At 72.0% G+C, this 113115-nt stretch carries 104 protein-coding genes (2 of these 104 only partly in view); 53 read left to right on the top strand and 51 right to left on the bottom strand.

Annotated elements, in window-relative coordinates:
- Positions 1-11 carry the 3' end of an RNA methyltransferase gene (locus tag LOC65_RS10485; RefSeq protein ID WP_230247453.1) on the top strand. Its footprint begins 1045 nt before the window's first position, so only the last 11 of its 1056 coding nucleotides appear in the window; its start codon lies beyond the left edge, outside the window; the stop codon is at positions 9-11.
- Here the strand turns inward: LOC65_RS10485 and LOC65_RS10480 are convergent.
- Genes LOC65_RS10480 through LOC65_RS10470 form a run of 3 tightly spaced genes read right to left on the bottom strand, consistent with a single transcriptional unit; the run spans position 8 to position 2136 of the window.
- Entirely contained in the window at positions 8-436 is a 429-nt protein-coding gene (locus LOC65_RS10480) for a PaaI family thioesterase (RefSeq protein WP_230247452.1), read from the bottom strand. The genes LOC65_RS10485 and LOC65_RS10480 overlap by 4 nt on opposite strands.
- A gap of 48 nt (positions 437-484) precedes the next feature.
- Complete coding sequence (locus LOC65_RS10475) at positions 485-1672, bottom strand: NnrS family protein (protein ID WP_230247451.1); 1188 nt, start codon at positions 1670-1672, stop codon at positions 485-487.
- Positions 1669-2136, bottom strand: a complete 468-nt coding sequence (locus tag LOC65_RS10470) for an Rrf2 family transcriptional regulator (protein WP_164963756.1) — start codon at positions 2134-2136, stop codon at positions 1669-1671. Before LOC65_RS10470 ends, LOC65_RS10475 begins: the two co-directional genes overlap by 4 nt.
- Before the next feature lie 194 nt (positions 2137-2330).
- Here LOC65_RS10470 and LOC65_RS10465 point away from each other — a divergent pair, with 194 nt between their 5' ends.
- Genes LOC65_RS10465 through LOC65_RS10445 form a run of 5 tightly spaced genes read left to right on the top strand, consistent with a single transcriptional unit; the run spans position 2331 to position 5405 of the window.
- A complete protein-coding gene (locus LOC65_RS10465; RefSeq protein WP_009858609.1) occupies positions 2331-2765 on the top strand; it encodes a Fur family transcriptional regulator in 435 nt (144 codons plus the stop codon).
- 51 nt (positions 2766-2816) lie between these two features.
- Positions 2817-3332, top strand: coding sequence for a GFA family protein (locus LOC65_RS10460; RefSeq protein ID WP_230247450.1), 516 nt, complete (start codon positions 2817-2819; stop codon positions 3330-3332).
- Positions 3332-4258 carry an alpha/beta hydrolase gene (locus tag LOC65_RS10455; RefSeq protein ID WP_230247449.1) on the top strand — a complete coding sequence of 309 codons (927 nt, stop codon included), beginning with the start codon at positions 3332-3334 and terminating at the stop codon, positions 4256-4258. Before LOC65_RS10460 ends, LOC65_RS10455 begins: the two co-directional genes overlap by 1 nt.
- Complete coding sequence (locus LOC65_RS10450; RefSeq protein WP_230247448.1) at positions 4255-4956, top strand: class I SAM-dependent methyltransferase; 702 nt, start codon at positions 4255-4257, stop codon at positions 4954-4956. Before LOC65_RS10455 ends, LOC65_RS10450 begins: the two co-directional genes overlap by 4 nt.
- Positions 4953-5405 carry an isoprenylcysteine carboxylmethyltransferase family protein gene (locus LOC65_RS10445; protein ID WP_009858613.1) on the top strand — a complete coding sequence of 151 codons (453 nt, stop codon included), beginning with the start codon at positions 4953-4955 and terminating at the stop codon, positions 5403-5405. The genes LOC65_RS10450 and LOC65_RS10445 overlap by 4 nt, the downstream gene beginning before the upstream one ends.
- Positions 5406-5445: 40 nt before the next feature.
- Here LOC65_RS10445 and LOC65_RS10440 read toward each other — a convergent pair whose 3' ends face one another.
- The gene (locus tag LOC65_RS10440) at positions 5446-5880 is read right to left on the bottom strand and encodes a response regulator (protein WP_051141728.1); all 435 of its coding nucleotides are present in this window, start codon (positions 5878-5880) and stop codon (positions 5446-5448) included.
- 208 nt (positions 5881-6088) lie between these two features.
- Between LOC65_RS10440 and frdA the strand changes: the two genes are divergently transcribed.
- The 15 genes from frdA (at position 6089) to ccoG (ending at position 28401) form a co-directional block, all read left to right on the top strand.
- Positions 6089-7858 carry a fumarate reductase (quinol) flavoprotein subunit gene (gene frdA / locus LOC65_RS10435; protein ID WP_230247447.1) on the top strand — a complete coding sequence of 590 codons (1770 nt, stop codon included), beginning with the start codon at positions 6089-6091 and terminating at the stop codon, positions 7856-7858.
- Between the two features lie 5 nt (positions 7859-7863).
- On the top strand, positions 7864-8643 hold the full coding sequence (locus LOC65_RS10430; RefSeq protein WP_009858616.1) for a succinate dehydrogenase/fumarate reductase iron-sulfur subunit: 780 nt from the start codon (positions 7864-7866) through the stop codon (positions 8641-8643).
- Complete coding sequence (locus tag LOC65_RS10425) at positions 8640-9035, top strand: hypothetical protein (RefSeq protein ID WP_009858617.1); 396 nt, start codon at positions 8640-8642, stop codon at positions 9033-9035. The genes LOC65_RS10430 and LOC65_RS10425 overlap by 4 nt, the downstream gene beginning before the upstream one ends.
- Entirely contained in the window at positions 9032-9388 is a 357-nt protein-coding gene (gene frdD, locus LOC65_RS10420; protein WP_009858618.1) for a fumarate reductase subunit FrdD, read from the top strand. The genes LOC65_RS10425 and frdD overlap by 4 nt, the downstream gene beginning before the upstream one ends.
- A 73-nt stretch (positions 9389-9461) precedes the next feature.
- Positions 9462-12950, top strand: coding sequence for a pyruvate carboxylase (locus tag LOC65_RS10415; protein ID WP_230247446.1), 3489 nt, complete (start codon positions 9462-9464; stop codon positions 12948-12950).
- Between the two features lie 117 nt (positions 12951-13067).
- Positions 13068-13958, top strand: a complete 891-nt coding sequence (locus LOC65_RS19460; protein WP_310736921.1) for a helix-turn-helix domain-containing protein — start codon at positions 13068-13070, stop codon at positions 13956-13958.
- 428 nt (positions 13959-14386) lie between these two features.
- Positions 14387-15355: a DmsE family decaheme c-type cytochrome gene (locus LOC65_RS10400; RefSeq protein WP_230247445.1), complete on the top strand. Its 969-nt coding sequence runs from the start codon at positions 14387-14389 to the stop codon at positions 15353-15355.
- A 26-nt stretch (positions 15356-15381) separates the two neighbouring features.
- Complete coding sequence (locus LOC65_RS10395; protein WP_230247444.1) at positions 15382-18171, top strand: MtrB/PioB family outer membrane beta-barrel protein; 2790 nt, start codon at positions 15382-15384, stop codon at positions 18169-18171.
- Positions 18171-18779 carry a c-type cytochrome gene (locus LOC65_RS10390; RefSeq protein ID WP_009856704.1) on the top strand — a complete coding sequence of 203 codons (609 nt, stop codon included), beginning with the start codon at positions 18171-18173 and terminating at the stop codon, positions 18777-18779. The genes LOC65_RS10395 and LOC65_RS10390 overlap by 1 nt, the downstream gene beginning before the upstream one ends.
- A gap of 26 nt (positions 18780-18805) precedes the next feature.
- Positions 18806-19519, top strand: coding sequence for a c-type cytochrome (locus LOC65_RS10385; RefSeq protein WP_009856703.1), 714 nt, complete (start codon positions 18806-18808; stop codon positions 19517-19519).
- A gap of 109 nt (positions 19520-19628) precedes the next feature.
- Complete coding sequence (gene ppdK / locus LOC65_RS10380; RefSeq protein WP_230247443.1) at positions 19629-22352, top strand: pyruvate, phosphate dikinase; 2724 nt, start codon at positions 19629-19631, stop codon at positions 22350-22352.
- A gap of 93 nt (positions 22353-22445) precedes the next feature.
- Complete coding sequence (locus LOC65_RS10375; RefSeq protein ID WP_230247442.1) at positions 22446-24068, top strand: FecR domain-containing protein; 1623 nt, start codon at positions 22446-22448, stop codon at positions 24066-24068.
- Positions 24056-26470 carry a CHASE2 domain-containing protein gene (locus LOC65_RS10370; RefSeq protein ID WP_230247441.1) on the top strand — a complete coding sequence of 805 codons (2415 nt, stop codon included), beginning with the start codon at positions 24056-24058 and terminating at the stop codon, positions 26468-26470. The genes LOC65_RS10375 and LOC65_RS10370 overlap by 13 nt, the downstream gene beginning before the upstream one ends.
- A 101-nt stretch (positions 26471-26571) precedes the next feature.
- Positions 26572-26859 carry a DUF2249 domain-containing protein gene (locus tag LOC65_RS10365; RefSeq protein ID WP_230247440.1) on the top strand — a complete coding sequence of 96 codons (288 nt, stop codon included), beginning with the start codon at positions 26572-26574 and terminating at the stop codon, positions 26857-26859.
- Positions 26860-26946: 87 nt separating this feature from the next.
- Positions 26947-28401: a cytochrome c oxidase accessory protein CcoG gene (gene ccoG / locus LOC65_RS10360; protein WP_405048245.1), complete on the top strand. Its 1455-nt coding sequence runs from the start codon at positions 26947-26949 to the stop codon at positions 28399-28401.
- Between the two features lie 5 nt (positions 28402-28406).
- Here the strand turns inward: ccoG and LOC65_RS10355 are convergent, their stop codons facing one another.
- From LOC65_RS10355 to LOC65_RS10335, 5 genes are all read right to left on the bottom strand, one after another.
- Positions 28407-29537, bottom strand: coding sequence for an acyl-CoA dehydrogenase family protein (locus LOC65_RS10355; protein WP_230247439.1), 1131 nt, complete (start codon positions 29535-29537; stop codon positions 28407-28409).
- Between the two features lie 64 nt (positions 29538-29601).
- Complete coding sequence (yjjJ, locus tag LOC65_RS10350) at positions 29602-30978, bottom strand: type II toxin-antitoxin system HipA family toxin YjjJ (RefSeq protein ID WP_230247438.1); 1377 nt, start codon at positions 30976-30978, stop codon at positions 29602-29604.
- Between the two features lie 89 nt (positions 30979-31067).
- Positions 31068-32315, bottom strand: a complete 1248-nt coding sequence (locus LOC65_RS10345) for an acyl-CoA dehydrogenase family protein (protein ID WP_230247437.1) — start codon at positions 32313-32315, stop codon at positions 31068-31070.
- A 19-nt stretch (positions 32316-32334) separates the two neighbouring features.
- Complete coding sequence (locus LOC65_RS10340; protein WP_230247436.1) at positions 32335-33414, bottom strand: CaiB/BaiF CoA-transferase family protein; 1080 nt, start codon at positions 33412-33414, stop codon at positions 32335-32337.
- Positions 33411-34592, bottom strand: a complete 1182-nt coding sequence (locus tag LOC65_RS10335; protein ID WP_230247435.1) for an acetyl-CoA C-acetyltransferase — start codon at positions 34590-34592, stop codon at positions 33411-33413. Before LOC65_RS10335 ends, LOC65_RS10340 begins: the two co-directional genes overlap by 4 nt.
- A gap of 107 nt (positions 34593-34699) precedes the next feature.
- Here LOC65_RS10335 and LOC65_RS10330 point away from each other — a divergent pair, with 107 nt between their 5' ends.
- Positions 34700-36250, top strand: coding sequence for a murein L,D-transpeptidase (locus LOC65_RS10330; protein ID WP_230247434.1), 1551 nt, complete (start codon positions 34700-34702; stop codon positions 36248-36250).
- 11 nt (positions 36251-36261) lie between these two features.
- Positions 36262-36819: a DUF882 domain-containing protein gene (locus LOC65_RS10325; protein ID WP_230247433.1), complete on the top strand. Its 558-nt coding sequence runs from the start codon at positions 36262-36264 to the stop codon at positions 36817-36819.
- A 51-nt stretch (positions 36820-36870) separates the two neighbouring features.
- Here the strand turns inward: LOC65_RS10325 and LOC65_RS10320 are convergent, their stop codons facing one another.
- The 17 genes from LOC65_RS10320 to LOC65_RS10240 all read right to left on the bottom strand — a co-directional run bounded on the left by LOC65_RS10320 (position 36871) and on the right by LOC65_RS10240 (position 58085).
- Positions 36871-37881, bottom strand: a complete 1011-nt coding sequence (locus LOC65_RS10320) for an FAD:protein FMN transferase (RefSeq protein ID WP_230247432.1) — start codon at positions 37879-37881, stop codon at positions 36871-36873.
- 23 nt (positions 37882-37904) lie between these two features.
- Entirely contained in the window at positions 37905-38762 is an 858-nt protein-coding gene (locus LOC65_RS10315; RefSeq protein WP_230247431.1) for an FAD-binding oxidoreductase, read from the bottom strand.
- A gap of 11 nt (positions 38763-38773) precedes the next feature.
- Positions 38774-38980, bottom strand: coding sequence for a hypothetical protein (locus LOC65_RS10310; RefSeq protein ID WP_230247430.1), 207 nt, complete (start codon positions 38978-38980; stop codon positions 38774-38776).
- A 2-nt stretch (positions 38981-38982) separates the two neighbouring features.
- Complete coding sequence (locus LOC65_RS10305) at positions 38983-39564, bottom strand: electron transport complex protein RnfA (RefSeq protein ID WP_009856223.1); 582 nt, start codon at positions 39562-39564, stop codon at positions 38983-38985.
- Position 39565: 1 nt separating this feature from the next.
- Positions 39566-40252 carry an electron transport complex subunit RsxE gene (gene rsxE / locus LOC65_RS10300; RefSeq protein WP_009856222.1) on the bottom strand — a complete coding sequence of 229 codons (687 nt, stop codon included), beginning with the start codon at positions 40250-40252 and terminating at the stop codon, positions 39566-39568.
- On the bottom strand, positions 40249-40950 hold the full coding sequence (locus tag LOC65_RS10295) for an FMN-binding protein (protein WP_009856221.1): 702 nt from the start codon (positions 40948-40950) through the stop codon (positions 40249-40251). Before LOC65_RS10295 ends, rsxE begins: the two co-directional genes overlap by 4 nt.
- Positions 40947-42092: an RnfABCDGE type electron transport complex subunit D gene (locus tag LOC65_RS10290; RefSeq protein WP_230247429.1), complete on the bottom strand. Its 1146-nt coding sequence runs from the start codon at positions 42090-42092 to the stop codon at positions 40947-40949. Before LOC65_RS10290 ends, LOC65_RS10295 begins: the two co-directional genes overlap by 4 nt.
- A 13-nt stretch (positions 42093-42105) precedes the next feature.
- Positions 42106-43494: an electron transport complex subunit RsxC gene (gene rsxC, locus LOC65_RS10285; RefSeq protein WP_164963725.1), complete on the bottom strand. Its 1389-nt coding sequence runs from the start codon at positions 43492-43494 to the stop codon at positions 42106-42108.
- A 16-nt stretch (positions 43495-43510) separates the two neighbouring features.
- Complete coding sequence (locus LOC65_RS10280) at positions 43511-48529, bottom strand: 2-oxoacid:acceptor oxidoreductase family protein (protein ID WP_230247428.1); 5019 nt, start codon at positions 48527-48529, stop codon at positions 43511-43513.
- Between the two features lie 49 nt (positions 48530-48578).
- Positions 48579-49457: a (Fe-S)-binding protein gene (locus tag LOC65_RS10275; protein WP_164963724.1), complete on the bottom strand. Its 879-nt coding sequence runs from the start codon at positions 49455-49457 to the stop codon at positions 48579-48581.
- 443 nt (positions 49458-49900) lie between these two features.
- On the bottom strand, positions 49901-51184 hold the full coding sequence (gene nhaD, locus LOC65_RS10270; protein ID WP_405048244.1) for a sodium:proton antiporter NhaD: 1284 nt from the start codon (positions 51182-51184) through the stop codon (positions 49901-49903).
- Positions 51185-51432: 248 nt separating this feature from the next.
- Positions 51433-53691 carry a helicase-related protein gene (locus tag LOC65_RS10265; RefSeq protein WP_230247427.1) on the bottom strand — a complete coding sequence of 753 codons (2259 nt, stop codon included), beginning with the start codon at positions 53689-53691 and terminating at the stop codon, positions 51433-51435.
- Between the two features lie 56 nt (positions 53692-53747).
- On the bottom strand, positions 53748-55094 hold the full coding sequence (locus tag LOC65_RS10260) for a phenylacetate--CoA ligase family protein (RefSeq protein ID WP_230247426.1): 1347 nt from the start codon (positions 55092-55094) through the stop codon (positions 53748-53750).
- Between the two features lie 67 nt (positions 55095-55161).
- Positions 55162-55716, bottom strand: coding sequence for a hypothetical protein (locus tag LOC65_RS10255; protein ID WP_230247425.1), 555 nt, complete (start codon positions 55714-55716; stop codon positions 55162-55164).
- Between the two features lie 10 nt (positions 55717-55726).
- The gene (locus LOC65_RS10250) at positions 55727-56551 is read right to left on the bottom strand and encodes a MetQ/NlpA family ABC transporter substrate-binding protein (protein ID WP_230247424.1); all 825 of its coding nucleotides are present in this window, start codon (positions 56549-56551) and stop codon (positions 55727-55729) included.
- Between the two features lie 36 nt (positions 56552-56587).
- Positions 56588-57250, bottom strand: a complete 663-nt coding sequence (locus LOC65_RS10245) for a methionine ABC transporter permease (RefSeq protein ID WP_009856211.1) — start codon at positions 57248-57250, stop codon at positions 56588-56590.
- A complete protein-coding gene (locus LOC65_RS10240) occupies positions 57243-58085 on the bottom strand; it encodes a methionine ABC transporter ATP-binding protein (protein ID WP_230247423.1) in 843 nt (280 codons plus the stop codon). The genes LOC65_RS10245 and LOC65_RS10240 overlap by 8 nt, the downstream gene beginning before the upstream one ends.
- A gap of 188 nt (positions 58086-58273) precedes the next feature.
- Between LOC65_RS10240 and LOC65_RS10235 the strand changes: the two genes are divergently transcribed.
- Genes LOC65_RS10235 through LOC65_RS10225 form a run of 3 tightly spaced genes read left to right on the top strand, consistent with a single transcriptional unit; the run spans position 58274 to position 59929 of the window.
- Positions 58274-58849 carry a DJ-1/PfpI family protein gene (locus tag LOC65_RS10235; RefSeq protein ID WP_230247422.1) on the top strand — a complete coding sequence of 192 codons (576 nt, stop codon included), beginning with the start codon at positions 58274-58276 and terminating at the stop codon, positions 58847-58849.
- A gap of 30 nt (positions 58850-58879) precedes the next feature.
- Entirely contained in the window at positions 58880-59257 is a 378-nt protein-coding gene (locus LOC65_RS10230; protein ID WP_230247421.1) for a ribbon-helix-helix domain-containing protein, read from the top strand.
- 45 nt (positions 59258-59302) lie between these two features.
- On the top strand, positions 59303-59929 hold the full coding sequence (locus tag LOC65_RS10225; protein WP_230247420.1) for a LysE family translocator: 627 nt from the start codon (positions 59303-59305) through the stop codon (positions 59927-59929).
- Between the two features lie 76 nt (positions 59930-60005).
- On the opposite strand, the gene LOC65_RS10220 is transcribed toward LOC65_RS10225, so the two are convergent.
- The 4 genes from LOC65_RS10220 to LOC65_RS10205 form a co-directional block, all read right to left on the bottom strand.
- On the bottom strand, positions 60006-60239 hold the full coding sequence (locus LOC65_RS10220; RefSeq protein ID WP_230247419.1) for a thioredoxin family protein: 234 nt from the start codon (positions 60237-60239) through the stop codon (positions 60006-60008).
- 51 nt (positions 60240-60290) lie between these two features.
- Positions 60291-61343, bottom strand: a complete 1053-nt coding sequence (locus tag LOC65_RS10215) for a permease (protein ID WP_230247418.1) — start codon at positions 61341-61343, stop codon at positions 60291-60293.
- Positions 61344-61418: 75 nt separating this feature from the next.
- Positions 61419-62009: a sigma-70 family RNA polymerase sigma factor gene (locus LOC65_RS10210; protein ID WP_230247417.1), complete on the bottom strand. Its 591-nt coding sequence runs from the start codon at positions 62007-62009 to the stop codon at positions 61419-61421.
- A 48-nt stretch (positions 62010-62057) separates the two neighbouring features.
- On the bottom strand, positions 62058-62936 hold the full coding sequence (locus tag LOC65_RS10205; RefSeq protein ID WP_230247416.1) for an arsenite methyltransferase: 879 nt from the start codon (positions 62934-62936) through the stop codon (positions 62058-62060).
- 162 nt (positions 62937-63098) lie between these two features.
- Between LOC65_RS10205 and arsD the strand changes: the two genes are divergently transcribed.
- The 6 genes from arsD to arsB are packed head-to-tail and all read left to right on the top strand — an operon-like array spanning position 63099 to position 67681.
- Positions 63099-63458, top strand: coding sequence for an arsenite efflux transporter metallochaperone ArsD (arsD, locus tag LOC65_RS10200; RefSeq protein ID WP_230247415.1), 360 nt, complete (start codon positions 63099-63101; stop codon positions 63456-63458).
- 17 nt (positions 63459-63475) lie between these two features.
- Positions 63476-65245, top strand: a complete 1770-nt coding sequence (arsA, locus tag LOC65_RS10195; RefSeq protein ID WP_230247414.1) for an arsenical pump-driving ATPase — start codon at positions 63476-63478, stop codon at positions 65243-65245.
- A 2-nt stretch (positions 65246-65247) separates the two neighbouring features.
- Positions 65248-65571, top strand: a complete 324-nt coding sequence (locus LOC65_RS10190; RefSeq protein WP_230247413.1) for a helix-turn-helix transcriptional regulator — start codon at positions 65248-65250, stop codon at positions 65569-65571.
- A 47-nt stretch (positions 65572-65618) separates the two neighbouring features.
- Positions 65619-66107: an arsenate reductase ArsC gene (locus LOC65_RS10185; protein ID WP_230247412.1), complete on the top strand. Its 489-nt coding sequence runs from the start codon at positions 65619-65621 to the stop codon at positions 66105-66107.
- Position 66108: 1 nt separating this feature from the next.
- Entirely contained in the window at positions 66109-66612 is a 504-nt protein-coding gene (locus LOC65_RS10180) for an arsenate reductase ArsC (RefSeq protein WP_230247411.1), read from the top strand.
- Positions 66613-66616: 4 nt separating this feature from the next.
- Complete coding sequence (arsB, locus tag LOC65_RS10175) at positions 66617-67681, top strand: ACR3 family arsenite efflux transporter (RefSeq protein ID WP_230247410.1); 1065 nt, start codon at positions 66617-66619, stop codon at positions 67679-67681.
- Position 67682: 1 nt separating this feature from the next.
- On the opposite strand, the gene LOC65_RS10170 is transcribed toward arsB, so the two are convergent.
- Entirely contained in the window at positions 67683-68069 is a 387-nt protein-coding gene (locus LOC65_RS10170) for a helix-turn-helix domain-containing protein (RefSeq protein ID WP_230247409.1), read from the bottom strand.
- Positions 68070-68247: 178 nt separating this feature from the next.
- On the opposite strand from LOC65_RS10170, the gene LOC65_RS10165 reads away from it, so the two are divergent.
- The 11 genes from LOC65_RS10165 to LOC65_RS10115 all read left to right on the top strand — a co-directional run bounded on the left by LOC65_RS10165 (position 68248) and on the right by LOC65_RS10115 (position 81223).
- Positions 68248-69138, top strand: coding sequence for an SDR family oxidoreductase (locus tag LOC65_RS10165; RefSeq protein WP_230247408.1), 891 nt, complete (start codon positions 68248-68250; stop codon positions 69136-69138).
- A 53-nt stretch (positions 69139-69191) separates the two neighbouring features.
- Positions 69192-70112: a ketopantoate reductase family protein gene (locus tag LOC65_RS10160; protein ID WP_230247407.1), complete on the top strand. Its 921-nt coding sequence runs from the start codon at positions 69192-69194 to the stop codon at positions 70110-70112.
- Positions 70113-70297: 185 nt separating this feature from the next.
- The gene (gene kdpF / locus LOC65_RS10155) at positions 70298-70390 is read left to right on the top strand and encodes a K(+)-transporting ATPase subunit F (protein WP_009856198.1); all 93 of its coding nucleotides are present in this window, start codon (positions 70298-70300) and stop codon (positions 70388-70390) included.
- A complete protein-coding gene (gene kdpA / locus LOC65_RS10150) occupies positions 70387-72090 on the top strand; it encodes a potassium-transporting ATPase subunit KdpA (protein WP_230247406.1) in 1704 nt (567 codons plus the stop codon). The genes kdpF and kdpA overlap by 4 nt, the downstream gene beginning before the upstream one ends.
- A gap of 8 nt (positions 72091-72098) precedes the next feature.
- Entirely contained in the window at positions 72099-74159 is a 2061-nt protein-coding gene (gene kdpB, locus LOC65_RS10145) for a potassium-transporting ATPase subunit KdpB (RefSeq protein ID WP_230247405.1), read from the top strand.
- Between the two features lie 10 nt (positions 74160-74169).
- Positions 74170-74748: a potassium-transporting ATPase subunit KdpC gene (kdpC, locus tag LOC65_RS10140; RefSeq protein ID WP_230247404.1), complete on the top strand. Its 579-nt coding sequence runs from the start codon at positions 74170-74172 to the stop codon at positions 74746-74748.
- A 24-nt stretch (positions 74749-74772) separates the two neighbouring features.
- A complete protein-coding gene (locus LOC65_RS10135; RefSeq protein WP_230247403.1) occupies positions 74773-77478 on the top strand; it encodes a DUF4118 domain-containing protein in 2706 nt (901 codons plus the stop codon).
- A complete protein-coding gene (gene kdpE / locus LOC65_RS10130) occupies positions 77475-78173 on the top strand; it encodes a two-component system response regulator KdpE (protein WP_230247402.1) in 699 nt (232 codons plus the stop codon). The genes LOC65_RS10135 and kdpE overlap by 4 nt, the downstream gene beginning before the upstream one ends.
- 135 nt (positions 78174-78308) lie before the next feature.
- Entirely contained in the window at positions 78309-78929 is a 621-nt protein-coding gene (locus LOC65_RS10125) for a phosphohydrolase (RefSeq protein WP_230247401.1), read from the top strand.
- Positions 78930-79088: 159 nt separating this feature from the next.
- The gene (locus tag LOC65_RS10120; RefSeq protein ID WP_009858201.1) at positions 79089-79601 is read left to right on the top strand and encodes a lipocalin-like domain-containing protein; all 513 of its coding nucleotides are present in this window, start codon (positions 79089-79091) and stop codon (positions 79599-79601) included.
- 50 nt (positions 79602-79651) lie between these two features.
- Positions 79652-81223, top strand: coding sequence for a methyl-accepting chemotaxis protein (locus tag LOC65_RS10115; RefSeq protein WP_230247400.1), 1572 nt, complete (start codon positions 79652-79654; stop codon positions 81221-81223).
- Here the strand turns inward: LOC65_RS10115 and LOC65_RS10110 are convergent.
- The 7 genes from LOC65_RS10110 to LOC65_RS10080 all read right to left on the bottom strand — a co-directional run bounded on the left by LOC65_RS10110 (position 81211) and on the right by LOC65_RS10080 (position 89907).
- Positions 81211-81825, bottom strand: a complete 615-nt coding sequence (locus tag LOC65_RS10110; protein WP_009858203.1) for a tRNA-uridine aminocarboxypropyltransferase — start codon at positions 81823-81825, stop codon at positions 81211-81213. The genes LOC65_RS10115 and LOC65_RS10110 overlap by 13 nt on opposite strands.
- Positions 81826-81864: 39 nt before the next feature.
- On the bottom strand, positions 81865-84168 hold the full coding sequence (locus LOC65_RS10105) for a PAS domain-containing hybrid sensor histidine kinase/response regulator (RefSeq protein ID WP_230247399.1): 2304 nt from the start codon (positions 84166-84168) through the stop codon (positions 81865-81867).
- A gap of 103 nt (positions 84169-84271) precedes the next feature.
- Positions 84272-86974, bottom strand: a complete 2703-nt coding sequence (locus tag LOC65_RS10100; protein ID WP_230247398.1) for a transporter substrate-binding domain-containing protein — start codon at positions 86972-86974, stop codon at positions 84272-84274.
- Between the two features lie 154 nt (positions 86975-87128).
- Positions 87129-87401: a helix-turn-helix domain-containing protein gene (locus LOC65_RS10095; RefSeq protein WP_029718893.1), complete on the bottom strand. Its 273-nt coding sequence runs from the start codon at positions 87399-87401 to the stop codon at positions 87129-87131.
- Positions 87373-88386: a serine O-acetyltransferase EpsC gene (gene epsC, locus LOC65_RS10090; protein WP_230247397.1), complete on the bottom strand. Its 1014-nt coding sequence runs from the start codon at positions 88384-88386 to the stop codon at positions 87373-87375. The genes LOC65_RS10095 and epsC overlap by 29 nt, the downstream gene beginning before the upstream one ends.
- 2 nt (positions 88387-88388) lie before the next feature.
- The gene (gene cysK, locus LOC65_RS10085; protein WP_230247396.1) at positions 88389-89381 is read right to left on the bottom strand and encodes a cysteine synthase A; all 993 of its coding nucleotides are present in this window, start codon (positions 89379-89381) and stop codon (positions 88389-88391) included.
- A 46-nt stretch (positions 89382-89427) separates the two neighbouring features.
- Entirely contained in the window at positions 89428-89907 is a 480-nt protein-coding gene (locus LOC65_RS10080; protein ID WP_230247395.1) for a rhodanese-like domain-containing protein, read from the bottom strand.
- Positions 89908-90147: 240 nt separating this feature from the next.
- Between LOC65_RS10080 and LOC65_RS10075 the strand changes: the two genes are divergently transcribed.
- The 3 genes from LOC65_RS10075 to LOC65_RS10065 all read left to right on the top strand — a co-directional run bounded on the left by LOC65_RS10075 (position 90148) and on the right by LOC65_RS10065 (position 93490).
- On the top strand, positions 90148-91572 hold the full coding sequence (locus LOC65_RS10075) for a cystathionine beta-synthase (protein ID WP_230247394.1): 1425 nt from the start codon (positions 90148-90150) through the stop codon (positions 91570-91572).
- Positions 91569-92762 (top strand): PLP-dependent aspartate aminotransferase family protein, encoded by a 1194-nt coding sequence (locus tag LOC65_RS10070; protein ID WP_230247393.1) that lies wholly within the window; start codon positions 91569-91571, stop codon positions 92760-92762. The genes LOC65_RS10075 and LOC65_RS10070 overlap by 4 nt, the downstream gene beginning before the upstream one ends.
- A 287-nt stretch (positions 92763-93049) precedes the next feature.
- On the top strand, positions 93050-93490 hold the full coding sequence (locus LOC65_RS10065; RefSeq protein ID WP_009858212.1) for a hypothetical protein: 441 nt from the start codon (positions 93050-93052) through the stop codon (positions 93488-93490).
- Positions 93491-93544: 54 nt separating this feature from the next.
- On the opposite strand, the gene LOC65_RS10060 is transcribed toward LOC65_RS10065, so the two are convergent.
- The 4 genes from LOC65_RS10060 to LOC65_RS10045 form a co-directional block, all read right to left on the bottom strand.
- A complete protein-coding gene (locus LOC65_RS10060) occupies positions 93545-93979 on the bottom strand; it encodes a hypothetical protein (RefSeq protein ID WP_009858213.1) in 435 nt (144 codons plus the stop codon).
- Positions 93980-94067: 88 nt separating this feature from the next.
- A complete protein-coding gene (locus tag LOC65_RS10055) occupies positions 94068-94211 on the bottom strand; it encodes a DUF2474 family protein (RefSeq protein ID WP_009858214.1) in 144 nt (47 codons plus the stop codon).
- Positions 94211-95218, bottom strand: coding sequence for a cytochrome d ubiquinol oxidase subunit II (gene cydB, locus LOC65_RS10050; RefSeq protein ID WP_009858215.1), 1008 nt, complete (start codon positions 95216-95218; stop codon positions 94211-94213). Before cydB ends, LOC65_RS10055 begins: the two co-directional genes overlap by 1 nt.
- A gap of 10 nt (positions 95219-95228) precedes the next feature.
- Entirely contained in the window at positions 95229-96641 is a 1413-nt protein-coding gene (locus tag LOC65_RS10045; protein ID WP_230247392.1) for a cytochrome ubiquinol oxidase subunit I, read from the bottom strand.
- 146 nt (positions 96642-96787) lie between these two features.
- On the opposite strand from LOC65_RS10045, the gene LOC65_RS10040 reads away from it, so the two are divergent.
- Together LOC65_RS10040 and LOC65_RS10035 are read left to right on the top strand one after the other, a co-directional pair.
- Positions 96788-97252 carry a hypothetical protein gene (locus LOC65_RS10040; RefSeq protein ID WP_009858217.1) on the top strand — a complete coding sequence of 155 codons (465 nt, stop codon included), beginning with the start codon at positions 96788-96790 and terminating at the stop codon, positions 97250-97252.
- Entirely contained in the window at positions 97249-98211 is a 963-nt protein-coding gene (locus tag LOC65_RS10035) for a CapA family protein (protein ID WP_230247391.1), read from the top strand. The genes LOC65_RS10040 and LOC65_RS10035 overlap by 4 nt, the downstream gene beginning before the upstream one ends.
- An 87-nt stretch (positions 98212-98298) precedes the next feature.
- On the opposite strand, the gene LOC65_RS10030 is transcribed toward LOC65_RS10035, so the two are convergent.
- From LOC65_RS10030 to LOC65_RS10015, 4 genes are all read right to left on the bottom strand, one after another.
- Entirely contained in the window at positions 98299-99507 is a 1209-nt protein-coding gene (locus LOC65_RS10030) for a sulfotransferase family 2 domain-containing protein (protein WP_230247390.1), read from the bottom strand.
- A gap of 147 nt (positions 99508-99654) precedes the next feature.
- Positions 99655-100308 carry an acetyltransferase gene (locus tag LOC65_RS10025; RefSeq protein WP_230247389.1) on the bottom strand — a complete coding sequence of 218 codons (654 nt, stop codon included), beginning with the start codon at positions 100306-100308 and terminating at the stop codon, positions 99655-99657.
- Between the two features lie 88 nt (positions 100309-100396).
- On the bottom strand, positions 100397-102625 hold the full coding sequence (locus tag LOC65_RS10020) for a glycosyltransferase (RefSeq protein ID WP_230247388.1): 2229 nt from the start codon (positions 102623-102625) through the stop codon (positions 100397-100399).
- A gap of 115 nt (positions 102626-102740) precedes the next feature.
- Entirely contained in the window at positions 102741-103694 is a 954-nt protein-coding gene (locus LOC65_RS10015) for a UDP-glucuronic acid decarboxylase family protein (protein ID WP_405048251.1), read from the bottom strand.
- Positions 103695-104060: 366 nt separating this feature from the next.
- Between LOC65_RS10015 and LOC65_RS10010 the strand changes: the two genes are divergently transcribed.
- From LOC65_RS10010 to LOC65_RS10000, 3 genes are all read left to right on the top strand, one after another.
- Complete coding sequence (locus LOC65_RS10010) at positions 104061-104990, top strand: family 2A encapsulin nanocompartment shell protein (RefSeq protein WP_009858222.1); 930 nt, start codon at positions 104061-104063, stop codon at positions 104988-104990.
- 10 nt (positions 104991-105000) lie between these two features.
- Positions 105001-106884 (top strand): family 2A encapsulin nanocompartment cargo protein cysteine desulfurase, encoded by a 1884-nt coding sequence (locus tag LOC65_RS10005; protein WP_230247387.1) that lies wholly within the window; start codon positions 105001-105003, stop codon positions 106882-106884.
- Positions 106885-107001: 117 nt separating this feature from the next.
- On the top strand, positions 107002-107205 hold the full coding sequence (locus LOC65_RS10000; RefSeq protein ID WP_230247386.1) for a hypothetical protein: 204 nt from the start codon (positions 107002-107004) through the stop codon (positions 107203-107205).
- Here the strand turns inward: LOC65_RS10000 and LOC65_RS09995 are convergent.
- Both LOC65_RS09995 and LOC65_RS09990 read right to left on the bottom strand, forming a co-directional pair.
- Positions 107163-108149 carry a tripartite tricarboxylate transporter substrate binding protein gene (locus LOC65_RS09995; protein WP_230247385.1) on the bottom strand — a complete coding sequence of 329 codons (987 nt, stop codon included), beginning with the start codon at positions 108147-108149 and terminating at the stop codon, positions 107163-107165. The two genes, LOC65_RS10000 and LOC65_RS09995, sit on opposite strands and share 43 nt — an antisense overlap.
- Positions 108150-108295: 146 nt before the next feature.
- Positions 108296-109606, bottom strand: a complete 1311-nt coding sequence (locus LOC65_RS09990; RefSeq protein ID WP_009858226.1) for an O-acetylhomoserine aminocarboxypropyltransferase/cysteine synthase family protein — start codon at positions 109604-109606, stop codon at positions 108296-108298.
- A gap of 205 nt (positions 109607-109811) precedes the next feature.
- On the opposite strand from LOC65_RS09990, the gene LOC65_RS09985 reads away from it, so the two are divergent.
- On the top strand, positions 109812-110831 hold the full coding sequence (locus tag LOC65_RS09985) for a CysB family HTH-type transcriptional regulator (protein WP_164963643.1): 1020 nt from the start codon (positions 109812-109814) through the stop codon (positions 110829-110831).
- 24 nt (positions 110832-110855) lie between these two features.
- Here the strand turns inward: LOC65_RS09985 and LOC65_RS09980 are convergent, their stop codons facing one another.
- Together LOC65_RS09980 and LOC65_RS09975 are read right to left on the bottom strand one after the other, a co-directional pair.
- Positions 110856-111350 (bottom strand): acyl-CoA thioesterase, encoded by a 495-nt coding sequence (locus tag LOC65_RS09980; protein WP_029718892.1) that lies wholly within the window; start codon positions 111348-111350, stop codon positions 110856-110858.
- Positions 111351-111402: 52 nt separating this feature from the next.
- Entirely contained in the window at positions 111403-112002 is a 600-nt protein-coding gene (locus LOC65_RS09975; RefSeq protein ID WP_230247384.1) for an FMN-dependent NADH-azoreductase, read from the bottom strand.
- Positions 112003-112324: 322 nt separating this feature from the next.
- Between LOC65_RS09975 and LOC65_RS09970 the strand changes: the two genes are divergently transcribed.
- Positions 112325-112891 (top strand): acetate uptake transporter, encoded by a 567-nt coding sequence (locus LOC65_RS09970; protein ID WP_230247383.1) that lies wholly within the window; start codon positions 112325-112327, stop codon positions 112889-112891.
- A 145-nt stretch (positions 112892-113036) separates the two neighbouring features.
- Here the strand turns inward: LOC65_RS09970 and panC are convergent, their stop codons facing one another.
- Positions 113037-113115: the end of a pantoate--beta-alanine ligase gene (gene panC / locus LOC65_RS09965; RefSeq protein WP_230247382.1), read on the bottom strand. It continues 767 nt past the right edge of the window; only the last 79 of its 846 coding nucleotides appear in the window; the start codon falls outside the window, past its right edge; it ends in the stop codon at positions 113037-113039.

The raw sequence follows: 113115 nt of genomic DNA, 5'->3' as shown, positions 1-113115 counted from the left end.
AGCGTCCCTAGCGCGGATACAGCAGCATCTGCGTGCAGCGGAACAGCGCCAGCGTGCGGCCGCTGTCGCGGTGCGTGACGACGGCGTCCCAGACCTGCGTCGTGCGGCCACCGTGGACCAGCGTCGCGACGACGTCGAGCACGCCGTCGCGTGCGGTGCCGAGGTAGTTGGACTTCAGCTCGACGGTCGTGAAGCCGTTCGCGCCCTCGGGCAGGTGGGCGACGCAGCCGTAGCCGCAGGCGGTGTCGGCCAGCGTGACGACACTGCCGGCGTGCAGGTAGCCGTTGGGCGCCATCAGCCAGGGCTGCACCACGAGTTCGGCGCGCAGCTCGCGCGGCGCGACGGCGGTGACGACGATGCCCAGATGGCCCGGCAGATGGCCGGCGCCGCGGGCGTTGAAGGCGTCGACCGACGCCGAAGGATGCAGAGCGCTCATGCGGCCGATCTTGCCCGCCGACGGCCGGCCCCGGCCGTCACGCGGGTGTCAGCCGGGCTGGCCGTCGGCGCGCACGCGCCACAGCGAAGGCGCGTAACGCCAGGCGAAGATCGCAAACGCCACGGCCCAGCAGGCACCGGAGACGACGATCTCGGCCTGCATCAAGGCCGGCAGCAGCAGCGGCCCCAGCACGCGCACCAGTCCGCCGGCCAGCACCAGGCCGTAGGCGGCGATGTCCCAGCGGTCGGCGCGCAGCGGCCGGCCGGTGTGGCCGCGTGCGGTGCGCGTCATCATGCCCAGCGTCAGCGCGCCGATCGCGCCGGCGGTCAGCGCGTGCGTCGCCAGCGAGGGCTGGGCCCAGCCGAGTTCGGACGCGGCGCGCAGCAGCAGGTGCAGCGGGATCCAGGCGTAGGCAGCGTGCAGGATCCAGACCAGCGGATTGGGCCGCGTGCGCTGCGGCCGCCACAGCGCCAGCCGCAGCGTGTGGGCCACGGCCGCGACGCCCGCAACAGCGGCGACGGCCACGCCCGGCAGCCCCAGCACGTCGGCGGCCAGCAGCGCCAGCACGCTGCCCAGCGCCACATGCTCGACACGCGGGCGGCGTTCGGCGCCGGTGCCCGGCACGCCGTTGTTGGTGAACATCGGCACCACGCGGCCGGCGACGACGGCCATCACGAAGAGCACGACGTCCAGCCCGATCTGGATGCCGGCACGCAGCGGCAGGTCCAGCACACCGAGCAGCGTCAGGTGGAACAGCGCCTGCGCACCGGCCATCGCACACAGCAGCGCGACGAAGAAGTAGTTGCGCTGGTTGCGTCCGGCGTAGAGCGCACGCCCCAGGCCGACGGCGGCCAGCAGCGGGAACGCGACGTTGACGACCGCGGCGGCCAGCCCCCAGGGCGTCAGCACCAGCAGCCGGCCGGCGAGCCAGAGCGCGGCCAGCGCCGCCAGCGCGCCGCCGGTCGGCGTCGGCTGGCCCGACCAGTTGCGCCCGGCGGTGAACAGGAAACCGACGACCACCGCCAGCGTGAAGCCGAACAGCATCTCGTGCGCATGCCACAGCGGCCCGGCCAGATAGGCCGTGCCGAGCAGGCCGGCGTACTGCAGCGCCCAGGCGGCGATCGACAGCGCGGAGAACCCGGCGGCCAGCAGGTAGAACGGGCGGAAACCCAGGCGCCAGAGGCCGAAGCCGCGCACCGGCTCGCGCGGCGTGAAATGCAGCGGGATCGTCGTCATGCACGCAGCTCCGTCGTCGCGGGCACCGGCATCTCGCCGATGCGCAGGATGGCGTCGAGCTGGTCGCGGTTGGCGACCAGGTCTTCCAGCGTGTAGCGGTCGAGCACCGCGTAGAAGGCGTCGACCGCCTCGCCGAGCACGCCGCGCAGCCGGCAGCACGGCGCGATCGCGCAGCCGCCGCCGCTGCCGAAACACTCGGCCGGCATCGCCTCGCCCTCGGTGCGGCGCACGATGTCGCCGACGACGATGTCCTGCGGCGGGCGTGCCAGCCCCAGGCCTCCGCCCTTGCCGCGCACTGTCGCCAGCACGCCTTCGGTGCCGAGGAAGTGCACGACCTTGGTCAGGTGGTTCTCGGAGGCCGAGAACTTGGCCGCGATCTCGCCGATCGTCGCGCGCCGGCCCGGGCGCGTCGCCAGGTAGATCAGCACGCGCAGGCTGTAGTCGGTGAAGCTGGTCAGTTTCATTGCCGGCTTAAAGCTGCATTTAGAATGCAGCAATCATAGTCGCCGCCGGCACGTGGAACAAGCGGCGTGGCGTGACGGCTTCCCGCAGGCCGCTTGACCCAGCGCAGGCCGAGCAGCGGCGAACGGGCATGAAATGGCTCCGATGCCTGGAATGCGTCCAGCTCTCGGACGCAACCACCCGAAGAAAGCACACGATGGACCTGACCCGTACCACCTCGATCCAGCAGAAGCTGCGCGACGCCGACATCCTGCCGACGCTGCAGCGTGTGGCCGTCGGCACGGTGCTGTTCTCGGCGCCGGTGCACATGACGGCCGAGCAGGTGCTGCGTGCCGCGCGCGAGCACCTGCCGGGGCTGTCGCGCGCGACGGTCTACGCGGTGCTGCAGCTGTTCGTGCGCCAGCGCCTGCTGAAGGCGCTGCCGATCGAAGGCTCGGCCACGGTCTACGACTCGACCGTCACGCCGCACCACCACGTCTACAACGTCGACACCGGCGAGGTCGCCGATCTCACCGGCCCGGCGATCCAGGTGCTGGGCCTGCCGGAGCTCGGCGACGGCCTGGAACTGAGCGAGGTCGACGTCATCGTGCGCGTGCGCACGCGCCGCCCGGCGCCGGCGCTCAACGCCTGAACGGCTAGCATCGGCCCGCCGGGCATCCACCTGCGGGACGCCGGCGCGCCGATGACCGACCCGACGATGCTCGAAGGCGGCTGCGACTGCGGCCGCGTGCGTTACCGCCTGCACGGCGCGCCGCTCGTCGTGCACGCCTGCCACTGCCGCTGGTGCCAGCGCGAGACCGGCACGGCCTTCGCGTTGAACGCGATGATCGAACGCGACCGGCTGGAGGCCACCGCGGAGGCGCCGGAGATCGTGCTCACGCCCTCGGCCAGCGGCCAGGGCCAGCGCATCGCACGCTGCCCGCACTGCCGCATCGCCGTCTGGAGCCACTATGCCGGCAGCGGGCCGCTGGTGGCCTTCGTGCGTGTCGGCACGCTCGACGACCCTGACCGCCTGCCGCCGGACATTCACATCTTCACGTCGACGAAACAGCCCTGGCTGGCGCTGCCCGACGGCACGCGCGCCGTGGCCGAGTACTACGACGCCGCCGAGGTCTGGCGCCCGGAGAGCCTGGAGCGCCGCCGCGCCTTGAAGCCGCGCATCGACGCCTGGCGCGCCGCCGGCCGGCCCTGGGACTGATGCTGGCCACCACGGCAGGCGTCGCCGCCGGCGCCGTGGCGCTGCGCACGCTGGCGCACCAGGCCATCCTGCGCGGGCTGCGTGCGCCGCGCATGGCGCACGACGGCACGCACACGCGCCTCGCGATGGACGCCTCGCGTGTGCACGAGGTGCGCATCCCCGGCCCGCGCGGGCGAAAGCTCTTCGGCTGGCTGGTGCTGCCCGCAAGCAGCGAGCACACACCGGCGCCCGCGGTGCTGGCGATGCACGGCTGGGGCGCCAACGCGACGACGATGTGGCCGGTGGCGCCGCCGCTGGTGGCCGCCGGCTTCGCCGTGCTGTTGCTGGACGCACGCTGCCATGGCGACAGCGACGACGAGGCTTTCACGTCGATGCCGCGTTTTGCCGAGGACATCGCCGCCGGCCTGGCCTGGCTGGGAACGCGGCCCGAGGTGCAGGCCGACCGGCTGGCGCTGGTCGGCCACTCGGTCGGCGCCGCGGCCTCGCTGCTGCACGCGGCGCGGGCGGGTGGCGTGCGTGGTGTCGTCAGCCTGTCGGCCTTCGCCCACCCGGACGAGGTGATGCGGCGTTTCCTGGCCGAAAAACGCGTGCCCTACCGGCCGCTGGGCTGGTACGTGATCCGCCACGTGCAGCGCGTGATCGGCGCACGTTTCGACGACATCGCGCCGCTGGCCACCGTGCGCCGCGCCCGCTGCCCGGTGCTGCTGGTGCACGGCCGCCACGACACGACCGCGCCGTTCGACGACGCGCTGCGCCTGCAGGCCGCCGCGGCTCCCGGCACCGGGCTGCTGGCGGTCGACGGCGACCACGACCTGCGCGAGGCGCTGGCGCCGCATGTCGCCGACATCGTCGACTTCCTGCGCCAGGCCTGCGCGGCCGCGCCGGATACCATTGCCGGTATCGAAACCACCCCCGACAGCCGATGAACGCGCCCACGCTCTGCCAGGACGAATACGAGGTGCTGTCGGCGCTGGTGCCGCTGGCCGGGCGGCGCATCGTCGAGCTCGGCTGCGGCGACGCACGCCTGGTGCGCGGCGTGCTGCAGCGCCATCCGGACTGCCGCGTCACCGCGCTCGAGGTCGACGCGGTGCAGCACGCCAGGAACCTGGCCGCGCCGCCGACGCCCGGGCTGAGCTTCGTCGCAGGCGGCGCCGAGGCCGTGCCCACGCCGGACGCCAGCTTCGACCTGGCGCTGATGCTGAAGTCGCTGCACCACGTGCCGATCCCGGCGATGGGCCGGGCGCTGGCCGAAGCCGCACGGGTGCTGGTGCCGGGCGGCCTGCTCTACGTGTCCGAGCCGGTCTACGACGGCGGCCTGAACGACATCGTGCGCCTGTACAACGACGAAGGCACGGTGCGCGCCGCCGCGCAGGCGGCGCTGGACGAGGCGCTGGCGCACGGCCCCTGGACCGAGATCGTGCAGCACCGCTTTGCCCAGCCGGTGCGTTACGCCGACTTCGCCGAGTTCGAGCGTCGCATGCTGCGGCCGAGCTTCGCCACCTACACGCTGGACGACGCGACCGTCGAGCGCGTGCGCGCCGCCTTCATGCCGCACTGCGGCCCCGACGGCGCGGCCTTCGAGCGGCCGCTGCGGGTGCGGCTGCTGCGCCGCGAGGCAACATGAGCGACCGGCGCGCCGGTGCCGTGCTGGTGCTGCTGCAGTTCGTGCTGCTGACGGCGCTGGCCTGCGGTGCGGCACCGGCCTGGGCCGACCCGGCGGCGCCCTGGCTGGCGCTGGTGCTGGCCGCGGCATCGCTGGCCGTCGGGCTCGCGGCGGTGACGGCCAACCGCCCCGGCAACTTCAACGTGCACCCCGAACCGCGCGCCGGCGGCCGGCTCGTCGAGCACGGCATCTACGCCTGGATCCGGCACCCGATGTACGCCGCGCTGCTGCTGCTCGCGCTGGCGGCAGTCGCCGTGGCGCCGGGCGCGACGACCGTCGCGGCCGCTGTCGCGCTGGCCGTGGTGCTGTGGATCAAGTCCTCGCTCGAGGAGCGCTGGATGAGCGCGGTGCATCCCGGCTACGACGCCTACCGCGCCCGGACCCGGCGCTTCGTGCCGCGGCTGCTCTGACGCGACCGGGACGAAACAGGAACCTGAGCCTCGCGGCCCTTCAGCGGCCGGGGGCCTGCTGACGCTTGGCGAGCAGCGCGCGGCGCACGCAGTCCTCGATGGTGCGCACCTCGACCGGCTTCACCAGGTACTCGAAGGCGCCCAGGCTCATCGCCTTCAGCACGTCCATCGTCAGCGTGTCGGCGGTCAGGATGGTGATGCGCAGCCGGCGCTCGGCGATCTCCTCGCTGAGCCGGCGCACGACTTCGAGCCCGGAGATGTCGGGCAGGTGCATGTCCAGCAGCACGAAGTCGGGCCGGCACTCCTGCACCATGCGCACGCCGTCCAGGCCGTTGGCCGCACGCAGCAGCCGGATGCCAGGGTGGCGCGCGAGGATGCCCTCGACGACGGCGAAGTTCATCTCCACGTCCTCGATGTAGAGAACGGTTCCCTGGAGCTCTTCCAGCGGGGGGGCGGCAGGTGGGATCGACGGCATGCAAAAAACGCGGCGGGAAACCGCCCCGACGCGCAGCGGGCAAGCATAGTGCTTGTGGCCAGCCCTGCAACGCCTGGGGAGGGTGACACGGTCGGCAATGCACCGACCGTGTGCGGAAACCGGGGGTGCGCGAAAGCCAATCCCGGTATAAGGGCGACCGGCGCGCGGGCCGCGTTCTGCGGCGCGGGCGGAGGATATCGGAGTTTCGATGGAAATCATCCAAAGTGACATCGTGATCGTCGGGGGCGGAGGCGCAGGCCTGCGCGCGGCGATCGCGGTCCAGGAAGCGGACCCCAGGCTGAAGGTCGCGCTCGTGTCCAAGGTGGTGCCGATGCGCAGCCACACCGTGGCCGCCGAAGGCGGCTCGGCCGGCGTGATCCGCGACGACGACTCGCTGGACCACCATTTCGACGACACCGTCTCGGGCGGCGACTGGCTCTGCGACCAGGACGTCGTGCGCTTCTTCGTCGAGCGCTGCCCCGAGGAGATGATCCGCCTGGAGCACTGGGGCTGCCCCTGGAGCCGCAAGGACGACGGCAGCATCAACGTGCGCTTCTTCGGCGGCATGAAGGTGCAGCGCACGTGGTTCGCCGCCGACAAGACCGGCTTCCACATGCTGCACACGCTGTTCCAGACTTCGCTGAAGTACCCGGGCATCCAGCGTTTCGACGAGTTCTTCGTCGCCGAGCTGCTGGTCGAGGACGGCCGCGTGCAGGGCGTGCTGGCGATCGAGATCGCCACCGGCAAGTTCTTCCTGCTGCGCGCCAAGGCCGTCATCCTGGCCACCGGCGGCGCCGGCCGCGTCTACAGCCAGAACACCAACGCCGGCATCGTCACCGGCGACGGCATGGGTCTGGCCTACCGCCACGGCGTCGCGCTGCGCGACATGGAGTTCGTGCAGTACCACCCGACCGCCCTGCCCGGCAGCGGCATCCTGATCACCGAAGGCTGCCGCGGCGAAGGCGCGATCCTGACGAACAAGGACGGCCACCGCTACCTGCAGGACTACGGCCTCGGGCCGCTGGACCCGTGGCCGCGCCCGAAGGCGATGGAACTGGGCCCGCGCGACCGCCTGTCGCAGGCCTTCTGGCACGAGGAACGCAAGGGCAACACGCTGACGACGCGCCACGGCAGCGCCGTCAACCTCGACCTGCGCCACCTGGGTGCGAAGAAGATCCACGAGCGCCTGCCGCTGATCACCGAGGTCGCCAAGACCTTCGCCGGCATCGACCCGGTGCACGACCCGATCCCGGTGCGCCCGGCGGTGCACTACACGATGGGCGGCATCGCCACCAACGGCCGCACCGAGACCTCGCTGCCCGGCCTCTACGCCGCCGGCGAATGCTCCAGCGTCGGCATCCACGGCGCCAACCGGCTGGGCTCGAACTCGCTGTCGGAGATCGTCGTCTTCGGCCGCGTCGCCGGCGAAGCGGCGGCGCAGTACGTGCGCTCGGTGGGCGCGACGTCTGCGGCGTCGCTGGAGCGCCAGGCCCAGGCCGCCGTGGCGCGCCTGGAGGCGCTGCACCAGCACGAGCGCGGCGAACGTGTCGCCGTGCTGCGCGAGGCGCTGGGCGAGTGCATGGAGAAGAACGTCGGCATCTACCGCGAGGAGTCCGGCCTGGCCGAAGCCTGCTCGACGCTGGCCGAGCTGCGCGCGCGCTGGCGCGCCGGCGTCAAGCTCGACGACCGCAGCCGCGCCTTCAACACCGAGTGGCTGTCGGCCATCGAGCTCGGCTCGATGCTCGAGGTCGCCGAGGCGATGGCGCACTCGGCGCGCGAGCGCAAGGAGTCGCGCGGCGCCCACCAGCGCCTGGACGGCTTCACCGAACGCGACGACGAACGTTTCCTCGTGCACACGCTGGCCGAACGCCGCGGCGACGACGCCCCGGCGATCTCGCACCGCCCCGTCGTCATCACCACCTCGGCGCCGCGCGCACGCAGCTACGGCGGCGCCGGCACCAAGGCCATCCTGACCTGAGCCCCATGACGGACACGAACCCGACGCCCGCGACCGGGCGCACGATCGAGATCGAGTGCCTGCGCTTCGATCCCGAAACGGACAGCGCGCCGCGCTTCCAGAGCTGGCAGGTGCCGTTCGACGACGACACCTCGGTGCTGCAGGGCCTGCAGTACATCAAGGACCACTTCGACGGCAGCCTGACCTTCCGCTGGTCCTGCCGCATGGCGATCTGCGGCAGCTGCGGCAAGATGATCAACGGCGTGCCGCAGCTGTCCTGCCATGCCTTCCTGCGCGACTACTGGCCGAACAAGGTGCGTGTCGAGCCGCTGGCCAACTTCGCCATCGTGCGCGACCTGGTCGTCGACCAGAACGAGTTCCTCGACAAGCTGGAGTCGGTCAAGCCCTGGATCCAGCCCTGCGAGAACCGCAGCGTCGCCGACGGCCCGAGCCGGCAGACGCCGGCGCAGCTGGACCAGTACTACCAGTTCTCGCAGTGCATCAACTGCCTGCTGTGTTACGCCGCCTGCCCGCAGGTGGGACTGAAGCCCGAGTTCATCGGCCCGGCGGCGCTGGCGCTGATGCACCGCTACAACGCCGACTCGCGCGACCGCGGCTGGGAGGCGCGTGCCGACGTCGCCAACGCCGAGGAAGGCGTCTGGGGCTGCACGCTGGTGGGCTACTGCTCCGAGGTCTGCCCCAAGGGCGTGGACCCGGCACACGCGATCAACCAGAACAAGGTGAACAGCACGATGGACTACTTCGGCGTGCGCAAGCTGCTCGCGCCCAAGGGAGGCGCCCGATGAGCCGCTACAAGCCGACGCTGAAGACCTACCAGCGCCCGATGGCCGGCTGGTGGACGAAGAACCCGTTCTACGTGCTCTACATGATCCGCGAAGGCAGCGCGGTGCTGCTCGCGGCCTACGCGCTGGTGCTGCTCGTCGGCCTGGCGCGCCTGGCCCAGGGCGAGGCCGAGTACGAGGCCTGGCGCGCGGCGCTGGCCTCGCCGCTGGCGATCGTCTTCCACCTCGTCGCCGCGGCGCTGGTCACGTATCACAGCATCACCTGGTTCGGCGTCATGCCGAAGACCGCGCCCAAGCTGCCCTTCCCGGGCCGGCTGGTCACCGTCGGCGGCTGGATCACGGCGCTGGTGGTCTCCATCGGCCTGATCGCCGTCGTCGCGGGGGTGACACGATGAAACGCTCGCACGAACCGATCTTCTGGTCGCTCTTCGGCGCCGGCGGGGTGCTGTCGGCGCTGGTCGGCCCGGCGCTGATCCTGATCACCGGCGTGCTGGCGCCGCTGGCCATCGTGCTGTCGCCCGACGCACTCAGCTACGCCCACGTGCACGCCTTCGTGCTGCACCCGCTGGGCAAGCTGGCGGTGCTGGCGGTGATCGCGCTGTTCCTGTTCCACGGCTGCCACCGCATGCTGCACAGCCTGCACGACCTCGGCGTGCACGCCGGGCACGGCGCGGCGGTGTTCTTCTACGGCTTCGCCACCGTGGGCAGCCTGGTCTGCGCGGCGCTGCTGTTCGCGATCGGCTTCTGACCTGCCTTCAGGCGCGCCGGCGGACGGGCGGCGGCGCGCCAGGACTTCGTCGACCGCCCGCGCGGGAGCCTCGATGGAGTTTCGTCCGATCCGGTCCATCCTGATCGCCAACCGGTCCGAGATCGCGATCCGCGTGATGCGCGCGGCCAGCGAGATGCGCATGCGCACGGTGGCGATCTATTCGCAGCAGGACCGCCAGGCGCTGCACCGCTTCAAGGCCGACGAGAGCTACCTCGTCGGCGAAGGCAAGAAGCCGCTGGAGGCCTACCTCGACGGCGACGACATCCTGCGCATCGCGCGCCGTGCCGGTGTCGACGCCATCCACCCCGGCTACGGCTTCCTGTCGGAGAACCCCGAGTTCGCCGAACGTGTCATCGCCGCCGGGCTGCAGTGGATCGGGCCTTCGCCCGAGGTGATGCGCGTGCTGGGCAACAAGGTCGCCGCGCGCCATGCCGCGGTGGCCGCCGGCGTGCCGGTGATGCCGGCGACGCCGCCGCTGCCGCGCGAGCTCGACGAATGCCGCCGCCTGGCCGAGGAGATCGGCTTCCCGGTGATGCTGAAGGCCAGCTGGGGCGGCGGCGGCCGCGGCATGCGCGTCGTCGAGAGCGCGGCCGAACTGCCGGCGGCGCTGGAGTCGGCACGGCGCGAGGCGCTGGCCGCCTTCGGCAACGACGAGGTCTATTTCGAGAAGCTGATCCGCCGCGCGCGCCACGTCGAGGTGCAGATCCTCGGCGACCGGCACGGCAACCTCGTGCACCTGCACGAGCGCGACTGCACCGTGCAGCGCCGCAACCAGAAGGTCGTCGAACGCGCCCCGGCGCCCTACCTCGACGCCGCGGCACGCGCCGAGCTCTGCGACAGCGCGCTGCGGCTGATGCGCTCGGTGGGCTACACGCACGCCGGCACGGTCGAGTTCCTGATGGACGCCGACACCGGCCGCTGCTGGTTCATCGAGGTCAACCCGCGCATCCAGGTCGAGCACACGGTGACCGAGATGATCACCGGCGTCGACATCGTGAAGGCCCAGATCCGCGTCACCGAAGGTGCCTGGATCGGCGTCGGCGACGACGACCCGGCGCGCCCGTCGGCCGGCGTGCCGCCGCAGGCGCAGATCCCGCTCAACGGCCACGCGCTGCAGTGCCGCGTGACGACCGAAGACCCCGAGAACGGCTTCCTGCCCGACTACGGCGCCATCGCCGCCTACCGCAGCGCCGCCGGTTTCGGCATCCGTCTGGACGCCGGCACGGCCTACGGCGGCGCCGTCATCACGCCTTATTACGACTCGCTGCTGGTGAAGGTGACGGCCTGGGCGCCGACCGCTGACGAGACGATCCAGCGCATGGACCGCGCGCTGCGCGAGTTCCGCGTGCGCGGGCTGGCGACCAACCTGCAGTTCCTCGAGAACGTCATCAACCACCCGAAGTTCGCCTCGGGCGACGTGACGACGCGATTCATCGAGCAGACGCCGGAACTGCTGGCCTTCGCCGCGCGCCGCGACCGCGCGACCAAGCTGCTGCGTTTCCTCGGCGAGGTCACGGTCGACGGCAACCCCGAGGTGCGCGGCCGCGCGCTGCCCGAACTGCCGCTGCCCAAGCCGGTGCTGCCACGTGTCGACGACGAGACGCCGCCGCCGGCGGGCACGCGCCAGTTGCTGCAGCAACTGGGCGCCAAGGGCTTCGCCGACTGGATGCTGGCGCAGAAACGTGTGCTGATGACCGACACGACGATGCGCGACGCGCACCAGTCGCTGCTGGCCACGCGCATGCGCACCGCCGACATGCTGCCGATCGCGCCGTACTACGCGCGCGAACTGCACCAGCTCTTCTCGCTCGAATGCTGGGGCGGCGCGACCTTCGACGTCGCGATGCGCTTCCTGAAGGAAGACCCCTGGGAGCGCCTGGCGGCGCTGCGCACGCGTGTGCCCAACGTGTTGTTCCAGATGCTGCTGCGCGGCTCCAACGCGGTGGGCTACACGAACTACGCCGACAACGTCGTGCAGCAGTTCGTGCGCACCGCGGCCAAGGAAGGCTTCGACCTGTTCCGCGTCTTCGACTCGCTGAACTGGGTGGAGAACATGCGGGTCGCGATCGACGCCGTGCTCGACACCGGCGCGCTCTGCGAAGGTGCGATCTGCGTCACCGGCGACCCCTTCGACCCGGCGCGCAGCAAGTACGACCTGGGCTACTACGTGAAGACCGCGCGTGCGCTGCAGCAGGCCGGCGTTCAGGTGCTGGGCATCAAGGACATGGCCGGCATCTGCCGGCCGCGTGCCGCCGCCGCACTCGTCAAGGCGATCAAGGAGGAGACCGGGCTGCCGGTGCACTTCCACACCCACGACACCAGCGGCGCCGCCGCGGCCTCGGTGCTGGCGGCCATCGACGCCGGCTGCGACGCCGTCGACGGCGCGCTCGACGCGATGAGCGGGCTGACCTCGCAGCCCAACCTGTCGTCGATCGCCGCGGCGCTGGCCGGCACCGAACGCGACCCCGGCCTGCCGCCCGACGCGCTGCACGCGGCGTCGATGTACTGGGAGGGCGTGCGCCGCTTCTACGCGCCTTTCGAGTCGGAGATCCGCTCCGGCACCGCCGACGTCTACCGCCACGAGATGCCCGGCGGCCAGTACACCAACCTGCGCGAGCAGGCGCGTGCGCTGGGCCTGGCGCACCGCTGGACCGAGGTCTCGCGCGCCTATGCCGACGTCAACCGGCTGTTCGGCGACATCGTCAAGGTGACGCCGACCTCCAAGGTCGTCGGCGACATGGCGCTGATGATGGTCGCGCAGGACCTGACCCCGGCCGACGTCGCCGACCCGGCGCGCGACATCGCCTTCCCCGAGTCGGTGGTGTCGCTGTTCCGCGGCGAGCTCGGGTTCCCGCCCGACGGTTTCCCCGAGGCGCTGTCGCGCAAGGTGCTGAAGCTGGCGCCCGAGGCCGCGCCGCCGGCGCCATACCGCCCGGGTGACCGCATCCCGCCGGTGGACCTGGACGCGGCGCGCGAGAAGGCCGAGCGCGACTGCGGCACCAAGCTCGACGATCGCGGCCTGGCCTCCTGGCTGATGTACCCGAAGGTGGCGCGCGAGTACCACGAGCACCTGCGGCGCTACGGCGACGTCTCGATGCTGCCGACGCCGGTGTTCTTCTACGGCCCGCAGCCGCAGCAGGAGATCGCCGTCGAGATCGACCCCGGCAAGTCGCTGCTGGTGATGCTGCAGAGCGTCGCCCCCGACGGCGACACGGCGCACAAGGTGCAGTTCGAGCTCAACGGCCAGGCGCGCACGGTGCGCGTGCCGCGCGCCGGCGTGCAGGCCGCCGCGGCGCGGCCGATGGCCGAGCCGGGCAACCCCTGGCAGGTGGCGGCACCGATGCCCGGCGCCATCGTCAGCGTCGCCGTCGCGCCGGGCCAGCACGTGGCGCCCGGCGACACGCTGCTGGCGCTGGAGGCGATGAAGATGGAGACCCACGTCGCCGCCGACCGCGAGGCCGTCGTCGAGGCGGTGCACGTCAAGCCCGGCGAGCGGGTGCAGGCCAAGGAACTGCTGATCCTGCTGAAGCCGGCGGGCTGACCCAGCCGCGGCGGCGGCGCCATCCGGATTGGGCCCGATAGGGCCCATCCGTATGTATTCGTTAATCAGCCGTTAATAAATTCGACGCCAAAACCACTCCAACAAGAGGGCCGTCGAATGATCGCAGAGCAACCAACACCGCCTTGTGCTTGCTCCGCGACTCCGGTCTCGATCACCGCGGGGGCGCCGCTGACGGCGGCTGACGGCGGCCCGCCGCCCCGTCGGGACCGCTGCGCCGAACTCGAGCTCGAGCACGGCACGCTGCGGCTGCTGGAGGTCGAGCAGTCGCCGCGGCGCATCCCGCGCGACGCGGCAGCCGGCGGCGGCAGCGTCTCTCTGCTGGTGCAGATCGAGGGCAGCGCCCAGGTCGCCGGCCACCGGCGGCCGCAGCGCATCGGGCCCGGCGAAATCTGCCTGCTGGCACCGGGCCGCGACATCTGGATCGACCGCCAGCGTGCCGTGCGCCAGTTGCTGGTCGACCTGCCCACGACGCCGGCGTCCAGCGCCCCCGCGCTGCAGCGGCTGGACGGCCGCCAGCCCGAGGTGCGCGCCGCCGCCGCGCTGGCGCGCTACGTGTCCGGCCACCACGACCATCTCGCGCCGGCCGAGCGCCATGCGCTGGGCGACGCGCTGCTGCGCATGATCGAGCGCATCGCCGAGGGCGACGCCGGCGCCGCCGCGGGCGCCCCCGGCGAGAACGCCGCGATGCGCCAGCGCCGGCGCGCCGAGGCCTTCATCCTCGAGCGCCTGCACGACCGCCGCCTCGACGTCGCGCACATCGCGGCCCACCTGGGTGTCTCGACCCGCTATCTGCACCGGCTGTTCGACGACGGCCGGCAGGTCATGCAATGGGTGCAGGAGCAGCGGCTGCAGGCCTGCTGGCAGGAACTGCGCTCGCGCCGCGGCCGTCCGGTCGCCGAGGTCGCCTGGGCCTGGGGCTTCACCAGCCCGGCGCACTTCAGCCGCACCTTCAAGCGCCGCTTCGGCGTGCCGCCCAGCGCGGTCTAGGAGTCGGCGCGGCCAAAGCCGCGCCCACTCCCAGCCTGCGGTTTCACGCACGGCTCCCCCGAGCCCCTCCACGAGGGTGCTCCCGCTCGTCAGACGCCCCCTCCAGCCTCCCGCCGAGAGGGACGCTCCGGTCAGTCCGACGAGCGGTTCTGCGCCTCTCGGGCCTCGCCGAGCACCGACATGCACCGCCAGTTCAGCGCCATCGCCAGTGCGGGATCGGTTCTGCCGCGTTGATCCATGGCCCAAGCGCCGCCGGGGCTGGGAAAGTCCGGCCCCCATCGCTTCAGTTGCAGTCAAGACGCGGTTCAGCCGCGGACAAGCCAGCCGCCTGGGGATCCCTATCTTCTCCCGCAGGCAGCACGAGGAACGGGGGAGACATGGACGCCAAGGGTTCGAGCCGAGGGGGATGGCGCTCACGCGCAGCGTGGATGTTCGCCGGCCTGCTGTTCTGCCTCGCGCCGGGCACACCCGCCCTGGCGCAGTCGCAGACCGCGCCGCTGGCCGCCGCCGTGGCCAGCGCGCCCGCGGTGTTCAGGCCCGAGGCCACGCCGATCGGCGAGAAGGCCTGCCTGGGCTGCCACAGCCAGGAGAACCTGCACTACAGCGACACGCTGCACGCCAAGGCCTTCCGCAGCAACCCGCGCAACGAACGCGAGCGCCTGGTCTGCGAGGCCTGCCACGGCCCGGGCTCGCTGCACGCCAAGGACACCCAGAACAAGGACCTGATCATCGGCTTCACCAAGGGCTGGGACACGCCGGTGGCCAGGCAGAACGAGTCCTGCCTGGGCTGCCACAAGGGCGGCAACCGGCTGCACTGGCCGGGCTCGGTGCACGCCGGCAACCAGCTGGGCTGCGCCGACTGCCACAACCCGATGCAGAAGGTCTCGACCAACAGCCTGCTGGCGCGCAACACGATCAACGAGGTCTGCTCGCGCTGCCACCAGCAGCAGCGTGCCGAGTTCAACAAGCGCTCGCACATGCCGCTGCCCGAGGGCAAGGTGAGCTGCGTCGACTGCCACAACCCGCACGGCAGCACGACCCGCCCGCTGCTCAAGGCCGACAGCACCAACAACGTCTGCTTCAGCTGCCACGCCGAGAAGCGCGGGCCGATGCTCTGGGAGCACGCGCCGGTGCGCGAGAGCTGCACCAACTGCCACAGCCCGCACGGCAGCAACCACGACAAGCTGCTCGTCGCGTCACGGCCGCAGCTGTGCCAGCAGTGCCACAGCCCGTCGGTCGGTCACCCGAACAACTTCTTCCGCGCCAACCAGACCGCCGGTGCCGGCCAGCTGCCCGGCGGCGCCACCAGCCAGCGCATGGTCGGCCGCAGCTGCCAGAACTGCCATGTGCAGATCCACGGCAGCAACCACCCCGCCGGCGCGCGCTTCCAGCGCTGAGCCCTTCATCACCAGGAGTCCGTCCCATGCGTCACACGACCTTGCGCGACCGCCGCGGCCAACGCCGCCTTCTGGGCCTGCTGATCGGCAGCGCGTTCGCGCAGATGGCCGCGGCACCCGCGCGCGCCGATTCCGGCGTCGGCACCGACACCAGCACCGGCAACCTGCTGATGCCCGGCGCCGGGCTGCGTGTCCCGGCACTCGACCCCGACGGCATGGGCGACGGCGGCGTCAAGCGCAACCCGACCGGCCTGCTCAACGCCCAGCCGGCGCTGGTGGCCGAGCCCGCCGAGGGCGAAGGCTGGCGCTGGCGCGGCCAGGTCGAGGGCGGCGGGCTGAAGGTCGACGGCAACGCCGGCGCCGCCAAGTTCCGCGAGTACAAGGACTTCGGCTCCGGGCTGGTGCTCGGCGGCCTGCGCCTGGAAGGCGAGAGCGCCGACGGACGCCACTACCTCGACCTGAGCGCCGCCTCGCTCGGCCGCGACGACGGCTTCGCCGCGCTGACCGCCGGCCGCTACAACGGCTGGCGGCTCAAGCTGTTCTACAACGAGACGCCGCACGTCTTCACCTCCGGCTACCGCCGCCTCTGGGACGGCATCGGCAGCGACCGCCTGACGCTGTCGCGCCTGCCTGCCGGCCCCACGGCCCCGGCAACCGCGGCCAGCACCGACATCGCGATCGGCGAGGACGCGCTGGCCGCACCGCTGCGCACGCTGTCGCTGCTGCGCCAGAAGGGCGGCATGCGGCTGGACCTGCCGCTGGACGAGTCGCTGAAGCTGTTCGCCAGCTTCAGCAGCGAAAAACGCGAGGGCGCGCGCCCCTTCGGCATGGTGATGGGCGGCGGCGGCGGCACCGGCGGCCTGGAGACCGCCGAGCCGATCGACTACGACACCCACGAGGTCCACGCCGGGCTGCAGTGGAACAACGAACGCACCAGCGCCAACGTGCTGCTGTCGGCCTCGCTGTTCCGCAACAACCTCGACACGCTGACCGTCGAGAACCCGCTGTTCGTCGCGCCGGTCAACGGCATCGCCAGCTTCCCGCGCGCGGTCTTCGACCTGCCGCCCGACAACGACTTCTACAACCTCAAGGGCGAGGTCGCGCACGCGATTCCCGAGTTCGCCAACACGCGCCTGACGGGCGTGGTGTCGCTGTCGTCGTCGCGCCAGGACGATGCGCTGATCCCGATGACCCAGTACGCCGGCGCGACGGTCAACGGCGTGGCCGGCGGCGCCTGGGACACGCTGGCCTCGCTGCAGCGCGACAGCGCCGAGCGCCGCATCGACTCGCGGCTGTACGACTTCGGCGTCTCGATGCAGCCGCTGGCCGAGCTCGAACTGAAGGGCAAGCTGCGCCGCTACGAGACGATCGACAAGTCGCCGCAGTACTGGGCGTGCAATCCGCTGACCGGCCAGTGGGGGCGCCTGATCAACGACGGCAGCGGCGCGGTGTTCGCGATCCCCAACGCCACCGCCGGCCAGAACCCGGCCGGCACGCCGGCCACCGCCTACAACACGCTGCTGTGCGACCTGGAGGCGATCAAGGCGCTGGAGCTGGTGCCCAGCGCCGGCAACGTCAACATCGGCGCGCCGCAGTACGGCCTGAAGCAGGACAACGCCAGCCTGTCCGGCGACTGGCGGCTGGGCCGCTCGCGCAACCTGAACCTGATGCTCGAGCGCGAGACCGTGCAGCGCGAGAACCGCGAGCGCAAGCGCACCTGGGAGGACCGGCTGAAGGCCGGCTGGGTCGACCGCGCGATGGCCGGCGGCACGCTGCGCGCGTCGGCGGAGTTCGCCCGCCGCCGCGGCAGCACCTACAACGCCGACCCGTACGAGGCCTTCTACAGCTCCTCGCTGGGCCCGCTGCCCAGCGTCAACGGCATCAACGTCGCGAGCTGGATCCACACCAGCGACCTGATGCGCAAGTTCGACCTCGCCGACCGCGACACCGCGACGCTGAACCTGCGCTTCAACCGCGCGCTGAGCGACACGATGGACGTCTCGGTGGCGGCGCTGGCGCGCACGCAGCGCTACCCGGGCTCGTCCTACGGCCGCGGCGGCACGCAGCAGCTGCACTCGCTCAACGGCGACTGGAACTGGCAGCCGACGCCGGTGACCTGGGTCTCGGCGACGGTCGGCCTGCAGCGCAGCCAGATGTCGCAGGCCGGCCTGCAGACCAACGCCTGCGTGCTCGGCAGCACCTACTACTTCTACAGCGACGGCTCGATCAGCACGACCGCGACGCCGACGCCGGCACAGCTGGCCGCCGGCATCACCGTCGTCGGCAACAGCGGTGTCGTCACCGGCGCGAACTTCGAGGAGCTGTGCGGCAGCGCCTCGGACTTCAGCCCGCTGTACCCGAACAGTCGCCGCTGGACCGTGGAGCAGGACGACCACACGCGCTCGGCCGGCCTCGGCCTGCGCCAGGAGTTCGGACGCTGGCGCTTCGAGGCCCACTACGGCTATGTCAGCGGCCGCACCAGCACCGCCTACACCTACAACGCCGCGGCACTGGGCCTGGTGACCAGCGGCGCGCCGACCGAGGCCCAGCTCGCCGCGCTGGCGCTCATCGGCTCGGGGCTGCCCGACCTGCGCTACCGCCAGCACGCGGTGGACCTGAACCTCGTCGTGACGCACACGCCCAAGGTCTACAGCCGCTGGCTGCTGCGCCACGAGATCACCCGCATAGCCGACTGGCACTACGACGGCGTCGCCGAGAACCCGACACCGTCGAACAACCAGCAGACCTACCTCGACACCGGCCCGCAGAGCTACCGCGCGACGATGTTCGGCGTCATGCTGGGGGTAATGTTCTGATGGCGTCGGTGCGCAGTTCCTGGCGGCGCCTGCTGGCCGTCGCGGCGGCCGTCGTCGTGCCGGGCACCGGCCTGGCCGACGGCGCGCCCCCCAGCGTCGAGACCTTGTGCGCCGCCTGCCACGGGCCGGGCGGCAACAGCGTCGTGCCGTTCTTCCCGCGCCTGGCGGGGCAGCAGGCGATCTACCTCGAGAAGCAGCTGCGCGACTTCCTCGCCGGCAAGCGCAAGAACGACGTCATGGCGCCGGTGCTCGAGCACATCCCGGAGGCCGACATCCCGCGCATCGCGGCGTACTACGCGGCGCAGGCGGCGACGCCGAACAAGCCCGACAACGAGGCGCTGGTCACGGCCGGCCAGGCGATCTTCAACGACGGCAACACCGGCACCGGCGTGCCGGCCTGCATCGGCTGCCACCAGCCCGGCGGCATGGGCAACGAACGTTTCCCGCGCCTGGCCGGCCAGCACCCGGCCTACGCCGCGGCGCAGCTGAAGGCCTTCAAGACCGGCAGCCGCAGCAACGACAAGGCCAAGGTGATGCGCACGGTGGCCGAACGGCTCAGCGACGACGAGATCGCCGCCGTCGTCGAGTACCTGGCGACGCAGCCATGAACGCGGCCGACACCCGAGGAGAGCGCATGAGGATCCGTCTTGCCGGCCGCCTCGCGCCGCTGGCCTTCGCCTGGGCGAGCCTGGGCAGCCTGCCGCCCGCCATCGCCGCGCCGGCCGGCGCCGGTTCGCCCTCCGACCTGGCGAGCGCCGCCACGGCCTGGGACGCCGAACGTGCCGAGCGCCTGAAGGCCCTGGGCCTGCGCGGCGACCCGGCGCGCGGCGTCGTCGCCTACGAGGTCTGCCAGGGCTGCCACCTGCCGAGCGCGCTCGGCCGCACCGACGGCAGCTACCCGCGGCTGGCCGGCCAGCACGCCACGGTGCTGGTCAAGCAGATGCTCGACATCCGGGCCGGGCGCCGCTTCAGCCCGAAGATGCGCCCGTTCATCGACGAGGCGATGGTCAGCACGCAGGACATCGTCGACATCGCCTCGTACCTGTCGGCCCTGCCCTCGCCGCCGAACAACGGCCGCGGCGCCGGCACCGAGCTGGCCCAGGGCCGCCGGATCTACGAGCGGGAGTGCGCCAGCTGCCACGGTGTCGGCGGCGGCGGCGAGGCGGGCCGGTTCTACCCGCGGCTCAACGGCCAGCACTACGAGTACCTGCTGCGCGAGCTGGTCTACATCCGCGACGGCGTGCGCGGCAACGCCGACCCGCGCATGGTCGAGGCCATCCGGACCTTCTCGTTCAGCGATCTGGCCGCCGTCGCCGACTACGTCTCGCGCCTGCCGAGCGCCCCCTGAGCAAACGTCGCCGCGGCCGCCCTGCGCTCGCGGGGCTGGACGCGCGGGCGGCGTTGCGCAGAATGGCCGGCGAGGCTGGCTGCCGCCGGCCGTGCGAGAGGTGTCGGCCATGCCCGCGACGAAATACGTCTACCTGTTCGGCTCCCGGTGCACCGAAGGCGCCGCCGGAATGAAGAACCTGCTCGGCGGCAAGGGTGCCAACCTCGCCGAGATGTGCCGCCTGGGCATCCCGGTGCCGCCGGGGCTGACGATCAGCACCGAAGCCTGCACCGCCTACACCACGCTCGGCCGCGACCGGGTGCTGGAGATGATCCGCGCCGAGGTGCTGGCCGGCATCGCCGCGATCGAGGCCGAGATGGGCAAACGTTTCGGCGACGCCGCCGACCCGCTGCTGCTGTCGGTGCGCTCCGGCGCCCGGGCGTCGATGCCCGGCATGATGGACACCATCCTCAACCTCGGCCTCAACGACGAGGCCGTCGAGGGCCTGGCGCGCAAGGCCGGCAACGAACGTTTCGCCTGGGACTCCTACCGCCGCTTCGTGCAGATGTACGGCGACGTCGTCATGGGCCTGAAGCCCGTGTCGAAGGAGGAACACGACCCGTTCGAGGTCGTCATCGACATGGTCAAGGAGGCCCGCGGCGTGCAGCTCGACACCGAGCTCGACGCCGCCGACCTGAAGGAGCTGGTGGCGCGCTTCAAGGCGCTGATCCGCGCGCGCATCGGCCGCGAGTTCCCGACCGATCCCTGGGAACAGCTGTGGGGCGCGATCGTCGCCGTCTTCGACAGCTGGAACAACGACCGCGCACGCGTGTACCGCGAGTTGAACGACATCCCCGAATCCTGGGGCACGGCGGTCAACGTGCAGGCCATGGTCTTCGGCAACCTCGGCGACCACAGCGCCACCGGCGTCGCCTTCACGCGCGACGCCGGCACTGGCGAGGACCTGTTCAACGGCGAGTTCCTCGTCAACGCGCAGGGCGAGGACGTCGTCGCCGGCATCCGCACGCCGCAGCAGGTGTCGCTGATCGGCTCGCGGCGCTGGGCCGAGCTGGCCCTCGTCTCCGAGGCCGAACGCGCCGAGAAGTACCCGTCGCTCGAGGAGCTGATGCCCGAGCTGTACCGCCAGCTGATCGAGGCCGAGACGCGCCTGGAGAACCACTTCCGCGACATGCAGGACCTGGAGTTCACGATCCAGGAAGGCCGGCTGTGGATGCTGCAGACGCGCAACGGCAAACGCACCGGCGCGGCGATGGTGCGCATCGCGATGGAGATGCTCGAGCAGGGCATGATCGACGAGAAGACGGCGCTCGAGCGGGTCGTGCCCGACCGCCTGAACGACCTGCTGCACCCGATCTTCGACCCGCGTGCGCTGGCCGCGGCGGCCCCGCTGGCGCGCGGCCTGCCGGCCTCGCCGGGCGCGGCCACCGGCCAGATCGTCTTCTTCGCCGACGAAGCCGAGGCCTGGGCCCAGCGCGGCCGCGAGGTGATCCTCGTGCGCCAGGAGACCTCGCCCGAGGACCTGCGCGGCATGAGCGTCGCCAAGGGCATCCTGACGGCGCGCGGCGGCATGACCTCGCACGCCGCGGTCGTCGCACGCGGCATGGGCAAGTGCTGCGTCAGCGGCTGCGGCGCGGTGCACGTCGACCTGAAGGCGCGCACGATGACCATCGACGGCACCGTCTACGCGGAAGGCGAGTGGATCTCGCTGAACGGCTCCACCGGCGAGGTCTACGCCGGGCGCATCGCCACGCGCGACGCCGAGCTGTCGGGCGACTTCGGCAAGCTGATGGCGCTGACCGACAAGTACCGCCGGCTCGAGATCCGCACCAACGCCGACACCCCCGAGGAAGCCGCCATCGCGCGCAGGTTCGGCGCCACCGGCATCGGCCTGTGCCGCACCGAGCACATGTTCTTCGAGGGCGACCGCATCCTCGCGGTGCGCGAGATGATCCTCGCCGACGACGAGGCCGGCCGCCGCAAGGCGCTGGCCAAGCTGCTGCCGATGCAGCGCAGCGACTTCGAGGGCCTGTTCCGCGAGATGGACGGGCTGCCGGTGACGATCCGCCTGCTCGACCCGCCGCTGCACGAGTTCGTGCCGCACGACGACGCCGGCCAGCTGGCGATGGCGCGCGACATGGGCGTGTCGCTGGGCCGCATCAAGCTGCGTGTCGAGGAGCTGCACGAGTTCAACCCGATGCTGGGCCACCGCGGCTGCCGGCTCGGCATCAGCTTCCCCGAGATCACCGAGATGCAGGCGCGCGCGATCTTCGAGGCGGCGCTCAACGCCAAGGCGCGCGGCACGGCGGTGGTGCCCGAGATCATGGTGCCGCTGGTCGGCACGGTGCGCGAACTCGACCAGCAGGCCGCGGTGATCCGCCGCGTCGCCGAGCAGGTGTTCGCCGAACGCGGCGAGACGCTGCACTGGATGCTGGGCACGATGATCGAGACGCCGCGTGCCGCGCTGATGGCCGACAGCATCGCGCGCAGCGCCGAGTTCTTCTCGTTCGGCACCAACGACCTGACGCAGATGACGATGGGCTTCAGCCGCGACGACGCGGGCAGCTTCCTGCCGCGTTACCTGAAGCTCGGGCTCTACGAGCACGACCCGTTCCGCTCGATCGACCAGAAGGGCGTCGGCCAGCTCGTCGAGATGGCGGTCGCCAAGGGGCGGGCGACGCGGACGGACATCGAGCTCGGCGTCTGCGGCGAACACGGCGGAGACCCGGCCTCGATCGCCTTCTTCCACCGCGCCGGGCTGCGCTACGTGAGCTGCTCGCCGTTCCGCGTGCCGATCGCGCGGCTGGCCGCGGCCCAGGCCGCGATCGCGGCCTGAACCGGGAATGCCGAACAGGCCCCGCCGACAGACTCCCGGCAACCTCACGGGACGGCCAGCGGCCGTTCGTCGAACGGCATGTCGTCCCCCCCGATGCACCGCGCTCCCCTGACCGGCCTGCTCGCGCTTCTGGCGCTGGCCGGCAGCGCCCATGCGGCGGCCGAAGGGCCGGTCTGGACCTACCGCGTGCGCCCCGGCGACACGCTGATCGCGCTGCAGGCGCGGCTGCTCGCGCCGGGCATCGGCTGGCAGGCGCTGCAGCAGCGCAACCAGATTGCCGAGCCGCGCCGTCTGCCGATCGGGCGCCCGCTCGAGATCCCCGTGGCCTGGCTGCGCGCGCAGCCGGTGCAGGCCGACGTCCTGTTCGTGCACGGCGAGGTCGAACTGCGCCGCGCCGGCGAGGCGCCGCGGCGGCTGGCCTCCGGTGAACAGGTGGCCGCCGGCGACGAGATCGTCACCGGCGCACGCTCGTCCTCGGCGGTGCTGCGGCTGGACGACGGCTCGCGGCTGCTCGTCGAGCCGGGCAGCCGCCTGCGTGTCGAGGCGCTGGACCGGCGCGGGGCCAGCGCCTACCGCGAATCGCGGCTGAAGCTGGAGAACGGCGGTGCCGAGGCCAGCGTGCCGCCGGCGCCGCCCTTGCCGCCGCGGCCGCGGCTGCAGATCCGCACCCCGGTCGTCAACCTCGCCGTGCGCGGCACCGAGTTCCGCGCCCGCAGCGACGCACACGGCACGCGGCTGGAGGTGCTGCGCGGCCGGGTCGCGGCCGGCGCCCGGCCGGTGGCCGCCGGCCGGGGCCTCGTCGCCACCGCCGACGGCGTGCAGCGCGCCCGGCCGCTGCCCACGGCGCCGGTGCTGGCGCTGCCGGCCGGCCCGGTGACGCGGCTGCCGCTGGCGTTCGCCTGGCCGGCGCTGGCCGGCGCCACCGCGTACCGAGCCCAGGTGCTGGACGCCGACGCCGACAGCCGGCTGCGGCTGGACGGCCGTTTCGACGAGGCCGCCGCCGAGTGGCCCGACGACCTGCCCGACGGCCGCTACGAGCTGCGTGTGCGCGCCATCGGCGCCGACGGGCTCGAAGGCCTGGACGCACGCGCCGGCTTCGAGCTGAAGGCGCGCCCCGAGCCGCCGATGCCGATGGCGCCCGCGCCCGCCGCCCGCGTCGACGCCGGCCGCGTGGCCTTCGCCTGGACACGCCACCCGCAGGCCGCGCAGTACCGCCTGCAGGTCGACACCGTGGCCTCGTTCGAGTCGCCGCAGGTCGACCACGAGCTGGTGGACACGGCGACGAGCGTCGATCTGGCGCCGGGCCGCTATTTCTGGCGCCTGCGCAGCGTGCGCCCGGGCGGCGACGCCGGGCCCTGGGGCGAAGCGCTGGCGCTGGAGGTCGTCGAGCCGCCTCCCGCGCCACCGGCCGTGCCGCCGCAGGCCGAGGCCCGGCACGACCGCGTGACGCTGGCCTGGCCGGCGTCGCCGCGGCCCGGGGTGCACTACGAGATCCAGGTCGCGCGCGACGCCGGCTTCGCCGCCCCGGTGCTCGAAGGCAGCTCGGACCGCGCCGCCTGGAGTTTCGAGCCGCCGGGCGCGGGCCTCTACCACGTGCGTGTGCGTGGTGTCGGCAGCGACGGCCGCCCCGGCGCCTGGGGCACGGCGCAGCAGTTCGAGGTGCCGCCCGCCTGGCACTGGTGGTGGCTGTTGCCGGCGCTGCTGTGGCTGCTCTGAGCCCCGGCCGGCGACGCTGGATCGTTCCCGCGGCAGGTCTGCTCGCCGCCGTCGTGGTCGGCGTCTCGCCGCTGCAGGCCTGGTGGTCGCAGCCGCTGCAGGACTGGGCGCAGCGCACCGCAGCGCCAACCCGGGCGCCCGCCGGGGTGCTGATCGTCGATGCCGACGACCGTTCGATCGAGGCCTTGCGCGGCACCGGCGCCTGGCCCTACACGCGCGACACCCACGCGCTGCTGATCGACGGCCTGCGCCGCCACGGCGCCCGGGCCGTCGTGCTGCAGCTGCTGCTGGCCGAGCGCCGTGACACCGTCGACGGGCGCCCGGTGGCCGGGCCGACGGCGGCCGGCCGCAGCGCCGACGGCCGCACGCTCGACGACCGCAAGCTGGCCGAGGTCGTCGGCCGCCCCGGCGCGCCGGTGGTGCTGGCTGCGGCCGGCGTCGACGCGCTGGCCGGCGCACGTGCCGCCGACGGCGAGCCGGCCGCGCAGCACTGGCGCGAGCTGCTGCTGCCGGCGGCCAGCGTGCGGCCCGACAACCCGGCGGCACTGCGGCTGGGCGTGGTGACGACACCGCTGGACGACGACGGCGTGCTGCGCCACGTGCCGCTGTGGCACGCCGCGGGCAGCCAGCGGCAGCCGTCGATCGCGCTGGCCGCGCTGCTGGCCGCCGGCGGCCATGTCGACGCGCGCTGGCCGGTCGACGAACGGGGGCGGGTGCAGCCGCTGTTCGGCCCCCAGGGCCGGGTCGAACGCATCTCGTACCGCGACGCGTGGACGCTCGCCGCCGCCGATGTCGTCGACGGCGACCCGGGGCGTGCGCTGGCCGATGCGGTGCGCGGCCGCGTCGTCTTCGTCGGCAGCAGCGCGCTGCTGGCCGGGCGCACGATGACGGTGGCCGGCCAGGCCGACGCGACCGAGATCGCGGCGCAGACCTTCGCCGCGCTGCGCGACGGCCCGCTGGTGCGCACGGCCGGCGTGCCGCTGCAGGCGGCGACGCTGCTGCTGGCGCTGCTGCCGGCGCTCGGCGCCGCGCTGACGGCCGCCGGCACCGGCGTGCTGCTCGCCGGCTCGGCGCTCGCCGCACTGGGCCTGCTGGGGGCCGGCAGCGCGGCCATGGCGCTGGCGGCGATCAGCCTGCCGCTGGCGGCACCACTGGCGGCCCTGGTCGCGGCGCTGGCGGCGCTGCTCGTGCTGCAGCGCCGCGAGCAGGCCGAGTGCGAGCGCCGGCTGGCGCTGGAGCGCGAGATCGCGGCACGCTCCAGCGCCACCAAGTCGGCCTTCCTGGCGACCGTCAGCCACGAGATCCGCACACCGCTGAACGCCGTGCTCGGTGTCGCCGACCTGATGACGGCGACACCGCTGTCGGACGAGCAGCGCCGCCACGTCGACGTGTTCCGCCATGCCGGGCAGACGCTGGCCGCGCTGATCGACGACCTGCTGGACCTCGGCAAGATCGAGGCCGGCCGGCTGGAGCTGGTGGTCGAGCCGTTCGTGCTGCGTGCGTCGCTGGACTCGGTCGCGGCGCTGCTTCAGCCCCGTGCCGCGGCGAAGGGCCTGCGGTTCGTGCTCGACGTCGACGAGGACCTGCCGGCCTGGGTGAGCGGCGACCGGCGCCGCGTCGAACAGGCGCTGACCAACCTGCTCGGCAACGCGATCAAGTTCACGGCACGCGGCGAGGTGTCGCTGCAGGCGGCACGCTCGGCCGCCGGCGGCGTGCGCTTCACGGTGCGCGACACCGGCATCGGCATCGCGCCGGCGCAGCAGGCACTGGTCTTCGAGCCTTTCGTGCAGGCCGACGACCGCATCACGCGCGACTACGGCGGCACCGGCCTCGGGCTGGCGATCACGCGGGCGACGGCCCAGCAGATGGGTGGCGACCTGCGGCTCGAGAGCCGGCCGGGCGTCGGCTCGACCTTCACGCTGGAGCTGCCGCTGGCCGCGCACACCCCCGCGTCTGCGGCGCACACTCCCCCGGGGCACGGTGCGGCGACGCCGGTGCTGCCGCCGCCGGAGGCCTGGCTGGACGGCGTGCTGCTGGCCGAGGACAACGAACTCAACGTCTACATCGTCAGCGCGATGCTCTCCGGCCACGTCGGCCGGCTCGACGTCGCCGCCGACGGCCAGCAGGCGCTGCAGCGCCTGGAGTCCGGGCGCTACGACCTCGTCTTCATGGACATGCAGATGCCCGGCCTGGACGGCCTGGCGGCGACGCGTGAATGGCGCCGCCGCGAAGCCGAGCGCGGGCTGGTGCGCACGCCGATCGTCGCGCTGACGGCCAACGCCTACGACGAGGACGTGCGCGACAGCCGCGAGGCCGGCTGCGACGCCCACCTCGCCAAGCCGGTGTCGCGTGCCGCGCTACTCGAGGCGATGCAGCGCTGGGGCACGGCACCACGGGGCTGAAGCCGGCCGTCGAGCGCCGGCGCCGTAAAGGTGCATTTGCCACATTGCTTTGACGCTTGACGCGCGTTAACATGCTCGCGTCATACACCTTACGTCCGACCATGAGCTTCCCCAGCCCCTCCGTCCTGGACCTGCGCGGCGTCGTGCCGGCCGAACGCCACGCCCTCGTCTTCGGCCGCCTGGCCGAGCTGGCCGCCGGCGACGGCCTGCTGCTGGTCAACGACCACGACCCGGTGCCGCTGCAGCGCCAGCTGCACGAGCGCTGGCCGGGCCTGTTCAGCGTCGCCTACCTGGAAGACGGCCCCGCGGCCTGGCAGCTCGAGATCCGCAAGGCCGTGCCGGCCGAAGCCGCCGGCTCGTGCTGCTCGGGCGGCCGCTGCTGCGGCTGAGCCGGCGATGACCTGGGTCGTCACCGAAGCCTGCCTGAGCGGCCGGCCAACGGACCGCGTCGGCGTCGGCCGGAAGCCGGGGCCGCGGTGAAGCACGAACGCGCCGGCGTGATCCCGATCCGCCCCGTCGCCGCTGCCGCCGGGGCGCCGGAAGTCGTGTCGCTGGTCCAGAAGCGCCAGCCGATCCATGCCCGCGCCGTCAGCGGCCGCTACGCCACCTGGCGCTGGGTCTTCGTCTGGCTGACGCAGCTCTTCTTCTACGGCCTGCCCTGGCTGGAGATGGCCGGCCGCCAGGCGGTGCTGTTCGACATCGACGCGCAGCGCTTCTACCTCTTCGACCTGGTGCTCGTGCCGCAGGACCTGATCTACCTGGCCGCGCTGCTGGTGCTGTCGGCGCTGGCGCTGTTCTTCTTCACCGCGGTCGCCGGCCGGCTGTGGTGCGGCTACGCCTGCCCGCAGACGGTCTACACCTCGATCTTCATGTGGATCGAGCGCCAGTTCGAAGGCGACCGCCTCGCACGCATGCGCCTGGACCGCGCACCGTGGAGCGCCGGCAAGCTCGCGCGCCGCAGCGGCAAGATCGCCGCGTGGACCGTGTTCAGCCTGGTCACCGGCCTGAGCTTCGTCGGCTGGTTCACGCCGATCCGCGAACTGGTGCCGGCGACGCTGCAGGGCGACATCGGCGGCTGGAGCGCCTTCTGGGCGCTGTTCTACGGCGCCTTCACCTACGGCAACGCCGGCCTGCTGCGCGAGCAGATGTGCAAGTACATCTGCCCCTACGCACGTTTCCAGAGCGCGATGATCGACCGCGACTCGCTGGTCATCGCCTACGACAGCGGCCGCGGCGAACCGCGCGGCGCGCGCTCCAAGAAAGCCGACGCCGGCGCGCTGGGCCTGGGCTCCTGCGTCGACTGCACGCTGTGCGTGCAGGTCTGCCCGACCGGCATCGACATCCGCAACGGCCTGCAGAACGAATGCATCGGCTGCGCCGCCTGCATCGACGCCTGCGACGGCGTGATGGACAAGCTGGGCTACGCACGCGGCCTGATCCGCTACTCGACCGAGAACGCGGTGGCCGGTGGCTGGAGCCGGCGCGAGACGCTGCGCCGCGTGCTGCGCCCGCGGGTGCTGATCTACGGCGCGCTGCTCGCGGCGCTGACGCTGGCCTTCGCCGCCAGCCTGGCGCTGCGCAGCCCGTTCCAGTTCGACGTGCTGAAGGACCGCAGCACGCTGGCGCGCCTGGTCGACGACGGTGCGATCGAGAACGTCTACCGGCTGCAGGTGACGAACCGCAGCGAACAGCCGCAGAAGCTCGCCGTCACGGCCGAAGGCCCGGCCGGGCTGGTGGTCGACGCCCCGCCGATCACGGTCGACGCCGCCGGCGCCGCCCAGGTCGTCGTGCGCCTGCGCCTGCCGGCCGAGACCGCAGCGCCGCTGGCCGGGCAGTCGGTGCCGGTGGCCTTCGTGCTGAGCGCGGCCGCGCAAGACGGCCAGCCGGCGCTGTCGCGGCGCGAGAAGTCGACCTTCCTCGTGCCGCGCTGAAGCCTTCAGGCCAGCGCGCGGCCGATCAGGATGCGCTGCACGTCGCTCGTGCCTTCGTAGATCTGGCAGACACGCACGTCGCGGTAGAGGCGCTCGACCGGGAAGTCGTTGACGTAGCCGTAGCCGCCGAAGGTCTGGATGGCGGTGCTGCAGACACGCTCGGCCATCTCGCTGGCGAAGAGCTTGGCCATCGCCGCTTCCTTCAGGCAGGGCTGGCCGGCGTCCTTCAGTGCCGCCGCATGGTGCACCAGCTGGCGCGCGGCCTCGATCTGCGTCGCCGCGTCGGCGAGGCGGAACTGCACCGCCTGGTGCTCGAAGATCGGCTTGCCGAAGGCGACGCGCTCCTTGGCGTAGGCGGTGGCCGCCTCCAGCGCCGCACGCGCCATGCCGACGCACTGCGAGGCGATGCCGATGCGCCCGCCTTCCAGCCCCGACAGCGCGACCTTCAGGCCCTCGCCTTCGGCGCCGATGCGGTAGGCCGCCGGCACGCGGCAGCCTTCAAAGACGATCTGCGCCGTGTCGCTGGCGTGCTGGCCCATCTTGTCCTCGAGCCGGGCGACGACGTAACCCGGCGTCGAGGTCGGCACCAGGAAGGCGCTGAAGCCCTTCTTGCCGGCGTCCTTGTCGGTGACGGCGATGACGATCGCGACGTCGCCGTTCTTGCCGCTGGTGATGAACTGCTTGACGCCGTCGATCACGTAGTCGTCGCCGTCGCGGCGCGCCGTGGTCTTCAGGCCCGAGGCCTCGGAGCCGACTTGCGGCTCGGTCAGGCAGAAGGCGCCGAGCATCGCCCCGCGCGCCAGCGGGCGCAGCCATTGCTGCTTCTGCGCCTCGTCGCCCCAGGCCATCAGGATGCTGCAGACGGGGCAGTTGTTGACGCTGACGATGGTGCTGGTGGCGCCGCAGCCGGCGGCGATCTCCTCGAGGATCAGCGACAGCGCCAGGTAGTCCAACCCGGCGCCGTCGTACTCCGTGGGCACGGCAACGCCGTAGCAGCCGAGTTCGGCCAGCCCGGCCAGCGCCTCGCGCGGGAAGGTGTGGGCGCGGTCCCACTCGGCCGCGTGCGGCGCGATGCGGTCCTGCACGTAGGCGCGCACCGCGTCCTGCACCGCGCGGTGGTCGTCGTCGAGGATCATCGGGTCTCCGGTCTGGTGTCGAACGGCCAGACTAGCCCAGGCCTGAGGTGCGCGGCATCCGGATTCAGCCCAGCAGCGCGGTCAGCCGGCGCGTGTTCTCGGCGCAGACGCCGCGGAACCCGGCGCTGATGCGCTCGTCGGCCGCGGCGCGCTGCCAGAAGGCCAGCGCCACCGGCGCCGCCGCCTGCCAGGCCGCGGCGTCCTGCGGCAGCGGCAGCTCGGGCCGGTACTCGCGCGGCGGCAGTTCGACGCCGCGCGCCGGCGCGTAGAGCATCGGCAGCATGTCGTAGACCGGCGCGATGGCCAGCGGCGCGCCACCGCCCGGCCCGAGCTGGAACGACAGGTTGCCGTCGTGCATGTCGGTGTTGGCGAGCAGCAGGCCGAACTGCCACAGCCGCGCCAGCGCCTCGGCCTCCTGCGCGGCCAGCCAGCCGCGCGCCGCCAGCGCCCGCCCGGCCTCGGCCCAGGAGCGCCCGGCGAGACCGAAACACTCGCCGTTGATCGCGCCCCAGGACACCAGCCCCGAGCGGCCCAGCGCGCCGTGGCGGTCGAACCGTTCGACTTCCAGGAAGGTCCGCCCGCCGGCCTGCACGATGCGCGAGACGGCCGCCGGCAGGCCCAGCGCCGCCAGCACCTCGCCGGCGAGGTGTTCGCAGACGAGCAGGTCGGCCCAGCGCCGTGTGCCGGGCGAATCGTCCGAGCCGCTGAACTTGACGAGCACGGCTTGCGGCCGGCCGTCGGCGCCGTTGCGCCAGGCCGTGAACTTGGGGAACTCGCCGCCGGCCAACGAGCCCGGCAGGCCGGCGGCCATCGCGGCGTCGGCCTGCGCGGGATAGGCCGGCGCCAGCTCGGCCTCGCTCAGCGGCGCCTCGGCCTCGCCGGCACGCGCCGCGCGCACACGCTGCAGCCAGCGCCAGCAGGCCGCTTCGCCGACGATCAGGTCGCCCGGCGTGTCCTCGCCCAGCAGCGACAGCGCGTGCAGCGTGTCATCGTCGCTCCAGGCCGCCGGATCGTCGCCGACCTGCAGCGTCGCCGCGTGGTGGCGCGCGAAGGCGCGGCCGAGAAAACCTTGCGGCCGCAGGTCCTGCAGCGGGTACGGCAGGCCGTCGAACCAGCCGTCGCGCGCGGCCTCGTCCAGCGGCCAGCCCAGCGGCTGCAGCATCTCCAGCGCCGAGCCGTCGGGCGCCGTCAGGTGCAGCCAGGCGATCTGCCGTGGCGTGCCCTCGGCGTCGACACGGTAGACCGGCAGCGGCGCGGCCTGCCCGCGCAGCGCCCGGCGCGCGGCGTACTGGGTGCGGCGCGCGGCACCGCGCACGACGAGCTCGTCGCCGGCGGCGCGCACGGCCCGCATCAGCGTCGCGCGGCTGATGCCCAGCTGTTCGGCGAGCGCGCCGGCCGCTTGCCGGCCGCGGCGCCGCAGGAAGTCGACGAGCGGGAGCACGATGAAACGATCCTCGTCGCCATCTTGTCTTTTGGCGACAAGTGATTAGATCATTTCATGGGCCCCGCGTGAAACGATTCATGAAACGATCAGCCGATCAGGTAATAGGCAGCCGTCGAGCCGCGCCGCGCCTTGGCCTTGGCGAGTTCGTCGCGCGCGATGACGCGGCAGTGCACCTCGTCGGGGCCGTCGAAGAAACGCATCGCACGCCCCCAGCTGAACATCTGCGCCAGCGGCGTGTCGGGTGTCAGGCCCATCGCGCCGAAGACCTGGATCGCGCGGTCGAGCACACGCTGGTGCAGCTGCGCGGCGACGAGCTTGATCGCCGAGACGTCGATGCGCGCCGCCTGGTTGCCGGCGCGGTCCATCTTGGCCGCGGCACGCAGCACCAGCAGCCGCGCCTGGTCGACCTCGACCCGCGACAGCGCGATCCAGTCCTGGATGTTGGCGAAGTCGGCCAGATGGCGGCCGAAGGCGCGGCGCTCCAGCGCACGCTCGCACATCATCTCGATCGCCAGCTCGCACTGGCCGATGGTGCGCATGCAGTGGTGCACGCGCCCCGGGCCCAGGCGCGCCTGGGCGAGCGCGAAGCCGCTGCCTTCTTCGCCCAGCAGGTTGGCCGCCGGCACGCGCACGTCGCGGTAGACGATCTCGCAGTGGCCGTCGGGCGCGACGTGCGACAGCACGGCGACGTTGCGCACCACCTGCACCCCGGGCGTGTCCAGCGGCACGAGGATCATCGAGTGGCGGCGATGGCGGTCGGCGTCGGGGCGCTCGTCGGTGACGCCCATCACGACGGCGACCTTGCAGTTCGGGTGCGCGGCGCCGGTGGAGAACCACTTGCGGCCGTTGACGACGTAGTGATCGCCGTCGCGGCGGATCGTGGTCTCGATGTTGGTCGCGTCGGAGCTGGCGACGTCGGGCTCGGTCATCGAGAAACACGAGCGGATCTCGCCGGCCAGCAGCGGTTTCAGCCAGCGCTCGTGCTGCTCGGGCGTGGCGAACAGATGCAGCAGCTCCATGTTGCCGGTGTCCGGCGCGTTGCAGTTGAAGACCTCGGAGGCCCACCCGATGCGGCCCATCAGCTCGGCCAGCGGCGCGTACTCCAGGTTGCTGAGCGCGGTGCCGGGCTCGTCGGCCTTCAGCCCGGGCAGGAACAGGTTCCACAGGCCGAGCTCGCGCGCCCGGGCCTTCAGCGGCTCGACGACCTCGGTCGGATAGCGGCCTGCGTCGGCGATGCGGTGCCAGTCGCGGTTGCGCGGCAGCACCTCCTCGTCGAGGAAGCGGCGCAGCGTGCGCTGCATCTCCAGGTTCTCGGGGCTGTATTCGAAGTCCATCGGGGCTCTCTCTCGGGGGTCAGCGCGCCGGCCAGGCGGCCAGCGCGGCGGCGAGCGTCGTCGCCGTCGGGGGTTCGGGGGTTCGTGCCGCGGTGCGCGAGAAACGCGGCGCCGGCGCCGGCTGCATCACGCCGCCGGATTCCAGCCAGTTGCCGCGTGCGGCGTTGTGCGGGTGATGCGGCGCCTCGTCCCAGTCGAGCACCGGGGCGAAACAGGCGTCGGTGCCTTCGAGCAGCGCACACCATTCGGCGCGTGTGCGGGTGCGGAAGATGGCGGCCAGCCGGTCCTTCAGCTCGGGCCAGCGTCCGGCGTCGAGCTGGGCGTCGAACACCGGGTCGTCCAGCCCGGCGCGGCGGCGCAGCTCGGCGTAGAACTGCGGCTCGATCGCGCCGACGGCGATCGGCTTGCCGTCGGCACAGTCGTAGCAGGCGTAGAAGTGCGCGCCGCCGTCGAGCATGTTCTCGCCGCGCGGGCGCGACCACAGGCCTTGCGCCTTCCAGCCGACCATGAAGGCCGACAGCAGCGCGGCGCCGTCGCACATCGCGGCGTCGACAACCTGGCCGCGGCCGGAGCTGCGGGCCTCGTGCAGCGCCGCCAGCAGGCCGACGACGAGCAGCATCGCGCCGCCGCCGAAGTCACCGAGGTAGTTGGCCGGCGGCACCGGCGGCCGGCCGGGCACGCCGATCGCGGCCAGCGCGCCGCTGATCGCGATGTAGTCGATGTCGTGGCCGGCGGCCTGCGCCAGCGGGCCGTCCTGGCCCCAGCCGGTCATGCGGCCGTAGACCAGCGACGGCCGGCGCGCCAGCACGACGTCCGGCCCCAGACCCAGGCGCTCCATCACGCCGGGGCGGAAACCTTCGATCAGCAGGTCGGCGCGGGCGGCCAGCGCCAGCGCGGCGGCGGCGCCGTCGGGGTCGCGCAGGTCCAGCGCCAGCGCCGCGCGGCTGCGTGTCGTGACCTCGCGCGGGTCGGGCTCGACACCCGGGCGCGTGATGCGCAGCACCTCGGCGCCGAGGTCGGCCAGCACCATCGCGGCAAACGGCGCCGGGCCGAGGCCCGCGAACTCGATGACACGCAGGCCGGCGAGCGGGCCGCTCACGACAAACGCTCCACGATGGTGACGTTGGCCAGGCCGCCGCCTTCGCACATCGTCTGCAGCCCCCAGCGCCCGCCGCGGCGGCACAGCGTGTGCAGCAGCGTCGCCATCAGCCGGGTGCCCGAGGCGCCCAGCGGGTGGCCGAGCGCGATCGCGCCGCCGTGCACGTTGAGCCGCGCCGGGTCGGCGCCGGTGGCCTGCAGCCAGGCCAGCGGCACCGAGGCGAAGGCCTCGTTGACCTCGAAGCAGTCGATGTCGTCCAGCGCCAGCCCGGCCTTCTTCAGCGCCACCGCGGTGGCCGGGATCGGCGCCTCCAGCATGATCACCGGGTCGTGGCCGATGACGGTCATCGTGTGCACGCGCGCCAGCGGCGGCAGGCCCAGCGCCTTCAGTCCGCGTTCGTTGACCACCAGCACGCCGCTGGCGCCGTCGGCGATCTGGCTGGCGTTGGCGGCGGTGACGCTGCCGCCTTCGCGCAGCAGGCGCACGCCGGCGATGCTCTCGGCGCTGGCGTCGGCGCGGATGCCTTCGTCGGCGGCCAAGGGCTCGGCCTCGCCGCTGCCGTCGGCGCGGCGCACGGCCAGCGGCAGGATCTCGGCGGCGAACGCGCCGTCGCGCGTGGCGGCCGCGGCGCGCTGGTGGCTCTGCAGCGCCCAGGCGTCCAGCGCCGGTTTCGCCAGGCCGTACTTCGTGGCCAGCATCTCGGCGCCGGTGAACTGGCTGAACTCGGCACCCGGGTAACGCGCGGCGATCGCCGGGCTGACGTAGTGGCCGTAGCCGGCCTGGCGCGGCAGCTCCATCGGCAGACCCATCGGCACGCGCGACATGCTCTCGACGCCGCCGGCGATGACGCAGTCCATCGTGCCCGACATCACCGCCTGGGCGGCGAAATGCAGCGCCTGCTGCGACGAGCCGCACTGGCGGTCGACCGTCGTGCCCGGCACCGACTCGGGCAGCGACGAAGCCAGCACCGCGTTGCGTGCGACGTTGGCCGCCTGCTCGCCGACCTGGCCGACGCAGCCGAGGATGACGTCGTCGACCGCCGCCGGGTCGACGCCGCAGCGCGCGATCAGCGCGTCGATGACCTGCGCCGCCAGGTCGGCCGGATGCCAGCCGCTCAAACGGCCGTTGCGCCGGCCGCACGGGGTGCGCAGCGCGGCGACGATGAAGGCTTCGGCCATGGCGGGCTCCTCGGATGGTCTGCGGGCCATTCTGCGGCGCCGGCCGGCCGCGCGCCGTCACCATGGCGACGCTGGCCCGGCACAGTGCCGAGGCGGACAATGGCCGCATGCGCCCTGCCCCGTTCCCACGCCGCATCGCCGCGCTGGCGCTGCTGTTCGCCAGCGCCGCGGTGCAGGCCTCGCCGTGGTTCGACGCCGACGCCCGCCCCGGCCGGCGGGCGCACGAGGCCGTCGCGCTGCTGGCCGCCGCACCCGAGCACGGCCTCGTCGCCGAGGACTACCGCGCCGCCGCACTGGCCCAGGCGCTGGATGCCGCCGCGCACACGCCCTCGCACGAGGCCGCCACGCGGCTGGAAGCCGAGCTCGACGCCGCGATGCGCCGCTACCTGTCCGACCTGCACCAGGGCCGGCTCGACCCGCGCACGCTGTACCGCTCGCTGACGCTGCCCGAACGCCCGCCCTTCGACGCGCGCGCCGTGCTCGACGCCGGCCTGGCCGCCGGATCGCTGGCGCTGGCCGTGCGCCGCGCCGAGCCGGTGCTGCCGCAGTACGCCGAGTTGCGCCAGGCACTGGCGCGTTACCGCACGCTGGAGCACGACCCGGCCTGGGCGGCGCCGCTGCCACCGCTGCCGCAGGTCGGCCGCACGCGCAAGCTGGAGCCGGGTGCCGCCTGGCCCGGCCTGACGGCGCTGGCCGCACGCCTGGTCGCGCTCGGCGACCTGCCGGCCGGCACGCATGCCGGCACGGTCTACGCCGAGCCGCTGGTCGGCGGTGTGCGCCGCTTCCAGGCTCGCCACGGCGTCAGCGCCGACGGCGTCATCGGGGCGGCGACCTTTTCGCGCCTGGAGGTCAAACCGGCGGCCCGCGCCGAACAGCTCGTGCTGGCGCTGGAGCGGCTGCGCTGGACACCGCTGCTCGAATCGCGGCGCATGGTCGTCGTCAACATCCCGGAGTTCGTGCTGCGCGCCTACGAGGTGCAGGACGGGCGGATCACCGTCGTGCAGCGCATGCGCGTCGTCGTCGGCCAGGCGCTGGACAAACGCACGCCGCTGATCGACGCGCAGATGCGCGCCATCGAGTTCAGCCCCTACTGGAACGTGCCGCCGTCGATCGTGCGTGCCGAGACCCTGCCCAAGCTGCGCCGCGATCCGGACTACCTGGCGCGCGAAGGTTTCGAGTTCGTCGCCGGCGACGGCAGCGTGCACGGCGAGGTCTCGGCCGAGGCGCTGGACGCGCTGGCTGCCGGGCGCTGGCGCATCCGCCAGCGGCCCGGGCCGCGCAACGCGCTGGGCGACATCAAGTTCGTCTTCCCCAACGCCGAGCAGATCTACCTGCACCACACGCCGTCGACCGCGCTGTTCGCGCGCGACCGGCGCGACTTCAGCCACGGCTGCGTGCGCATCGAGGACCCGCTGGCGCTGGCGATGTTCGTGCTGCGGGACCAGCCCGACTGGCCCGAGGCGCGCATCCGCGAGGCGATGGACGCCGGCGAGTCGCGCACGCTGCGGCTCGCGACGCCGGTGCGGGTGCTGATCGCCTACGGCACCGCGCTCGTCAAGGACGGGCAGGTGTATTTCTTCGACGATATCTACCGTCAGGACCCGCGCCTGCAGGCCGCGCTGCGCGAACGCGCCGCGCCCGCCGTGCGCGCCGACTGACGAGGAGGACGATGATGCGCAACCACGACCGCCGCCGTTTCCTGCGCCACGGCGCCAAGCTGGCCGTCGGCGTGCTGCCGGTGGCCGCCGCCACGCGCCCGGCGCTGGCCGCCGGGCCCGGCCCGCGTGCGCTGGCGATGAACCACGCCCACACCGGCGAGTCGCTGGACCTGGTCTACGCGGTGGACAGCCAGTTCGTTCCGGCGGCGCTGGGCACGCTGAACCGTTTCCTGCGCGACCACTACACCGGCAGCGTCGGTCTCATCGACCCGCAGCTCTTCGAGCTGCTGCACTGCGTGCGCGGCCTGCTCGGCACCGAGAGCGCGGTCTACGAGGTCATCTCGGGCTACCGCTGTCCCGAGACCAACGACCGGCTGCGCCACACGCGCGGCGGCGGCGTCGCGCGGCGCAGCCTGCACATGGACGGCCGCGCGATCGACGTGCGCCTGAAGGGCGTGCCGCTGAAGGAGCTGCGCGACGCCGCGCTGTCACTGCAGGCCGGCGGCGTCGGCTACTACGAGCAGGAGCGTTTCGTGCACCTGGACACCGGGCGCGTACGCCACTGGTGACGTGAAAACGCCCGGCCGGGGCCGGGCGTCGTCGGCAGGCGCCGTGAAGGATCAGGCGGCCGTCGGGAAGCCGCCGCTGGTCCAGCGCCGGCCGTCCTTGGCGATCAGCAGTGCATCGACGCCTTCCAGCGTCTCGGCCAGCGCCAGCGAACGTTCGGCGCCCATCACCATGAACGCGGTCGACAGGCCGTCGGCCTGCAGCCCGGTGGGCGCGAGCACGGTGACGCTGGCCAGCTCGGTCGGCGAGTCGCCGACGGCCGGGTCGAAGATGTGGTGGTGACGGAAGTCGGCGCTGAACACCGTCTCGTAGTCGCCCGAGGTCGACAGCGCGCGGCCGTCCATCGCCAGGCGCGCGGCCACGGCCTCGGCGTCGCGCGGCTCGCGCACGCCGAGCATCCAGGGGCGGCCGCCCTCCTTGGCGCCGAGGGTCGTGAACTCGCCGGTGTCGAGCAGCGCGTGCTCGATGCCGTGGCGCTGCAGCGCGGCACGCGCCAGGTCGGCGGCGTAGCCCTGGGCCAGGCCGTTGACGGTGACGCCCATGCCGGCGCCGGCCAGCGTCACGCGCTCGGGCGACACCTGCAGCCGCTGCCAGCCGACCTGCGCACGCGCGGCGGCGATCGTGGCCGCGTCGGGCAGACCGCCGGCGTCGTGCGCGGCCTCGAAGGCACGCCACAGCGGCTGCACCGTGACGTCGAAGGCGCCGCCGGTCAGGCGCGACAGCTCCTGGCCGGCCTGCAGCACGGCGACGAGGCGCGCGTCGGGCGAGTCGAGCGCGCCGTCGCGGTTCAGGCGCACGAGCTGGCTGCCGTCCTGGCGCAGGCTCATCAGCGCATCGACCGCCTTCACCTCGGCCAGCGCGGCGTCGATCGCGGTGCGCGCCGTGGCCGCGTCGGCATGCAGCACGGTCAGCGTGACGGTGGTGCCGAAGGCGCGGGTGCTGCCTTCGTGGCGCGCCAGCGCGTCAGCGGCCGCCGGGCCGGCGTCGCGGCGGCTCCAGGCCAGGACCCCGAGGGCGCCCAGGCCCAGCGAGGCGGAGATCAGGGTGCGTCGCTTCATCAGCATCGTGTTTCCTTCGCGCGCGGCGTTCAGTACAGGACCTCGTGCCAGCGGCCGCCGGCGATCAGGGTCTGGCGCAGCAGCGCCCAGCGGCCGGGCGCCCCGGCGATGCGCGCCAGCGCCACCTCGGTGCCGGCTTTCAGCGCCTCGGGCCCGGCGACGTAGACGTGGGTGCGTTCGTCCTCGAGCAGGCTGCGCAGCTCGTCGGCGTTGTCCTCGACGCTGCGGCCCAGCGCCGGCAGCGCGCTCAGGTGCGGCCGCGGGCTCACCGCCTGGAAGGCCTTGAAGCTGGCCTCGTCGTAGTACTGCGCGATGTCGGCGTTCTGCTCGTTCATGTAGAGCATCTCCATGCCCGAACGTGCGCCGTAGAACAGCCGCACCGGGCCGTCCCAGGTGCCCAGCGTCTCGTAGATGCGGCGCACCAGGCCGCGGAACGGCGCGATGCCGGTGCCCATGCCGATCATGATCATCGGCGAGTGGCGGTCCGACGGCACCGGGAACGGGTGGCCGACCGGGCCGCAGAACTCGATGCGCTCGCCGGGCTTCAGGTCGCAGAGGTGGTTGGACGCCACGCCGGGATGGCGTTCGCCGTTGAAGTCGTCGATCTCGTGGCAGCGGCGCACCAGCAGCGCGAACTCGGTGCGCTCGGGGTCGCTGACGTCGAGGTCGGCCAGCGAATACAGGCGCTCGTGCCAGGCCTGGCCGAAGCGGCCGGGCACGCGCAGGCGCAGGCACTGGCCCAGGCGGATGTCGAACGACGGGTCGAAGGTCTCGAAGACCAGGTGGCGCACGTCTTCGGGCGAGTCGACGGGCGTGATGCGCGCGCTGGAGACCAGCGTGGCGCTCAGCGGACGGGATGCGGCCACGGGGGCGTCGGGAAGGATCATGGCGGGGGCTCTCAAAGCGGGCGCGGCGGCGCGACGGGGGCTTCGGCCGGCTGTTCGCAGGGCTGGCCGCAATGGCCGCAGCCGCCGGCGCAGCCGACCTCGCGGTACGGGCCGGTCTCGGGGTGGCGTTCGGCGTAGCTGCGCGTGATGCGCTGCACGACGACCCAGCCGGCCAGCAGGCCGGCGATCGCGCCGAAGGCGACGAGGTAGTTCAGCATCCTCAGCCTCCGAGGCCGGCGAAGCCCATGAACGCGAGGGACAGCACGCCGGCGAGCATCAGCGTCAGCGCCGAGCCACGCGCGATCTCGGGCACCTCGACGAGCTGCAGACGCTCGCGCAGGCCGGCCATCAGCACCAGCGCCAGCGTGAAGCCGGCGCCGCCGCCGGCGGCGAAGGCCAGCGACTGCCACAGGCTGTAGTCGCGTGCGGTCTGGATCAGCGCCACGCCGAGCACGGCGCAGTTGGTCGTGATCAGCGGCAGGTAGATGCCCAGCGCGCGGAACAGCGTCGGGCTGTGCTTCTTCAGCACCATCTCGACGAGTTGCACCGCCGAGGCGATGACGACGATGTAGGAGATCAGGCGCAGGAACTCGAGCCCGAGCAGGCCCAGCAGCCAGTTCAGCGTGAACGCGAACAGCGAGGCCACGGCCATCACGAAGGTCGTGGCCACGCCCATCGGCAGCGCGGTGCCGAGCTTGCCCGAGACCCCGAGGAAGGGGCACAGGCCGAGGAACATCGCGAGCACGAAGTTGTTCGCCAGCAGCGCGCCGATGAAGACCTGGAAGACGGTGTCGTGGGCCATCTCAGCCTCCGGTCACGGCCGAGGCCGGGGTGGCGCCGGCGGCGGCGAGGCGACGCTTGCGCTTCTCCCACCAGGCGAAGAACAGCAGCCAGGAGCCGAGCACGAAGAAGCCACCCGGCGGCAGCACCATCACCACCCAGGGCTGGAACTGCGAGCCGAACAGCGCCACGCCGAACAGCGTGCCGGCGCCGAGGATCTCGCGCACCGCGCCCAGCGCGAACAGCCCGAGCGTGAAGCCGGCGCCCATGCCCAGCGCGTTGAGCATCGCCGGCAGCGGCGGGTTCTTCGACGCGTGGGCCTCGGCGCGGCCGAGGATGATGCAGTTGACGACGATGAGCTGGATGAAGGCGCCCAGCGCCTCGTAGAGCTTCAGGCTCACGGCCTGGATCGTGTAGTCGACCACCGTGACGAAGGTGGCGATGATCACGATGTAGGTCGCGATGCGCACTTCCTTGGGCACCAGGCGGCGCAGCAGCGACACCAGCGCGCAGGAGGCGACGAGCACGAAGGTCGTCGCGACGCCCATCGACAGCGCGTTGATCGCCGACACCGTGACGGCCAGCGCCGGGCACATGCCCAGCATCATCACGAACACCGGGTTCTGCTTCCAGACGCCTTCGGTCAGCTGCTCCCAGGCGCCGGTGATGCCGGCGGGCGCGCCGGCGCCTTGTGCGTGGTCGTGACTCATGGAGCTCTTCCGATCTGCTCGAGCTTCGGGACGATGCGCGGCAGCAGGGCCTGCGCCGCCTCGTCGATGCCGCGCCCGACGGCGCGCGAGGTGACGGTGGCGCCGGAGATCGCATCGATCTGCCAGGCCTCGGTCTTGGTGCCGTGCTTGACGGTGGTGATGGCGTTGGCCAGCGCCTTCATGTCGGGCGACAGCCTGGCGTCCAGGGCCTCGAAGTTCTTCAGGAACGCGGCGTCCTTGACGATCTTGTCGCCGATGCCGGGCGTCTCGCGGCTGCTGACGAGCGCGAAGCCGACGACGCACTGGCAGGCCGGCTTGTAGCCGAACATGATGCGCACGGTGTCGGCGTAGCCCTTGGCCGCGCCTTCGGCAGCGATGCCCATCAGCGCGCCGCTGGCGTCATAGGCGGCCTGGAACGGGCGCGCGCCGGCCGGGGCGCCCTCGGCGCCGCCGGCGACGACGCTGCCGTCGGGCAGCGCCAGGTACGACACCGTCTTCTGTGCGCCGGGCAGCACGCTGGCCACCGCACGTTCGAGCGCGATGCGGCGGTTCTCCTTCACCGCCGGCAGGCTGCCTTCGTAGGCGGTGACGATCAGCAGGCCGCAGATCGCGGCGACGAGGCCCAGCGTCGCGATCATCGCGAGCGTCGGCGTCGGCGGGGGCGGCGGCAGGGCCGCCGGGGACTGGGGCGCGTTCATTTGCGGGGCTTGTTGATCGGCATGCGCTTCTTCGGCGTCGTGGCGCCGGCTTCCTCGCGCGAGATGTACTCGGGGTGCAGCGCGTAGCTCGCGCCGCGGCGCGGGCGCAGCAGCCCGCTCTTGCCGAACGGGCGCGGCTGCGTGAAGCGCTCGATCAGCGGCGACGCGGCGTTGCCGATCAGGATCGCGTACATCACGCCCTCGGGCAGGCCGCCGTAGTAGCGGATCAGCACCGTCAGCACGCCGATCAGGCCGCCGTAGACCCACATGCCGCGCGGCGTCACCGGCGAGGTTGCCATGTCGGTGGCCATGTAGATCGCGCCGAGCATCAGGCCGCCGGAGAACATCATGAAGAACGGGTCCGGGAAGCGCGCCGGGTTCCAGGCGTACAGCGCGAAGGCCGTCAGGCCGGCGCTGCCCAGGATGGCCGCCGGGATGCGCCAGTCCAGGAAACGCCGCACCGCGAGGTAGGCGCCGCAGACCAGGATCAGCAGCGGCGACGGGCCGACGGCCATGTGCCCGGACAGCGAGGACAGCAGGTGCAGCGGGTCTGCGGCGACGCCTTCGAACTTCCACTTCGCCAGCGGCGTGGCGCCGGTGATGCCGTCCAGGTGCAGGCTCTGCAGCCAGGCGGCGGTGTCGGCCGGCATCATCAGCGGCCAGGCCAGCGTGCTCGGCACGAAGCTCGTGAAGCGGCCGTCCAGGAACGACGGCGTGTAGGTGGCGATGGCCACCGGGAACGCCGCCTGCACGAAGGCGCGCCCGACCAGCGCCGGGTTGAAGACGTTGAAGCCGATGCCGCCGAACAGCGCCTTGCCCAGCGCGATGGCGACGATGCCGGCCACCGCGCCCATCCACAGCGGGAAGCCCGGCGGCAGCGACAGCGCCAGCAGCAAGCCGGTGATGACCGCCGACCAGTCGGCCAGCGTCCCCGACTGGGTGCCGGTCTTGACGAAGAAGCGTTCGGTCGCCAGGCAGGCGGCGGTGACGACGACCAGCGAGGCCAGCGCCGACAGCCCGTACTGGTAGACGAAAAAGGCGCACACCGGCAGCAGCGAGCCGACGACGTTGCGCATGATCTGCTCGACGCTGCGCTGCGTCTTGATGTGCGGCGCGCTGCGGATCTCGATCGTGGTGCTCATCGTGTCGGGGCCCTCAGCCGCGCGTGGCCGCAGGCGCGGCGGGAGCCGAGGCGGCGCGTTCGCGCAGCACCTGCTTGGCGACGCGGAACTGCTGCACCAGCGGGATGTTGGACGGGCAGACGTAGGTGCAGCAGCCGCACTCGAAACACTCGCCGAGGTGGTAGTGCGCGCCCATCTCGTCGTACTCGCGCTTGGCCGCCAGCATGCCCAGCGCCGACGGGTTCAGGCCCATCGGGCAGCTCTCGACGCACTGGCCGCACTTGATGCACGGGTAGGTGCGGCGGTCGTCGCGCTCGGCCATGTCCTCGCGGCGGAAGACGAGCACGCCGGAGACGCCCTTGGTCACCGGCGTGTCCAGCGCGGCGACCGACTGGCCCATCATCGGGCCGCCGAGCACCAGCTGGCAGGCGCTGGTGGCGTCGCGCGGCGCGCCGGCGAAGTCGAGCACGAAGGAGATCGGCGTGCCCAGCGGCACGCGGTAGTCGCCCGGGCGCACGACGCCGGGGCCGGCGATCGTGACCACACGTTCGGTCAGCCCCTGGCCGGCCGGCAGCAGCTTGCCGATCGCGGCCATCGTGCCGACGTTGTTCATCACCATGCCCAGCGACACCGGCAGCTGCCCGGAGGGGATCTCCACCCCGAACAGCGACATGATCAGCATCTTCTCCGAGCCCTGCGGGTACTTGGTCGGCACCGCCTCGGCGAAGACGTTCTCCAGCCCGGCCGCGGCGATCGCGGCCTTCACCGCCGCCACCGCGTCGGGCTTGTTGTCCTCGATGCCGACGATGGCGCGCACCGCCCCGGTGGCGCGCATCGACAGCGCGATGCCGCGCACCAGCGCGGCGGACTCCTCGACCATCGTGCGGTGGTCGCAGGTCAGGTAGGGCTCGCACTCGCAGCCGTTGATGACCAGCGTGTGCACCTTGGCCTGAGGCGGCACCTTCAGCTTGGCATGCGTCGGGAAGGCCGCGCCGCCCAGGCCGACGAGGCCGGCGTCCCAGACGGCCTGCAGGATCTCGTCGGGCGTCATCGCGTCGATGTCACGCGCGACGCCCCAGAGGTCTTCCTGGGTCGCCGCGGCGTGCGGGCGGATGACGATGGACGGCGTCCACGGCCCGCGCGCCGTGGGCCGCAGCTCGATCGCCTTGACGACGCCGGTGGCCGGCGAATGGTGTGGCACCGACAGCCAGCCGTCGGCCTTGGCGACCGGCTGGCCGCGCACGACCTCCTGGCCGACGCGCACGATGGCCTCGGCCGGCTTGCCGATGTGCTGCGCCAGCGGCACGACGAGCTCGTCGGCCCAGGGCAGCCGCCGGATCGGCGTCGCCGCCGTGTGCTTGTGCTCCGGCGGATGGATGCCGCGCGCGAAGGTCTCGCCGCGCAGGAAGTTGAGCAGCTTCATCGGTGTGCCGCGCGCTTCAGTTGTACTTGGCCGCGCGCTTCTTCAGCTTCTCGAGGTTGGGCTCGGCCGGGTTCCACGGGGTTCCCGGGTGCAGGCAGCCGGCGGTGCACTTCTCCGCCGCCTTCACGATGTCGGCGTAGCTCGAGCCCTTCGGGTTGATGACCACCGCGCGGCGGCGGCCGTCGTAGGCGAAGACGCCCGGGGCCAGCGTGATGCACTCGTCGCAGGCCGAGCACTCGGGGCTCTCGACCCAGACCGGCTCGTGCGCCGTCTCGGCCGGCGCCGCTTCGGCAGCCGGAGCGGCCGCCTGGGCCGTCGGCGCGGGCTTCGCCGGAGCGACCGGCGCTGCCGGCGCAGCCGGCGCCACCGGCGCAGCGGCGACCGGCGCGGGCGCCACGGCCACCGGGGCGGCCACCGGCGCCGCCGCGGGCGCGGCCAGCGCCGAGCTCAGCTTCTGCAGCAGCTCGCCGCGCACACGCTCGGTGATGGCGCCGATGTCGGCCGGCTTCTCGCGCGTCACCAGGTCACGCAGCTGGCGCCAGTACTGCTGGCGCTCCTCGCAGGCCCGCACCAGTTCCTCGGCCACCAGCAGGCGCATCAGGCGGCGCTTGGCATCGACGGCCCAGATGTACGGGAAGCGGCCGCCGCGCTCGTCGGCCGGCAGCGTCAGCAGCTCGGCCAGCGGGATCATCGAGTCGTTCCAGGTCTCCGGCGGCGCCTTGCGGAAGTGCTTGGCGAAGCGGGCCTCGGTGGCGGCGAAGTCGGCGAACGTGACCGGCAGGTCCATGCGCTGCTCGGTGCCGCTCTCGTCGAGGTGCTTCAGCTTGTAGGTCGGCCAGTCGGCGCTCATCGCCGGGTTGCCCGACAGGCTGACGCACTCGGCGAAAGTCGTGCCGGCGTCCGGGTCGTAGCGGAACAGCGGGTAGGCGCGGCTCTCGACGGCCAGCTTGCTCTGGTCGACGCTCTTGTCGTCGCCGACGCCGTGTTCCGGCGGGCAGACGGCGTAGACGTTGAACAGCGCCGGGCGGCGCGAGTTCAGGCCGTCGATGAAGCCGTCGAGCAGCTTGGTCGCGTGGGCGATCGTGCCCTGCATGACGAACGCCGTGCGGTGCGCCATGCCGATCAGGCTGATCTCCTTGCGCGGCTCGACCTTGCCGTGCCAGGCGCTGCCGTACGGCGCCATGTCCGACACCTGGCCGATGAAGCCCGAGGTGCAGGCCTGGCCGCCGGTGTTGGAATAGACCTGGGTGTCGACGACCAGCACCTTCACCGGCTTGCCCGACATCAGCAGGCGCGACAGGTTCTGGAAGCCGATGTCGTACATCGCGCCGTCGCCGCCGAGGCTGACGACCGGCGGGCACAGCTTCCATTCCTCGTCGCTGAACTGTTCCCAGTTGAAGCGCTTGAAGAAGTTGCCGTCACGCTCCTCGACGTACTTGCCGCCGAGTTCCATCTCGGCCATGCGCACGGCCTTGAAGCCCTCGGCCATCTTGGCCATGTGACCCTCGAACAGGCCCATCGCCACCGACGGCGAGTCCTGGAACAGGTGCGAGGTCCACGGGAACGGGTACGGGTGGTACGGGAAGCTCGAGCCCCACACCGAGGTGCAGCCGGTGGAGTTGACGATGCCCATCGTCGAGCGGCCGCGGCCCGTCGGGCCTTCGACATAGCGCCAGCGCAGGTCCTTCAGCTTCTCCAGCAGCTGCGCCACGCGGCGCACCCAGGCCGGGTCCAGCGGCTGCGAGGGCTTGCCGGCGGACAGGCTGTCGGCCAGCTTGGACAGCGTCAGGTCGTGCTGGGCGTTGGCCTCGACGGCGCGCAGCACGGCGCCGGTGTCGGAGACGTCCACCGACTCGGCCAGGCGGTTGCGCAGATGCTGCTGCAGGCCGTCGATCAGCGTGTCGAGCTTGGCGACGAAGGGCTTGACGCGGTGCTGCATCAGCGCCGCGACGGCGGCGGTGAAGAGGTGGATCGCGGTCTTCTCGCCGCAGCCCAGGCAGGCGCCGTCGCCGCAGTTCATCGAGTTGTAGACCGCCTTGTCGAACAGCAGCGTCTCCAGCGCGCCGCTCTTCTCGTCGATGTTCTCGACGCGGATGAACTCGCGGCTGGTCGTCGGCAGGTCGAGCCAGAAGTTCCAGTCGCGGCGCAGCGCCTCGACCGACTCCTCGGTCTGCGTGACCATCTTCAGCGCGCCGTCGTTGCAGACGTTGACGCACAGGCCGCAGGCCTTGCAGGTCAGCGGGTTGACGGTGATCGAGAACAGGCCGCCGCTGCCGGGGTTCTTCTTCTCGCGCACCTGCCAGTACGGCTTGGTGGCCGAGAACTTGAAGTCGCCGAGCTGGGCCTTCAGCAGTTCGAACTCGGCGGCCATCTTCTCGCGGTCCTCCTCCGGCGCCTCGGCGACGGTGGCGGCGATCGCCTGGTCGATCAGCGGGCGCACGGCGACGCCGTCCCCCTTGCCGATCAGGCCGCGCAGCTTCTTGTCGGCGGTGCGCACCGCACGGCGCAGGAAGCGCGTCGGCGTGCCGCCGCACTCGACGCGGTTGAGCGCCGTGGCGAAGACCTCGTCGGTCTTGTTGACGAGGCCCGGCATCGCGCTGTCCGGGCAGGCGGTGACGCACTTGCCGCAGGCGGTGCACTTGTCGGCGATCCACTCCGGGTGCTCGAAGCGGATGCCGGTCATGTCGCGGAAGATGCCGGTGGCCGCCGGCACCAGCGAAGCGCCGATGAACGGATCGAGCAGGTTGTCGTTGCCCTTGCCGGTGGCGTAGAAGTGGCCGGTCTGCTCCCAGAAGCGGTGGATGTCGGCCACCGGGGGCAGCGCCTTGTCGTCGCCCTTGGGCGTGCGCAGCAGCGTGATCGGCAGCGCGGCAGCGGCGGCGCGCGGCGCGGCCGCGCTGCCGACGGTCTTGTCGACGATCTCGCGGATCTCGTCGAAGCCGCGGCGCACGACGGTGACGTTGTTCTGCACGACACGCGCGCCCTTGGAGCCGAACTTGGCCTCGAGCTGCTTCTCGATGGCGCGGAACAGCTCCTCCTCGCTCAGGCCGGCGTTCTCGCGCACCGAGGTGGCGGCGAAGAACGCGCCCTGGAAGGCGTTGCCCTGCATGCGCAGCTGCAGGTCGGCGCTGCCGGCCTCCTCGCGGGCGATCTGGAAGGCGTCGAGGTAGAAGACGCGGATGCCGTTGTCGACGATGTGCTGCTGGGCCCAGCGCGGGAACGCCGCCCAGGTGGCATCACCCAGGTTGCTCTGGATGATGAAGACGCCGCCCTTCTTCAGGCCGGCCAGCGGGTTGGAGTGGCCGAACACCGCCGGGTCGGGCGACAGCACGACGTCGACGCTGACGTACTCGCAGTTGACGCGGATGGTCTCGGGCGCCGCCGACAGGTAGTAGGTCGTCGGCTGGCCCTTCTTCTCGGAGCCGTACTTCGGGTTGGCCTTGATCTCGTAGTCCAGCAGCTCGAACAGCGTCATCGCCAGGTTCTTGCCGGTGGTCATCGCGCCCCAGCCGCCGATCGAGTGCATGCGCACCGTGATCGCGCCCTTGGGCATCAGGTTCGGGTTCTCGCTGCCGCGCACGACGACGTCGGCGGCCTTCGGGTAACCGGCCTTCACGGCCTGCTGGTGCAGCTCGTCCTTCGGGTTCAGCGGGTCGCGCTCGACGTCCACCGACAGGTAGAAGAACGGCTTCTTCGCGCCGCCCGGCAGCATGTTCTCGACGGCGCCGATCAGCGCCTCGGGCTGCAGGTCGCGCGAGCCCAGGCCGTAGCAGCCCGAGTACAGGCGCGGCATCTCCTGCGGCGTGATCGAGGCGTAGTTCTTGTGCGGCAGCGTGTCGGCGCCGGCCAGGCCGTTCTCCAGCGCCTTGGACAGCGACGCGCGCAGCTCGCGCACCAGCGGCAGGTCCTCGGCCAGCGGCTGGTCGGTGCGCTCGAGCACGACGACGCCCTTCTTGCCGCGCAGCGCCTGGCCGACGAGGTCGCCCGGGAACGGGCGGAACATCGTGATGTTCAGCACCCCGACCTTCAGCTTGCGCGTCTCGCGCAGGTAGTCGGCGACGGCCTCGGCCTGCACGACCATGCTGCCCATGCCGACGATGACGTAGTCGGCGTCTTCCAGCTTCCAGCCGCCGACGCGGCCGTAGCGGCGGCCGGTCAGCGCGGCGTACTCGGCCATGCACTGCTCGGACAGCGACTCGATGGCGTCGAAGAAGTACGGCCGCTGCGCGGCCACGGCCTGCATGTAGGCGTCCTGGTTCTGCACCGAGCCCGACAGCAGCGGCACGTCGACGTCCCAGATCGCCGGCACGCGGCGGCGCTTCGGGCCGTAGACCATGGCCTGCGCCGGCGTCGGCGAGTCGATCAGGTCGTCGGGGCGGCCGAGGTACTCGGCGACCAGTTCCCGCTCGGGGATGCGCGCCGACTCGATCAGGTGGGTCGTCAGGAAACCGTCCTGGCCGACGATGGCCGGGGTCAGCGACAGCTCGGCGAGCTTGCGCGCGATCAGGTTCAGGTCGGCGGCCTCGGTGGCGCTCTTGGCCATCACCTGGATGAAGCCGGTGTCGTCGATGCAGTGGTAGTCGTCGTGGCCGGCGTGCACGTTCAGGCTGGCCTTGGTGATCGCGCGGCAGCCCATGTTCAGCACGTAGGGCAGGCGCTTGCCGACCGTCGCGTACAGCGACTCGTGCATGAAGGCGATGCCCTGGCCCGAGGAAAAGTTGGTCGCGCGCAGGCCGGTCATCGACATGCCGGCGGTGACACCGGCGGCGGCGTGCTCGGACTCGGGCTCGACGAAGATCAGCGGCCGGTCGGAGACGTTCAGGTGGCCTGCGGCCACTTCCTGCGCCCAGTACTCGCCCATCTGCGTCGACGGCGTGATCGGGTAGGCGCCGGCGGCGTCCGAGGCCTCGCGCTCGACCATGATGACGGCGGTGTTGCCGTCGACCGCGTCGCGCACGCCGGGGTACTTGACGGTTTGCGGCTCGCTGTCGCGGCGATGCTCGCCGGTCAGGTAGTCGATGACCTTCTTCAGCATTTGGGGTTCCTCGGGCGGATGTAGAAAACGGTGGTGGCGGAGCGCGGGACTACTGGCGCACCGGCAGCGCGTCGTGGCGCAGGATCTTCTTGGCGGCGTGGCCGCGCAGCGCGCGGCCGCGGTCGTCGAACCAGACGATCGCGCCGGTCGGGCAGCGGTCGGTGAAGCGGCGCTCGGCCTGGTCGTTCCAGCCGTAGTCGATCTCCACCAGGTTGTTCTTCAGCGCCATCAGGCCTTCGGGCGCGTCGGCGACGCAGCGGCCGCAGGCGGTGCAGGCGACTTCGCAGGAGGCTTCGGCGACATCGCCCTCGGCGCGGTTGCGGCAGGCGATCCACAGCCGGCGGTCGGCGGGCTCGACCGAGAACAGGCCCTTGGGGCAGACCTCGACACAGTCGTTGCAGGCGGTGCACTTGTCGACGTCGACGACCGGCAGGCCGTGCAGGTCCAGCGTGATCGCGCCGTGTTTGCAGACCGTGACGCAGTCGCCCAGGCCCAGGCAGCCCCAGGCGCATTCCTTGCCGCCGCCGCTGACGACGGCCGCGGCGCGGCAGGTCTCCAGGCCGGCGTAGTGGGCACGCATGCGCGCCACGTGCTTGCCGCCGGCACAGGCCAGGCGCGCGACACGCTTCTCGACCTCGCCGGCGCCGACCCCCAGCAGCCGGGCGATCGCGCCGACCTGCTCGGGGGCGCTGACGGTGCAGCGCGCCGGCACCACCTCGCCGGAGACGACCTGCTCGGCGAAGTTGCGGCAGCCGGCCAGGCCGCAGGCGCCGCAGTTGGACTTGGGCAGCAGGTCCTCGACCTGGTCGATGCGCGGATCCTCCTGCACCGACAGGCGCCGGTTGGCGAACGCGAGCACGCCGGCCAGCACGACGCCCAGCGCCGCCATGAAGCCGCCCGCAATGCCGAAGACCCCTACCTGCTCCATCGAAACCTCTCCCGGACCGTCCTACTCATGCGCCCACAGCGCCCAGCCCGCTAGAGCGTCCGATGCCAGTGCGAAAGTCGAGCCGCGACCGGCGTGCAGCCGGGTGCGGGCGGGGCTACGCATGCAAAGCGTCGGCAACTCCTGACGCCGGTCGGCGGCGGGATGAAGCGTCGTTCACAGGGCAGCCAGAGATCGGTCTGACAGACCACTTCACTACGCCGGCGACCACGTTGACCGCCGAAACCCGGGCCGCACCGCGATGGCAGTTCGACCCTGAAACGAATTGGACCCGGCCACCCGGCAAGCCAGATTGACGAACGACAAACGACTTCATCTGGCGGGATACGCGACCCGGGGAAACCCCAAAATCGCAAGCCCAAAGCACTGAAATCAAGGCTGGCGCCCGCCGATCCGTTGCGCCACACGCTTTGCCGGGCCCGACCTCAGCCCGCGAGGCGCTCCAGCAGGTAGACCGCGGCGCCGGCCAGGTAGCCGACCAGCGCCAGGCCGCTGATCTTGCGCACGTACCAGAAGAAGTCGATCTTCTCCAGGCCCATCGCGGCGACGCCCGCCGCCGAGCCGATGATGAGGATCGAGCCGCCGGTGCCGGCGCAGTAGGCCAGGAACTCCCAGATGAAGTGGTCGGCCGGATAGACCGCCATGTCGTACATGCCCATTGCCGCGGCCACCAGCGGCACGTTGTCGACGACGGCGCTGACCAGGCCGATGAGCAGGATGATGACGTCGAGCCGACCGACCTCACGGTCCAGCCACTCGGCGATGCCGCCCAAGATGTGGGTGTGCTCCAGCGTCGCCACGGCCAGCAGGATGCCGATGAAGAACACGAGCGAGCTCATGTCGATGCGGCTCAGCGCGGCGGCCAGCGTGAAGCGCTCCTTGTACTCGTCTTCCTTGTGGCGGTGGATCAGATCGCCGACCAGCCACAGCAGGCCCAGGCCGAACAGGATGCCCATGAACGGCGGCAGGTGCGTCAGCGTCTTGAACACCGGCACCGCGACGAGGATGCCCAGGCCGAGGAACAGCATCAGCTTGCGCTCGGACGCCGTCGTCCGCACGCCGTCGCCGCGGTCGACCTCGGCCGGCGCGACCACCGGCTTGCCGCGCAACGCGAACGCGGTGATCGCCAGCGGGACCAGCAGGCTGACGACCGACGGCAGGAACACCGCCTGCATGATCGACAGCGCGGTGATCTGGCCACCGATCCACAGCATCGTCGTCGTCACGTCGCCGATCGGCGTCCAGGCGCCGCCGGCGTTGGCCGCGATGACGATGATGCCGGCGAAGAACAGCCGGTCCTCGCGCCGGGCGAGCAGCTTGCGCATCAGCGAGACCATGACGATCGTCGTCGTCAGGTTGTCCAGGATCGCGCTGAGGAAGAAGGTGACGATGCCGACCAGCCACAGCAGCGACGGCAGCGTCTTCGTGCGGATGCGCTCGGTGATGACCTCGAAGCCGTCGTGCGCGTCGACGACCTCGACGATGGTCATCGCGCCCATCAGGAAGAAGACGATCTGCGCCGTGCCCATCAGCGACTCGCCGAGTTCGGCGCTGACACGCGGGTGGTCCGCCGTGGCCATGGCGTAGATCGTCCACAGCAGGCCGGCGCCGAGCAGCGCCGAGGCCGACTTGTTGATCTTGAGCGGATGTTCCAGGGCGATCGCCGCATAGGCGGCGACGAACACGAGCACGAGTGCTGTCGTCAGCATGTCATCGAACCGGGGGGATGAAGAGCAAGGCGAGGCCGCCGGGGCCTCGAACCGTGACACCGCGGGGCCGCGCGGAGATCGTTCCGAGCAGCGCCCTCACCCGACGCGCGGCCGCATCGGCCGCCGGGTGCACGGTCGCGCCGTGATGACAACACGATCCGTGGGGACATTGGACGCCTGGACGGGCTGCAGCCGATTGATCGGCCGCAAGCATTCCCACCATGTGACATTTTGGGGCGTCGTGGCCCTTATCGGTGCGCCCCGGGATGGCGCCGCGCGCGGCGCATCTGCGCCAGCGGACGTTTGCCCTGCAGCTGGCGCTCGATGCCGTCGTTCAGCTCGGCGCGCAGCGCATGCACCTCCTCGACGTGGCCGTAGACGCCGGGGAAACGCAGGTCCAGCCACAGCCACAGCGTGCAGGCGCGCAGCGCCTGCTCGATGCGGTCGAGCCGGCTCCAGCCGTCGACGGTGTCGAGAAAGCTCGGCCGGCCGGCGCGGCCGCCCTTGGCGTGGCCGCGCGCCCAGTCCAGGTACTCCTGCACCGTGTCCTCGTTGCGCGAGTCCACCGGCGCCTGGGCGTAGACGAAACGCGCCGCCAGCGGCAGCGCGCCGGCGGCGTGGTCGAGCTGCTCGGCCAGCGCCAGCATCGCGTCGAGCTCGGCGACGGCGAAGTGGGCGTCGTCGAGCTTGAGCCGGTCGACGAAGACGCCCAGCACCTCGCGCAGCCGCGTGGCCTGCAGGCGCTCGGCGATGGTGCGCACGTGCCAGCCGTTGGGTGCCACCGGCGCCTTGAAGTGGCGCGGCGCCTTCGGCTGGCGGTGCAGCAGCTCCTTCAGCGTGCGCGCCGCGGTCGGCTCGGCGAGGTCGAGCACGCCGGCGAAACCTTCCTCGTGGAAGCCGAAACGCCCGGCGCGGCCGGCGATCTGGTGCACCTCGGATTCGTCGAGCAGGCGGTCGCCGACGCCGTCGAACTTGCTCAGCGTCGAGAACAGCACACGCCGGATCGGCAGGTTCAGGCCCATGCCGATGGCGTCGGTGGCGACGAGGATCTGCGACTCGCCGCTGGCGAAACGTTCGGCCTCGCGCCGCCGCACCTCGGGCGGCAGCGCGCCGTAGATCACCGACACCGGCCGGCCGTTGGCGGCGATCGCGTCGCGCAGCGTCAGCACGTCGCGGCGGCTGAACGCGACGACGGCGTCGCCGGCCTGCAGCGCGTCCAGCGCCACCGGGCGCGGCAGCAGCTCGACGTGCTGCTTGCGCTCGAAGCGCCGCACCGTGCAGCGCTCGCCGCAGACGCCGAGCAGGATCTCGATCGCCGGCACCGCGTATTCGCTGCAGATGATGATCAGCTCGCTGGCCGGCACGGCGACGATGGCCTGGGTCCAGGCCCAGCCACGCGAGGCGTCGAAGATCATCTGCGCCTCGTCGACCACCGCCACCTCGACCGGCTGGTTGGTCGAGACCATCTCGATGGTGCTGGAGACGAAGTGCGCGCCTTCGGCGGGCACGTTCTCCTCGCCGGTCAGCAGCGAGCAGGCGACGCCGCGCGCGACCATGCGGTCACGGCCTTCCAGCGCCAGCAGGCGCAGCGGCGCCAGATAGGCGCCGTCTCGTGCCTGGCACAGGCGCTCGAAGGCGGCGTGGGTCTTGCCGCTGTTGGGCGGGCCGACGTAGAGCGTGACCGTGCGCTGCTGCGCACGCGCCTTCGGGAAGGTGTCGGGATAGCCCTGGAAGGCCAGTTCGCTGGTCAGCCCCTGCAGCGTGTCGAGTTCGGTGACCCGGTGCTCCCAGCGGTCCTGGACCCGCGTGCAGGCGGCCATCAGCTCGTCGGCGGCCTGCGGGCGCGCGCACTCGGCTGACAGCCGCGGCAGCAGCGACACGAGTTCACGCGGCGACAGCGCGTGGCTGCGCGCCACCAGCCGAGCCAGGTGCACGACGATGGCCTCGCGCTGCGGATGCGGCACGCCGTCGCCCAGCGCGGCCTGCAGCGCCGCGGTGTCGCCGTCGCGCCAGAAGGCCCAGATCGGCGTGTCGTCGACGCGCACCCGGAACGGCAGCACCACCGGGAACGGGGCCTCCTCGGGCACCGGGATCTCGACGGTGTCGTGCAGCAGCCGGGTGAAGGCGCCGGCGTGGCGCACCAGGCCCAGCGACTCCAGCGTCGCGGCGCGCGCGTGCATCAGCGCCCGCACGTCGGGGCCGGTGCCCACCGCGTCGAGGTGGGCCAGCGCCAGCGGCACCAGGCGCGGCTCGATCCAGCGGCTGGGCCGCGTGCCGGCGGCCTTCTGCAGCAGGATCAGCCCGAGCTTGTCGAGGTGGGCCTCGAAACCGGGCGCGTGCGGCTCCAGGTACTCGGCGGGTTTGGTGACCTGCGGCAGCAGGTGCGCGGCGCGGCGCACGCGCTCGAAGTCTTCGGGAGAGACGCCGGCGGGCACGCGCGCCAGGTGGCGGGGCTCGGGCAGATGGGGCAGCGGGCGCGGCGTGTCGGTCGGGCGTGGAACGGTCATGGAACGGGATCGAGCGAAGCGCAGACTCTAACCGCCCGCGCCGGCGCCCTGTCCGCTCATCCCCAGAGCGCGCCCCTGCGGTCGTCGACGCGGCGCGCCTTGTGCGTGGCGCGCGGCAGCGTCTCGGGCGCCAGCAGCCGGACCTCGGCCGAGACGCCGCTGGCGCTCTTCAGCGCATGGGCGAACCGCCCGGCCAGCCCCGGCGCGTCGCCGGTGAAGCCGGGCGCGGTCTCGACTTCCACCGTCAGCCGGTCCAGGTGCTGCACACGTTCGACGACCAGGCGGTACTCGCCGCTGAACTCTGCGAAGCGGCGCACGACGGCCTCGACGTCGCTGGGGAACAGGTTGACGCCCTTGACGATCAGCATGTCGTCGAGCCGGCCGTGCACGCCCAGCAGGCGCGCGCTGGTGCGGCCGCAGCGGCAGGGTTCGGTGGTGAACGAGACGATGTCACCAGTGCGAAAGCGGATCATCGGCCGGGCGCGCTTGGTGAGCGTGGTCAGCACCAGCTCGCCGCGTTCGCCCTCGTGCACCGGCTCGCCGGCCGCGTCGAGCACCTCCCAGTGGATGTGGTCCTCGGCCCAGTGCAGCCCGTCCTGCCGCTCGCACATGCCGGCGCAGGAGCCGAAGATGTCCGACAGGCCGTAGTAGTCGTAGACCTTGGCGCCCCACAGCGCCTCGATGCGCTGGCGCGTCTGCGGGATCGAGCCGCCGGGCTCGCCGGCGACGAAGAGGCGCCGCACCTGCAGGTCGCGGCGCGGGTCCAGGCCCTGCTTCAGCGCCGTCTCGCCGAGATACCAGGCGTAGGACGGCGTCGTCCACAGCGCCGTCAGGCGGAACTGCTGCGCGATCTGCAGCAGGCGCTCCGACGGCAGCGTGCCGGCGTGCACGCTCAAGGCGCCCAGGCGCTGGGCGCCGAGCACGCAAGGCCCGCCGACGAACAGCGACAGGTTCAGCGCGTGGCCGTAGCGGTCGTCGGGCCGCAGCCCGGAGGACCAGAACTGGCGCGCCTCGTAGTCGATCCAGTCGTCGAAGTCCTCGGCGGTGAACGGCGAGGCGGTCGGCACGCCGGTCGAGCCGCTGGAGGCGCAGACGTAGACCACGTCGCGCTCGGGCACGGCGAGGATGTCGCCCAGCGGCGGCACCGCCAGTTGGCGGTCGCGCAGCGTGCGTTTGTCCAGCGTCGGGAAACGCCGCAGGTCGTCCAGCGTGCGCAGGTCCTCGGGGCCCACGCCGGCGGCGGCGAAGGCGGCGCGGTAGTACGGCGAGCCCTCGGCGGCGTGGCGCAGATGGCGGCGCAGGCGCTCGAGCTTCAGCGCGTCCCAGTCGGCACGCGACTGGGTCTCCAGCGCCGGCGCCCAGAAGCGGCGTTCGGTGCCGATCTCGGCCAGGACCGCGCTCATTGGGCACCCTCCGGCCTGGCGGCCGGTCCCTCCGAGCGGGAATGAGCCCCGGACAAGTCCTGAGGGCTCATGCCGTCCTCGCGACGGCCGGCGGCGCGGTCACACGCCCGGCCAGCAGTTCGTCCAGCAACGGCAGCGTCGGCGCGCCGCCGCCGGTGGGCAACGCCTCCCAGCCCTGGGCGCGCGAGAAGAAACGCAGCGCCTCGAAGTCGGCCAGGCGGCCGCCGTCAAAGCGGTGGGCGAGGCCCGCCGGCACGGCGATCCAGTCGCCGGCGCTGCACAGCACGGCCAGGCTACCCGCCGGCAGGCGCACGTGGAACAGGCCGCGGCCGTTGACGAAGACCCGCAGCTCCAGGTCGGCGTGCGTGTGCTCCTCCAGGAAGCGGGCGCGCTGCGCCGGCCAGGCCGGGTCGCCCGGGCGCACGGTGACGCGGTCCTCGTGCACGATGCCGTAGTGCCGGCGCAGCGCATCCAGCGCCGCGTGGTGGCCCGAATCGGCGTCGGGCTCGATCTCGACACGCCCGGCGTCCACGCCCAGCCGCGCCAGCAGCGCCACGCTGGCGGCCGTGCCGCGTGCGTGCTGCGTCACGCCGCCGTCTTCATCGAACTGCCAGACCTGCATCGTCCGTCCCTCACTGCAGGAAGGACGGGCGGGCATAACCGGCGAAGTTCTTGTCCAGCACCTGCTTGAAATACGGCGTCTTGAAGGCCTCGGCGATGTCGTGAGCCCAGGGCGTGGCGGCGTCGGCGCGCTTGACCGCGGCAACGAGCAGGTAGTAGTCGGGCGTCTTCTCCAGCGCCACCGCTTCGGTGAGCTTCAGCCCCGAGGAGATCGCGAAGTTGCCGTTGACGACGGCGAAGTCGGTGTCGTCCAGCGCCCGCGGCAGCTGCGCGGCTTCCAGCGGCACGAGCTGGATCTTCTTCGGGTTGGCGACGATGTCCTTCTCGGTCACGCGCAGCGGGTCGACGCCGGGCTTGACCGTCAGCAGCTTGTGCTGCTCCAGGAAGACCAGCGAGCGCGCGAGGTTGGTCGGGTCGTTGGGCAGCGCGATGCGCGCGCCTTCGCGCACGTCGGCCACGGTCTTGAACTTGCGCGAGTACAGGCCCAGCGGCGCGATCGGGCCCTGCACGATGTCGACGATGTCGAGCTTCTGGTCGGCGGCGAACTTCTTCAGGTAGATGATGTGCTGGAAGAAGTTGGCGTCGAGCGCGCCGTCGGCCAGCGCCTTGTTCGGCTGCACGTAGTCGTTGAACTCGACGAGCCTGACCTTGTAGCCCTTCTGCTCCAGCTGCGGCTTGATGCCGAGCTTCAGCACGTCGAGGTTGGAGCCGGCGGTGGCGCCGATGACGAGCTCCTTCTTCTGCTGCGCCTGGGCCTGGGAGGCGAGCGTCGCGGCGCCGAGGACGGCGGCCAGGGCGACGGCGGTGGACAGCAGCGAACGGCGCGAGAACGACATGGGACGGGTTCCTTGTGATCGGAGAGGACGGGGAAGTCAGCGTTTGTCCAGCCGGCGCGCGAGCGCGTTGCCGCCGAACTGGATGAGCTGCACGAGCACGACGAGGATCGCGACGGTGAACACCATCACGTCGGTCTGGAAGCGGTAGTAGCCGTAGCGGATCGCGAGGTCGCCGATGCCGCCGCCGCCGACGACGCCGGCCACCGCCGAGTACGACAGGAAGCTGATCGCCAGCACCGTCAGCGCCAGCACCAGCCCCGAACGCGCCTCGACGACGAGCACGCGCCAGACGATCTGCAGCTCCGAGGCGCCCATCGCGTGTGCCGCCTCGACGACGCCGCGCGGCACCTCGCGCAGCGTCTGCTCGACGAGGCGCGCGAAGTACGGGATCGCCGCGAAGGACAGCGGCACCGCCGCCGCCAGCGGCCCGATCGAGGTGCCGGCGATGACACGCGTGACCGGCACCAGCGCCACCAGCAGGATGATGAACGGGAACGAACGCACCAGGTTCACGACCCAGCTGACGACGCCGTAGACCGGCGCCGAGGCCAGCGGCTGGCCCGGGCCGAGCAGGAACAGCCAGACGCCCAGCGGGCCGCCGACGATCAGCGCCGAGCCCAGGCCGATGGCCAGCATCAGCGCGGTCTGGCCGACCGCCGTCCAGAGTTCGGGCAGCAGCGCGACGATGTTCTCAGGCATGGGCGGGCTCCGGTTCTTCGGCCACGGCCTCGTCGCCTTCGGCATCGAGTTCGGGCGGGTGGTCGACCAGACGCTGCAGCGCCCGGCCCAGCGAGGTGCGGCGGCGCACGCCGCGCTCGGCCAGCGCGAACTGCTCGGCGACCGCACCGCGTTCGACGACGGCGACGTGGCGGCACAGCGAGCGCACGACCTCCAGCTCGTGGGTGACGATGACGATCGTCACGCCCAGCCGGGCGTTGATGTCGGCCAGCGTGCGCAGCACCTGGCGCGTGGTGTCGGCGTCCAGCGCCGAGGTCGGCTCGTCGCACAGCAGCACCGACGGATGCGGCGCCAGCGCACGCGCGATCGCCACCCGCTGCTTCTGGCCGCCGGACAGCTGCGCCGGGTGGCTGTCGCGCTTGTCGGTCAGGCCGACGATGGCCAGGCACTCGGCGACGCGTTCGGCGACTTCGGCACGCGAGCGCCGGCCGTGCAGGCGCAGCGGGAAGGCGACGTTGTCGAAGACGGTCGCGTTCTGCAGCAGGTTGAACTGCTGGAAGATCATGCCGATGGACTGGCGCGCCAGGCGCAGCTCGCGCTTGCCGAGCTCGGTCAGCACGCGGCCGTCGACCTCGACGCGGCCGCGGTCGGGCGTCTCCAGCAGGTTGATCAGGCGCAGCAGCGTCGACTTGCCGGCGCCGCTGGCGCCGACGATGCCGAAGACGTCGCCGCGGCGCACCTGCAGCGAGACCTCGTGCACGGCGTCGAAGACCTCGCCGCCGGGCAGGCGGAAGCGTTTGCTGAGGCCGTCGAGCCGGATCAGCGGCGGCGCGGCGGGAAGTTCCTGGACGGGCATGGAGACGGCGGGAGGAAAAACGTCTCATGAGTTTCTCCAGCGGTCCCGGCGCCTGGAACGAAGGAAACCGAGTTTGGTTCTTCGCCCTCCGGGAAAACCACGGCCGCCGCGGTAGGCCGCTACTACCGCCTGCGCGGCGCGCTTGCCGAAGATGGCGCCCATCCCAACGAACCCAGGAGACCCGGGCGATGAGCAAGATCCTGATGCTGTGCGGCGACTTCGGCGAGGACTACGAGGTCATGGTGCCGTTCCAGGCGCTGCAGGCCGTGGGCCACACGGTGCACGCGGTGGCGCCCGACAAGAAGAGCGGCGACTGGGTGATGACCGCGATCCACGACTTCGAGGGCCAGCAGACCTACAGCGAGAAGCCCGGCCACCGCTTCGCGCTCAACGCCAGCTTCGCCGAAATCGACCCGGCGGCGTACGACGCGCTCGTGATCCCCGGCGGCCGCGCGCCCGAGTACCTGCGCATGAACACGCGCGTCGTCGAGATCACGCGCCACTTCCTGGCGGCCGACAAACCGGTGGCCGCGATCTGCCACGGCGCGCAGCTGCTCGCCGCCACCGGGCTGATCAAGGGCCGGCGCGTCAGCGCCTACCCGGCCTGCCAGGTCGAGGTGGAGCTGGCCGGCGCCGAGTACATGGGCATCGCGATCGACGGCGCGGTCACCGACGGCCGGCTCGTCACCGCCCCGGCGTGGCCCGCACACCCGGCCTGGATCGGGCAGTTCCTGGCCGTGCTGGGCACGCGCATCAGCCTGTAGCATCGTCCTGCAACGCCCAGGGAGACGCCCATGTGCCGGATCTTCGTCAGCGCCGACCCCGCCAGCTACGAGAGCCGCACGCGCTCGGTGCGGCTGCACGGCGTCGTCACCAGCGTGCGGCTGGAGAACCTGCACTGGGCGGTGCTCGAGGAGATCGCCGCGCGCGACGGCCTGAGCGTCGCCCAGCTGATCGAGACGCTGTACGACGAACTGGTGGCCGAACGCGGCGCGGTCGGCAACTTCGCGTCCTTCCTGCGCGTCTGCGCGCTGCGCTACGAGAACCTCATCGCCCAGGGCCTGATCCCGCGCGACGCCTCGGTGCCGATCCGCTCGCTGGACGCCGAGCGTGTGCTCGGCGCACAGCCGCGGCCGGTGGCTGCCTGGCGCGGGCAGCGCACGCTGAGCTGAAGCGGCGGGCGCGACAATCCGGGGCCCGCCCCCGGCCGCCGCCCGATGCTGACACTCTCCCAACTGCTCGCATTCCTCGCCGCCGCCGTGCTGATCACGGCCACGCCCGGCCCCGACAACCTGATGGTGCTGAGCACCGGCATGTCGCGCGGGCGGCGGCGCGGCATCGCCTTCGGGCTGGGCTGCGCGCTCGGCTGCCTGAGCCACACGGTGCTGGCCGTGCTGGGCGTCAGCGCCCTGGTCGCGGCCTCGCCGGTCGCCTTCACGGCGCTGAAGTGGATCGGCGGCGGCTACCTCGTCTGGTTGGGGCTGCGTGCGCTGCGCAGCCGCGGCGGTGCGATGTCGGGAACGGACCGCGCGGCCGACGAGACGGCGGCGACGCTTTTCCGCCGAGGCCTGCTGGCCAACGCGGTGAACCCGAAGGTCGTGCTGTTCTTCCTGGCCTTCCTGCCGCAGTTCGTCGTGCCGGAACAGGGGCCGGTGGCAATGCAGCTCGGTGTGCTGGGCCTCGTGTTCACCGCGCAGGCGGCGCTGCTGTTCGTGCTGCTCGGCGCCTTCGCCGGCAGCATCGGCGCCTGGCTGAACCGCCGCCCCGGCGCCGGCGCGTGGCTGGACCGCGTCGCCGGCCTCGTCTTCATCGGGCTGGGGCTGCGCATCATCACCAGCCGCTGAGGCGGCAGCGTCCTCACCCGGCGCCGGCATCTGCTCGAGCACCGCCCCGTGCGCCGGCGCGTTCAGCGCGCAGGGCTCAGGCGCCGAGCCACCGCTCGACCTTGGCGCGTGCAGGCACGCCGCCGGCATGCACCACCTGGCCGTCGATGACGACCCCCGGCGTGCTCATCACGCCGTAGGCCATGATGTCGCGCAGCTCCTGCACCTTGGACACCGTCACCGCGACGCCCTTGGCGCGCGCGACCTCTTCGATCAGCGCGATCGTGTTCCTGCAGCTGGCACAACCGGTGCCGAGAACCTTGACGTCCATTCGTGTTCCTTTCATTGGGGTTGAATCAAGGCGGCCGGGCGCCGTCGGCGCTCAGAGAACCGCGTTGAAGGCGAAGCCGACCAACAGGATCCCGCTGGCGACGACGGCGACGAAGGTGGCGATCAGCCTGGGCTTGAGCACCTTGCGCAGGATGACCATCTCGGGCAGCGACAGCGCGATGACGCTCATCATGAAAGCCAGCACGGTGCCCAGCGCCGCGCCCTTGGCCAGCAGGGCCTGCACGATCGGGATGATCCCGGCGGCATTGGTGTACATCGGCACGCCCAGCAGCACCGCCAGCGGCACCGACCACCACGCGCCCTGGCCCATGAACGAGGCCATGAAGTCCTGTGGCACCCAGCCGTGGATGCCGGCGCCGATCGCGATGCCGGCCAGGATCCAGGGCCAGACGCGGCCGACGATCTCGCGCACGCTGGCGAAGCCGCCGTCGATGCGGTCGGCCAGCGTCAGCGTGTCGGCGCCGGCGGTGGCGTGCAGCCTGGGCATCTCGCGCACCCAGTCCTCGAGGTGGCGCTCCATCTTCAGCCGCCCGATCACCCAGCCGGCGACGATGGCCACCGCGAGCCCCAGGCCCAGGTACAGCAGCGCGATGCGCCAGCCGAAGAGGCCGAACAGCAGCGCCAGCGCCACCTCGTTGACCATCGGCGCGGCGATCAGGAACGAGAAGGTCACGCCCAGCGGCACGCCGGCCTGCACGAAGCCGATGAACAGCGGCACCGCCGAGCACGAGCAGAACGGCGTCACGATACCCAGGCTGGCCGCCATCACGTTGGCCACACCCTCGCTGCGCCCGGCCAGCAGCGCGCGCGTGCGCTCGGGGGTGAAGTACGAGTTCACCATGCCCATCACGAACACGACCGCGGTCAGCAACAGCAGGACCTTCGGCGTGTCGTAGAGGAAGAACTGCAGCGCGCCGCCCAGGTGGCTGTCGCGCTCGACCGGCAGCCAGGCGACCAGCGCCTCGGACGCCGGCGCCAGCCAGCGGTACAGCAGCCACCAGGCGACGGCGGCGATGGCGATGAACAGCCTCGGCTGGCGTCGCGGCCAGGCGGACAGGCTCTCGGGCAGGGTCAGGACGGACATCGGTGCACCTTCGTTCAAGCCTGTAGACGAACGAAGGGCGAAAAGGATGCAGGCCCAGCCGCCCGCCGCCGGACTTCAGGTGCCGTCGACGCGGCCCTGGTGACAGCAGACGCGGCCGTCGGCCGGGTCGAACCGGACCCGGCACGCGACCGTCATGCGCTCGCGCAGGCGCCGGCGCGCGCGCAACAGCCGCGCCTTCGCCGCCGGCAGGCTGAGCCTGCGCGCCGCCGCATAGTCCTTCTGCGTCATGCCGTCGAGGTCGCAGGCACGGATGCAGTCGGCGTCGTCGGCCGACAACTCCAGCAGCACGCGCGCGATGCAGCCGGTCAGCGCGTCGACGGCCGGCGTCGGCTCGGGCACGGCCGCGGCCAGCGTCTCGGCGTGCTTGTCGATCGGATCCTGCGGCCGGGCCAGCCGCAGGCGGTCGATCAGCGCATTGCGCGCCACACGGAACAACCAGGCGCGCGGGTCGTCGAGCCCGCAGAACTGCGCGCCGGCGCCAATCGCCTTCAGGAAGGTGTCCTGCAGCAGGTCCTCGGCTGCGTCCGCATCGCCGGTCTGGTGGCGCAAAAAGCCACGCAGCTCGGCCTCGTGCACTGTCCAGGCCTCGGCGACGCAGGCGAACGCCGGCGTGCCGACGCGGGATGGAACTGGAGCCTGTGCCACGGCGTCAGCTTAACGACGCCAGGGCGTCGCGCAGGCACGCGCGATTCTTCAGCAGCACCGAGGCCCGCAGCACGACGACGCGGCCGCCGCGGCCGATGGCTCGGCCGTGGCAGGCTGCCGCGGCTTGGTGGCGCGGACGAAGCCGCTGACGAACTTCCCGTCGACCTCGCGCGCCAGTTCCTGCAGGTCCTCGCCCTGCGTGGCGAGGAACTCCTTCGCGTCCTCGGCGCCGTAGACCCGCGTCACCTCGATGCCGGCGTTCTCGAAGCCGGCCGCCTGCAGCTTGGCGAGATAGTCGGTGTCGGACAGCGCACCGGCCACGCAGCCGACCCACAGCTCCACGTTGCGGCGGATCGCCGGCGGCACGTCGCCGCGCACGACGACGTCGCTGACGGCGAAGCGGCCACCGGGCTTCAGCACCCGGAACGCCTCGCGCAGCACGCGGTCCTTGTCGGCCGACAGGTTGATGACGCAGTTGGAGATGATCACGTCGACCGTGTCGTCGGGCAGCGGGATGTTCTCGATCTCGCCGCGCAGGAAGAAGACGTTGCGCAGCCCGCTCTTGCGCTTGTTCTCTTCGGCCAGCGCCAGCATCTCGCGGGTCATGTCCAGACCGAAGGCCATGCCGGTCGGGCCGACGCGCCGGGCCGACAGCAGCACGTCGATGCCGCCGCCCGAGCCCAGGTCGAGCACCGTCTCACCGAGGTGCAGCTCGGCCAGTGCCGTCGGGTTGCCGCAGCCCAGCGACGCGAGCAGCGCGGTGTCGGGCAGTTCACCGGCCTGCACCGCGTCGTACAGGTTCGACGTGATCGGATCCGCACCACCAAGCGCCTGCGCGGCGCTGCCGCAGCAGCCGCCGCTGACCTGCGTGGCGGCGGCGCCGTAGCGCTCGCGAACGACTTGCTTGACTTCGGCTTCGGTATTCATCCCACGGTCCTTTGGGGTCGGTCGCCAGGTCCGACCCGCCGCTGGCGCAGAGGGCTGGACGTCGGATCCTCATCGTGCCATATTTCTGTAACTTTGGAAATGTAGAGTGCCGTCGATGCCCGACGCGCCGACGCCCGACAACCCCGACGACAGGAGAAGACGATGACAACGATCCAGGTATTCGACCCCGCGATGTGCTGCAGCAGCGGCGTCTGTGGTGCCGATGTCGACGAGGCCGTGATGGCGTTTGCAGCCGACTTCGCGTGGGCACGGGAGGCCGGCGCGCGCATCGAGCGCTTCAACCTCGCGCAGCAGCCGACGGCCTTTGCCGCGAACACGGCGGTCGCCGGCTTCCTGCAGCGTTCGGGCTCGCAGGCGCTGCCGCTGATCCTCGTCGACGGCGAGGTGGCGCTCGCCGGCCGCTACCCGAACCGCGACGAACTCGCCCGCTGGGCCGGGCTGGCGGCGGCACCGGCCCCCGCGGCGGCCGGCGGCTGCTGCAGCGGCGGGCGTTGCTGCTGAAGCGGCAGGACGCTGCGATGCGCTTCCTCGACCACCCACCGCGCTTCCTGTTCTTCACCGGCAAGGGCGGCGTCGGCAAGACCTCGATCGCCTGCGCCAGCGCCGTGCGCCTGGCCGACCAGGGCCGCCGCGTGCTGCTCGTCAGCACCGACCCGGCGTCGAACGTCGGCCAGGTCTTCGGCGTGACGATCGGCAACCGCACGACGGCCATCGAGGCGGTGCCCGGCCTGCAGGTGCTGGAGATCGACCCGCAGGCCGCGGCGCAGGCCTATCGCGACCGGCTCGTCGGCCCGGTGCGCGGCGTACTGCCCGAGGACGTGGTGCGCGGCATCGAGGAACAGCTCTCGGGCGCCTGCACGACCGAGATCGCTGCGTTCGACGAGTTCACCGCGCTGCTGGCCGACGACGCGGCCACCGCCGGTTTCGACCACGTCGTCTTCGACACCGCGCCGACCGGGCACACCATCCGCCTGCTGCAGCTGCCCGGCGCCTGGACCGGGTTCCTCGACGCCGGCAAGGGCGACGCGTCGTGCCTGGGCCCGCTGGCGGGGCTGGAGAAGCACCGCGCGCAGTACCGCGCCGCGCTCGACGTGCTGGCCGATGCCAGCCGCACCCGGCTCGTGCTCGTCGCCCGCGCCCAGGGCACCGCGCTGCGCGAACTGGCGCGCACGCAGCACGAGCTGGCCGGCGCCGGGCTGCGCAGCGCCTTCCTCGTCGTCAACGGGCTGATGCCGGCCGATGCGGGCCGTGGCGACCCGCTGGCCGCGGCGATCCACGAGCGCGAGACGGCCGCGCTGCAGGGCATGCCCGAGACCGTGCGCACCTTGCCGGTGGACCGGTTGCCGCTGCAGCCCTTCAACCTGGTCGGGCTGGCGGCGTTGCGCCGGCTGCTGGACGCCTCGCCGGCCGAGGCCGCGGCGCCTGCGTCCGAGACGCCGGCCACGGTCGACGCACGCCCGCTGTCCGCGCTGGTCGACGGCATCGCGCACGACGGCGCCGGGCTGGTGATGGTCGTCGGCAAGGGCGGCGTCGGCAAGACGACGGTCGCCGCGGCCATCGCGGTGGCGCTGGCGCGCCGCGGGCTCGACGTGCACCTGACCACGTCGGACCCGGCCGCGCACCTGGACGAGACCCTGCTGGGCGAACTGGCGCACCTTCAGGTCAGCCGGATCGATCCGCATGCCGAGACCGAGCGTTACCGCCGGCAGGTGCTGCAGACCAAGGGCGCAGGCCTGGACGATGCCGGCCGGTCACTGCTGGAGGAGGACCTGCGCTCGCCCTGCACCGAGGAGATCGCCGTCTTCCAGGCCTTCTCCCGGGTGATCCGCGAGGCCGGCACGCGTTTCGTCGTGATGGACACCGCGCCAACCGGCCACACGCTGCTGCTGCTCGACGCCACCGGCAGCTATCACCGCGAGGTGGTGCGCCAGACCGGTGACAAGGGGCTGCACACGACGACGCCGCTGATGCGGCTGCAGGACGCCAGGCGCACCAAGCTGCTGGTCGTGACGCTGCCCGAGACGACGCCGGTGCTCGAGGCCGCCGACCTGCAGGCCGACCTGCGCCGCGCCGGCATCGAGCCTTGGGCCTGGGTGATCAACCAGAGCCTGGCCGCGGCCGACACCCATGCGCCGCTGCTGCGCCAACGTGCCGCCGCCGAGCGCGAGCGCATCGACGAGGTCGGGCGCCTGTCGGCCGGCCGCTTCGCGATCGTCGCGCAGCAAGTCGCCGAGCCGGTCGGCGTGCAGCGCCTGGCCGCACTGGCCGAACCCGTTTCACCGAGGTGACGATGGACGAGAAACAGGCCGTCGCCGCGCTCGCCGCGCTGGCGCAGGAAGCACGGCTGAGGATCTTCCGCGCGCTCGTGGGCGCCGGGCCCGGCGGCATGACACCGTCGGCGCTGTCGGCGATGCTCGACATCCCGTCGTCGACCCTGTCCTTCCACCTGAAGGAGCTGATCCACGCCGGGCTCGTCAGCGTGGAGCGCGACGGCCGCAGCCTGATCTACCGCCCTGCCATGCCGCGCATGGACGCGCTGCTCGGCTACCTCACCGACCACTGCTGCCAGGGGCAGGCCTGCGGGCCCACGACGCGCCAGCGCGCCCGGTGCTGAGTCCGGCCTGCCGCTCCACCCGATTTCCTTACGCTGAAAGGTCCCCCATGGATCAGAAGACTTACAACGTGCTCTTCATCTGCACCGGCAACTCGGCACGCTCGATCCTCGCCGAGGCGCTGATGAACCGGCTCGGCGACGGGCGCTTCCGCGCCTTCTCCGCCGGCAGCCACCCCAAGGGCGAAGTGCATCCGCTGACGCTGAAGACACTCGCCGCGCAGGGCCTGCCGGTCGACGGCTGTCGCAGCAAGAGCTGGGAGGAGTTCGCACGCCTCGGTTCGCCCGAGCTGCACTTCGTCTTCACCGTCTGCGACCAGGCCGCCGGCGAGGTCTGCCCGGTCTGGCCGGGCCAGCCGGTCACGGCGCACTGGGGCATGCCGGACCCGGCCGCCGCGCCCGAGGCACAGCGTGAACAGGCCTTCGTCGAGACCTTCGTCACGATGAAGCGGCGCATCCAGCTGATGCTGGCGCTGCCGCTGGCCAGCCTGGACCGCGTCGCGCTGAAGGCGCGCGTCGCCGACATCGGAAAGCACTGACATGACCGTCCACGTCCTGATCCTCTGCACCCACAACTCGGCGCGCAGCGTGCTCGCCGAGGGCATGCTGAACCACCTCGCGGCCCGGCTCGGCGCCGACGTGCAGGCCCACAGCGCCGGCAGCGCGCCCAGCGGGCGCATCAACCCGTTCGCGCTGGAAGCGCTGGCCAACGCCGGCATCGCCACCGGCGCGTTCCGCAGCAAGAGCTGGGACGAGTTCGTCGCCGACGGCGCGCCGCCGCTGGACATCGTCATCACCGTCTGCGACAGCGCCGCGGCCGAGGCCTGCCCGGTCTTCTTCGGCGCGCGCGGCCAGCCGGTCAAGGTGCACTGGGGCTACCCCGACCCGTCGAACGCCGAAGGCGGCGACGACGGCAAGCGCCGCGCTTTCGAGCTGACGCGCCAGGCGATCGGCTACCGCATGCTGCAACTGCTGGCGCTGCCGCTGGCGACGATGGACCGCACCGCGCTGCAGGCCGCACTCGCCGAGATCGGCCGGAGCTGACGCCATGACCACCGCCACCCTGCCCGCCCCCGCACCGATGAGTCTGTTCGAACGCTGGCTGACGCTCTGGGTCGCGCTGTGCATCGCCGCCGGCATCGCGCTGGGGCAGTTGTTCCCCGGCCCGTTCCAGGCCATCGGCCGGCTCGAGTTCGCCCAGGTCAACCTGCCGGTCGGGCTGCTGATCTGGGTGATGATCATCCCGATGCTGCTGAAGGTGGACTTCGGCGCGCTGCACCAGGTGCGCCGGCACTGGCGCGGCATCGGCGTCACGCTGTTCGTCAACTGGGCCGTCAAGCCCTTCTCGATGGCGCTGCTGGCCTGGATCTTCATCCGCCAGGTCTTCGCGCCCTGGCTGCCGGCCGAGCAGCTCGACAGTTATGTCGCGGGCCTGATCCTGCTCGCCGCGGCGCCCTGCACGGCGATGGTCTTCGTCTGGAGCCGGCTGACCAACGGCGACCCGCTGTTCACGCTGAGCCAGGTGGCGCTGAACGACACGATCATGGTCTTCGCGTTCGCGCCCATCGTCGCGCTGCTGCTGGGGCTGTCGGCGATCACCGTGCCCTGGGACACGCTGCTGACCTCGGTCGTGCTCTACATCGTGATCCCGGTGGTGCTGGCGCAGGCCTGGCGCCGCGCGCTGCTGCGCCGCGGCCCGCAGGCGCTGGAGGCGACGCTGGCCCGCATCGGCCCGTGGTCGATCGCCGCGCTGCTGGCGACGCTGGTGCTGCTCTTCGCCTTCCAGGGCGAGGCCATCCTGGCGCAGCCGGCGGTGATCGCGATGCTGGCGGTGCCGATCCTGATCCAGGTGTTCTTCAACTCGGGACTCGCCTACTGGCTCAACCGCCGCGCCGGCGAGAGCCACGCGGTGGCCTGCCCGTCGGCGCTGATCGGCGCGAGCAACTTCTTCGAGCTGGCGGTGGCGGCGGCGATCAGCCTGTTCGGCTTCCAGTCGGGCGCGGCGCTGGCCACCGTCGTCGGCGTGCTGATCGAGGTGCCGGTGATGCTGCTGGTGGTGCGCCTCGTGAACCGCAGCAAGCCCTGGTACGAGGCCGGGCTGCGGCGCGGCTGAATCAGCGCGCCGCGATCGCCTCGGGCGGCGTGTAGGCGCGGCGCGCTGCGTGCACGTCCTGGTGGTGCGCCTTGGCCCAGTCCAGCAGGCCGTGCATCGGCTGCAGGAACGAGGTGCCGAGCGCGGTCAGCGCGTAGTCCACACGCGGCGGCACCGTCGGGTAGACGGTGCGGCTGACCAGGCCGTCCTGCTCCAGCCGGCGCAGCGTCTGCGCCAGCATGCGCTGCGAGATGTCGGCGATGCGCGACTTCAGCACCGTGAAGCGCAGCGTGCCGCCCTCCTCCAGCGTGAACAGCACCAGCATGCTCCAGCGGTCGCCCAAACGTTCGAGCACGTCGCGGATCGGGCAGCGGTCGGCATCGGGATCCTTGGACTTGTGAAGCGACATCGAGAACTCCGCGGGGCTGGGGTCGGTAACACCGAGGTCACCAAGTGACCTTCGGCTCCCTTCTTGTGGAGCCGGCGCCCGATGATGGATCATTTCGGCACCAACACGCAAGTTGAGAGTTGGTTCCCTTTAAATACTAATGATCCGGGTGTCCCGCCCGCCTTCAACGGAGTCTCGTATGTCCCAGCTTCTCGTCACCGGCGCCTCGGGCCACTTCGGCCAACGTGTGCTGCAGCACCTGCTCGACACGCTGCAGGTCGAGCCGGCGCGCATCGTCGCCGCCTCGCGCCAGACCGAACGCCTGGCCGCCTTCGCCGCCCGCGGCGTCACCACGCGCCGCGCCGACTTCGACGACGCCGCGTCGCTGGCCGGCGCCTTCGCCGGCATCGCCCGCGCGCTGATCGTCAGCACCGACGCGCTGGACCGCCCGGGCAAGCGCCTGGAGCAGCACCGCGCCGCCGTCGCCGCCGCCGAACAGGCCGGCGTCGCCCACCTCGTCTACACCTCGATGCCCGGGCCGCACGACTCGCTGATCAGCTTCGCGCCCGACCACGCCGGAACCGAGGACGCGCTGGCCGCCAGCCGCGTGCCGGGCTGGACCATCCTGCGCAACCACTGGTACTTCGACAACCTGTTCCAGTCGCTGCCAGCGGTGCTGGCCAACGGCGGCCAGTGGTACAGCGCGGCGGGCGACGGCAAGGTCGCCAACCTCTCGCGCGACGACCTGGCGCTGGCCGCAGCCACCGCGCTGGCCGGCAGCAGCCGGAGCCGCGAGGTCTACACGCTGAGCGGCGAGGAAGCGCTGACGACCGCCGAGCAGGCCGAACGCATCGGGCGTGCGATCGGCCGCCCGCTGACGGTGGTGCCGGTGGCGGTGGCCGACCTGGAGCGCGGCATGGTCGGCGCCGGCCTGCCCGAGCCGGTGGCGCGGGCCTACGCCTCGTTCGACGCCAACACCGCCGCCGGCCACGTCGGCACGGTGACCGGCGACTTCCGCCGCCTCGTCGGCCGTGCGCCGCAGAGCTTCGACGCCTGGCTGGCCGACAACGCCGCCGCGCTGCGCGGCTGAGCCCGCGCCACGCCGGCTAGCATCGGCGTCCCGATTCCCGACGGAGACGAACGATGGCTGATGACTCGCTGCGCGTGGCGGTGATGGGCGCCGGCGCCGTGGGCTGCTACTTCGGCGGCATGCTCGCGCGCGCCGGCCACGAGGTCGTGCTGATCGGCCGCCCGGCGCACGTGCAGGCGATCGGGGCCGAGGGCCTGCGGCTGCAGACGCGCGCTTTCGACGAGCGTGTGCGGGTCGCCGCCAGCACCGAGGTCGCCGCGGTGGCCGGCGCCTCGCTGGTGCTGTTCTGCGTGAAGTCCACCGACACCGAGGCCGCGGCGGCGTCGATGCTGCCGCACTTGGCGCCCGGCACGCTGGTGCTGAGCCTGCAGAACGGCGTCGACAACGCCGAGCGCCTGCGCACGCTGCTGCCGCAGCCGGTGCGTGCCGCCGTCGTCTACGTCGCCACCGAGATGGCCGGCCCGGGCCACGTGCTGCACCACGGCCGCGGCGAGCTGCTGGTCGAGCCCGGCCGCGGCGGCGACGCCTGGGCCGAAACCTTCCGTGCCGCCGGCGTGCCGGTGCAGGTGTCGGCCGACGCGCGCCAGGCGCTGTGGACCAAGCTGATCCTGAACTGCGCCTACAACGCGCTGTCGGCGATCGGCCAGGCGCCTTACGGCCGGCTGGTCGCCACCGACGGCGTGCCCGAGCTGATGCGCGAGGTGGTGCGCGAGTGCGTCGCCGTCGCCGCCGCCGATGGCGTCGAGATCCCGGCCGACATCGAGGCCACGGTGTTCGCGCTGGCGCCGTCGATGCCGGGCCAGCGCTCGTCGACGGCGCAGGACCTGGCGCGCGGCAAGCACACCGAGATCGAGCACCTGAACGGCTACGTCGTGCGCTGCGGCCAGCGCCACGGCGTGCCGACGCCGGTGAACACGATGCTGCGCACGCTGGTACGGCTGATCGAGAGCGGACACGCGCCAGCCGCGTCTTGACACCTTCTTGATGCCGCCGCCCGCAGTCTTGCGACCGTCTTGACGGCCGCTGCGGGAGCATCCCTCCGACATTGAACGGAGGGGTCCATGGACCTGTTGTACCTCGTGACCGGTGCCGCGCTGTGGGCGCTGGCCTGGGCGCTGGCGCGCGGCTGCGCGCGACTCGAACGACGCCGGGGGCGGGCATGAACGCTTGGCTTTGTGCCGCCGCGGCACTGGCCGCCGGGCTGCTCGTCTACCTCGTCGCCGCGCTGCTGCGGCCGGAGGACTTCTCGTGAGCGGCGCCTGGTTGCAACTGGCCGTCTTCCTGCTCGTGCTGTTCGCCGCGGCCTGGCCGCTGGGGCGGGCGATCGAGGCGGTGATGGACGGCCGCTTCGCCCTCGGCCGGCGCGTCGAGGCGCCGCTGTTCCGCCTGGCCGGCGTCGACCCCGCCGAGGACCAGCCCTGGACGCGCTACGCGCTCGGGCTGCTGGTCTTCAACGGCCTGGGGCTGCTGGCCGTCTACGCGCTGCAGCGCCTGCAGCCGATGCTGCCGCTGAACCCGCAGGACTGGCCGGCGGTCGCGCCCGACTCGGCGCTGAACACCGCGGTGAGCTTCGTCACCAACACCAACTGGCAGGGTTACAGCGGCGAGACGACGATGAGCCGGCTGACCCAGATGCTGGGCCTGGCGGTGCAGAACTTCCTGTCGGCGGCCACCGGCATCGCCGTCGCGGTGGCGCTGGCGCGCGGCTTCGCGCGCCGCACGGCCAGCGGCATCGGCAACGTCTGGGCCGATCTGACGCGCGCCACGTTGTGGGTCCTGCTGCCGCTGGCCTTCGTCGCGGCGCTGTTCTTCGTCTCGCAGGGCGTGGTGCAGACCTTCGCCGCCGACACCACGCTCGTCACCGTCGAAGGCCGGCAGCAGACGCTGGCGCTGGGCCCGGTGGCCTCGCAGGAGGCGATCAAGCTGCTGGGCACCAACGGCGGCGGCTACTTCAACGCCAACTCGGCGCACCCGTTCGAGAACCCGACGCCGCTGGCCAACGCGGTGCAGATGCTGGCCATCCTGCTGATCCCGGCGGCGCTGTGCTTCAGCTTCGGGCGCATCGTCGGCGACGCGCGCCAGGGCTGGGCGCTGCTCGGCGCGATGACGCTGATCTTCGTCGTCGCCGTCGTCGCCGTGACCCAGGCCGAATACGCCGGCAACCCGCTGCTGCCGCCGCTGGGCGTGGACACCCTGCCCTCGGCGCTGCAGGCCGGCGGCAGCATGGAAGGCAAGGAAGTGCGCTTCGGCCTCGACGCCAGCGCGCTGTTCGCCGCGGTGACCACCGCCGCCAGCTGCGGCGCGGTCAACGCGATGCACGACAGCCTGACGCCGCTGGGCGGCGCCGTGCCGCTGGTGCTGATGCAGCTCGGCGAGGTCGTCTTCGGCGGCGTCGGCTCGGGCCTGTACGGGATGCTGGTCTTCGCGCTGCTGGCGGTGTTCATCGCCGGGCTGATGATCGGCCGCACGCCCGAGTACCTGGGCAAGAAGATCGAGGCCCACGAGATGAAGCTGGTCTCGATCGCGATCCTGGTGACGCCGCTGCTGGTGCTGGGCGGCAGCGCGCTGGCGGCGAGCGTCGACGCCGGCCGCGCCGGCATCCTGAACCCCGGGGCGCACGGCTTCAGCGAGGTGCTGTACGCGCTGAGCTCGGCGGCCAACAACAACGGCAGCGCCTTCGCCGGGCTGTCGGCCAACACGCCCTTCTACAACCTGCTGCTGGCCGTGGCGATGTGGCTGGGCCGCTTCGGCGTGCTGGTGCCGGTGCTGGCGCTGGCCGGCGCGCTGGCGGCCAAGCCGCGGCTGGCCGTCACGCGCGGCACGCTGCCGACGCACGGCCCGCTGTTCGTCGCCCTGCTGGTCGGCATCGTGCTGCTGGTCGGCTTGCTGAACTACGTGCCCGCGCTGGCACTCGGCCCGGTGGCCGAGCACCTGGCGCTGTGGGCGCGATGAGGAATCCGATGTCCCGCACTTCCCTGCCCCTGTTCGACGCGGCGCTGCTGCGCCCGGCGCTGGTCGACGCGCTGCGCAAGCTCGACCCGCGGGCGCAATGGCGCAACCCGGTGATGGCCGTGGTCTACGTCGGCAGCGCCTTCACCACCGCGCTGGCCGCGGCGCGGCCCAGCCTGTTCGCCGTCGGCGTCGCCGCCTGGCTGTGGTTCACCGTGCTCTTCGCCAACCTCGCCGAGGCGCTGGCCGAAGGCCGCAGCAAGGCCCAGGCGGCGGCGCTGCGCGGCCTGAAGAAGAAGACCTGGGCCAAGAAGCTGGAGCCCGGCAGCGCGCGCCACGAACGCAGCGCGATGCAGTGGCACCCGGTCGAGGCCGAGACGCTGCGCAAGGGCGACGTCGTGCTTGTCGAAGCCGGCGACACGATGCCGGCCGACGGCGAGGTCGTCGACGGCGTCGCCTCGGTCGACGAGAGCGCGATCACCGGCGAGTCGGCACCCGTCATCCGCGAGTCCGGCGGCGACTTCTCGGCCGTCACCGGCGGCACCCGCGTGCTGTCGGACTGGATCGTCGTGCGCGTCAGCGCCGACCCGGGCGAGACCTTCGTCGACCGCATGATCGCGATGGTCGAGAACGCGCGCCGCGGCAAGACGCCCAACGAGATCGCGCTGACCATCCTGCTGGTCGCGCTGACCATCGTCTTCCTCGGCGTCGTCGTGACGCTGCTGCCGTTCTCGCGTTTCGCCGTCGAGGCCGCCGGCGCCGGCGAGCCGGTGGACCTGGTGATGCTGGTGGCGCTGCTGGTGTGCCTGATCCCGACGACGATCGCCGGGCTGCTGTCGGCCATCGGTGTGGCCGGCATGAGCCGGCTGCTGCGCGCCAACGTCATCGCCACCTCGGGGCGCGCCGTCGAGGCCGCCGGCGACGTCGACGTGCTGCTGCTCGACAAGACCGGCACGATCACGCTGGGCAACCGCCAGGCTTCGGCCTTCCTGCCGGCGGCCGGCGTCACCGAGGCCGAGCTGGCCGACGCGGCGCAGCTCGCGTCGCTGGCCGACACCACGCCCGAAGGCCGCAGCATCGTCGTGCTGGCCAAGCGCCACGGCCTGCGCGAACGCGAGCTGGCGGCGCTCGACGCGGTCTTCGTGCCGTTCTCGGCGCAGACGCGCATGAGCGGCGTCGACCTGCCGGCCGGGCGCACGCTGCGCAAGGGCGCGGCCGACGCGCTGGCGCGCCACGTGCGCTCGCTGGGCGGCGAGTTCCCGGCCGGGCTGCAGCAGCTCGTCGACGAGGTCGCGCGCCGCGGCAGCACGCCGCTGGTGGTGGCCGACGGCGCGCGTGTGCTCGGCGTCGTCGAGCTCAAGGACGTCGTCAAGGGCGGCATCCGCGAGCGTTTCGCCGAGCTGCGCCGCATGGGCATCACGACGGTCATGGTCACCGGCGACAACCGCCTGACGGCCGCGGCCATCGCCGCCGAGGCCGGCGTCGACGACGTGCTCGCCGAGGCCACGCCCGAGGCCAAGCTGAAGCTGATCCGCGAGCACCAGGCCGCCGGCCGGCTGGTGGCGATGACCGGCGACGGCACCAACGACGCGCCGGCGCTGGCCCAGGCCGACGTCGCGGTGGCGATGAACACCGGCACCCAGGCCGCCAAGGAGGCCGGCAACATGGTCGACCTCGACAGCAACCCGACCAAGCTGATCGAGATCGTCGAGACCGGCAAGCAGCTCTTGATGACGCGCGGCGCGCTGACCACCTTCAGCGTCGCCAACGACGTCGCCAAGTACTTCGCCATCGTGCCGGCGGCCTTCGTCGGCACCTACCCGCAGCTGGCGGCGCTGAACGTCATGCAGCTCGCCAGCCCGGCCTCGGCGGTGCTGTCGGCGGTGATCTTCAACGCGCTGATCATCGTCGCGCTGATCCCGCTGGCGCTGCGCGGCGTGGCCTACCGCCCGGTGGGCGCGGCAGCGCTGCTGCGCCGCAACCTGGCCGTCTACGGCCTGGGCGGCGTCGTCGTGCCCTTCGTGGGCATCAAGCTGATCGACCTGGGCCTGGCGGCCACGGGTCTGTTCTGAGGTGATCGTCATGAACTCCATGCTCCGTCCCGCGCTGGTGCTGTTCGCCACGCTGTCCCTGATCACCGGTCTGGCCTACCCGCTGGCGGTGACCGGCGTCGCCCGGCTCGCCTTTCCCTGGCAGGCCGAAGGCAGCCTGGTCGAACGCGACGGCCGCGTCGTCGGCTCCGAGCTGATCGGCCAGTCCTTCACCGACCCCGGCCACTTCTGGAGCCGGCCGTCGGCCACCGCGCCGATGCCCTACAACGCCGCCAACTCGGCCGGCTCCAACCTCGGGCCCTCGAACCCGGCGCAGGCCGACGCGGTACGCGCACGCGTCGCCGCGCTGCGCGCCGCCGACCCCGGCAACGACGCGCCGGTGCCGGTGGACCTGGTCACCGCCTCGGCCAGCGGGCTGGACCCGGACATCAGCCGCGCCGCCGCCGAGTACCAGGCGGCGCGCGTGGCGCGCGTGCGCGGCCTGCCCGAGGCGCGGGTGCGCGAGCTCGTCGCACAACAGGCCGAGGAGCCCGCCTTCGGCCTGGGCGAGGCGCGTGTCAACGTGCTGAAGCTGAACCTGGCGCTGGATGCGCTGGCGCCGCGGCGCTGAGCGCCGTGGGAAGATCCCCGGCCGATGAACGCCCCGCCCCGCCCGGACCCCGACACCTTGCTGCGTGACGTGCAGCAGGACGAGGCCCGCGCACGCCGCGGCCGGCTGAAGATCTTCTTCGGCGCCAGCGCCGGCGTCGGCAAGACCTGGGCGATGCTGGCCGCCGCGCGCGACGCGCTGGCGCAGGGCGCGGCGCTGACCGTCGGCCTCGTCGAGGACCACGGCCGGCGCGACACCGCGGCGATGGCCGACGGCCTGCCGCAGCTGCCGCGCCAGCGCCGCAGCCATCGCGGCCGCGAGCTGGAGGAGTTCGACCTCGACGCCGCGCTGGCCTTCGGCGCCGCGCACGACGGCGCGCTGGTGCTCGTCGACGAGCTGGCGCACAGCAACGTCGCCGGCTCGCGCCACCCCAAACGCTGGCAGGACGTCGAGGAGCTGCTGGCCGCCGGCATCGACGTCTGGACGACGATGAACGTGCAGCACCTGGAGAGCCTGAACGACGTCGTCGGCGGCATCACCGGCATCCGCGTGCGCGAGACCGTGCCCGACCGCGTCTTCGACGAGGCCGACGAGGTCGTCGTCGTCGACCTGCCGCCCGACGAGCTGCTGGCGCGGCTGAAGGCCGGCAAGGTCTACCTGCCGCCGCAGGCCGAACGCGCCGCGGCGCACTTCTTCCGCAAGGGCAACCTGCTGGCGCTGCGCGAGCTGGCGCTGCGCCGCACCGCCGACCGCGTCGACGGCGAGATGCTCGCCTGGCGGCGCCGCAACCGCGTCGAGACCGTCTGGCCCAACCGCGAGGCGCTGCTGGCCGCCGTCGCGCCGGGCGGGCACGGCGAGACCGTCGTGCGCCGCTGCGCCCGGCTGGCGGCGCAGCTGGAGCTGCCCTGGCACGCGGTGATGGTCGAGACCCCGGCGCTGCAGCGCCTGGGGCCCGAGGCGCGGCGCGAGGCGCTGCAGCAACTCAAGCTCGCCGAGTCGCTGGGCGCGACCACCGCCACGCCGTCGGCGCCCGACGCCGCCGAAGGCCTGGTGCACTACGCCCGCGAGCACAACCTGTCGCGCCTGGTGCTGGGCCGCGGCCGGCGGCGGCTGCCGTGGCAGCGGCCGACGGTCGAACGTGTCGCCGCGCTGGCTGGCGAGCTGGACGTGGTGCAGGTCGGCATGGCCGGCGCGCCGGCGCCGCGCGCCGCCGGCCCGGCCCCGGCCGCCGAAGGCGCCAGCTGGGCCGGCTACGCCGCCGCCGCCGGCGCCTGCGTGCTGACGGCGCTGGCCGCGACGCCGCTGCGCGACGTGCTCGAGCTCAGCAACATCGTGATGATCTTCCTGCTGGCCGTCGTCGGCGTCGGCCTGCGCTTCGGCCGCGGGCCGGCGGTGGCGGCGGCCTTCTTCGGCGTCGCGCTGTTCGACTTCTTCTTCGTGCCGCCGCGTTTCTCGTTCGCCGTCAGCGACGTGCAGTACCTCGTGACCTTCGGCGTCATGCTGGCTGTGGCGCTGGCCATCGGCCAGCTCACCGCCGGGCTCAAGGTGCAGGCCGCCGCGGCGATGCAGCGCGAGCGCCGCGTGCGCCGGCTCTACGAGATGACGCGCGACCTGTCGGCGGCGCTGCTGCCGGCGCAGGTGGCCGAGATCGGCGCGCGTTTCGTCGCCGCCGAGTTCGGCGCCCGCTGCGCGCTCTACGCCACCGACGGACACGACGAGCTGCAGCGCCTGCCCGGCGGCGAGGCCGAGGCCGACGAAGGCGTCGTCTCCTGGGCCTTCCGCCACGGCCGCGCCGCCGGCGCCGGCACCGACACGCTGCCCGCCAGCCGCTGCCTGGTGCTGCCGCTGAAGGCGCCGATGCGCCAACGCGGCGTGCTGGCCATCGAAGCCGGCGACACCGCCGCGCTGGGCCCCGAGACGATGCGGCTGATGGAGACCTGCGCCTCGCTGCTGGCGATCTCGCTGGAGCGGCTGCACTACGTCGACGTGGCGCAGCAGAGCGCGCTGCAGATCGAGAGCGAGCGCCTGCGCAACTCGCTGCTGTCGGCGATCTCGCACGACCTGCGCACGCCGCTGGCGGCGCTGGTCGGCCTGGCCGACACGCTGGCCATCGCGCCGCCGGGGCCGGCGCCGCGCGGCCTGGTCGAGGCGATCCGCGAATCGGCGCGGCGCATGGCGGCGCTGGTCGGCAACCTGCTGGACATGGCGCGGCTGCAGGCCGGCGCGGTGCGCCTGCGCCGCGCCTGGCAGCCGCTGGAGGAAGTGGTCGGCAGCGCGCTGGCCGCCTGCCGCCCGGTGCTGCAGGGTCGGCCGGTGACGGTGGCGCTGGCCGACGGGCTGCCGCTGCTGTTGCTGGACGCGGTGCTGTTCGAGCGTGTGCTCGTCAACCTGCTGGAGAACGCCGCGCGCTACACGCCGCCGGGCAGCACGCTGGCGATCCACGCCGAGGCGCTGGACGACAGCGTGCGCCTGGTCGTCGACGACCACGGCCCCGGCCTGCCGCCGGGGCGCGAGGAAGCGCTGTTCGAGAAGTTCGAGCGTGGCGAACGCGAGAGCGCGACGCCCGGCGTCGGCCTGGGGCTGGCGATCTCGCGCGCCATCGTGCAGGCCCACGGCGGCACGATTCGCGGCGCCAACCGCCTCGAAGCCGGCCGCATTGCCGGCGCACGCTTCACGATCGAGCTGCCGCGCGGCACGCCGCCCGAAGACGACGGCAGCGCCGCCGCCGTGGCCGACGAGGACCTCCGATGAACGAACCGAGAACCCGTGTCCTGATCGTCGAGGACGAAGCCGACATCCGCCGCTTCGTGCGCCTGGCGCTGGAGAGCGAGGGCCACGAGGTGCACGAGGCCGACGGCCTTCGCCGCGGGCTGATCGAGGCCGGCACGCGCCGCCCCGACCTGCTGGTCGTCGACCTGGGCCTGCCCGACGGCGACGGCGTCGACCTGATCCGCGACCTGCGCGGCTGGTCGGCGGCGCCGGTCATCGTGCTGTCGGCACGCGCCGCCGAGGACGACAAGATCGCCGCGCTGGACGCCGGCGCCGACGACTACCTCGTCAAACCCTTCGGCGCCGGCGAGCTGCTGGCGCGGGTGCGCGCCCAGCTGCGCCGCCGCGCGCTGCTGTCGCCCGACGACGGCCCGGTGCTGCGTTTCGGCGACATCACGCTGGACCTGGCGCGCCGCAGCGTGCGCCGCGGCGACGAGGAGCTGCACCTGACGCCGATCGAATACAAGCTGCTCGGCTGCCTGGCGACGCAGCCCGACCGCGTCGTCACCCACCGCCAGCTGCTGAAAGCCGTCTGGGGCCCCGGCCACGCCGAGGACACGCACTACGTGCGCGTGCACATGGCCAACCTGCGCAAGAAGATCGAGGCCGAGCCCTCGATGCCGGTGCACCTGCTGACCGAAGCCGGCATCGGCTACCGCTTCCGCGCCGGCGGCTGAGGCGCGAACGGCGCCCAGGACCGCCGCACACCACAAGCGATCGCCGGCCGCACGAACACCGCCGCGGGCACGCAGGGCACCGGGCTGCGACGGCGACGCGCTACCGTAGCGCCCTCGCCCAACCGCCCGCGTCCGATGTCCGCCCACCCGCCCCGCGCCTGGATCCGCCTCCCCTCCGGGGCGGCGCTCGACCTGATCAACCCGGCACCCGACGCCTGGACCGACGAGGACCTGGCGCTGCGCCTGGCGCGCACCTACCGCTGGGGCGGCGAGTCGCGCTGGGCCTGGCCGCTGTCGGTGGCGCAGCACTCGCTGCTGGTGCTGGCACTGCGCCGCGCCGAGGCGCCGCAGCCGCTGAGCCTGGCCGAGCAGCGTGCCGAACTGCTGCACGACGCCGAGGAAGGTTTCCTCGGCTTCGACTGCATCTCGCCGCTCAAGCGTGTGCTCGGCGAGCCCTTCCGGGCCGTCGGCGAGCGGCTGATGGCGGCCATCACGCAGCGCTACCGCCTGCCCGACTGGACACCCGAGAGCCACCGCCTGCACAAACACGCCGACCGCGTCGCCGCGGCCTCGGAGGCGGTGCACTGCACCGGCTGGAGCGAACACGAGGTGCGCGCGCTGCTCGGCATCACCGAGCCCGTGCTCGCCGCCGACCCGCTGCAATCGCGTTACGGCGGCAGCGCCTGGGAACCCTGGCCCGCCGACCGTGCCGCCGAACGTTTCCTGGCCGAATTGAGGTCAATCAATTACGACTGAGCAGCGCCACGCCCGGCGCCGAGGAGCGAAGTCGGATTAGCGCCGTTCAGCCCCGACAGGTGACCGTTCGGCCGCGGTTCGCCTCCATTCGCGTGAAGTCGCGAAATCCGCAATCGTGCTCTCCAGAATTCGTGGCCTCACAACGCTGGAGATGGACGAATGATCACCACGACCCGACGCTCGCTGTCAAAGACGCTGGCGCTGGCTGCCACCGCGGCCGCCCTCGGCGCGCCGACGCTGGCCGCTGCCGCCGACACGCCCGACATCCTGGGCACCTGGCGTCTCGTCAGCTACGTCGTCGAAGTGCAGCAGACCGGCGAGATCATGCCGGTGATGGGGCCGAAGCCGAGCGGCGGCGTGGTGTTCACGCCCAACGGCCGCGTCTTCTTCATGCTTACCGCCGACGGCCGCAAACCGGGCAAGACCGACGCCGAGAAGGCCGCGCTGCTGGACACCATCGTCTCCTACACCGGCCGCGCCGAGATCAAGGGCGACCAGTGGACGACGCACGTCGAGGCGGCCTGGAATCCGCAATGGGTGGGCACGGCGCAGACGCGCAACTTCAAGATCGACGGCGACAGGCTGCAGGTCACGACGCCCTGGCGCGTGATGCCCAATTGGGCCGACAAGGGCATGACGCGTTCGCTGATCACGTTCGAACGCCAGAAGTAATTGTTTTGGACGACGCCGGCCATTGAAGCGCCGGCGTCGCGGGTGACGTCATGTCCGACCGACTCACGTTCAAGGCCAAGATGGTCTGCCTGGTCACGACCGCCGTGGCCGGATTGCTTTTCCTCCTCGCGCAGGCCGTCTGGCAGGTGCGCCAGGAGATCGACCAGGGACAACGCGCGCAGCTCGTCGCCGTCGTCGACAGCGCACGCGCCATCGTCGCCGGGTTTCAGGCCGAGGCCGCGGCCGGGCTCCTCAGCAAAGAACAGGCCCAGGCCGCGGCCAAGGCCGCCCTGCGCGCAGCACGCTTCGGTCCCGAAGGCAAGGACTACTTCTACGTCTGGACGATGGACGGGGTCGGCGTGATGCACCCGATCAAGCCGGAATGGGAAGGCCGCGACATGAGCGGCAAGATCCTCGACGGCCACGGCAACGACCTGATCGGCTCGCTGGCCAAGGCGCTGCGCGCCAGCCCCGACGGCCGCATCTTCCTCGAGTCGGCGTTCGCGCGGCCGGGCAGCCAGGACGTCGTGCCCAAGCTGCAGCACGCGGTCGTCATCCCCGATTGGAACTGGTTCGTCGGCACCGGGCTGTACCAGGACGTGGCCGCGGCGCAGCAGCGCCAGGCGCTGCTGCGATCGCTGGCGATCGGGCTGCCGCTGATGGCGCTGATCGCCTTCATCTGCTGGAGCATGTCGCGCGCCGTGCTGCGCCAGATCGGCGGCGACCCCGGCGAGGCGCGTGCGGCGATGGCCCGCGTGGCCGCCGGCGACCTGGGCGTCGAGTTCGGCCGCGTGCCGGCCGACAGCCTGCTCGGCGAGCTCGAGCACACGGTGCAGGCGCTGCGCACGATGGTCGGGCAGGTGCGCCAGGCCACCGAGAGCATCGCCACCGCGTCGGCGCAGATCGCCGCCGGCGGCCAGGACCTGTCGCGCCGCACCGAGCAGACCGCGGCGCAGCTGCAGCACACGGCCTCGGCCGTCGAGCAGCTCAGCGGCACCGTCGACCACACCGCCGGCGCCAGCCGCAACGCCGCCGAACTGGCGGCCCAGGCCTCGGGCAGCGCCGACCGCGGCGGCCGCGTCGTGCACGACGTCGTGCAGACGATGGCCGCGATCACGGCCAGCGCCGGGCGCATCGGCGACATCACCGGCGTCATCGACGGCATCGCCTTCCAGACCAACATCCTGGCGCTGAACGCCGCGGTGGAAGCGGCGCGTGCCGGTGAACAGGGCCGCGGCTTCGCCGTCGTCGCCGGCGAGGTGCGCAGCCTGGCGCAGCGCTCGGCGCAGGCGGCGCAGGAGATCAAGGCGCTGATCGGCGAGTCGATCGAACGTGTGCAGACCGGCGCCGAACACGTGCAGCGCGCCGGCGGCGCGATGAACGACATCGTCGAGCAGGTGCAGAAGGCCGCGGCCATCATCCGCGAGATCTCGGGCGCCGCCGCCGAGCAGTCGGCCGGGCTGGGCCAGATCAACCGCTCGGTGGCCGACCTCGACGAGGCGACGCAGCGCAACGCCGCGCTGGTCGAGGAGTCGGCCGCGGCCGCCGGCAGCCTGCAGGAGCAGGCGCGGCGGCTGGAGCAGACGATGCGCGTGTTCAGGCTCGCCGGTCACGGCGCCTGAGGCCGCGGGCAGCGCGCCGCGACGTCGGCGACGAAGCGGCCGAAGGCGTCGAGCAGCGGCGCGGCGTCGAACGCCGGCCCCTCCAGCATCGCCAGCGCCTGCACCGTGGCCTCCAGCGTCGACACCTGGTCGCCGCGGCGCGCGGCGCGGATCGCGCGGTAGCGGGTGGGCTGCGGGTCGGCCAGCGACAGCCGCGGCAGCGCCGCCAGCGCCGGATGCTCGAGCAGCAGGCGCAGGCTCTTGCGCCAGGTCGCGTCGATGACCACCAGACGCAGCGGCGCCGTCGCCGGCGCGGCCGAAGCCGGCGGCGCGGGGGCGGCCGGCACGTCGGGATAGAGCAGCCGCGTGTCGCGGCCAGGCCGCTGCAGCAGCGCCTGCAGGGCCTCGGGCGCGAAACGTTCGCCGACCACCACCTCGCAACGCGCCAGCGACAGCCGCAGCAGCGCGACGCTGTTCTTGGCCTGGCGCTGCTCCTGCGGGTGCTGCAGCACCAGCACCTCGGTGCGATGGGCGGTGGGCCGCACCAGCGCGCACAGACAGGTCGCCTGCGGGCGCAGGCAGCGCGCGCAACGCCGGCGGGCAACGGGGGACGGGACGTTCATGCGCCGATGCTCGCACGGGCGCCGGGCGCCCGGCCGCAATCAGCCGTGCCCTTCGGCGGCGGTGGCCCGGCCGTCCAGCCAGCGCAGCAGCAGCCGGTACAGCGCCAGCGGGTCCACCGGCTTGCTCAGGAAGTCGTCCATGCCGGCGGCCTGGCAGCGCACCTTGTCCTCGGCAAAGGCGTTGGCGGTCATCGCGATGACCGGCAGCGTGCCGGCCGGGTGGCGGCGGCGGATCGCGCGGCAGGCGTCCAGGCCGTCCAGGCCGGGCATCTGCATGTCCATCAGCACCAGCCGGTAGTCGCGCGCCAGCGCCATGTCGACGGCGGCGACGCCGTCCTCGGCGACCTCGACGACCAGGCCGGCCTCCTCGAGGATGGCCTGGGCGACCTCGGCGTTGACCGGGTTGTCCTCGGCGAGCAGCACGCGGGCGCCGGCGTGGCGCTGGCGCAGCGCCTGCTCGGCCTCGGCCGCCGGGCCCTGCGGCGGCTCCTCGGCAGCCGACGGGTCGCGCCGCAGCCGGGCGCTGAACCAGAAGGTGCTGCCCTCGCCGGCGACGCTGCTGGCACCGGCCTCGCCGCCCATCAGCTCGGCCAGCCGGCGCGTGATCGCCAGGCCCAGGCCGGTGCCGCCGGCGCGCCGCGTGGTGGAGCGGTCGGCCTGCTCGAAAGCCTCGAACAGCCGCGGCAGAACGTCCGGCGCGATGCCGATGCCGCTGTCCTGCACCTCGAAACGCACCAGCGCACTGCCCTCGTCCTGCTCGACCAGCCGCGCGCGCAGCGTCACCGCCCCCTGCTCGGTGAACTTGACGGCGTTGTTGGCGTAGTTCAGCAGCGCCTGCTGCAGCCGCGTGGGGTCGCCGATCAGATCGCGCGGCATGTGCTCGATCTCGCTGGACAGGCGCAGCTGCTTGGCGCCGGCGCGTTCGTCGACCATCGACAGCACGTTGGCGACGACGGTCTCGACACGCAGCGGCACGGCTTCGAGCGCCATTTTGCCGGCCTCGATCTTGGACAGGTCGAGCACCGCGTTGAGCACCTCCAGCAGGTGCCGGGCGGCGGACTCGAGCTTGCCCAGCCGGTCGGACTGGCGCACGCTCAGGGCCTCGCGGCGGATCAGGTGCGCCATGCCGATCATCGCGTTGAGCGGCGTGCGGATCTCGTGGCTCATGTTGGCCAGGAAGGCGCTCTTGGCCAGGTTGGCGGCCTCGGCACGCTGGCTGGCCTCGGCGAGCTGGCGGGTGCGCCGCTCGACGGTCTGCTCCAGCTGCAGGCGGTGCTCGGCCAGCGCCTGCTGGGCCTGCAGCCGCTCGGTCGCGTCGAGTGCCACGCCGTCCCAGAAGATCGAGCCGTCGGCGCGGCGCAGCGGGCGCGAACGCACGTCCAGCCAGCGCTGCCGGCCGTCGGGCAGCTCGAAACGCAGCGTGGCGTGGTAGTCGCTGCCCTCGGCGGCGCTGCGCTGCTCGTCCTCGATGTAGCGCGAGCGCGCCTCGGGCGCGAGCATCGCGAACAGCGGCTCGGCATCGGCCATCACGTCGGCCGGCCGCAGCCCCAGCGTGCCCTCGATGCCGCCGCTGACGTGGTCGAAGCGCCGGCGGCCGCCGACGACCTCGTAGCGGTAGACGAAGCCAGCGGGCAGGTTGTCGCCCATCGCGCGCAGCTGCTGCTCGCCGGCCTGAAGCCGGGCGGCGCTGGCCCCGAGCTCCCACTCGATGCGCTGCGAGTTCATGCTGACGAGGGTCAGCGTGACGAGTTGCACCGACAGGATCTGCGCCAGCGCGTAGACGCCGCCGAAGCCCTTGATCGCCTCGAACGCGGTGCTGACGTCACCCGCCTCCAGCACGGCGCGCACCAGCGTGATCAGCGCGAACAGCGTCAGCCACAGCGCCAGCAGCAGGTCGTTGGAGCCGAAGTGGGGCGGCCGCCGGTGCAGCGTCACGGCGACCGTGGCCAGGCTCAGCGCCGCCGAGAACAGGCAGTAGCAGACGATGCGCGCAGTCAGCTGGCCGGGGTCCAGGCTCAGCCAGCCGAACAGCGGCAGGAAGAGCAGCGCCAGCGCGGCCTCCAGCCAGGCGCCGACGTGCACGCCGCGAAACAGCAGCATGCCGCGCAGGATCAGCACGTGCCCGGCCACCAGCAGCCCGTTGCGCAGCACGCGCGTGGCCCAGCCCGGCGGCAGCACGTCGGGGATCAGCAGCGCCGCGCCCAGCGCCAGGCAGGCGATGCCAGCGGCCCAGAAGCCGAAGCCCGGGTAGGTCTTGCGCGTGCGCAGCACCACGCCCATCACCACGGCGGCCGCCGAGGACAGCAGCGCGTTCGTGGTCAGCAGCGTGGCGGCATCCATCATCGTGAGGAAGCTGGCGCGAGAGCCCGGAAGACATCGTAGCCAAGCCGGCCCGCCCCGTGGCGATCGTTCAGGGTGCGCCTGGCCGCGCTGCCGGAAGCGGCCACTAGGCCGGGGCCGGCGCCGCGGCTTGCGCCAGCACCCGCTGCACGAAGACCTTGACGTCGCTTTCCTTCAGCAGCACCTCGCGGGCGCCGTCGGCCAGCAGGCGTTCGCGCGTGCCGGGCTCGACCTCGGCGGACATGCAGATCACCGGCGGCAGGCGCACGCCCGGGCGCACGGCCTCGCGCACGAAACGCAGCAGCGCGCCGGCGTCGCCGTCGCCGACGAAGCGGTCGCACAGCACCAGGTCCAGCGGCGGCGTCGTCTCGCCGGCGCCGGCCACCGAGGCGACGAGCGCGGCGCGCGCGGCCTCCAGCGTCTCGACCAGCACCACGGCCACGCCCTGGTTCTCGAAGGCCTGGCGCAGCAGCAGGCCGTAGACCTGCGAGTCCTCGACGACCAGCACCCGCTCGACCTGGCCCGGCTGCGCCGGCGCCGGCGCGTCGGCGGCCTCGATGTCGAAGGCCAGCGTGAAGGCGGAGCCTTCGCCGGCGCGGCTCTGCGCCTCGATGCTGCCGCCGAAGGCGCGCACCAGGTCGCGGCTGAGCGCCAGGCCCAGGCCGCTGCCGGGGCGGTCGCCGCCGTCGGTGTGGAAACGCTCGAAGACGTGTTCGCGCGAAGCGGCGGACAGGCCGCTGCCGGTATCGGCGACGACGACGACCAGCCGCCGCCAGCGTTCGCCGCGCGGGCTGGGCTCCAGACCGGCGGCGAGGTGCACCTGGCCGGCCTCGGTGTGCTTGACGGCGTTGACCAGCAGGTTGCGCAACACCTGCTGCAGGCGCAGCGCGTCCAGCCGCCACCAGCCGTCCAGCGGCGTGCGGCGCTCGAACACCAGCGCCAGGCCCTTGGCCTGGGCCATCGGCCGCGCCTCGTCGGCGGCTTCACGCAGGCAGCGCTCCAGCGACTCGGGGCGCAGTTCCAGCGCGAGCTGCCCTTCGTGCAGGCGATGGCGGTCCAGCAGCGCGTTCAGCAGGCCCAGCGTGGCCCGCGACGAGCGCCCCAGCACGTCCAGCAGCGGCTGCTCGCCGGGGCCGGGCGACGAGCCGCGCAGCAGCGCCACCGCGCCGCTGACCGACTGCAGCGAGTTGCGCACCTCGTGCGCCAGGAAGGCCAGGTACTGCTCGCTCTCCTGGCGGGCGCGGCGCGTGCGCTCGATCTCCAGACGCAGCGTGCGGCTGTGCCACCACCAGGCCAGCAGCAGCACCGCCAGCACCGCAGCGGCGGCATAGGCCGACAGGCGCACACGCGCCCAGTCGACACGGTCCTGCTGCTCGGCCGCGGCCCACTCGCGCTCGATGCGCGGCATGTCCTCGGCGAGCACGGCGTTGAGCGCGTCGCGCAGCCGCGGGGCCAGCGTCGCGCGCGCCAGCGACACACCCAGGTTGTGTTCGTCGTACAGCCCGGCCACGGTGCCGGTGATGTGCAGCGTGCTGCCGGCACGCGGCCCCAGGCGCGCGTAGGCACCCTGCAGGCCGTAGAGCGCGGCCTCGGCGCGGCCCTGCTCGACCAGCGTCAGGCACTCGTCGAAGCCGGCGCACTCGACGATGTCGACGTTCGGGTAGGCGGCGCGCACATAAGGCGTGCCGAAATAGCCGCGGATCATCGCCAGCCGCTGGCCCGCCAGCTGCTGCAGGTCCCAGACCGAGAACTGGCGCTGGCTGATCAGCACCAGCGGGTTGGCGCGGTAGGGGCCTACGAAGCTCATGCGCGCGCGGCGCTCGGCGACGTCGGTCAGGCCCAGCATCACGTCCAGGCGGCCATCGGCCAGCGCCTGCAGGCCGCTGGCCAGGTCCATCGGCACGAACGAGGCGATCGACAGGCCGGCACGGCGCGCGACCTCGTTCATCATGCGGATGCCCAGGCCGTCGGCGACGCCGGGGCGCACCTCGGCACTGAACGGCAGATCGCCCGGCAGGTAGCCCACACGCAGCGGCGCGACCTCGAGCGCCGGTGCGGGCGCCGGCAGGACCACTGGCGCGGGCGGCAGCCAGCGGTCGCGCAGCGCCTTCGTGAACGCCGGGTCCAGCGCGGCGATCGTGGCGTCGAGCTGGCGCACCAGCGCCGCGTCGCGCAGATCGGCGGCCAGGCGCAGGTGGCCCTCGGGGAAGCCGTAGCTGCGCAGCACGGCCAGGCCCGAGCCGGGGCGCTCGGCCACCAGCGTGCGCAGCGTCGGCAGGGCCTCGAAGACGAAGTCGGCGTCGCCGCGCTGCACCGCGTCCAGCGCCTCCTGCAAGGTGCCGTAGGCCGGCCGCGCGGCGGCCGGGAAACGCTCGGCGGCGATGCTCTCGGCAACGTAGCCGCGCGTGACCGCCAGGCGCCGCCCGGACAGATCGGGTGTCGCCGGCACCGAGGTGATGGCCGCCGGGCCGACGAAGGCCTGCTGCACCGAGGCGTAGGGGCGCGTGAAACGCAGCGTCAGCGCCCGGTCAGGGGTCTGCGCGATCGCCGTGGCCAGCCGGATGCGGCCGTCGGCCAGCGCCTGCAGCAGCGCCGGGTACTCGACGAAACGTTCGTAGCGGAAACGCAGCCCGGTCTGGCGCGACAGCTCGGTGAGCAGTTCGACGTCCATGCCGCTCGGCGCGGGCTGGTCGGCGCGCCATTCGTGGAACGGCGGGAAACGTTCGAGCAGGCCCACCACGACGACGTCGCCGGCCTGCACGGCGTCGCCGGCGGCGGCGCGTGCCGGCCCATGGGCCAAGCACGTCATCGTCAATGCGGCCAGGGCCCCGCCGGCCCACGATCTCCACCCGAGCATTGCGCCTCCCCTGGGCGCACTGTAGACCGATCCCATGGTCCGGGGATGACAAGGCCGCCGCGCGAGGCGCGGCGGATCGCACACCCGCCGCCGTCGCGTGGCCGCGTCAACGCTGCGGCGGCTCGCAGCGCTGCAGCAACTCGGCCAGCGGCACCTCCAGCGCCTGCGCCAGCTTGGCCGCGGTCTGCAGCGAAGGCATCGCGCTGGCGCGTTCGATCTCGCCCATGTAGGTGCGGTTGAGCTCGGCGCGCGCGGCCAGCAGCTCCTGCGACCAGCCGCGCGCCTGGCGCAGCCGGCGCACGGTGCGGCCGAAACGTTCGGCCACGCCCTCGTGCGGCAGGTGCCGCGCGTCAAATACCGGCGCCATCGATGCCGTCATCGTGTCCTGCCTCCCGTGTGAGCGCCTGCGTGATCCGGCCGCCCGCCGGCACGTCGCGCGTGATCCAGACATTGCCGCCGATGACCGAGCCACGGCCGACCGTGATGCGGCCGAGGATGGTCGCGCCGGCGTAGACGACGACCTCGTCCTCGACGATCGGGTGGCGCGCACCACCCCGCTGCAGGCTGCCGTCGGCAACGGTTGCGAAGCGTTTGGCGCCCAGCGTCACCGCCTGGTAGAGCCGCACCTGGCGGCCGATCTGCGCCGTCTCGCCGATGACGACGCCGGTGCCGTGGTCGATGAAAAAGCCTTCGCCGATCGTCGCGCCGGGGTGGATGTCGATGCCGGTCTCGGCGTGCGCGCGTTCGGCCACCAGCCGCGCCAGCAGCGTCAGGCCGTGGCCGTAGAGCTCGTGCGCGATGCGGTGGTGGATCATCGCCTGCACGCCGGGGTAGCACAGCAGCACCTCGTCGACACTGCGCGCCGCCGGGTCGCCGCGGAAGGCGGCGAGCACGTCGGTGTCCAGCAGCGCGCGCAGCCGCGGCAGCGCGGCGCCGAAGGCGCGCACGAAGGCCAGCGCACGCGCGTCGACGTCCTCGGCGCCGCGGCCCAGGCGGGCCTGGTAGCGCAACTCCAGCCGCGCCTGCTGCAGCAGCGAGCCCAGCACGCGGTCCAGCGTCTGGCCGACGTAGTAGTCCTCGCTCTCCTGGCGCAGGTCCTGCGGGCCCAGGCGCAGCGGGAACAGCGCGCCGCGCAGGCCGTCGACGATCGCCGCCAGCACCTCGCGCGACGGCAGCTCGCGGTGGCCGTGCTCCTCGGGCCGCTGCTGCGCGCTGCGCCAGCGCGTGCGCGCGGCGCGCAGCCCGGCGACGATGCCGGCCAGGTCCAGCGAAGCGTCTTCGACCGCCAGCGCACGCGGCGGCGGGGCGTGCGTCGCCACCGCGGCCGGCCGTTCGGCGACCGCGTCGTCGTGGGGGGCGGCCATGCTCAGGCCGCCTTGGCTTCGGCCGGCGGCAGGCCGCTGGCGTCGAACACGCCTTCGAACAGCACCGAGCTGAGGTAGCGCTCGCCCGAGTCGGGCAGCACGACGACGATGGTCTTGCCGGCGTGTTCGGGGCGCTGCGCCAGGCGCACCGCGACCGCCGCCGCGGCACCGCCGGAGATGCCCGACAGGATGCCTTCCTCACGCGTCAGGCGGCGCGCGAAGTGGATCGCCTCCTCGTTCGTCACCTGCTCGATGGCGTCGACGAGCGACAGGTCCAGCACCTCGGGCACGAAGCCGGCACCGATGCCCTGGATCTTGTGCGGGCCGGGCTTCACTTCCTCGCCGGCGCGCACCTGGCTCAGCACCGGGCTGGCCGCGGGCTCGACGGCCACCGAGGTGATCGCCTTGCCCTGGGTCTTCTTGATGAAGCGCGAGACGCCGGTGATCGTGCCGCCGGTGCCGACACCCGAGACGACGACGTCGACCGCGCCCTCGGTGTCCTCCCAGATCTCGGGGCCGGTCGTGGCCTCGTGGATCGCCGGGTTGGCCGGGTTGCGGAACTGCTGCAGCAGCACGTACTTCGGGTCGCTGGCGGCGATCTCCTCGGCCTTGGCGACGGCGCCCTTCATGCCCTTGGCGCCTTCGGTCAGCACGAGCTTGGCGCCGTAGGCCAGCAGCAGCTTGCGCCGCTCCAGGCTCATCGTCTCGGGCATCGTCAGCGTCAGCGGGATGCCGCGCGCGGCGGCGACGAAGGCCAGCGCGATGCCGGTGTTGCCGCTGGTCGGCTCGACCAGCTCCTTGCCCGGGCCGAGCAGGCCGCGCCGTTCGGCGTCCCAGATCAGCGCCGCGCCGATGCGGCACTTGACCGAATACGCCGGGTTGCGGCCCTCGATCTTGGCCAGCACCGTGGCGCCGGCGCCGTCGGTGATGCGGTTCAGGCGCACGAGCGGCGTGCGGCCGATGGACAGCGAGTTGTCGTCGTAGATGCGGGTCATCGCGAAGTTCCTCTGACGGTGCGAATGCGTTCGTTCGGCGGCGCGGTCAGTCTTGCGTCCACGGCAGCGCGCGCCGGCGCCAGCCGTTGACGTGGCCACGCTGCTGCGCGGCGTCGAGATCTCCTTCGAAGCCTTCCCCGACGTTGAACACGTTCGTGAAGCCCGCGGCCGCGGCGGCTTCGGCGGCCGCGGCCGAGCGTTTGCCGCTGCGGCACAGCAGCAGCGCCACCGAGTCCTTGCCGCCGAGGCGGGCTTCGAGTTCACGCACGAAACGCGGGTTGCGCGTCAGCGCGGTGCCGGTGGCCCAGGCGACGTGCAGGCTGCCCGGCACCTGGCCGACGAACTTGCGTTCCTCGGCGGAGCGCACGTCCACCAGCAACGCCAGGCCGGCCTGCACCAGCGCCCAGGCGTCCTGCGGCGGCACGACGCCGGCATAGGGCAGGCCTTCGGCGCGCGCGGCCTGGCGCGCACGCTGCAGCACGGGGTGGGCGTCCACGGACGCAGGCAGTTCGGCCACGGCGTTCATCGGTTCTCCTTCAGCCGCCGGCCGCGGCCCCGCCCGGGGCGATGACGGCGATAGACGGCGGACGCCAGCGTAGGCAGGCCGCCGCCCGCGCCCAACGAATGGAAACGCCGCTCGATATGCGCGGAACGCGCAAGCCGGCCCATCTGCGCGGCACGGCTTTGCTCATGCGGTCAAGGTCTTTGGCGGCACGCGGCTTGCCGGCCAGACTGCCCCGTTTTTGGCCGCCTCCCGGCACGCCCGATGTCCCGCTCCCCCGACCTCCCCCGCGCCGCCCGCCAGACCGCGTCGCGCCCCGCGGTGCTCGACCTGATCGGCAACACGCCGCTGGTGCGCGTGACGCGCCTGGACACCGGCTGCTGCACGCTGTTCCTGAAGCTGGAGTCGCAGAACCCCGGCGGTTCGATCAAGGACCGCATCGGCGTCGCGATGATCGAGGCCGCCGAACGCGACGGCCGGCTGCAGCCCGGCGGCACCGTCGTCGAGGCCACCGCCGGCAACACCGGCCTGGGCCTGGCGCTGGTGGCGCGCGCCAAGGGCTACAAGGTCGTGCTCGTCGTGCCCGACAAGATGGCCACCGAGAAGGTGCTGCACCTGAAGGCGCTGGGCGCGACGGTGCACGTCACGCGCTCGGACGTCGGCAAGGGCCACCCCGAGTACTACCAGGACCTGGCGGCGCGCATCGCCGCCGGCATCCCGGGTTCGTTCTTCGCCGACCAGTTCAACAACCCGGCCAACCCGCTGGCGCACGAAACCGCCACCGGCCCCGAGATCTGGGCCCAGACCGGCCACGACCTGGACGCCATCGTCGTCGGTGTCGGCTCCTCGGGCACGCTGACCGGGCTGTCGCGCTACTTCCGCAAGGTGCAGCCCGCGCTGGAGTTCGTGCTCGCCGACCCGGTGGGCTCGATCCTCGCCGACTACGTGAAGACCGGCCACGTCGGCCAGGCCGGCTCCTGGGCCGTCGAAGGCATCGGCGAAGACTTCGTGCCGGCGATTGCGGACTTCGGCTCGGTGAAGAGCGCGTATTCGATCCCCGACGCCGAGAGCTTCGGCGCCGCACGCGAACTGCTGGCGCGCGAAGGCATCCCTGGCGGCTCGTCGACCGGCACGCTGCTCGCCGCGGCGCTGCGCTGGTGCCGCGAGCAGACGACGCCCAAACGTGTGCTGACGCTGGTCTGCGACACCGGCACGCGTTATCTGTCCAAGGTCTACAACGACCAGTGGCTGATCGACCAGGGCCTGCTCGCGCGGCCGCGTTTAGGCGACCTGCGCGACCTGATCTCGCGCCGCTATGAGGACGGCGGCGTCGTCGCCGTCGCGCCCGAGGACACGCTGCTCGTCGCCTTCCAGCGCATGCGCCTGGCCGAGGTCTCGCAGCTGCCGGTGCTGGCCGACGGCCGGCTCGTCGGCGTGATCGACGAGTCGGACCTGCTCGTGGCCGCGCAGGCCGGGCCGCAGGCGCTGCAGCGCCCGGTGCGCGACGCGATGACCGCCGCGCCGCAGACGCTGCCGGCCAGCGCCTCGATCGCCGAGCTGCGCGCCGTGCTCGACCGCGGCCTCGTGGCCATCGTCGCCGACGAAGCCGGCTTCCACGGCCTGGTCACGCGTTTCGACCTGCTCAACCACCTCCGCCGGCAGTTGCTGGCGTCCACCGCCGCCGCATGAGCCACACCACCGCCCCCGACGCCGACCGCCCGCTCGCCTTCGCCACGCGCACGATCCACGGCGGCCAGCACCCCGACCCGTCGACCGGCGCGATCATGCAGCCGATCTACGCCACCTCGACCTACGTGCAGAGCAGCCCCGGCGTGCACCAGGGCCTGGACTACGGCCGCTCGCACAACCCGACCCGCTGGGCCTGGGAACGCGCCGTGGCCGACCTCGAAGGCGGCGCCCAGGCCTTCGCCTTCGCCAGCGGGCTGGCGGCGATCGCCACCGTGCTGGAGCTGCTGCCGGCGGGCTCGCACGTCGTCAGCGGCGACGACCTCTACGGCGGCAGCTTCCGCCTCTTCGACAAGGTGCGGCGCCAGAGCGCGGGGCTGGAGTTCAGCTACGTCGACCTCGGCGACCCCGAGGCGCTGCGGCGCGCGATCCGCCCGAACACGCGCCTGGTCTGGGCCGAGACGCCGACCAACCCGCTGCTGAAACTCGCCGACCTGCGCGCGGTGGCCGCCGTCGCCCACGAACACGGCCTGCTCGCCGCCGCCGACAACACCTTCGCCAGCCCGTTCAACCAGCGGCCGCTGGAGCTGGGCTTCGACCTCGTCGTGCACTCGGCGACCAAGTACCTCAACGGCCACAGCGACGTCATCGGCGGCGTCGCCGTCGTCGGCCGCGACGAGCGCCTGGCGCCGGTGCGCGAGCGCCTGGGTTTCCTGCAGAACGCCGTCGGCGCGATCGCCGGGCCTTTCGACAGCTTCCTGGCGCTGCGCGGCGTGAAGACGCTGGCGCTGCGGGTCGAGCGCCACAACGCCAACGCGCTGGAGCTGGCGCGCTGGCTCGAGGCCCAGCCGCAGGTGGCACGTGTGCACTACCCCGGGCTGGAGTCGCACCCGCAGCACACGCTGGCGCGGCGCCAGATGTCGGGCTTCGGCGGCATGATCTCGCTGGACCTGGCGACCGACCTCGCCGGCGCGCGGCGGTTCCTCGAGGCGGTGCGCCTCTTCGCCTTGGCCGAGAGCCTGGGCGGCGTCGAGAGCCTGATCGAGCACCCGGCGATCATGACCCACGCGACGATCCCGCCCGAGATACGCGCCGCGCTCGGCATAGTCGACAGCCTGGTACGGCTGTCGGTCGGCATCGAGGACGTCGAGGACCTGCGCGCCGACCTGGCGCAGGCGCTGGCGGCGATCTGAGCGCGGCAGGCGACGGGGCGAAAAAGAACCCCGCTGCCGCGGCGGGCAGCGGGGTCAAGTCACCGGGGTTGCCCCACGGAGCCCACGACTGAGACGACGAGAGAGCCGATGAGGATCGGCCCCTGGACCTTAGCCGTGCGCTGGTTGCAGGCCAACGAAGAACGGCGCATGTCGGCCCGCGCCGAGCGCATGGCGGGGCCATCGGCGGCGGGCCGTGCGCCCGGGCGGATACTCGACGCGTTACCCGTCAGGAAACGCCCACGATGAAGATCCAGGCTCCATCCCCCGTGCCCCCGAGCAGCCCGCATCCGACGGGCGGCAGCGCTGCGAATGCCGGCGGCGCGTGCTCGTTCGCCTCGATGCTGGCCGCGGCGACGACGCCGGCCGCCGATCAGACGGCGGACGACGAGCGCCCCGACTTCACGAGCATGACGCGGCAGCAGCTGTTCGACTGGATGAACCAGCAGATCCGCAGCGGCAGGATGTCGCTCGACGAGAGCACGCCCTTCCTCGGCATGACGATGAAGATCTCGGCCGCCACCGGCGAGCCGGTGGACATGGCCAGCGACGGCGAGCGCATCGACTTCGTCGCCAAGGCCCGCGGCGGCATCGACGGCGCGCTTGAGCGGCGCGACTACGACCTGCTCGCCCGCCTGCAGGCCGCGGTGGAACACATGCTGAAGATGCAGGGCTCAGCCGGCACGGCGGCCGACGGACGCGGCGTCTGAGCAGGGAGGTTTGTCCCTGCGTCCCAATCGAGGCGTTGCCGAGGGCCGGCCCGTTCAGCGGCGAGCAGCCCAGTCGGACTCGGTGACTTCCTGGAGTCCGACGTCGAAGTTCACGGTGGCGGTCCTGCCAACGGCAAAGATGCTGGAAACGGCCAGCGCGTAGCGCAGATACACGTCCTGCCGTGCCTGGGGGCGAATGGTGAGCTTGACCTGCTTGCCGTCGGGAATGCCCAGAGTGTGCGGCTGGATCACGACCTCGCGCTCACCCGGGGCAACCTTCAACTCGAAGGACTCCAGGCGATTCAGGCGCCCGACACGGAAGCCGTCGACGTACACGTACTGATCGACGGCCGCTCCGATGTATCCGGTGTCGGCCCGGTAAAGGTGCAGAGTGACCGCCGTCGCCGGGTCGACGGGTTCGGGAACCGCGCTCTTGGGCGTGGGTGCGCTGGCACAACCGGCGATGCCGGCAACACAGGCGGCGAGCATGGCTCGGCCAATCATCGTTTCCTCCCCGGACTCTGCTGGTTATCCGGGAAACATAACACGCAGGCGTTGCCTGCCGGCGATAGGCCGCTCAGGCCGTCATGCCCGCCAGCCCCATCACCCAGCGCAGCCCCAGCGCCACCGCGCCCAGCGCGGCGACGCTGGCCGCCCAGATCAGCAGCAGCCAGCCCAGCCGGCGCAGCCAGAGTTGGCGCGGGCGTGCCGGCTCGGCCATCAGTGGTAGCCCTCGCCGATCTTCACCTTGCCGCGGAACACGTAGTAGGACCAGGCGGTGTAGCCGAGGATGAACGGGATGATGGCCAGCGCGCCGACGAGCGCGAAGCCCAGGCTCTGCGGCGGCGCCGCGGCGTCCCAGATCGAGATGCCCGGCGGGATGACGTTGGGCCACAGGCTGATCAAGAGCCCGCTGTAGCCCAGGAACAGCAGCGCCAGCGCCAGCACGAAGGGCAGCGCCGAATGGCTGCGCGGCAGCGCGCGCAGCAGCTGCCAGGTCACCAGCGCCACCAGCAGCGGCACCGGCAGGAAGAACAGCAGGTTGGGCAGCGTGAACCAGCGCTCGGCGATCGCCGGGTGCGCCAACGGCGTCCACAGGCTGACGCCGGCCAGCGCAGCCAGCACCGCCCAGGTGACCGGCCGGCCCAGCTCGCGCATGCGCTGCAGCAGCGCGCCCTCGGTCTTCATCACCAGCCAGCCGACGCCCAGCAGCGCGTAGGCCAGCACCAGCGCGGCGCCGGTGAACAGGCTGAACGGCGTCAGCCAGTCGAAGACGCCGCCGGCATAAGCGCCATCCTTCACCTCGAAGCCGCCGATGAAGGCGCCCAGCGCCACGCCCTGCGAGAAGGTGGCGATGTACGAGCCCCAGGCGAAGGCGTGGTCCCAGAAAGGCTTGTGCGCCTCGTCGGCCTTGAAGCGGAACTCGAAGGCCACGCCGCGCCAGATCAGCCCGGCCAGCATTGCCATCAGCGGCAGGTACAGCGCGCTCAGCACCACCGCGTAGGCCAGCGGGAAGGCCGCCATCAGCCCGGCGCCGCCGAGCACCAGCCAGGTCTCGTTGCCGTCCCAGACCGGGGCGACGCTGTTGACCATCACGTCGCGCTCCTCGCGGTCCTTCACGAACGGGAAGAGGATGCCGATGCCCAGGTCGAACCCGTCCATCACGACGTACATCATCAGCCCGAAGCCGATGACCCCGAACCACAGCAGCGGCAGGTCGATGTCCATCGTGGGCTCCTCAGACCGGGTCGACGTGGTCGGGGCCGGCCGACAGCGGCCGGGCCGGGCGCTGCGCCTGGCCCGGGTCCTGCGGCGAGCTCTCGTGCTCGCCGGGCTGCGGCCCCTTGGCGACGAGCTTCAGCATGTAGCGCAGGCCGATGCCGAAGACGGCGAAGTACATGACGACGAACACCGCCAGCGTCGTGCCCATCACCTGCGCCGAGTGGTTGGACACCGCGTCGGCGGTACGCATCACGCCGTAGACGATCCAGGGCTGGCGGCCGATCTCGGTGGTGAACCAGCCGGCGAGGATGGCGATCACGCCGGCCGGCCCCATCCAGGTCGCGAAGCGCAGGAAGGCGCCGCCTTCGTAGAGCCGGCCGCGCCAGCGCCGCCAGGCGGCCCAGGCGCCGAGCAGCAGCATCAGCAGACCCAGACCGACCATCACGCGGAAGGACCAGAAGACGATGGTCGCGTTGGGCCGGTCCTCGGGCGCGAACTCGGCCAGGCCGGGGTAGGTGCCGTCCAGGCTGTGGGTCAGGATCAGGCTGCCCAGGCGCGGGATCTCGACGCGGTACAGCGTCTCCTCGGCCTGCATGTCGGGCCAGCCGAACAGCACCAGCGGCACGCCTTCGCCGGGCGGGCCGTTGCGCCAGTGGCCTTCCATCGCCGCGACCTTGGCCGGCTGGTGCTCCAGCGTGTTCAGGCCGTGCAGGTCGCCGACGGCGATCTGCAGCGGCGCGACGAACATCAGCATGCCCATCGCCATCGAGAACATCTTGCGCACGCGGACGTTGTCGTGGCCGCGGCGCAAGTGCCAGGCCGCCGACGCGCCGACGAACAGCGCCGTCGCCAGGAAGGCCGCCACCGTCATGTGCGCCAGCCGGTACGGGAACGAGGGGTTGAAGATCACCGCCAGCCAGTCCACCGGCACGACGATGCCGTCGACGATCTCGTGGCCCTGCGGCGTCTGCATCCAGCTGTTGGAGGCCAGGATCCAGGTCGCCGAGATCAGCGTGCCCAGCGCGACCATGATCGTCGACAGGAAATGCAGCCCGGGGCCGACGCGGTTCCAGCCGAACAGCATGACGCCGAGGAAACCGGCTTCGAGGAAGAAGGCGGTGAGCACCTCGTAGGCCAGCAGCGGCCCGGTGACCGAACCGGCGAAGGCCGAGAAGTAGCTCCAGTTGGTGCCGAACTGGTAGGCCATCACCAGCCCCGACACGACGCCCATCGCGAAATTGACGGCGAAGATCTTGGCCCAGAAGTGGTACAGGTCGCGGTAGACCGGGTTCTTCTTCCACAGCCACAGGCCTTCCAGCACGGCCAGATAGCTGGCCAGCCCGATCGTGATGGCCGGGAAGACGATGTGGAAGGAGACGGTGAAACCGAACTGGATGCGGGCCAGTTCGAGGGCGGTCAGTCCGAACATGGGCAGGCGGCGGCGGCGAGGCTGACAGTGTGGCGCCAGTGGCCGAAGCCGGCAGCCGAGATGCGGGAGAACCCTCGTTTCGTCGGGGTCAGCCCGCGCCGGCCCTGCGCTTCGCCGCGGCGGTTTCGCGCCTTACAGTCGCCGGCATGCAGACGCCCTCGCTCCAGCACGCGGCCCGCGCCGCCTTCATCGCACGCTGGGTGTGCGGCAGCGTGGCGGCCACCGGCCTCGCCGGTGCTGCAGCCCAAACGCGGCCGGCCACCGAAAGCCCGCTGCTGCGCTGCGAGCTGCGCTACGTCAGCACGACGATGCAGGTCGAGGCCCGCCCGGTCGCCGACCCGTACACGGTCGCAGCACAGGACGTCGGCACACGTTTCCGCTTCAAGGCCGTGGTGCTGGGCACGCCGGAACGTGTCGACTCGGTCTCGCTCTACGCCTACGACATGGCGGTGGCCAACGCGCCGGTGCTGATCCACGAAGTCGTCCATCGGCCGCCCTTCCCGCCCGGCACGGCGATCCCCGCGCTGACCGGCTGGAACCACGTCTATTCCTCGCGCCTGGGCCGTGAACTCGTCTACGGCTGCGCGCTGGGCACGGAGGCCGCACGATGAAACGCCGCGACTTCAATGCCGCGCTGCTGGCCGGCACCTGGGCCGCCGCCGGCGCCGCAGGTGCCGAGCCGCAGCCGACGCTCAGCCTGGTCTTCGTCGGCGACGTGATGCTCGCCGACGGCCCCGGGCGCGTGCTGCGCCGCGGCGGCAATCCGTTCGCGCCGACCGCCGCGCTGCTGGCCGGCGCCGACCTGCGCATCGCCAACCTCGAATGCGTCGTCGCGCGCGGCGGCCGGGCCGACGACAAACCCTGGACCTTCCGCGCCGACCCGCGTGTGCTGGCGCTGCTGCGCCGCCACGTCGACGCCGTCTCGCTGGCCAACAACCACTCCGGCGACTTCGGCCGCGAGGCCTTCGCCGAGATGCTGGGCGCGCTGAAGGCCCACGGCCTGCCGTACTTCGGCGGCGGCCACGACCTCGCCGAGGCGCACCGGCCGCTGATCGTCGAGCGCCGCGGGCTGCGCCTGGCGCTGCTCGGTTACGACGAGTACTTCCCGCGCTATTTCGAGGCCGGCCACGACCACCCGGGTGTCGCCTGGAGCGAGGACGAGCAGGTCGTGTTCGACATCCGCCGCGCACGCACGACGGCCGACCTGGTGATCCCGTTCATGCACTGGGGCGAGGAAGGCCGGCCGACGGCCAACGAGCGCCAGCGCGCGCTGGCGCGGCTGATGATCGACGCCGGTGCCGACGCCGTCGTCGGCACCCATCCGCACATCGTGCAGGACGTCGAGTTCCACCGCGGCAAGCCGATCGTCTACAGCCTGGGCAACTTCGTCTTCGACGGCTTCGACAGGCCCGAGAACAACACCGGCTGGGTGCTGCGCCTGGAGATCGGCCGCGAAGGCGTGCGCTCGCTGCGGCGCGCGGTGGTGCGCATGGACCGCGAGGGCACGCCGTGGCCGCTAGGTGACGAGACGAGCCTGCTGCCCCAGACATCGCCGGCAGCAGGTCGTTGAGCCGGGCACGGCACGGGGACACGGCGCGCCACGGGGCGCGTCCGGATCGTCAGGGCCGACCGCCGCCGCCAACGAGAGCCCGGCGGCTCATGCCCGCTCCCGCAGTCGGACGTCCTGGTTGATGCAGACCGCACACCGACCCGACGTGAAGGCCCTGACCTCGAGATCCATGGCCATCCGCGCCAACGCGAAGTCGAGATGCAGCATGCGAAATCCGTCGGAGGACACCTCGCCCACCCTGATCGCCTGGCGACCGTGGGTCTGGCCGCCCTTGCCCGAGCAAACGTCGATGAAGCCGATCTCCTCGCCGTCCTTCACGCCGGCGGGCAGGCTGGAGATCCGCACCTCGACCGAGACCGTGTAACGCCCCCGCTGCAGGCGGATGTAGGGCCCGAACAAGAGAAAGCCCGACTCGCCCGGTTCGGCCTGGAAGACTGTCCGGGCAAAGTGGGCGACGGTGCGCCCGCAAAGCGACTTGACGCCCGAGAGACGCCGGCCATCCTTTCTCGCCTTCTCGCTGAACGACTTGACGGCTTCGTTGTAGAGGACGGTGTCGAGGCGGTTCAACTTCCGCAGCAACTCCTCCGTCTCGTCGTCGATCGAAAGATCCTCGACCTTTTCGAAGAATTCCGGTTTCTCGGGATGATTGGTGTTCGTCTGGTTCAGTCGCGGAACGACCACCGGCATTGCCACGTCGAAGTGCCGGCAGATGACCTCGACGGACTCGTCCATGAACTCCGAAATGCCGTAGACGTCGATCTTCGCGAGGTTCGCGAGGGCACGGTCGAGCATCTCGCTGTCATCTCCGTCGGCCCAGACCTCGCGCTCGTTCTTCATCGTTCTGTGACTGAGATGGCGGGTCATGACGTTCTCCGTCCAGATCCGCAAGTCAGCCACCGGAAACTTCAGGTAATCCTTGAATTGATAAGTCTTGGCAATTCTCGGTTGGTGCAGATTGTTCTTCTCGATGTGACTCTCGGTGAGGCTGCGCCAGAAGAGATAGTTGGATATCGACCGGTCAATCGGCTCGCGCAGGACAGTCACCATGCGAAACGGCTTCGGGACGTAACGCTCGAAGGACTCAAAGCTGTCGTGCGCCGAAAAGTAGTTGAACCGGGGCAGCAGAATCGGTGGCCAAGACTCCAGCCCGGCGTGTCGCTCCGGGCACACCTCTTCCGGCAAGAAGTGCTGCCGCAAGATGTGGTCGAGTGTCGTGCCACCCGTCTTGGGAATATGCAGAAAGACCAGTCGACCCAAATCCGAGCGTGTCCGCAGCGGCGCCGCTGCCATGTTCATTTGATGCATCCGTAGAGAACCGGCCGATACGAAGACCCGGCATGCCAGCGAAGGCGAATGACCCGCGAGCCACGCGAGCGCTTCGACATCGCAGGCCATGCCCGGTCGACCGTCGAGTTGGCGACCGGCCACGAACCACGGAAAGCCTCAACTCCTGCCGGAGGCGATGCGCCCACGAACACGCGACTCCCGATCCGGGAGCGCAATCGTACCGTCGGGCATGTCACGCCGGACGATGGCGCCGGCGCCGATCCTGCAATCGTCGCCGATCGTGACGCCGGCATGGATTCGCGCCCCCATCGCGACCATGCAGCGTCTGCCGATCCGTGCATCGCTCGCCACCGTGGCATGAGGCAGGATGACCGAGAAGTCGCCGACCGACACGCGCGATCCCAGAACGTTGTGGGCGAAGAGGTGCACGTGCCGGCCGAGGGAGATGTCGGTCACGACCGCAAACGGGCCGACGTAACAGCCCTCCCCCATCTCGGCGTGCGACGAGACGACCGCTGACGGATGGATGAACCGCGGCCAGCGACAGCCGCTCAAGGCCGGACGTTCACGGATCGCCTGCGCATGAACCGGATCGGCGACGGTCAGGAAGGCGTCGACGGCCGCGCCGTTCACGCCGTCGATCAAGCCGACCTCGTGCCCCAGCACCACACCGGCCGGCCGGTCATCGACGACGCCACTGACGGCAACGCCGGCGGTTTCGAACACGCAGATCAGGTTGCGGGCGTTGCGGCCGCCACCGACCAGCAGCAGGCCCTCGGGGGCGGCGGGGGACAAAACGAATGGGGGCATCTTGCGGATCCGATGTTTCGACGTTCGGGAATCGGCACGTTGGGCCGATGGGGTGGGAGGACGACGCCGGGCGCGCGCGGTTCCGGCGTCAGATCACCTGCAAGGCAAGCAGTGCCGCCCCCAGGACACGGGCATCGTTGCTCGCCGGGTTGAAAGCCGCATGGCTCGCGGCGCTGGGCACACAGATCATCAGCGTCACCAGGCCGCCCGTGGTGCCTCGACGCGCGGCGATCGGCAGGGTCACCCGCCGGGCATGCCCGGCGATCAGCGTGGCCTCGACCGGCGGCGCGAAGTCCAGTGACAGGCTGACCGTCTGTCGGTCGATGTAAGGGAGGCCCGCCAGCGTGACGACCAGCGCTTGCGACTCCGGATCGGGAATCCGCAGGACCACGGCCGCTTGCCGGCTGGTCCAGACGAACAGGCCGCAATCCGGGTGGATGCCCGGCCAGCGCGACAGGGCGTCATTCATTTGCTCGACGGGGCACTCGAATCCACGCGGCAGCGTGACGATCGGCGGTACCGGCGGAATGTAGGTCTCCTCCACGACCGCCTGCGCCGGCGCACCCGCTGCTCGGGGAACCGGGGCCGCGTGCGTTCCGGTCAGGTGGTTCCGGGAGCGAATCCACGCCTCGGTCGTCGCCAGGTGGTCGGCTTGCCAACGGGCCTCGATCTCGGCCGCGCGGGCGGGATCGAGCTGTCCCTGCGCGGACAGCCATGCGACGTCCCGCAGACGCTGGGCGCGCACCATGACACGCACGGCCGCCAGGTGCTCGCGCCCGACATCGTCGCCGCGCCCGGTGCCGATCGCCCGGTGGCTGTTGCGTGAATGCTGGCGCCAGCCCACGAGAGGCCGCGCCAGATAGTGCTGACAGCCGAGAAGCGTCGCCCTGAAGCCGGTGAGAAGGTCGAGACCGTAGGGGCACAGTTCCACGTCGATCGGCGGAAACGCTTCCAGGATCGACCGGTGATAGGCCGACGTGGCCCCCAGCCAATAGGGTTGGGTCTGCTGCTCGACCAGTTGCACGGGATCCGAGATCACGGCGTCCGGCAACTGGGTGTCGAGCAGGCCGATGGGGATGCCGCCTTCGCTCATCAGGACGGCGTTGGATGTCAGCAGCCTGCAGTCGGGGTGGGCCGCGAAATGACCGACGATCGTGTCGAGCCGTCCCGGCAGCGCGATGTCGTCACTGTCGGCCTGGATGAGCAGCGGCGCCCGAGACAGTGCGGCAACGGCCGGCAGCATGCCGTGCCCGATCGCCGTGGGGTTGCGCATCACGGTCGCGGCGACCTCCGGCCGGCCGCTCAGCCGATCCATCACGATGCCGAGGCTGCCGTCCTGCGAACCATCGTCGACGAGGACCAGTTCGGTGTCCGATCGCCATTGGGCGAACAGGCTGTCCAGCAGAGGGCCGATCCACTCGGCGTGATTGCGCAACGGGATGAAGACCGTCGCGGCAAAGACCTGCCGCGGAGCGGCGGGCGGCGGCGGCATCACCCATGTGCGCGAAGGCGCCGGCTCGGCCCAGCGGTCGATGGCGGCGGAGATCTCGGCGGGGCTGTAGTAGGCGCTGACATGGGGGTGGGCATAGATCGCCTCGAGCGCCGGGCGCGGCAGACGGAAACAGTCCTGCAAGGCCCGGTAGACCTCGCCGGTCGGCTTGGTGCTGTTGGCGTTGTCGTGCGGCAGGACCATGTCCTGCCCGGGGAACAGCTCCGCCAGACCGGCCTCGATCGCCTCTGGCGCGTTCTCGTGGCGGAACAGCAGCAGACGCACCCCGTCCCGGGTCTGCACCGAATAACCCCGCTCGCGGTCGAACGGCTGCGCCTGAAGGTCGAAGCCGAAGGGCTTCTCGAGCTCCTCCTCGAACCAGAGGTGGGGCGCACGGATCATCCGCTCCAGGAAGAGCCGGGCCGGGTCGCCGTCAGGGGTGTCGCGCAGCCACAGATCGGCGACACGCGCGGCCACGGCCTCCGCGGTCGCCTCGGCCGACGGAGACCGACAGTCGGCGAAGGCTGCCTCGAGGTTCTGGATGGCGACCGACAGCGAGCGCGCCACAGGGTCGCGCACGCCGCTGATGATCGTGACCGTCTCTCCCGCCGCTCGGGCGAGGTCGAGTTGTTCCCGGATGGCCCGGTTGTCGAAGGACGACCGCAAGCCGGAGGTGTCGGTGGCGGCCGCCGCGATGAAACCTTCGAGCGGATCGACGATCCAGCGACCCAACCCGTGGCTGAAGAACAGGCGCCCCGGGAAGCTGTCCCCCAGCAGATGGCGCAGCGATGTCGTGCAGACCTTGCCGTAGGTGAGGACGATGACCATGAACAATCTCCACTCGAACAGTTGCGGCAGGCCATGGGGGCAGGCCGAGCGCGGATAGCACCGTGACGACGATCTTCAGCGACGCCTGCCGGACGGCCGGCCGCCGCGGGCCGGCTCAGCCCGGCATGCGCGTCCGGAAGTAGGCGATGGTGCGCTGCAAACCCTCCTCCAGCGGCACCCGGGGCATCCAGTCGAGGATCGCCAAGGCCTGCGTGATGTCGGGGCGCCGTTGCATCGGATCGTCGGCCGGCAGCGGGTGGTCGACGATCGCCGAGCTCGAACCGACCATCGCCACCACCGCCTCGGCCAGTTCACGCATCGTGATCTCGCGCGGGTTGCCGATGTTCACCGGGCCGGTAACGTCGTCGGGGGTCGCCATCAGCCGAAGCAGGCCCTCGATCAGATCGTCGACGTAACAGAAGCTGCGCGTCTGCCGGCCATCCCCGTAGAGCGTGATCGGGCGCGCTTCCAGCGCCTGGACGATGAAGTTCGACACCACCCGGCCGTCGTCGGGATGCATGCGCGGGCCGTAGGTGTTGAAGATGCGCGCCACCTTGATGCGCAGGCCGTGCTGGCGCCAGTAGTCGAAGAACAGGGTCTCCGCACAGCGTTTGCCCTCGTCGTAGCAGGCACGCGGGCCGATCGGGTTGACGCTGCCGCGATAGTCCTCGGTCTGCGGATGGACCTCGGGATCGCCGTAGACCTCGGACGTCGAGGCCTGGAGGATCTTGGCGCCAACCCGCTTGGCCAGCCCCAGCATGTTGATCGCGCCGAGCACGCTGGTCTTGGTGGTCTGCACCGGGTCACGCTGGTAGTAGACCGGCGAGGCCGGGCAGGCGAGGTTGTAGATCTCGTCCACCTCGACGTGCAGCGGGAAGGTGATGTCGTGCCGCACCAGCTCGAAGTACGGATTGGCGATCAGATGCGCAATGTTGTCCTTCGAGCCGGTGAACAGGTTGTCGACACACAGCACGTCGCAGCCATCGGCGAGCAGGCGCTCGCACAGATGCGATCCCAGGAATCCCGCCCCGCCGGTGACCAGCACCCGCTTGCGGTCGTATCTCATCATTTGTTCCTTGTCGAGTTCGGCTCGCGTCGGCATGTCAGGTCGCGGGTCGTTCCTGAAGCCCTCCGGGATGCGCCGCCGGCGAGTATTCCATCATCCTTCAAAGGGACGAAGTTGCGGGTCGCGACGGAGCGTGGCCGGCAGGCGGGGCCAGGTCACGCAGACCGTGTTTGCGCCGTGCCGTGGCAGCGGCCACCGCGGAGCGATCCCGGGCGGGCGACGCGCGTCGGCTCATCGATCGAATCCGAAGCGCCGGCGGCTTGCGCTGGCTCGTGACGCCCGGTGATCACTGCCTATAGCCGGTTGCCGCCACGCGGCACGCTTGCCGAGACTGCGGCGGCGATCCAACCCGACAAGGACACGTCTTCCATGGCAGACACCGCGCCCGTGCAACTGGCTCTCGGCGACAGCGCCGCCCGCCAGCTCGCCAACGCCACCAAGACCGCGCCGACCCTGGCGACCATCAGCCCGCGCTGGCTGACCCAGCTGCTGCAGTGGGTGCCGGTCGAAGCCGGCATCTACCGCCTGAACAAGGTGCGCAACCCGCAGGACGTGCAGGTGCTGTGCGCCAAGCGCGACGAGTCCGAGCTGCCGACCACCTTCGTCGACTACGAGACCCAGCCGCGCGAGTACTTCCTCAACGCCGTCAGCACCGTGCTGGACGTGCACACGCGCGTTTCCGACCTCTACAGCAGCCCGCACGACCAGATCAAGGAGCAGCTGCGCCTGACGATCGAGACGATCAAGGAGAAGCAGGAAAGCGAGCTGATCAACAACCCCGACTACGGCCTGCTCGCCAGCGTGCACCCCGACCAGGTCGTCTACCCGCTCGGCGGCGCGCCGACGCCCGACGACTTCGACGAGCTGCTCTCCAAGGTCTGGAAGGAGCCGGCCTTCTTCCTGACGCACCCTCTGGCCATCGCCGCCTTCGGCCGCGAATGCACGCGCCGCGGCGTGCCGCCGCCCACCGTCAGCCTCTTCGGCAGCCAGTTCCTCACCTGGCGCGGCATCCCGCTGGTGCCCAGCGACAAGGTGCCGGTGGCCGACGGCAAGACCAAGGTGCTGCTGCTGCGGGTCGGCGACAAGCGCCAGGGCGTCGTCGGCCTGTACCAGCCGGGGCTGCCGGGCGAACAGAGCCCCGGGCTGTCGGTGCGTTTCATGGGCATCAGCCGCAACGCGATCGCGTCCTACCTGATCTCGCTGTACTGCTCGCTGGCGGTGCAGACCGAGGACGCGCTGGCGGTGCTGGAGGACGTCGAAGTCGGCAAGTACCACGCGTATCCGGACAACTACCGCTGAGCCGGCGCCGATGACGACCCCCGAGATCCCGGCCGCGGCGCCGCCGCCCGGCCTGCCCGACCCGGCGCTGCTCGCACGCCTGGCCGGCGAACTGTTCGGCAGCTGGCCGGCCACCGGCGGCGTGCCGCTACCCGAGCGGCCGCATCCGGCCGGGCTGACGCCGCCGCCGGGCAGCTACGGCCCGTCCACGCCGGCCGACGTGCCGGGTGGCCTGCCGCCCGGTGCCAACCTCGTGCCGACCTCGCCGCAGAGCGCCGCCAACATCGGCGCCTCGGCGCCGGCACGGCTGCCGCATGCGCAGGCCGGCAACGGCGTGCCCGACGTGCCGCTGTCGGCCGCGCCGGCCTACGACGGTCGCGCCGGCAGCCAGCTGCTGGCGGTGCCGCAGGCGCCGGCGGCGCCCTTCCATTTCGCCGAGGCCGAGGCGCTGGGTTTCCCGGCCGCCGAAGCCGCACCGGCGACGCCGCCGACGGCCGATCCGGCTCTCGAGGCGCTGCGCGCCCTGCCCTGGCAGCTGCCGACCGCGGCCGCCGTGCCGCGGCTGGACACGGTGCCGGCGCCGTCCGCCGCGCCAGCCACCGCTTCGCCGCGCTACTACTTCGTGCCCGAAGCGGCTCCGGCGGCCCCCACCGGCCGCCCGGGCTTCGCCGACGCCCATCCGCCGCTGGACGTGCACGCCGTGCGACGCGACTTCCCGCTGCTGAACGAGCGCATCAACGGACAGCGCGTCGTCTGGCTGGACAACGCCGCGACGACGCAGAAGCCGCAGGCCGTCATCGACCGCCTGGCGCACTTCTACGCCCACGAGAACTCCAACATCCACCGCGCCGCGCACGCGCTGGCGGCGCGTGCAACCGACGCCTACGAAAACGCCCGCGAGACCGTGCGCCGCTTCATCGGCGCCGCGTCGAGCGAGGAGATCGTCTTCGTGCGCGGCGCCACCGAGGCCATCAACCTCGTCGCGGCGGCCTGGGGCTGCCGCCACGTCGGGCCCGGCGACGAGATCGTCGTCTCGCACCAGGAGCACCACGCCAACATCGTGCCCTGGAAGCGCCTGGCCGACGAACGCGGTGCGACGCTGCGCGTGATCCCGGTCGACGACAGCGGCCAGGTGCGGCTCGACGAGTACCAGCGGCTGCTGAACGAGCGCACGAAGATCGTCGCCGTGACGCAGGTCTCGAACGCGCTGGGCACCGTCGTGCCGGTCGACCAGATCGTCGCCATCGCTCGGCGCGCCGGCATCCGCACGCTGGTCGACGGCGCGCAGTCGGTGTCGCACCTGAAGGTCGACGTGCGTGCGCTGGACACCGACTTCTTCGTCTTCTCCGGCCACAAGGTCTTCGGGCCGACCGGCATTGGCGTGCTCTACGGCCGCCGCGAGCTGCTGGAGGACCTGGCGCCCTGGCAAGGCGGCGGCAACATGATCGCCGACGTCAGCTTCGAGCGCATCGTCTACCAGCCGCCGCCGGCACGCTTCGAGGCCGGCACCGGCAGCATCGCCGACGCGGTGGGGCTGGGCGCGGCGCTGGAGTACGTCGAGCGCATCGGCATCGCCAACATCGCGAAGTACGAGCACGGGCTGCTCGAGTACGCCACCGGCCGCCTGGCCGAGGTGCCGGGGCTGCGGCCGATCGGCACCGCGCGCGACAAGGCCAGCGTGCTGTCCTTCGTGCTCGCCGGCTACACGACCGACGAGGTCGGCCAGGCGCTGAACCGCGAAGGCATCGCGGTGCGCACCGGCCACCACTGCGCGCAGCCCATCCTGCGCCGCTTCGGTCTGGAAGCCACGGTGCGGCCCTCGCTGGCCTTCTACAACACCTGCGAGGAGATCGACCAGCTGGTGGCGGTGCTGCAGCGCCTGGCGGCGGCGCGGCCGGTCGCCGGCCGGCGCTGAGGCTTGCATCGGGGCCCCCGGCCGGCCATGCGCCGGCCGGATAAACAAACGACGAAGGCTTCGTGGCGGCCTGGAGGCCGGCGCCCTATCGTGAGGGCACACACCAGGAGAAGCCTCATGCCTTTCGTCGCCGTGCTGCCGCAGCGCCTGCCCTGCCCGCGTCGTCCGATGCCGGCCGAGCCCTGCGCGCGCATCGTCGACGCCGACATCCGCCGCACCGCGCTCGCGGTGCTGGCGCTCACGGCCACCGTCTGGTGGCCGAGTGCGCCGCGCCAGGTTCAGTCGCTGGCCAGCTTCACGCGGTCGGAGAGCCGGGCGTAACGCTCGTAGTCGCGCCGCACCAGCTGCGCCAGCTGCTGCGGCGTGCCGCCGACCGGCGTGATGCCCTGCTTGCGCAGCGCCTCCAGCACCGCCGGCTGGCGCAGCGTGGCGCTGGCGTCGTGCGCGATGCGCTCGACCACCGCCGCCGGCGTGCGCACCGGCGCGAACAGCGCGAACCAGCTCGTGACGCGGAAGCCCGGGATCGATTCCTGGGCGGTCGGCACCGCCGGCAGCAGCGGGCTGCGCTGCGCGCCGCCGATCGCCAGCGCACGCAGCCGGCCCGACTGGATGTGCGGCAGCGCCGCCGTCACCGAGACCCACATCGCCTGGGCCTGACCCGAGGCGACGTCGGCCACCGCCTGCGAGCCTCCGCGGTAGGGGATGTGCACGAAGAAGAAGTCGCGTTCGATCTTCAGCAGCTCGAAGGCCAGGTGGTGCAGCGAGCCGACGCCGGCCGAGGCGTAGCTGTAGGCGCCGGGGCGCTTCTTCGCCGCGGCGACCATCTCGGCGATCGTGCGCCAGCCGGTGGCGGCGTTGACGACGAGCACGTAGTCGCTGTCGGCCAGGTGCACGACCGGCGCCAGCTCCTTCAGCGGGTCGAACGAGAGCTTGCCCTGCAGCGCCGGGGCGATCGTGATCGCACCTTCCTGCGACAGCGACAGCGTGTGGCCGTCGGCGTCCGAACGCGCGGTGGCCTCGGCGGCGACCAGGCCGCCGGCGCCGGTGCGGTTCTCCACCGTCACCGGCTGGCGCCAGTCGTCCTGCAGCTGGCGCGCGACGATGCGCACCGCGACGTCGGCGCCGCTGCCGGCGGTGTTGCCGACGAGGATGCGCACCGGCTTGGCCGGGAACGCGGCGGTGTTGGCGTGGGCACTGCCCAGCGCGGGCGCGGCCACGGCGGCGGCGCTCCAGTGCAGCAGGCGGCGGCGGGAGATCGGGGACATCAGGGAGCTCCGGAAGAAGGCGAAGAACTCAGGATCGGGGCATGGCGGCGCCCAGGCCACGCAGGAATTCGCGTGAGCTTGGACGTCGCATGCATAACGAAAGACGCCGCGGCACCGGAGCGGGCCGCGGCGGTGTCAGCAGACGCTCAGACCGCAGCCAGCGCCTGGTCCAGGTCGGCCAGCAGGTCGGCGATGTGCTCGATGCCGACCGACAGACGCACCGTGTCCTCGGACACGCCGGCCTTGGCCAGTTCCTCGGGCGCGAGCTGGCGGTGCGTCGTCGACGCCGGGTGCGTGGCCAGCGAGCGCACGTCGCCGATGTTGACGAGGCGGGTGAAGAGCTGCAGCGCGTCGAGGAACCGTGCGCCGCGCTCGCGGCCCTGGCCGGGCTCGCCCTTCAGGCCGAAGGTCAGCAGGCCCGAGGCGCGGCCGCCGTAGTTCTGGCGGATCAGCGCGTGGCTGGGGTGGCCTTCGAGGCCGGCGTAGTTGACCCAGGCCACCTTGGGGTGCTGCGCCAGGTGCTGGGCGATGGCCAGCGCGTTGTCGCTGATGCGCTCCATGCGCAGCGCCAGCGTCTCGATGCCGGTCAGGATCTGGAAGGCGTTGAACGGCGAGATCGCGGCGCCGGTGTTGCGCAGCGGCACGACACGCGCGCGGCCGATGTAGGCCGCCGGGCCCAGGGCCTCGGTGTAGACGACGCCGTGGTAGCTGACGTCGGGCGTGTTCAGGCGCGGGAACCGCTCCGGGTACTTCGCCCACGGGAACTTGCCCGAGTCGACGATCGCGCCGCCCAGGCTGGTGCCGTGGCCGCCCAGGTACTTGGTCAGCGAGTGCACGACGATGTCCGCGCCGTGTTCGATCGGGCGGAACAGGTAGGGGCTGGGCACGGTGTTGTCGACGATCACCGGCACGCCGTGGCGGTGGGCGATGGCGGCGATCGCGGCGACGTCGGTGACGTTGCCGGCCGGGTTGCCGATCGACTCGACGAAGACGGCCTTGGTCCGGGCGTCGATCAGCGGCTCGAAGCTGGCCGGATCGTTGGCGTCGGCGAAACGCGTCGTGACGCCGAACTGCGGCAGCGTGTGCGCCAGCAGGTTGTAGGTGCCGCCGTAGAGCGCGCTGGAGGCGACGATGTTGTCGCCGGCTTCGGTGATGGTCTGGATCGCGTAGGTGACGGCCGCCTGGCCCGAGGCCAGCGCCAGCGCGGCGATGCCGCCTTCGAGCGCCGCGACGCGCTGCTCGAGCACGTCGGTCGTCGGGTTCATGATGCGCGTGTAGATGTTGCCCGGCACCTTCAGGTCGAACAGGTCGGCACCGTGCTGCGCGTTGTCGAAGGCGTAGGCCACCGTCTGGTAGATCGGCACCGCGACGGCCTTGGTCGTCGGGTCGGGGCTGTAGCCGCCGTGCACCGACAGGGTCTCGAAGCGCCAGTGGGCGCGCGGGTTCTGTTCGCTCATGGTTCTGCTGGGGTGGTGGTCGACCGGAAAGGGCGCGATGCTGCCGAAACCTGGACATGCAGCCAACGACGCAATAGTCGTATCGGTATGCCTCCATCGCATATAACGATCGAGTCCATTACGCCATCCGCTTATTCGCTCAGCGCATGATGTTGGAAAAATCGCTTCGTTGGCATGGGGATGCGGGCTGGCGAGGATGCGGGCCGTGAACTTCCAGCAACTCCGCGCCGTCCGCGAAGCCGTCCGGCAACGCTTCAACCTCACCTCGGTCGCCGAGGTGCTGCACACCTCGCAGCCCGGCGTCAGCCGCCAGGTGCGCGAGCTCGAGGACGAGCTCGGCGTCGACCTCTTCGTGCGCGTCGGCAAGCGCCTGACCGGGCTCACCGAGCCGGGCAAGGTGGCGCTGCCGATCATCGAGCGCCTGCTCGCCGAGGCCGACAACCTCAGGCGCGCCGGCGCCGACTTCGCACGCGCCGGCAGCGGCACGCTGACGGTGGCGGCGACGCACTCGCAGGCCCGCTACGCGCTGCCGCCGGTGGTGCGCGACTTCCTGGCCGCCAACCCGCAGGTCACGCTGCACCTGAACCAGGGTTCGCCGCGCCAGATCGCGCGCTGGCTGATCGACGGCGAAGCCGACATCGGCGTCGCCACCGAGGCGCTGGCCGACTACGAGGAGCTCGTCGCCCTGCCCTGCTACCGCTGGAGCCACGTCGTCGTCGTGCCGCAAGGCCACGCGCTGGCCGACGAGGACCGGCGCGGCGAGCGCCTGACGCTCGAACGCCTGGCGCAGTTCCCGCTGGTCACCTACGAACCCGGCTACACCGGCCGGCGCCACATCGACGAAGCCTTCGAGCGCGAAGGCCTCGCCCGCGAGATCGTGCTCGCGGCGATGGACGCCGACGTCGTGAAGACCTATGTCGAGCTCGGCCTGGGCGTCGGCATCATCGCCTCGATCGCCTACGACCCGGCGCGCGACCAGGGCCTGCACGCGATCGACGTGCGCCATCTCTTCGAGGTCAACACGACGCGGCTGGCGGTGCGCCGCGGCACCTACCTGCGCGACTACGCCTACGACTTCATCCAGACCTTCGCGTCGCCGCTGTCGCGCGGCCTCGTCGACCGGGCGCTGGCCACGCCGCACGGCCAGCCGCTGGAGCTGTCGCCCGAGCCGCCGCCGCCCAACGCCTGGCGCAGCGCGCCGGCCGACGCCGTCACCGGCGGCTGAACGGCCGCCACCGCCGCGGCGGCGTCACTCGCCGCGGGCGTGCGCCTCGTGGATCGCGGCGGCCTTGGCCTCCATCTCGCGGCGCATCGCGCGGCGCATCTCGGCCGCGGCGTGGCGGCGCTTCTGGTCGGGCGTGCGCGGCTCCAGCGCCGGCACGGCCACCGGCTGGCCACCGTCGTCGACCGCAACCATCGTGAAGAAGCAGCTGTTGACGTGGCGCACGACGCCGGCGCGGATGTCCTCGGCCAGCACCTTGATGCCGATCTCCATCGACGAGCGGCCGGTGTGGTTGACCGAGGCGAGGAAGGTGACGAGTTCACCGACCTGGATCGGCTGGCGGAACATCACCTGGTCGACGCTCAGCGTGACGACGTAGCGCCCGGCGTAGCGCGCGGCGCAGGCGTAGGCCACCTGGTCGAGGTGGCGCAGGATGACCCCGCCGTGCACCTTGCCCGAGAAGTTGGCGGTGTCCGGGGTCATCAGCACCGTCATCTGCAGTTCATGGGCGGGCAAGGCGATCGTCACGGGGTCCTCGGTGAAAGTCTGCGGCGGCACGCGCCGCCGCGGACGATCATGCCAGCGCGGCCTCGATGTCGGCTTGCGCCTGCTCGAAGCCGCGTGCGGCGGCCTCGGGGCCCATGTTCAGGCCTTCGGCGTAGACGAAACGCACGTCGGTCATGCCGAGGAAGCCGAGCACCGACTTCAGGTACGGCACCTGCGAGTCGGCCGGCGTGTCGCGGTAGATGCCGCCGCGGGCCAGCGCGACGATGACCTTCTTGCCCTTCACCAGGCCCTCGGGGCCGCTGGCCGTGTAGCGGAAGGTGATGCCGGCACGAGCCACGGCGTCGATCCAGTTCTTGAACTGCACCGGCACGCCGAAGTTGTACATCGGCACGCCGAGCACGATCACGTCATGGGCCTGCAGTTCGGCGACGGCGGCGTCGGCCACGGCCACGCGTGCGGCCTGCTCCGGCGTGCGCGCCTCGGCCGGCGTGAACAGCGCGCCGAGCGCCGCTTCGTCGAGCACCGGCAGCGGGTCGGCGGCCAGGTCGCGAACGGTCAGTTCGGCATCCGGGTGCGCAGCACGCAGGCGGGCGACGACGTCGTGGGCGACACGGGTCGAGTTGGCGCCTTCACGGCGGGCGCTGGCATTGATCTGGAGGATCTTCATCGTGCAGTCCTGTAGGGAAGTCGGGCCGGCGGCGCCGTTCGATCGATTTGCACACACTCCTTGAGCGGCGATCGCGAGAGACGCTTTCGGTATGGCAGCCATTCTGGGCGCCTCGCGCGGTTGCGCCGTTCGCCTGCCTCGACGCCTCTGTTGCAACTTTTTGAATGGATCGCAGACCCGTCCGGCACTGTCGACGATTCGTTCATCGAATATCCCGATAATGCCCTCGGAGAATCTCGCAGCGGGCCTCTCGGATATCAAAATAAAGGGTTTACCCTGATACAGTCGCGAGCCTTTTTACCCGGCCTCCGCGAGGGCTCGCATGTCTGCTTCCACCGATCAATTCGCCAACCCTGCGCCGCTCGGCCTGATGGGCTTCGGCATGACCACCGTCCTGCTGAACATCCACAACGCGGGCTTCTTCCCGATGAGCGCCATGGTGCTCGCCATGGGCCTGTGCTACGGCGGCGCCGCGCAGATCCTCGCCGGCATCCTGGAGTTCCGCAAAGGCAACACCTTCGGCCTCACCGCCTTCGTCAGCTACGGCTTCTTCTGGCTTTCGCTGGTCGCCCTGATCGTGCTGCCCAAGCTCGGCTGGGCCGATGCCACGCCCGAGGGCTACATGGGCTGGTACCTGGTGATGTGGGGCGTGTTCACGGCCTGGATGTGGGTCGGCACCTGGCGCAGCAACCGCGCGCTGCAGTTCGTCTTCGGCAGCCTGACGCTGCTGTTCGCGCTGCTCGCCGCGCGCGACTTCACGGGCTCGACGCTGATCGGCACGATCGCCGGCTTCGAGGGCATCGTCTGCGGCCTCTCGGCGATCTACCTGGCGATGGCCGAGGTGCTCCACGCGCAGTATCACCGGAGTATCCTGCCGGTCGGCGCGTGAAAATCCCCGAACCCCACCGAGAAATATCCCGGGAGCGCCGCGGAATATTCAAATCGACGCCCCCCGGAGAAAAGCCGGGCGCGCGTGAAATCGCGCTCCGGCCTTCGGCAGGCGTGCAAGGCCTTCCGGCCTTGCACGTCCGGCCTCAGAACTCGAGGTTGTCGATGAGGCGGGTCGCGCCCAGGCGCGCGGCGGCCAGCGCCACCAGCGGCGCGCCGGCGGCC

It is taken from the genome of Rubrivivax sp. JA1055, from assembly GCF_020966565.1.
Taxonomy (GTDB): Bacteria; Pseudomonadota; Gammaproteobacteria; order Burkholderiales; family Burkholderiaceae_C; genus Rubrivivax; species Rubrivivax benzoatilyticus.
The sequence above is the reverse complement of the archived record's forward strand: the minus strand, read 5'-3'. Positions and strand labels throughout refer to the sequence as shown.

Coding starts and splice junctions, on each gene's coding strand:
- LOC65_RS10325 (WP_230247433.1), top strand. CDS start 36,262: ATGATGCGCAACCACGACCGCCGCCGTTTCCTGCGCCACGGCGCCAAG.
- LOC65_RS10180 (WP_230247411.1), top strand. CDS start 66,109: ATGACCGTCCACGTCCTGATCCTCTGCACCCACAACTCGGCGCGCAGC.
- LOC65_RS09970 (WP_230247383.1), top strand. CDS start 112,325: ATGTCTGCTTCCACCGATCAATTCGCCAACCCTGCGCCGCTCGGCCTG.
- arsB (WP_230247410.1), top strand. CDS start 66,617: ATGACCACCGCCACCCTGCCCGCCCCCGCACCGATGAGTCTGTTCGAA.
- LOC65_RS10030 (WP_230247390.1), bottom strand. CDS start 99,507: ATGAACATGGCAGCGGCGCCGCTGCGGACACGCTCGGATTTGGGTCGA.
- LOC65_RS10315 (WP_230247431.1), bottom strand. CDS start 38,762: ATGATCCTTCCCGACGCCCCCGTGGCCGCATCCCGTCCGCTGAGCGCC.
- LOC65_RS10335 (WP_230247435.1), bottom strand. CDS start 34,592: ATGGCCGAAGCCTTCATCGTCGCCGCGCTGCGCACCCCGTGCGGCCGG.
- LOC65_RS10040 (WP_009858217.1), top strand. CDS start 96,788: ATGCAGACGCCCTCGCTCCAGCACGCGGCCCGCGCCGCCTTCATCGCA.
- LOC65_RS10395 (WP_230247444.1), top strand. CDS start 15,382: ATGCGTCACACGACCTTGCGCGACCGCCGCGGCCAACGCCGCCTTCTG.
- LOC65_RS10015 (WP_405048251.1), bottom strand. CDS start 103,694: ATGATGAGATACGACCGCAAGCGGGTGCTGGTCACCGGCGGGGCGGGA.
- arsD (WP_230247415.1), top strand. CDS start 63,099: ATGACAACGATCCAGGTATTCGACCCCGCGATGTGCTGCAGCAGCGGC.
- cydB (WP_009858215.1), bottom strand. CDS start 95,218: ATGGACATCGACCTGCCGCTGCTGTGGTTCGGGGTCATCGGCTTCGGG.
- LOC65_RS10415 (WP_230247446.1), top strand. CDS start 9,462: ATGGAGTTTCGTCCGATCCGGTCCATCCTGATCGCCAACCGGTCCGAG.
- LOC65_RS10220 (WP_230247419.1), bottom strand. CDS start 60,239: ATGGACGTCAAGGTTCTCGGCACCGGTTGTGCCAGCTGCAGGAACACG.
- LOC65_RS10070 (WP_230247393.1), top strand. CDS start 91,569: ATGAGCCACACCACCGCCCCCGACGCCGACCGCCCGCTCGCCTTCGCC.
- LOC65_RS10095 (WP_029718893.1), bottom strand. CDS start 87,401: ATGACGGCATCGATGGCGCCGGTATTTGACGCGCGGCACCTGCCGCAC.
- LOC65_RS10240 (WP_230247423.1), bottom strand. CDS start 58,085: ATGCCCGTCCAGGAACTTCCCGCCGCGCCGCCGCTGATCCGGCTCGAC.
- LOC65_RS10005 (WP_230247387.1), top strand. CDS start 105,001: ATGACGACCCCCGAGATCCCGGCCGCGGCGCCGCCGCCCGGCCTGCCC.
- LOC65_RS10280 (WP_230247428.1), bottom strand. CDS start 48,529: ATGCTGAAGAAGGTCATCGACTACCTGACCGGCGAGCATCGCCGCGAC.
- LOC65_RS10455 (WP_230247449.1), top strand. CDS start 3,332: ATGCTGGCCACCACGGCAGGCGTCGCCGCCGGCGCCGTGGCGCTGCGC.
- LOC65_RS10445 (WP_009858613.1), top strand. CDS start 4,953: ATGAGCGACCGGCGCGCCGGTGCCGTGCTGGTGCTGCTGCAGTTCGTG.
- LOC65_RS10230 (WP_230247421.1), top strand. CDS start 58,880: ATGTGCCGGATCTTCGTCAGCGCCGACCCCGCCAGCTACGAGAGCCGC.
- LOC65_RS10055 (WP_009858214.1), bottom strand. CDS start 94,211: ATGGCCGAGCCGGCACGCCCGCGCCAACTCTGGCTGCGCCGGCTGGGC.
- LOC65_RS09990 (WP_009858226.1), bottom strand. CDS start 109,606: ATGAGCGAACAGAACCCGCGCGCCCACTGGCGCTTCGAGACCCTGTCG.
- LOC65_RS10080 (WP_230247395.1), bottom strand. CDS start 89,907: ATGAACGCCGTGGCCGAACTGCCTGCGTCCGTGGACGCCCACCCCGTG.
- cysK (WP_230247396.1), bottom strand. CDS start 89,381: ATGACCCGCATCTACGACGACAACTCGCTGTCCATCGGCCGCACGCCG.
- ppdK (WP_230247443.1), top strand. CDS start 19,629: ATGCCCGCGACGAAATACGTCTACCTGTTCGGCTCCCGGTGCACCGAA.
- rsxC (WP_164963725.1), bottom strand. CDS start 43,494: ATGAAGCTGCTCAACTTCCTGCGCGGCGAGACCTTCGCGCGCGGCATC.
- LOC65_RS10305 (WP_009856223.1), bottom strand. CDS start 39,564: ATGGCCCACGACACCGTCTTCCAGGTCTTCATCGGCGCGCTGCTGGCG.
- LOC65_RS10025 (WP_230247389.1), bottom strand. CDS start 100,308: ATGCCCCCATTCGTTTTGTCCCCCGCCGCCCCCGAGGGCCTGCTGCTG.
- LOC65_RS10260 (WP_230247426.1), bottom strand. CDS start 55,094: ATGAGCGCGGTCCTGGCCGAGATCGGCACCGAACGCCGCTTCTGGGCG.
- LOC65_RS10480 (WP_230247452.1), bottom strand. CDS start 436: ATGAGCGCTCTGCATCCTTCGGCGTCGGTCGACGCCTTCAACGCCCGC.
- LOC65_RS10075 (WP_230247394.1), top strand. CDS start 90,148: ATGTCCCGCTCCCCCGACCTCCCCCGCGCCGCCCGCCAGACCGCGTCG.
- LOC65_RS10215 (WP_230247418.1), bottom strand. CDS start 61,343: ATGTCCGTCCTGACCCTGCCCGAGAGCCTGTCCGCCTGGCCGCGACGC.
- LOC65_RS10125 (WP_230247401.1), top strand. CDS start 78,309: ATGTCCGCCCACCCGCCCCGCGCCTGGATCCGCCTCCCCTCCGGGGCG.
- LOC65_RS10430 (WP_009858616.1), top strand. CDS start 7,864: ATGACGGACACGAACCCGACGCCCGCGACCGGGCGCACGATCGAGATC.
- LOC65_RS10310 (WP_230247430.1), bottom strand. CDS start 38,980: ATGCTGAACTACCTCGTCGCCTTCGGCGCGATCGCCGGCCTGCTGGCC.
- LOC65_RS10320 (WP_230247432.1), bottom strand. CDS start 37,881: ATGCTGATGAAGCGACGCACCCTGATCTCCGCCTCGCTGGGCCTGGGC.
- frdD (WP_009858618.1), top strand. CDS start 9,032: ATGAAACGCTCGCACGAACCGATCTTCTGGTCGCTCTTCGGCGCCGGC.
- LOC65_RS10265 (WP_230247427.1), bottom strand. CDS start 53,691: ATGACCGTTCCACGCCCGACCGACACGCCGCGCCCGCTGCCCCATCTG.
- LOC65_RS10190 (WP_230247413.1), top strand. CDS start 65,248: ATGGACGAGAAACAGGCCGTCGCCGCGCTCGCCGCGCTGGCGCAGGAA.
- kdpF (WP_009856198.1), top strand. CDS start 70,298: ATGAACGCTTGGCTTTGTGCCGCCGCGGCACTGGCCGCCGGGCTGCTC.
- LOC65_RS10035 (WP_230247391.1), top strand. CDS start 97,249: ATGAAACGCCGCGACTTCAATGCCGCGCTGCTGGCCGGCACCTGGGCC.
- LOC65_RS10110 (WP_009858203.1), bottom strand. CDS start 81,825: ATGAACGTCCCGTCCCCCGTTGCCCGCCGGCGTTGCGCGCGCTGCCTG.
- LOC65_RS10450 (WP_230247448.1), top strand. CDS start 4,255: ATGAACGCGCCCACGCTCTGCCAGGACGAATACGAGGTGCTGTCGGCG.
- LOC65_RS10365 (WP_230247440.1), top strand. CDS start 26,572: ATGAGCTTCCCCAGCCCCTCCGTCCTGGACCTGCGCGGCGTCGTGCCG.
- LOC65_RS10440 (WP_051141728.1), bottom strand. CDS start 5,880: ATGCCGTCGATCCCACCTGCCGCCCCCCCGCTGGAAGAGCTCCAGGGA.
- LOC65_RS10330 (WP_230247434.1), top strand. CDS start 34,700: ATGCGCCCTGCCCCGTTCCCACGCCGCATCGCCGCGCTGGCGCTGCTG.
- LOC65_RS10045 (WP_230247392.1), bottom strand. CDS start 96,641: ATGTTCGGACTGACCGCCCTCGAACTGGCCCGCATCCAGTTCGGTTTC.
- LOC65_RS10235 (WP_230247422.1), top strand. CDS start 58,274: ATGAGCAAGATCCTGATGCTGTGCGGCGACTTCGGCGAGGACTACGAG.
- LOC65_RS10355 (WP_230247439.1), bottom strand. CDS start 29,537: ATGATCCTCGACGACGACCACCGCGCGGTGCAGGACGCGGTGCGCGCC.
- kdpE (WP_230247402.1), top strand. CDS start 77,475: ATGAACGAACCGAGAACCCGTGTCCTGATCGTCGAGGACGAAGCCGAC.
- LOC65_RS10465 (WP_009858609.1), top strand. CDS start 2,331: ATGGACCTGACCCGTACCACCTCGATCCAGCAGAAGCTGCGCGACGCC.
- LOC65_RS10115 (WP_230247400.1), top strand. CDS start 79,652: ATGTCCGACCGACTCACGTTCAAGGCCAAGATGGTCTGCCTGGTCACG.
- LOC65_RS10390 (WP_009856704.1), top strand. CDS start 18,171: ATGGCGTCGGTGCGCAGTTCCTGGCGGCGCCTGCTGGCCGTCGCGGCG.
- LOC65_RS10105 (WP_230247399.1), bottom strand. CDS start 84,168: ATGATGGATGCCGCCACGCTGCTGACCACGAACGCGCTGCTGTCCTCG.
- LOC65_RS10000 (WP_230247386.1), top strand. CDS start 107,002: ATGCCTTTCGTCGCCGTGCTGCCGCAGCGCCTGCCCTGCCCGCGTCGT.
- LOC65_RS10245 (WP_009856211.1), bottom strand. CDS start 57,250: ATGCCTGAGAACATCGTCGCGCTGCTGCCCGAACTCTGGACGGCGGTC.
- LOC65_RS10020 (WP_230247388.1), bottom strand. CDS start 102,625: ATGGTCATCGTCCTCACCTACGGCAAGGTCTGCACGACATCGCTGCGC.
- LOC65_RS10460 (WP_230247450.1), top strand. CDS start 2,817: ATGACCGACCCGACGATGCTCGAAGGCGGCTGCGACTGCGGCCGCGTG.
- LOC65_RS10275 (WP_164963724.1), bottom strand. CDS start 49,457: ATGGAGCAGGTAGGGGTCTTCGGCATTGCGGGCGGCTTCATGGCGGCG.
- kdpC (WP_230247404.1), top strand. CDS start 74,170: ATGAACTCCATGCTCCGTCCCGCGCTGGTGCTGTTCGCCACGCTGTCC.
- kdpB (WP_230247405.1), top strand. CDS start 72,099: ATGTCCCGCACTTCCCTGCCCCTGTTCGACGCGGCGCTGCTGCGCCCG.
- LOC65_RS10120 (WP_009858201.1), top strand. CDS start 79,089: ATGATCACCACGACCCGACGCTCGCTGTCAAAGACGCTGGCGCTGGCT.
- LOC65_RS10385 (WP_009856703.1), top strand. CDS start 18,806: ATGAGGATCCGTCTTGCCGGCCGCCTCGCGCCGCTGGCCTTCGCCTGG.
- epsC (WP_230247397.1), bottom strand. CDS start 88,386: ATGGCCGCCCCCCACGACGACGCGGTCGCCGAACGGCCGGCCGCGGTG.
- LOC65_RS10475 (WP_230247451.1), bottom strand. CDS start 1,672: ATGACGACGATCCCGCTGCATTTCACGCCGCGCGAGCCGGTGCGCGGC.
- LOC65_RS10295 (WP_009856221.1), bottom strand. CDS start 40,950: ATGAACGCGCCCCAGTCCCCGGCGGCCCTGCCGCCGCCCCCGCCGACG.
- LOC65_RS10160 (WP_230247407.1), top strand. CDS start 69,192: ATGGCTGATGACTCGCTGCGCGTGGCGGTGATGGGCGCCGGCGCCGTG.
- LOC65_RS10425 (WP_009858617.1), top strand. CDS start 8,640: ATGAGCCGCTACAAGCCGACGCTGAAGACCTACCAGCGCCCGATGGCC.
- LOC65_RS10400 (WP_230247445.1), top strand. CDS start 14,387: ATGTTCGCCGGCCTGCTGTTCTGCCTCGCGCCGGGCACACCCGCCCTG.
- LOC65_RS10375 (WP_230247442.1), top strand. CDS start 22,446: ATGCACCGCGCTCCCCTGACCGGCCTGCTCGCGCTTCTGGCGCTGGCC.
- LOC65_RS10100 (WP_230247398.1), bottom strand. CDS start 86,974: ATGACGTGCTTGGCCCATGGGCCGGCACGCGCCGCCGCCGGCGACGCC.
- LOC65_RS09975 (WP_230247384.1), bottom strand. CDS start 112,002: ATGAAGATCCTCCAGATCAATGCCAGCGCCCGCCGTGAAGGCGCCAAC.
- LOC65_RS10345 (WP_230247437.1), bottom strand. CDS start 32,315: ATGGACTTCGAATACAGCCCCGAGAACCTGGAGATGCAGCGCACGCTG.
- LOC65_RS10225 (WP_230247420.1), top strand. CDS start 59,303: ATGCTGACACTCTCCCAACTGCTCGCATTCCTCGCCGCCGCCGTGCTG.
- rsxE (WP_009856222.1), bottom strand. CDS start 40,252: ATGAGTCACGACCACGCACAAGGCGCCGGCGCGCCCGCCGGCATCACC.
- nhaD (WP_405048244.1), bottom strand. CDS start 51,184: ATGCTGACGACAGCACTCGTGCTCGTGTTCGTCGCCGCCTATGCGGCG.
- LOC65_RS19460 (WP_310736921.1), top strand. CDS start 13,068: ATGATCGCAGAGCAACCAACACCGCCTTGTGCTTGCTCCGCGACTCCG.
- LOC65_RS10060 (WP_009858213.1), bottom strand. CDS start 93,979: ATGCTCGCCGCCTGTGTTGCCGGCATCGCCGGTTGTGCCAGCGCACCC.
- frdA (WP_230247447.1), top strand. CDS start 6,089: ATGGAAATCATCCAAAGTGACATCGTGATCGTCGGGGGCGGAGGCGCA.
- LOC65_RS10010 (WP_009858222.1), top strand. CDS start 104,061: ATGGCAGACACCGCGCCCGTGCAACTGGCTCTCGGCGACAGCGCCGCC.
- LOC65_RS10290 (WP_230247429.1), bottom strand. CDS start 42,092: ATGAGCACCACGATCGAGATCCGCAGCGCGCCGCACATCAAGACGCAG.
- LOC65_RS10470 (WP_164963756.1), bottom strand. CDS start 2,136: ATGAAACTGACCAGCTTCACCGACTACAGCCTGCGCGTGCTGATCTAC.
- LOC65_RS10170 (WP_230247409.1), bottom strand. CDS start 68,069: ATGTCGCTTCACAAGTCCAAGGATCCCGATGCCGACCGCTGCCCGATC.
- LOC65_RS10165 (WP_230247408.1), top strand. CDS start 68,248: ATGTCCCAGCTTCTCGTCACCGGCGCCTCGGGCCACTTCGGCCAACGT.
- LOC65_RS09995 (WP_230247385.1), bottom strand. CDS start 108,149: ATGTCCCCGATCTCCCGCCGCCGCCTGCTGCACTGGAGCGCCGCCGCC.
- LOC65_RS10255 (WP_230247425.1), bottom strand. CDS start 55,716: ATGCAGGTCTGGCAGTTCGATGAAGACGGCGGCGTGACGCAGCACGCA.
- LOC65_RS10135 (WP_230247403.1), top strand. CDS start 74,773: ATGAACGCCCCGCCCCGCCCGGACCCCGACACCTTGCTGCGTGACGTG.
- LOC65_RS10250 (WP_230247424.1), bottom strand. CDS start 56,551: ATGTCGTTCTCGCGCCGTTCGCTGCTGTCCACCGCCGTCGCCCTGGCC.
- LOC65_RS10185 (WP_230247412.1), top strand. CDS start 65,619: ATGGATCAGAAGACTTACAACGTGCTCTTCATCTGCACCGGCAACTCG.
- arsA (WP_230247414.1), top strand. CDS start 63,476: ATGCGCTTCCTCGACCACCCACCGCGCTTCCTGTTCTTCACCGGCAAG.
- LOC65_RS10205 (WP_230247416.1), bottom strand. CDS start 62,936: ATGAATACCGAAGCCGAAGTCAAGCAAGTCGTTCGCGAGCGCTACGGC.